Below are 102,766 nucleotides of genomic sequence, written 5' to 3'. Positions count from 1 at the left end.
TTGAACCAGTGCTGCAGCAAGTGAATGCGCAACATGCGTTCCAAGCCCACGGGAGGACGGCCATTGCCGGGCTTGGGGTAGTGCGGCTCGATCAACGCCACCAGCCGATTCCACGGCACGATCGTCTGCATCTCGGCCAAGAATGCGTCGCGCCGGGTGGGCTTGCGAAAACGCTCGAATCCCGCGGACGCATCGGCCGCCGCTGCCAAGGTCATCTGCTTCATGACCGTAATCATCGCCGCCCATCACCAGGGCGACAAGACGGACTACTGCCAGGCGCAGGACTTGATCAGAGTTTCCATAAGTGATGCTGCTCTCCCGCGCTTTGCTCGCACCTGCTCTGATCCTTGGCGCATGTGCCATCGCAAAAGAGCCGCCGCGAGAAGTGCTCAGCTCTTGCCTCGCTGCTCGCGTCACGTCGAGTGACATTGCCGCCGAGGAACTTGCGACCTCGCAGGTCACTGCAGACGACGACTTTTCTCCAGGCGTGAAGGCGACGTACTTGATTTCTGCTAGAGAAACTGAAGTCGGATATGGGCAGTCGGAGAACTCGCATGTGTTGATCTATGGTGAACACGTGCTCCGGCTCTCGTCGGCCTCGCTGGCAGCGGGAACCACGGTTTCTCCGATGCCATTCGATCCATTCCGTGCTGACTGGATCCAGCTTTGGCGAAGCGGTCGGACCTACCTGTGCGTCAGCTTCAACTTTGATGGAGTGGGGCGAAGCGGCAAGCATCAGGACGTGCGTGCGGCTTACCTGCTCACACCCGGGAGATCCACACGGGACCGGCCCATGCTGCACTTCACCGTGGGCCCCGTTGCGCAGCCAAGCACAAGTCAGGGGCCGCATCGTCCACACCAAGGCAAATGAAGACCGTGGCCTGGATCTCTGTCACAAGCGCGGGGCTGAGCCGCTGTGCAGCCTCTGGCCAGCCGCCCTCTGTGTCTGTGAAGCATCCTGTCGAGCGCTGGGAGTCCTGCAGCTCCGTTCGAGGAGAGTTTTCGTGTGACCGGAAAGCCGACATTGCGCTAGTCACAGCGATCCATGACGCGTGCGAAAGCACGGTTCACGAACCGTTTGTGCGGAAGGACGTGCTTCGGCCCCACACGCTGGGGTCCGATACCTTGGACAGGCACCAGGGATACAACAGATCGAACCGTATCGAAACACCTCCGATTCCTCCTCTGGATGCTGCTGGCCACGTGTCTTCTCCAGGGCTGCACCGTCTGGCACTGGCCGCGGCTTCGACAGGCGCGACCGGGTGCTGTACTTCACCGTGCTGCCGTTGGCCCAGTACTGGGCGCACTCCTGCTGCGCCGCTTGTTGCCTTTACTGGTGAGTGGGGCGCTGTCTGCCCGTGCTACCGGCGGGAGACTGCCGGAGGATCTCTTACGGTTCATGGAACACAGGGACATATGCAACCACTTGCGAGGCGAGTTTTCCGGGGACCCCGAATCCAACAAAGATCGAATCGAAATGACGAACCAAGCCTGCGCGGGCACCGACCAGGAACTCGTCACGGCTCGCGAGATATCGCCATCATCAACGTGTACTTGAAGCTCTTGGCAAGTATGAGCGCAGCAGCATCGAGTCGAGCACGGCGACGCAATATGACGCACGACAGTGATCTTGACGGGCGCCCCCCCATGCGGATCGACGGCAAGCCGGCGGCTCGCCATGGCGACAAATGCGCCTGTGGGGCCACCTTGATTGCCAGCCAATCTTTCAGCACCACCGCCTGACCGGCGCCACAGGAGTCTGCCCAATGCGCAAAATCCTCTGGCCTGGTCTGGCCCTTCTGTTGCTCGTGCCAGCCGTGCTGTGGTCCATCGCACAGTGGCCGTCGATGTCACCTTGGCTTGGCGACCGATGGTGGTCTGTCGTCGTGCTCGTTCTGCTGGGTGGCATGGCGCTGTGGGCCTTCCGCCCCAGCCGTCGGGATGCGCAACCCAATCACCCACCGCAAGCAACCGACGGTTCCCAGGGCACCGCCGTCGCTCACGCTCATGCTCGAGCACCGCAGACGCTGCTGGTGCGTGGCGCGTCCGTCGCCACCCGATGTGGCAACGTCCCGGAAGCGGTGCTGCAGGCCATCGGCCCCCAGCCATCGATGCCAGAACCCGATCCGCAATGGCCGGACGATCAGGGACTGCTGCGCCTGAGCGCCCGTTGTGCCACCCTGGATGTGTCCCGAGTGACCCGCGCCTTGGGCGAGGCGGCCGCCTCTGCAGCCGTCGAACGCCCGGCCCTGTGGCGAGCCTTGGCCCTGCAAGCCGACGCGCTCGATGGTCTGCAAGCGGCTTTGCAGCAGCTTCCCTCCCACACCAGGCTGAATGTCCAATGGACCGTGCCAGATCACTGGAGCGCAGACGAACGCAGCCTGGCCCAAAGCTGGTTGAAAGACGAGCTGATGGCGCGCCTGTGGCCTGATGCCGGCCCGGTGGAGATTCGCCTGCTGCCTGCAGTGGGCCTGGCTGGCATGCTCCACCGTCTCCACGCCGAGAGCCTCGGGAACGATGAATCGTCGGGCGGCGGAACTTCTGCAACCTTGGTCTTGGCCTGCGATTCGCTCATCGATCCGCAGCATGCCCCCACGGCAGCCGTTCCTGGCGAAGCCGCTGCCGCCTTGCTGGTCCAAGCGCCGCGCGCTGGCGACACCTCCGCGCACGATGAGGTCCTGGCCCAGCTGTCCTGGCCGGCCTCACCGACATCCGATGTCCCGCCAGAGCGTGCCGTGCACGACATCGCGGCACATGCCCTAAAGGCTGGGCCGCCCACCTCGGCGGTCGGCCGGGTGGTCAGCAATGTCGCGCTGGCCGGGCCTGACGCTCAACAAGTCCTCGACACCATCGTCGAACTGTTGCCCGAGCTGGACGTGGGAGAACGTCTGTGCCGCATCGGTGTGGCCTGCGGCGATCTCGGATGTGCGGGACCGCTGGTGGCTTTGGCCCTGGGCAGCCACGCCTCACGTCACGATCGAGCCGCCGTGCTGCTCCTGCTGGCAGGCCCGCAGCCCTGGGCGGCCGTATTGAGTCCGACGCAAGTCGCCTCCTCGGCCGCCGAGGCCTCGTCCAGCTGATTTCCGTTCGCCTCGCCATGCAAAGCGTCTTGAACTTCCTGTTGCATCCCCTCACCCAGCGCGTCACGGGCTGGCTGGCGTTGATCGGATTCGTGAGCGTCGGAGCCTGGGCCTTCGAACTGCCGATGCACTGGGCCTTGGCCTTGCTGGCCCTCTTCGCGCTGGCCATGCTCGTGCGCTGGGCCGTGCAGCGCTACAAGGCCCGCAAGGCGGCCAAAGCTCTGGAACAAGCCCTCGACGCCCAGCATGCCGAAGCCTCGCGGCTCGAAACGAACCGGCAACGTCGCGAAGAAGTGGCCCTGCTGCGCGAGCGCATGCGACAGGCCATCCGCACCCTCCAACGCTCCCGACTCGGACAGACCTCGGGACGGGCCGCGCTGTACGAACTGCCCTGGTACATGGTGATCGGCAACCCAGCCGCAGGCAAGAGCTCGGCCATCGTGAAGTCGGGGCTGCGTTTTCCTTTCACGGACGATGCCGGCAGCATCATCCAGGGCATCGGCGGAACCCGGAACTGCGATTGGTTCTTCACCTCTGAAGGCATCCTGATCGACACTGCCGGTCGCTACAGCGTCCAAGATGAGGATCGGGCCGAATGGCTGGGTTTCCTCGGTCTGCTGAAAAAGTACCGAGCCAAAGCCCCGATCAACGGCATCGTGATTGCCGTCAGTGTGGCCGAACTGGCAGCCCAGCGGCCTGAAGCCAACATCCGTCTGGCCAAGCAGCTGCGCCAGCGCATGCAAGAGCTCACCGACAAGCTGGAGGTCATCGCCCCGGTCTACGTCATGTTCACGAAGGCCGACCTGATCAGCGGGTTCGTCGAATTCTTCGAAGACCGAGACCGCAGCGAACGTGAGCGAGTCTGGGGTGCCACCCTCCCGTACGATGAACAAGGACGCGCCGATGCCCTGGGGCTGTTCGAACGGCATTTCGACGAGCTGTACGAAGGGCTCAAAGCCGCCTCGGTGGCGCGGATGTCGATGCAGCGCGGCGAGCGGCTGCCGCCTGGCGTATTGAGCTTCCCCTTGGAGTTCGCGGGTCTGAAGCCCGCACTGTCCACCTTCATTGCAACGCTGTTCGAGGACAACCCTTACCAGTATCGACCCCGCTTTCGAGGCTTCTACTTCACCAGCGCGGTGCAAGAAGGGGAATCGACCAGTCGGTCCAGTGAGCGCGTCGCACGTCGCTTCGGCCTGAGCTTGCAGCCCGGCACCACGGCCAACGTCTATTCCCACACGGGTTTCTTCTTGAAAGACCTGTTCACCCGGGTCATCTTTGCCGACCGGCATCTGGTGCGTCAACACGTCACCCGTGTCCGGCGCCGCTGGCGCCAAGCCACGGTGATCGTGGGCCTTGCAACACTGGGGCTGTGCCTAGGCCTGTGGACCTGGTCGTATGCCAACAATCGCCAATGGGTGGCCAATGTTCGCGCTGACTTGGAGCAGGTCACCCGGCTGCAGGCCTCTTCGCCGGATCTTTCGTCGCGCCTGGAGGCGCTCATGATCCTGCAGGATCGGCTGCGTCAGGTCGAGGCGATCCGTCACGAGCGTCCGTGGTCCCTGTCCTTTGGCTTGCATCAGGGCCAGCAGCTGGAGGATGTCCTGCGGCGCGAATACTTTCACGGCGTGCGCGAGGTCATGCTCAAACCCGTGGCCCAAAGCATCGAGGCCTATCTGGCAGCCGTCAAGGACAACGAGGGCAAATTACAAGATGGCGCCGAACCGGTGGCGACGACGCAGTCCCCGAGCGCCACAACCGGTTCGCCGTACAGCGCAGCATCGACCACCAACGTCACCGATGCCTACAACGCCCTCAAGACCTACTTGATGCTGGCCGATCGGCGCCGCGCAGAGCCCGCTCAACTGAGCGACCAAATCACCCGATTCTGGCGCGGCTGGCTCGAAGTCAATCGCGGCGCGATGCCACGCGAGCGCATGCTGATGTTGGCCGAATCCCTGATTGCCTACACCACGGCCCAAGTCCAGGATCCCACATTTCCCCAGGTGGCCAACAACCTGGCCTTGGTCGACGAAACTCGTCGCGTGCTGCGCACCGTGGTGCGTGGCATGCCCGCCCGCGAACGGGTCTATGCCGAAATCAAGGCGCGGGCCGCCACTCGCTTTGCGCCCATGACCGTGGCCCGCGCCGTTGGCGAATCGGGGCAAGATCTGCTGGCCGGCAGCCAGGCCGTCTCGGGCGCCTTTACACGACAAGCCTGGGTCGAGTACGTGCAGGGCGCCATCCGTGACGCCGCACACAAAACCCTCCAGGCCGACGACTGGGTCCTCAAAACCACGGTGCAGGACGACCTCACACTGGATGGCAGCCCCGAGCAGATCCAGAAGGCGCTGACCGATGCCTACAAGTCCGAATACATCGCCCAATGGCACCGCTTCCTCCACGGCGTGACCGTGCAGCCGTTTGGCAGCTTCGAGCAAGCCGTCGAACGGATGAACCGCCTGGGCGACCCCGCCAATTCGCCCCTCGGGCGATTGATGGCGGTCGTGCACGAAGAAACCTCCTGGGATCGCCCCGCGAGTGCCACGGCGCTGATGAGCGCCAACCGTGGTTTGGGCGCTTGGTTCCGAGAAGTGGTGCTGCGACAAACCCCGCCTCCAATGAATGCGCAAGTGCGCACCGACGATCCGCCCAGCGCTCAGCAAGCGATCGCGGGGCAAGTCAGCCAGGAATTTGCCGGCGTGAGCCGTTTGTTGAGCGCACGAGACAATGGCGGCACGCTCATGGGAGCCTACCTGGAGGGCCTGTCGCGTCTGCGCACACGATTCAATCGGATCCACACCCAGGGTGAATCCGGCCCAGGCAGCGTTCAGCTGATGCAGCAGACGCTGGAAGGACAGTCGGAGATCGCCGAGCTGCTCAAACTCGTGGACGAGCAGATGCTCAACGGCTTGAACGACAACGCGCGCGCAAGCCTGCGCCCACTGCTCGTGCGGCCACTGATGCAGGCATTCGAAGCACTGATCCCGGACGCAGAGGAAGAAATCAACCGCATTTGGCTCGCTCAGGTCTACGGCCCGTATGAATCCACTCTGGCCGACCGCTACCCCTTCAAGCCCGACGCCCGTGTCGAGGCATCCGCCGCCGACATGGCCAAGATCTTCGGCCCTGAGGGAGCGATCGCCCGGTTTGCGGACAAGACCCTGGGGCCGCTGGTGATCCGGCGGGGCGACAGCCTGGCTCCGCGCACCTGGGCCGATCTGTCCATCCGGCTGTTGCCGGAATTCACGGGTCGCTTCGCCGCCTGGGTGGCGCCCCTTGGCGGTCATGCCGCAAGCTCGGCCGACACCGAGCAAACGCTGTTTCAAATCCTTCCCCAACCGGCGCCGGGCTTGACCGAGTACAGCCTGGAGATTGACGGCCAAGTGATGCGCTATCGCAATGCCGCGGCCGCATGGTCTCACTTTGTGTGGCCCGGCCCTCAGCCCACGCTGGGCGTGCGCTTGCAAGGCGTGAGTTTCGATGGCCGAAGCATCGAGTTCTTGCATGAGCCTGGCCGGTTCGGATTGGAACGCATGATCCACAACGCCCAACGCCGCCGCATCGATGCCCAAACTCACGAGCTGCGATGGTCTGCGGGCGGACACACCGTGGCCGTGCACCTGCGCATCATCGCCATGCCCGGAGCGTCGGGCGGGGCGTCCGCAGGGAACGGCAGTTTGGGGGCGGCGCCCCTACCCCGTGCGGTCGCCGGTGCGGCGTCTGCTCGTTCTGTCTCGGCCCTTGCAGCGGGAGGCGCTCGATGAGCCTGCCCACCGCGACCGCCAAGCTCGTGTGCTTCGGCAAACTGCCATCCTGCGGCGATTTCGTGCGCAACGGGACCGCCAGTGCGTCGCTGGTGCAGACATTGGACCGTTGGATGTCGCGCACCCTGGAATTGCTGGCACAGGATCCCTGCTGGAAGCAGACCTACGATCAGGCACCGGCCACCCATTTCGCATTTTTGGGGCCCCGCAGCCCCGTCGGATTGGCCGGATACCTGGTGCCCAGCCAGGATGCCTCCGGCCGCCGTTATCCGTTCATCGTGGCGGCCTCATTCGGTGTCGCCGAGCCCGTCGGATTCTTGGGCTTGAGCCCACTGGCCTTGTCGCGCCTGTGGACCCAAATGGAACACACCGCCCAGCTTGCGCAAGCCTGCCAGGAATCCACGCAAACCCAGGAGGTGTTGACGCACGCCGAACGGCGACTGCAGTGCCCTGCCACGCAGGACGCAACACATTTCCGGGAATTTTTGGAAACCCAGACCCTGGGCAGTTTGGAATCCCTCCTCGAAGAAGCCGGTCAAGCGCTGCCGCTGCGCCAAACGCTGTTGGCACTGGGACTGCTGCTGCGTCCCCTGATTGGCCATCCCAACCCCAAACTCGAGCGGGGCCTGCAGTTGCCGCTTCCCAGTGATCCGCTGTATCGACCTTTCGTGGCCTCGTTCTGGCTTGATCTGGTGGCCGGCTTCCTGCGGCGTAGCGGTTTGGAGCTGGGCATCTTCACCGCTCGGCACCACGGACGCGCGGTGCTGGTCATCGGGTTCAACGGCGCCTGTCCGCGCAGCCTGCGCTCTGTGCTGGACCCACAAGCCGGACTCAAGGACAACATCGAATTTTCCAGTCCTTCCTGGGTTGAACCCTCGGTCGAGACGGACTACGGACTGAAGAAGCTGTCGAGCTATCTGCGCAACCCCACGCTCTCGCTGGCGCAGGCCAGCCAGACTTTTCGTGAGACTTTTCTGGGCCTCTGAGGAACACAACGATGATGTTCACACATCCCTGTCTCGCGCTGCAGACACGCCCGTGCGTGCCACGGCGGCACCTGTGGCCCATGCGTGCCTTGGCCGCCTCCTTGCTTCTGAGCGCCGGCTTGGCCGTGGCCGGCAATCGAAGCGAACCAGGGCCCGACCAAGTCCTCGTGACCGGCACGGTCCCGGACGAAGCCACCCGTGCGCTCGTCTTACAACGATTGCATGAGCTGTATGGCGCTCAACGGGTCGTCGATCAGATCGCCATCGGCAGCGTGGTTGCCCCGCCACAGTGGTCCCAACATGTGCGCAACATCCTCGGCCCTGAAATCCGCCAGGTCAGCCGCGGCCAGCTCTCGGTGCGCGGCACGCAAATCGACCTGCAGGGCGAGGTGCCCAATGAAGCCCAACGTCAACAGGTGCTCAGCGCCATGGCCACCCGGCTGAATCCCACCTATACCGTGCGCAGCGCCCTGCGCGTCGGCACGGGGGAGCAAAGTCTGATCGACCAAGCGCTGGCCAACCGCATCGTCGAGTTCGAACCCGGCAGCTCGGTGCTCACCCCGGCAGGCCGCTCCGTGCTGGACCAAATGCTGCCCATCTTGATGCGCCTGTCGGCCAAGCGCATCGAGATCATCGGTCATACCGACGCCCTGGGCGCACCAGATGCCAATTTGGCCCTTTCACTGGCACGGGCCGACGCCGTGCGCAACTACCTTCAGGCCCGAGGCATCGATGCCCAACGCCTGGCGATTTCCGGCGTGGGCTCCGCACGGCCTTTGGCCAGTAACGACACGCCTGAAGGGCGGGCCCGTAACCGCCGCATCGAGTTCCGGATCAGCCAGTAGCCCTGCAACGTTCAGGCCGACAGGCTCGCCGCAGCGGCCAAGCGCTCGGCGCAGGCTTGCGCCACAGCGGCATCCCGGGCCTCGACCATCACGCGCAGCAAAGGTTCGGTGCCTGACGCACGGATCAAGATGCGCCCGGTGTCACCCAGCTCCCGCGCCACATCGGCCTGCTCACGAGCCAAACGCTCATTGCGGCGCCAGTCCTGCCCAGGCAACAGCCGTACATTGATCAGAGATTGCGGACACAGGGTCACATCGGCCAGTAGCTCGGCCAAACTCAGTCCGCAACGCATCGTCGCCTGCAGCACCTGCAAGGCGCTGACCATGCCGTCTCCCGTGGTGTGACGGTCCAGTACCAGCAGATGCCCCGAGCCCTCGCCACCGAGCAACCATCGGCGCGCCAGCAACTCTTCGAGCACATAGCGATCACCGACCTTGGCTCGCACCAGCGCGACACCGCGCCGCGCCAAGGCCTGCTCCACCCCCAGGTTAGTCATCAGGGTGCCCACCACACCGGGCACGGCCTGCCCCTGACGCAAGCGGTCGTCCACCATCACGTACAGCAGCTCGTCGCCGTTGTACAGGCGCCCTTGGCCATCGACCATGAGCAACCGGTCCGCGTCCCCATCCAGGGCCACACCGTAGTGCGCACCATGCTGGCGCACCGCCTCGATCAAGGCTTGCGGTGCCGTGGCGCCAAATCCGGCGTTGATGTTGTAGCCGTCCGGACTGCAGCCAATGGCCACCACTTCGGCGCCCAACTCGTGCAGCACATTGGGGGCGACTTGATAAGCCGCGCCGTGAGCCGCATCGACCACGATCCGCAAGCCTTTGAGTGAAAGCGTCGCGCTGAAGGTGGCCTTGCAAAACTCGATGTAGCGACCCTGGGCATCGTCGAGCCGCCGCGCTTTGCCCAGCGATGCCGAGTCCACCCACTGGGGGGGTTCCTCGAGCAAGGCCTCGACCTCCGACTCCCATTCGTCAGGCAGCTTTTCACCCTGAGCCGAAAAGAACTTGATGCCGTTGTCGTCAAACGGATTGTGCGAAGCGCTGATGACCACGCCCAGATCCAACCGCAGGGCCCGGGTCAGGTAGGCCACACCCGGAGTCGGCAGCGGGCCGCTGAGCAGCACATCCACACCAGCGGACGAAAAACCCGCCTCCAGAGCCGATTCCAGCATGTAGCCCGAAATGCGTGTGTCTTTACCAATCAACACCGTGGGACGGCCCTTGCCCTGGTGTGCGCGCCGCAGCACGCGGCCGACGGCATGCCCCAGACGCAAGACGAAGTCCGCAGTGATGGGAAAACTGCCGACCGTGCCGCGGATACCGTCAGTCCCAAAGTATTTTCGTTGGCTCATGGCTGTGTGGTTCGTTTCGATCCAGAGGTGGGAGAGGCTGCGCTGCGGGTTGCAGAGACTTTCAACCTTGCCTGGGCTGCTGGCTCCATGAAGGCAGGCCCCCATGCGCCCAGACTTTCAGCGCATCCACGGTCGCGGCCACATCATGCACACGCACGATGCGCGCACCATGCGCCACGGCCGCCAGGGCCGCCGCCACACTGGCTGCAAGGCGATCGGCCAGGTCCCGCCCGGTGACCACCCCCAGCGACGATTTGCGCGACCACCCTGCCAATAGCGGATAGCCCAGCGCAAGCAACTCCTGTTGTCGGCGCAGTAACTCGAAATTGTGTTGCACCGATTTGCCGAATCCGTATCCCGGATCGAGGACGATGCGCTGCGCCGCAACCCCATGGTCGCGCAAAGCCTGTGCTCGTGCATCCAGAAAGCAGCGCACTTCGGTGGTCACATCCTCGTAGTGCGGGGCCATCTGCATGGACTTGGGCTCCCCTTGCATGTGCATCAGGCACACGCCGCAACGCGGGTGCTGCGCAACCACCTGAAGAGCCCCTGGGCTGCGCAGCGCGTAAATGTCGTTCACGATGTCCGCGCCAGCCTCCAGGGCCATGCGCATCACCTCGGGCTTGTAGGTATCGACCGAGATGGGAACGCCCAGTCGCACGGCCTCACGCAGCACCGGTTGCACGCGGTCGAGCTCTTCCTGCAGGGGCAGGGGCTGAGCCCCCGGACGGCTCGATTCCCCGCCCAAATCGAGGATGTCCGCCCCCTCGCGCAACAGCCGCTCGCAATGGGCCAGCGCCGATCGCGTGTCGGCATGCCGGCCGCCATCGGAAAAGGAATCGGGCGTGATGTTGACGATTCCCATCACCCGAGGACGACTCAGATCAATCTCGTAGCGCGAGGTTTGCCAAAACATGGGTTCGGAAATCGACAACGGGGCCGAAGCCCCGTTGGGTATGAACGCGCAGCGCTGGAAATGCCTAGCGTGTCAAGCCGCTGCGGGCGCTTGGTCGGTATTGACCGGCGGAGTAGGACCACCACTGCCTTTGCCCCCACCGCTGGGCGCCCAGTCTTTCGGCGGACGGGGCGGTTTGCCCGCCATGATGTCGTCGATCTGCTCGGCATCGATGGTTTCCCACTCCAGCAAGGCTTGGGCCATCGCATGCATTTTGTCTTTGTTTTGTTCGATCAAGCGGCGAGCCACGGCGTATTGCTCGTCGATGATCTTGCGGATTTCCTTGTCGACTTTCTGCATGGTCTCTTCCGAGACGTTCACCTGCTTGGTGATCGAACGTCCCAAGAACACCTCGCCTTCATTTTCGGCATACACCATCGGGCCCAGCTCATCGGTCATGCCGTAGCGGGTGACCATGTCCCGCGCGATCTGCGTGGCACGTTCGAAGTCGTTGCTGGCGCCGGTGGTCATTTGGTTCATGAACACCTCTTCAGCAATGCGTCCGCCAAACAGCACCGCGATGGTGTTGAGCATGCGCTCTTTGTCCATGCTGTAGCGGTCGCCTTCAGGCAGTTGCATGGTCACACCCAGCGCGCGCCCGCGTGGGATGATCGTGACCTTGTGAACCGGATCGGTCTTGGGCAGCAACTTGGCCACCAAGGCGTGTCCTGCCTCGTGGTAGGCGGTATTGCGACGCTCCTCCTCGGGCATGACCATGGACTTGCGTTCGGGCCCCATCAGGATCTTGTCCTTGGCCTTTTCGAAATCCTGCATTTCCACCACGCGCGCATTGCGACGCGCAGCAAACAGCGCCGCCTCGTTCACGAGGTTGGCCAAGTCGGCCCCCGAGAAGCCGGGCGTGCCGCGAGCCAGGATGTCTGGCTTGACATCCGTACCGATAGGCACTTTGCGCATGTGCACATTGAGAATCTGTTCGCGGCCGCGCACGTCCGGCAAGGTCACGTAAACCTGACGGTCGAAGCGACCCGGACGCAACAGGGCCGGATCGAGAATGTCGGGACGGTTGGTCGCAGCGATCACGATCACGCCCAGATTGGTCTCGAAACCATCCATTTCGACCAGCATCTGGTTGAGCGTTTGCTCGCGCTCGTCATTGCCGCCGCCCAGGCCGGCTCCGCGATGACGGCCCACGGCGTCGATCTCGTCGATGAAGATGATGCAAGGCGCGTTCTTCTTCGCCTGCTCGAACATGTCACGCACGCGGGCCGCACCCACGCCCACGAACATCTCGACGAAGTCCGAGCCGGAAATCGAAAAGAACGGCACCTTGGCCTCGCCCGCGATGGACTTGGCCAACAAGGTCTTGCCAGTGCCCGGGGGCCCCACCATCAGCACGCCACGCGGGATGCGCCCACCCAGCTTTTGGAATTTCTGGGGGTCTTTCAGGAAGTCGACCAATTCCTTGACTTCCTCCTTGGCCTCGTCACAGCCGGCCACGTCGGCAAAGGTCACGGTATTGTTCGACTCATCGAGCATGCGTGCGCGCGATTTGCCGAAACTGAACGCCCCACCTTTGCCGCCGCCTTGCATCTGGCGCATGAAATAGATCCACACACCAATCAACAACAGCATCGGCCCCCAGGAGATGAGGATGCTCATCAGCAGCGAGGGCTCCTCGCGCGGCTTGACGTCGAAGCGGACGTTGTGATTGATCAGATCGCCCACCAGGCCACGATCGAGATAGGTAGCCGTGGTGCGGATACGGCGATCATCGTTGGTGATGGCGATGATCTCGGTGGCGCCGCCCGAACCTTCTTGCAGCGTGACACTCTTGATGCGATTGTTGCGCACCTCTTCCAGGAAATCGGAATAGGCGATCTGCCCGGTGGTGGCCGCGGTACGATCAAACTGCTTGAAGACGGTGAACAGCACCAGCGCGATCACCAGCCATACAGCCACTTTCGAGAACCATTGATTGTTCACCGCGGCTCCTTCTCCGACACGAACTGCAAAAATTGCCCGTTGACAAACGACATCGGGGTCATTCTATTCGACACAAGCGCAGCACTCCGATCCAGGTGACCCCGTTTCCAACCCGAGTTTGACGGATCACACACCTCGCAGCGAGTCCTTCGGCGCTATGACCGAGATAGCTTTTTCAGCGTGCCTCAGCGTGCCGCCGTCTGGGACTTGAGACCCTGGCCGACCAAGAAGGTTTCGGCCGACTTGTCGCGGGAGGCTTTGGGCTTGATCGGCTTGACGATGCGAAAGTGGCGCTTGAAGAGCTCGACGAGTTGGCTGTACCCACTGCCGTGAAAGACCTTGCAGACAAGTGCACCATTTTGGTGCAGATGGGCGCAAGCAAATTCCACCGCCAGCTCGACCAGGTGGGCCACACGGGCCGCGTCGGACACGGCAATTCCCGACAGGTTGGGCGCCATGTCAGAGATCACGAGGTCCACGGGACGGCCAGCGACCGCCGCTTCCAGTTTGGCCAACACCGCTTCCTCACGAAAATCTCCCCGGATGAAGCGCACCCCCTCGATGGGCTCCATGTCGAGCAGGTCCAGGGCAATGATCTGCCCATTCAGCGCGCCGGCCGCGGCTCCGCCGCCGACGGCGTCGCGCGGGGCGAAGCGCCGCCGCACGTACTGACTCCAGGCCCCCGGCGCGGCTCCCAGATCGACCACCAGTTGGCCCGGTCGAATCAGACCCAAGGTCTCATCGATCTCTTTGAGTTTGTAGGCCGCGCGCGATCGATAGCCCTCTTTCTGGGCCAGTTTCACGTAAGGATCGGTCAGGTGGTCGTGCAACCACGCCCGGTTGACCTTCTTGCTCTTGGTTTTGATGTTCATGAGCCGACGATAATAGGCGGATGTCCGCGATCACACTCACTGCGGCCCAGCGCAAGGAAAAGCGCGCCGAGGCCCATCATCTCGACCCCGTCGTCCTGATCGGCGCCGAGGGTCTCACCGACGCCGTCCTGAAGGAAACCGACGCCGCCCTCAAGGCCCACGGCCTGATCAAGGTGCGCGTTTTTTCCGACGACCGGCAAGTCCGCGAGGACATGCTCGCACAGCTCAGCGACCGCCTGGGCGCCGCCCCCATCCAACACATCGGCAAGCTGCTGGTGCTGTGGCGCCCGATCCCGCCCAAAGAAAAACCCGTGGACGAGGATCGTAAACCCGGCCCCAGGGTGGTCAAGGTGATCAAGTACTCCAAGCGCGGGGGGCAACGCCCCGAGGTGAAGAAGGTCACGATTCTGGGCAACCAGCGCCTGACCCAAGGTGGCACGGTCAAGCGGGCCAAGAAACGCATCGTCAGTCGCAAAAAGCGCGCCCTCGAGTCCTGAGTCCCGGAGGCGCCGCGGCGTCCCGGTCAGGGGCGCGCGGCCACGGCGGTGGCGCGCCAGGCCAGGGCCAGCAACGCGAATCCCTTGAGGACGAACAAGGCCAACGAGGCCCCATGCAGGGCCGCAAACGACCAGGCGCCCTGCCCGGCCCGCGCGGCTTCCATCATGGGCTGTAACGCGAAATAGCCTGCAACGGTGCAAAACAGGGCCATCAATGCCAGCCCCAGTTCCAGGCTGAAGTGCGAGCCGGCCTGCTGTTTGGCACACCGGCGCGCCAGCAGGATCAGCACCACGGCCAAGGCCAAACTGGCATGGGCCTCGATGGCGAATATCCGCGCCACGTAGCGCCCGGCCTGGGCGCGCTCGAGCACCGCAAATGCCGAGGGCGCGGCCACGGAGCCGATGGTCAGCACGGCTCCAGCCCACAGGCCGGCGACCCAGGCCATCCAACGCCGCAGCATGACGGGTCCTCCGATCGATCAGATGTAGCGAACCTCGACGATCTCGTATCGCTTGATGCCGCCGGGCGCCTGCACCTCGGCCACGTCCCCTGCTTCCTTGCCAATGAGCGCCCGCGCGATGGGCGAACTGATGGAAATGAGGCCCTGCTTGAGGTCGGCTTCGTCGTCGCCGACGATCTGATAGGTCACGGTCTCGCCGGATTCCTCTTCCTCGAGGTCCACGGTCGAGCCGAAGACCACCCGACCGCCCGCGTCGAGCGCTGCCGGATCGATGATCTGGGCCACGGCGAGCTTGCTTTCGATCTCTTGGATGCGGCCCTCGATGAAGCCCTGCTTGTCCTTGGCCGCGTCATACTCGGCATTCTCAGACAGATCGCCTTGCGCGCGGGCCTCCGCGATCGCATGGATCACGGCCGGACGTTCCACGGATTTCAGGCGCGCGAGTTCGGCCTTGAGCTTCTCGGCGCCTCGTTTGGTCAGCGGAATGGTGGCCATACGGTCTACTCTCTCACATGGTCAAAGCGCCCGATCCCCAAGCGGTGGCCGCTCGAGAACGGTAGCGCAGGTCAGCAAAAAATCGGCCGCCGCCGATTCCCGCAGGGGACGGTCGGCGGCGGCCTGGGTTCAGAAGATGGAAATCAGTGTAGCGTCTTGTGCAATTCTTGCACGGAATAAACGACCAGATCGGCCTGGTGTTTCATCGCCTCCACTGCAGCCTCGCAACCGGCCATGGTCGTGTAGTAGGTCACACGGTTGGCCAAGGCTGCCGTGCGGATATAGCGTGAGTCTGCAATGGCCGTGCGCGTTTCATCGACCGTGGTGAACACGAGTTGGATCTCGCCGGCTTTGATCATGTCGGCAATGTGCGGACGCCCCTCCTTGACCTTGTTGACCACCCGCACAGGAATGCCGGCCGCAGCGATGGCCGCAGCCGTGCCCCGCGTGGCCACGAGTTGGAAGCCCAGCGCATGCAGCTGGCGAGCCACATCCACCGCCCTGGCCTTGTCGGCGTCCTTCACCGTCAGGCACACCGTGCCGCTGGTGGGCAGACGCGAGCCGGCGGCCAATTGGCTCTTGAGCATCGCCTCGCCAAAGGTCTTGCCCACGCCCATCACCTCACCAGTGGATCGCATCTCGGGCCCCAGCACCGGATCGACCCCGGGGAATTTGTTGAACGGGAAGACCGCTTCCTTCACGGAGAAATACGCCGGGATCACCTCGCGCGGCGGACGTCCGCCCAAGCCCTGTTGATCCTTCAGTTTGCGCCCGGCCATGCAGCGCGCGGCGATCTTGGCCAGGGGTTGACCAGTGGCCTTGGACACATACGGCACGGTGCGCGAAGCCCGCGGGTTGACCTCCAGCACATAGACCGTGGCCTCCTCCCCTTCGCCTTGGATGGCGAACTGCACATTCATCAGACCCACCACCTTCAGGGCTTGAGCCAGGAGGGTGGTCTGACGCCGCAGCTCGTCTTGCAGGCCGGGTGACAGCGTGTACGGCGGCAAGGAGCAAGCCGAATCACCGGAATGCACGCCGGCCTGCTCGATGTGTTCCATGATGCCGCCAATCATCACCGACTCGCCGTCGGCGACACAATCCACATCGACTTCGATGGCATCGTCGAGGAAGCGGTCGAGCAACACCGGCGACTTCTCACTCACCCGCACGGCCTCGCGCATGTAGCGCTCCAGATCCTTGTCGCCATGCACGATCTCCATCGCCCGACCACCCAACACATAGCTGGGACGCACCACCAGCGGGTAACCGATTTCCCGCGCCATCTGCAAGGCCTGCTCCTCGGTGCGGGCCGTGCGGTTGGGCGGCTGCTTCAGTCCCAAGGTGTGCAGCAACTGCTGAAAGCGTTCGCGGTCTTCGGCGATGTCGATGCTGTCGGGACTGGTGCCGATGATGGGCACGCCTTGGGCCTCCAGATCGAGCGCCAGCTTCAGCGGGGTCTGTCCGCCGTATTGCACGATCACCCCGACGGGCTTTTCTTTCTCGACGATCTCCAACACGTCTTCCAAGGTCACCGGCTCGAAGTACAGACGGTCGGAGGTGTCGTAGTCGGTGGACACGGTCTCGGGGTTGCAGTTGACCATGATGGTCTCGTACCCGTCTTCACGCATGGCCAGCGCCGCATGGACACAGCAGTAGTCGAACTCGATGCCCTGACCGATGCGGTTGGGCCCACCGCCCAGCACCATGATCTTCTTCCGGTTCGAGGGGTCGGCTTCGCACTCCTCGTCATAGGTGGAGTACATGTAAGCCGTCTGCGTGGCGAACTCGGCCGCGCAGGTGTCCACACGCTTGTAAACCGGGCGGATGCCCAAAGCGTGGCGGGCCTGCCGCACGGCATGCTGGTCGGTCCCCAGCAAGCGGGCCAGCCGTTTGTCAGAAAAGCCTTTGCGCTTGAGGAAACGCAACTCCTCGGCCGTCAGGCTGGGCAAGGCGCGCCCCGCCAAGCCAGATTCGATACGAACGAGCTCCTCGATCTGCGCAAGAAACCAGGGATCGATGGACGTTTCCTCGTGCACCTCGGCCAAGCTCATGCCGATACGAAAGGCATCGGCCACGTACAGAATGCGCTCAGGACCGGGCTCACCGATCTCTTGCACGATCTCCTCACGATCGGTGCTGCGTTCGGTCAGGCCATCAATGCCGGTTTCCAGTCCGCGCAAGGCCTTCTGGAAGCTTTCCTGGAAGGTGCGCCCCATGGCCATGACCTCGCCCACCGACTTCATCTGGGTGGTCAAATGGGGATCGGCCTCACGGAATTTCTCGAAGGCAAAGCGCGGGATCTTGGTGACGACGTAATCGATGCTGGGCTCGAAGCTCGCGGGCGTGGCGCCACCGGTGATCTCGTTACGCAGCTCGTCCAGCGTGTAGCCGACGGCCAACTTGGCCGCCACCTTGGCGATCGGAAAGCCCGTGGCCTTGGACGCCAGGGCCGATGAACGCGACACACGCGGGTTCATCTCGATCACGATCATGCGCCCGTTGTTCGGGTTGATCGCAAACTGCACGTTGGAGCCGCCGGTATCCACGCCGATCTCGCGCAAGATGGCGATCGAGGCGTTGCGCATCAGCTGGTATTCCTTGTCCGTCAGCGTTTGCGCAGGCGCCACGGTGATGGAGTCCCCCGTATGAATGCCCATCGGGTCGAGGTTCTCGATCGAGCACACGATGATGCAGTTGTCGGCGCGGTCGCGCACGACCTCCATCTCGTACTCCTTCCAGCCGATCAGCGATTCCTCGATGAGCAGCTCGTTGGTCGGCGACAAGTCCAACCCACGCTTGCAGATCTCCTCGAACTCTTCCGGGTTGTAGGCAATGCCACCGCCCGTGCCACCCAGCGTGAAGCTGGGCCGGATCACCATCGGGAAGCCTGAGCCCCCGATCTCCGCCTGGATGCGCTTTTGCACGGCCCAGGCCTCTTCCATCGAATGCGCGATGCCCGACTTGGCTGAATCCAGGCCGATCTTGGTCATCGCTTCCTTGAACTTCAGCCGGTCCTCGGCCTTCTCGATCGCATGCTCGTTGGCGCCGATCATCTCGACACCATACTTCGCCAGCACGCCATGGCGATGCAAGTCGAGCGCGCAGTTCAGCGCGGTCTGTCCTCCCATGGTGGGCAGGATGGCATCTGGCCGCTCCTTGGCGATGATGCGCTCGACGACCTGCCACGTGATGGGCTCGATGTAGGTCACATCGGCCATGTCCGGGTCGGTCATGATGGTCGCAGGATTGCTGTTGACCAAGATGACCTTGTAGCCCTCCTGACGCAACGCTTTGCACGCCTGGGCGCCGGAATAGTCGAACTCGCAGGCTTGGCCGATGATGATCGGGCCCGCGCCGATGATGAGGATGCTTTGGATGTCTGTGCGCTTAGGCATTCTTGTTCTCCATCAGCGACACAAACCGGTCGAAGAGATAGCCGATGTCATGGGGTCCGGGAGAAGCTTCCGGGTGGCCTTGGAAACAAAAAGCGGGCCTGTCGGTGCGGGCCAGGCCCTGCAGCGTGCCGTCGAAAAGGCTCACATGGGTGGGGCGCAGATTGGCCGGCAGGGTCTTTTCGTCCACCGCAAAGCCATGGTTCTGACTGGTGATGCTCACGCGCCCGCTGTCCAGGTCCTTCACGGGGTGGTTGGCCCCGTGATGACCGAATTTCATCTTGAACGTGCGCGCCCCCGAGGCCAGCGCCATGATCTGGTGGCCCAGGCAGATCCCAAAGGTTGGAATGCCCGTGTCGATCAACTCACGTGCCGCCGCAATCGCATAGTCGCAGGGCTGCGGGTCGCCAGGCCCGTTGGACAAGAAGATGCCATCGGGACGCAGCGCCAAAGCCTCTTGGGCTGACGTACGAGCCGGCACCACGGTGATCTTGCATCCACGCTGGGCCAACATGCGCAGGATGTTGCGCTTGACACCGAAGTCATAGGCCACGACATGGAAGCGCGGCGCCGCCAGGGTGCCGTAGCCACGCCCCAGACGCCATTCGGTTTGCGTCCACTCGTAGGGCGCACTGACGCTCACCTCCTGCGCCAGATCCTGTCCGGCCATACTGGGCGCAGCCTTGGCTTTGGACACCGCCTCCTCGACATGCGCTTGCGTGAGGGGCTGCCCGGCCGGCAGGGCCAGAATGCAACCGTTTTGGGCGCCCGTGGTCCGCAAGATCCGAGTCAGGCGTCGAGTATCGATGTCGGCGATGGCCACCGTGCCTTCGTCGACCAGGTATTGCGACAGCGAGCGAGTTTGACGGAAGTTCGATGCCAGGACCGGCAGGTCCTTGATGATGAGGCCGGCGGCATGGACTTTCGACGCCTCGACATCCTCATCGTTGACGCCCACGTTGCCAATGTGCGGATACGTCAACGTGACGATCTGCCGGCAGTAACTGGGGTCGGTGAGGATTTCTTGGTAGCCGGTGAGCGCGGTGTTGAACACCACTTCACCGACCGTATGACCGGGCGAGCCGATCGAGGTGCCACGAAAGACCGTGCCGTCTGCGAGTGCTAAGAGAGCTTGGGGCAGTTGCGGCAGCACGGGGTTCTCCGGTGTTGTGCGCGCCCAGCGCTACGCCTCCAGCAGGCGTCCGGTCAGGATTCGGCGGGAAGTTTCGCGAGGGCGGGGGATGGTTGCAGGTAAACCTATCGATTATACCCTGCCGACCTTCCCGCCGCAGACCCACGAAGAAGGATCACTGCAGGGTGGCCGGGGCCTTCACCCAGGGCAACCGCCCCTCGACGGCCGACGGGCTGGCCGCCCCATGACGCGCCTCCGACTCGCAGCGGGCTTGCCAGCGCTGGCACAAGCCCCACAACACGGTTCTGAAGTTCGGGTTCAACAAGGGGTGCTCGCACAACGCCGCAAGGTTCTCACTGATCTTGCGGGCCAACAAGGGCCGGTGAGCCGGGCAAGCCGCCGGATCAGAGTAGCCGGTCATCAAGGCCAAGCTGGCCGCCAGCAAGCCCTCGGCGCACGGCAGCTCGTGCTCCTCCTCGTGCATCGAGACGGGGCTCAGGACATCGGGCTTCATGAGGTCTCCGGTGGGTCGATGCAAGCATATTAATGCGAACGATTCTCGTTTGCAAATCATTGGACAAATGCGGATGAGAATGCGAACGCCTGTCGCACGCACACGCAGCCCGAATGGATCTCCAGGGATATGGCGTCACTCCTTCGGGCACCAGGGAGGATGGCCGCACAATGGAGTGTCGGTCGATCGTCCCCGACCCACGATCAACAACACTAGGAGAGCCCCATGAAAGGTGATGCCAAAGTCATCGAGTACCTCAATGCCCAGCTCAAAAACGAGCTGACGGCCATCAACCAGTATTTCCTGCATTACCGCATGCTCAAGCACTGGGGCCTGGACAAGCTCGCGAAGAAGGAATACGAGGAATCGATCGGGGAGATGAAGCATGCCGACCGCTTGATCGACCGTATCCTCATGCTCGATGGTCTGCCCAACCTGCAGGATCTGGGCAAGCTGCTGGTGGGGGAAGACGTGGTGGAGATCCTGAACTGCGATCTCCAGCTCGAAACGGCGGCGCAATCCACCATCAAAGAGGCGATTGCCCACTGTGAGTCCGTGCGTGATTACGTGTCGCGCGACCTGCTGCAGGACATCCTGGACGACACCGAGGAGCACATCGACTTCCTGGAGACCCAGATCGAACTGGTGGGCAAAGTCGGGGTGCAAAACTACCTGCAGTCCCAGATGGGCGAGGTCTCCTGAGCAAGTGCTCCAGAATCAGCGCGGCCGCCTGGGCCACAGGCGGCCGGTGCGCTGCATGTAAGCCCGGTAGTCGTCGCCGAACACGTCGAGCATCAGCGCTTCTTCTCGGGGAACTCGCAAGGCATACAGCAGCCCGAACGCCAGCACCCCAAACGCGCCGGCCAGCCAGTTGTGCACTAGCAAGGGTTGCGCCAGAGCAAAGATCCAGATCGAGGCGTACATGGGGTGACGTACCCGAGCGTACACCCCTTGGGTGACCAGGCGATGTTCTTCATGCACTTCCAGCGAGGGCGACCAATGTCGCCCCAGGTCGGCGTGCGCCCGATGAAAATAAATCAGCGACGCCACCATCATCGCCGTGCCGACCCAGGGCGCCCAGTGCGGCAAGCGATAGTTCAGCGCATCGAACCATGGCGTGGCCAGCGCCAGCATGGGCAAGCACAGCAGCCCCAGAAACACCAGGAACATCAGCCACTGCTCGCGTCGATCCACTCGCTGCAGGCGCACCCGGTTGACCCGATTGGCCTGTACGTGCGGCCAACGAATGGCCGCCTGAACCAGCGAAGCCACCGCCCACACCAGTTCGTACCAGCGCCAATCGTCGCCACGGCGCCAACAATAAGCCCCCACGACCAAGACGAACAGAACCACTGGAAACCAAAACCGCAACCGGTCGCCGTACACACCGGACGTCGCGTTCGACCGCTGAGCGGCCGAGGCTGCTTCGATGGGTTTCACGGCCGCGCCTCCATCATGGCCCCCCAACGGGGGCATACAGACAGAACGGGCCCACAGAGGCTGGTCCGAGTCGAACGCATGACGTCTACAGGAAGAGATCCAGTGCTGCGCGCAGCATGGGCACACGCTGCCCTGCGCAGTATCGAGGCAGCTTTGGGCCGTGCGCTTCCCCCAGAGGGGGGAAATCCCGTGCGGATTGGCAACCAAATGAAAGTCGCACGCCGTGCCGACCCGTACACATTCCGGACCCCAGCCGACTTGTAGTACGAATCATTCTTATTTATACTGATCCCAGTTCCAACCATGCCAAGGGCTCCGAGATGATCGTCTGTGTGTGCCGCCGGGTTTCCGACCGCGACATCGTGCATGCCGCGCATCGAGGCTGCGGGTCCCTCGAAGACCTGCAAATGGAGCTTGGCGTCGCAACTTGCTGCGGCCGCTGCGCCGATTGTGCTGCCTCGGTCTTGCGCGCCGCTCAAACGCACCCGGCCCAAGCGGCAGCCGCCTCGGTGATGGCCCCGGCCCTGGCGCTGGCCTGAGCCCACCCCAAGGACTGGTTATTGAGTCTGCTGATCGTCGCCGCAGCGGCTTGGTGGGCTCTTGCCTGCTGAATCCCTGCTGCTCGGCGACCCGTTCACCGTACAGGATGAGCGTCCACGCACAAAGGCCTGAGACATGAAACCGACCCTGAGTCTGCCTCGCCCGTCGACCGCACGCCTGCCCAAGCCGTCCCAGGAGCCCGAAGTCTTGGGACAGGAGATCACCCTGCCCAGCAGCCGCCTGCTCCAGGGACGCAAATCAATCCAAATCGAACACAACGGCGCGCTGTATCAATTGCGCGCCACCAAGTTCGGCAAGCTTATCCTGACCAAATAGAGGCCTCGGCCACGTCAGCCGAGGGCTTTTCTTCAGCCGATGAGGGCCGCAATGCCGGCACGGGCGATTTGTGCGTCTTCGGTGGATTTCACTCCACTGACCCCCACGGCCCCGACGCACTGCCCCTCCACCATGATAGGCACTCCTCCTTCGAGCAGACCATGCAACGTGGGCGCACTCAGGAACGCGGTGCGCCCCTGGTTGATGATGTCTTCGTAGACCTTGCTCTCACGCCGCCCCAGCGCGGCCGCATGAGCCTTGGCCGGCGCGATATGGGCCGAGATCGGCGCAGCGCCATCCAAGCGCTGCAACCACAACAGGTGTCCGCCGTCGTCCACGATGGCGATCGACACGGCCCAATGGTGGGCCAGTGCTTCGGCCTCGGCGGCCTGGGCAATTTTTTTCACGTCTTCGAGCGTCAGCTGATATTTCTGTTGCATGGGTGGTCCTTGGGAAGGAATCTGGCGACACCACGCCGCCCAGGCACAAGCCTACTCCAGAGTCGAGGCCGTCCGCAGCAGGGCGCTCACCGCGCCCGGATCGTCGGGCATCCCAAGCACGGGTTGCACCGCAGATGGGAACCGTCTCGAACGGCTCGATGACCCAGGGTTTGCATGCGGCCTACACGGGATGGACCGTCGGGGCCGAGCCGCGCCATCCCGTGCTGCGCAACGCCTGGGGGATTGCTTGCGCTGTCCAGGGTCCCGCAGGGGTCAGCCCCGCTCGAACACAGCCACGCTCTCGACGTGGGCCGTGTGAGGAAACATGTTGACCACGCCAGCGGCGGCGCAACGGTAGCCGGCCTGGTGCACCAACAGGCCGGCATCGCGCGCCAGCGTGGCAGGGTTGCATGACACGTAGACGATGCGCTGCGGAGGCTGGAAGTCTGGAGCCGACTGCGGACATTGGTGCCACTCGGCCAGGGCCTTGCTCAGTGCGAGTGCGCCTTCGCGGGGAGGATCGATCAGCCACTTCTGCGCCGACCCGTATCGCGCCAGGTCGGCCACCTCGAACTCGAACAGGTTGCGCGCCTCGAAGCGGGCCCGCCCATCCAGACCGTTGTGCCGCGCATTCTCACGCGAGCGTTGCACCAGGGTTTCGCTGCCTTCGATGCCCAAGACCTCGCGGGCTTGGCGCGCCAGCGGCAGCGTGAAATTGCCCAAGCCGCAGAACCAGTCGATGACTCGCTCATGCGGCTGAACATCCAGTAAACGCACGGCCCGGCCCACCAGCACGCGGTTGATGTGGTGATTGACCTGGGTGAAATCGGTCGGCCGAAACGGCATCTCGATCCCGAACTCCGGCAGTCGGTAGGCCAGCGGAACCTCGGCCGGGTCCAACAGATGGACGCTGTCGGGACCTTTGGGCTGCAGCCACCACTGGATGCGATGCTCACGCGCGAAATCCCGCAGCCGAGCCAGGTCGTGTTCGTCCAGCGGTTCGAGATGGCGCAACACCAAAGCAGTGACGCTGTGATCGACCGCGTCACCGACGGCGACCTCGATCTGCGGCAAGCGATCGCGCGAGTGCATGGCCGCGATCAGTTCGCGCAGGGGCTCCAGCAAGGCGCTGACATGCGGCGGCAGGATCTCGCAACGGCGCATGTCGGCCACGTAACTGGACTTGCGCTCGTGAAAGCCCACGAGCACCCCGCCTTTCTTGGGCACGTGACGCACCGACAAGCGGGCACGGTAGCGATATCCCCAGGAAGGGCCTTCGATCGGCCGCAGCACCAAGTCCGGCCGCACCTTGCCCAAATGCCACAAGTTGTCTTCCAGTACCCTTTGCTTGACGGCCACCTGGGCGGTCACGTGGAAATGCTGCATCTTGCAGCCACCGCAGATGCCGAAATGAGGGCAGCGCGGCTGCACACGCTGCGGGCTTTGACGGCGCCAGGCCGTCACGGTGGCTTGCTCCCACTGATGCTTGCGGCGCAGCACCTTGACCTGGACTTCCTCCCCCGGCAAAGCGCCTTCGACGAACACGACCTTGCCCTGCGCATCGTGCGCCACGCCCTGCGCTTCGAGATCGAGGGACTCGATGCGCAGCCATTCATTCACTTCACTCATGACGCGGATTATCCCGCGGCCGCCGCCGACGCCGGATCGTCAAAAGATCGAATCGCGGTCCACGCCCTGCCGCATCATGCGACGCTTGAGTTTGACCAGCGCCTCCTGCTGGATCTGTCGGATGCGCTCGCGCGTGAGGCCCAGACGCTCGGCCAGCACCTCCAAGGTCTCGGGGTCGCGGTCATGCAAGCCATAACGGCCCGTCAGCACCTCGCGTTCCCGCTCGCTGAGGTCTTGCAGCCAAGTGTCGAGCAGTTGCTCGACTTCATGGTGCAACGCCAGCCCCATCGGATCGGTGGCTTGCTCGTCGGCCACCATGTCGATCATCGATTCGGTCGCGTCACGCTCCAACGGAGCATCGAGGGAGGTCGGCGTCTCCGCAAGCTTGAGCAGCTCGGCCACCTCTTGCACGGGTCGCCCCAGCAGCGCCGCGACGTCTTCGACTCGGACAGGGCGATCCCCGTCGCCCAGGCGATCTTGGTGGGCTTCGATTTGCCGGCGTGCCTTGAGCACTTGATTGAGGTCGCGCACGACATGCACCGGCAAGCGCACCAGACGGGCCTGGTGCATGATGGCGCGCTCGATGCTCTGGCGGATCCACCAGGACGCGTAGGTGGAAAAGCGGAACCCACGCTCCGGTTCGAACTTGCCAATGGCGTGCATGAGTCCGAGGTTGCCTTCCTCGATCAGATCGGTCATCGGTAGGCCGCGACCGAGGTAATTCTTGGCAATGCTCACCACCAGGCGCAGGTTGTGCTCGATCATCGCCTGGCGAGCCTGGAAGTCCCCTTCGCGGGCACGGGTGGCGGTGGCAAATTCCTCTTCCGGGCTCAGCAGCGGAGTACGGCGGATCTCGCGCAGGTAGCTCTGCAAGGTGTTGCCCACCTCGGACTCGCCGACCTCGAACTCACGGTCGGCCAGGCCCTCGACCGAAGGCGAGCCCTCGACGGGCAGATCATGGATGGGCGGGATGTCGTCTGCGCGCGCGCCGTCTTCCCCTTCGCCTCCAGGATCGGCATGTCCGTTGGACTCGACACGCTTCCTGGTCATGGGGCCATCTCCGACAGGCGGGGGGATGTCTTCAGCGCGGTGGCAAATAGCGAGCCGGATCGACCGGCTTGCCTTCCTTGCGAATCTCGAAGTGGAGCTTCACCCGATCGGCATCGGTGGAGCCCATCTCGGCGATCTTCTGGCCACGCCGCACGGTTTGGTCTTCCTTGACGAGCAATGCCTGGTTGTGCGCATAGGCCGTGAGGTAACTATTGCTGTGTTTGACGATCACGAGGTTGCCGTAGCCACGCAGCCCCGAGCCCGCATACACCACTTTGCCATCGGCCGCTGCGAACACCGGATCGCCAGGCTTGCCGGCAATGCCCAAGCCCTTGTTGCGCGTCTCGTCGAAGCCTGCGATGACCGACCCGGCGGCCGGCCAGGTCCACAGGATGTCGTCGACTTCACGCGCCTGCCCCGAAGCCACCGGCGCCGCAGCAGGCTGCGGCGGACTGGACGCGGCCGGTGCGGGCGTCGCACTGGGCGGTGCCGAGGCCGCTGCCGTAGCGCGCGCCTCCAAGGGGCGAGATTCGACCCGCGCCACGCCGACCGGCTTGGTGGAGGCCACCGTCGCATCGGCCGTCGGCGGCACCACGCGCAAGACTTGCCCGACCTCGAGAACGTTGGGGTTCTCGAGTTGATTCCACTGCATGATGTCGCGCCAGCTCTGGCCGGTCTCCAGGCCCACGCGGATCAAAGTGTCGCCGGGCTTGACGGTGTAGTAGCCCGGTTGACCGGCATGGGGATGGGCCGCCGGCGCGGCCGGCGTCGCCTGGCCATTGGGAGATGGTGCTGCGCCGACAGAGCCGGTGAGATTGCGCTCTTCGACCGGCGCCCGATGCAGAGGCGAGGCGCAGGCGGACAACAGCACCGCTGCCGCGACGCACGTGTTCCATACCCTCCATGAACGGCCTGCGAGGCGGAAATTCATGACTTCCTTTTCGAGTGTTCAGGTCGTGCCTGATTTTAAGGGGACGAAGTGAACGGGCTCGTGCTCCGTACGCACATAACGCCCGTCACGATGCTCGATCAACACCAGGACCTGGCCGCCCGCAGGGGTGAGCATCGGAGCGACCAAACGGCCGCCAGGGGCCAGTTGGTCGAGCCAGGCCTGAGGCAGTTGCGCACCACCGGCGGCGGCAATGATGCCGTCATAAGGAGCATTCGGGGCGTGCCCGAGCATGCCATCACCATACACCAGGCGCAGATTGTGATGCCGCAAAGGGGCCAGGAGTTCACGGGCTTTGTCGTGCAGCGGCCGCAAGCGCTCGATCGAGACGACTTGACGCGCCAGCAGACTGAGCACCGCCGCCTGATAACCGCAGCCGGTGCCGATTTCGAGCACCCGACCGAGACTCTGCGGTGAACGCCCCCCCATCATCAGCTCGATCATGCGCGCCACGACGGAAGGTTTGGAGATGGTTTGTTGCAAACCGATCGGCAAGCTGGTGTCTTCGTAGGCCTGGTTGGCCAGGGCCGAATCGACGAACCGGTGCCGTGGCACCTGCAGCATGGCCGCCAGCACATGCTCGTCGCGCACTCCTTGAGCCCGCAAGCGCTCGACCATGCGACGGCGCACCAAGTCGGAGTCCAGCCCCAGCCCCACCGGCACGGCCTGGCGGCGCTGATCCAGCGCCGCGGCCCGCACGGGCCCTTGCGGGCGCAGCAAACCATCGGCCGCACGGGGAACCGGAGCATGGCCGCGGCTCAGCCGATCCAGACTGAGCGGGAAGTGGCGCGGCCGCCTCATCCGCCCTCCGCCAGCCACTGGCGCCACGCCGGCGCTGCCGCATGGTCGGTCAGGTCGAACTGCAGGGGTGTGATCGAAACCCGCCCTTGCGCGATGGCATGGAAATCGGTGCCCTCACCGGCCTCACGTGCGTCGCCGGCCGGCCCGATCCAGTAGATCGGCTCACCACGAGGATTGGTCTGCCGAATGACCCCTGCACTGGCATGACGGCGCCCAAGGCGGCAGATTTCGCGGCCGGTCAGCGCTTCATAGGGACGGTTGGGAATGTTCACGCTGAGCAGATAAGGGCCAGACGTCATCGGGCGCGTCAGCGCTTGCTGCACCAACTCCCGAGCCACACGGGCGGCCGTCCCCAAGTGATGCCAACCCTTGTCCACCAGGGAAAAGGCAATGGCCGGAATCCCAAACAGATAGCCCTCCATGGCCGCAGCGACGGTGCCGGAATACAAGGTGTCCTCGCCCATGTTCGCCCCGTTGTTGATGCCCGAGACGACCAGATCGGGCCGCTGTGACAAGATGCCCGTCAGGGCGACATGCACGCAGTCCGAGGGGGTGCCATTGACCACGTGATAGCCCTGGGAGGACGTGAACACGCTCAACGGGCGGTGGATCGTCAGCGCATTGGATGTCGCACTGGCGTTTTGCTCGGGAGCCACCACATGGATCTCACCCAGATCCCGGCAGGCCTCGACCAGGGCCTGCAGCCCCGGGGCGAGGTAGCCGTCGTCATTGGCAATCAAGATGCGCATGGCAGGCATTGTAGGGACACGTCACGTCGGTGACGCGTTGGGCAGGCTTGCATGCTTATCATGGATCATGACAGCGCCCTTGCGACAACAACTTGCGACAAGCGCCCTGCGCACCCTCGAGGAGACACGACATGCATGCCTGGATTTGCGACAACCCCATCGGCCCGCAAGCCCTCACCTGGAAAGAAGTGCCCACCCCTGAACCCAAGAAGGGAGAAGTCCGGGTGGCGATCCGAGCAGCCAGCTTGAACTTTCCGGATCTGTTGATCGTACAAAACAAGTACCAGGTCAAGCCCCCCGTGCCTTTCGTGCCGGGCTCGGAATTTTCCGGCGTGGTCGATGCGGTGGGCGAAGGCGTCACGCAACTTCGGCCTGGCGATGCCGTGGCTGCCTTCGGGGGCCTGGGCGGCTTCGGCACCCATGCCTGCGTACCGGCCTCGCTCGTCATGCCCTTGCCGCCTGGCTTCAGTTTCCCCGATGCGGCCGCTTTCTTGTGCACGTACGGCACCAGCCATCACGCGCTGATGGATCGCGCTGCACTGCGAGCGGGCGAAACGGTGCTGGTGCTGGGTGCGGCCGGCGGCGTGGGCACGGCGGCCATCCAGATCGCCAAGGCCGCCGGAGCCCGCGTGATCGCAGCGGCGTCGTCGGACGAGAAATGCGCGCTATGCCGTGAGATTGGCGCCGATGCCACGATCAATTACGGCACGGCCAACTTGCGCGAGGAAATCAAGACCCTCACCGGGGGGCAGGGCCCCGATGTGATCTACGACCCGGTGGGCGGTGACTTGGCAGAGCCCGCCTTCCGCTCCATCGGCTGGCGCGGGCGCTATCTGGTCATCGGCTTCGCGCAGGGCACCATCCCGTCCCTGCCTCTGAACCTGGCGCTGCTCAAAGGGGCCTCCATCGTGGGCGTGTTCTGGGGGGAGTTCGCACGCCGCGAGCCTGCCCGCAATGCCCAAGCGCTGGCCGAGCTTGCGACGTGGTATGCACAGGGGAAAATCCGTCCGGTGATCGAGCACCAGCTGCCCATGACCGAACTGCCCCGAGCCTTCGAGTTGATGGCAGCCAGGCAGGTGCGAGGCAAGCTGGTGCTGACCAACGCGGGCTGACCCTTCATCCGAGGGTGGGGCGGCGCGCGCGCCTGGGCTACCATGGCGTCCGTTCATTCGCCTGCATGTGCGTGCCATGGCCATCCCTGTGCTGATCGTCGAAGACAACCCGATGACGCGGAGCTTTCTGGCTCGGGTGGTGCGCGACAGTTTCAGCGATGCGCTGGACATCCGCGAGGCAGGCGACCTTCACGCCGCACACCATGCGTTGTCGCAAGAGGGAAACGACGTCGGTCTGGTGCTGATCAGCCTGGAACTGCCCGACGGCAGCGGTTTGGATCTGTTGGGCGAGATCGCCGGACATCCGGCCCTGAAGGTCGTGACCACCCTGTATGCGGATGACGAGCATCTCTTCCCGGCCCTGCAACTCGGCGCCGACGGCTACCTCCTCAAAGAAGACCGTTTCGAGGTCCTGGTCGAGGAGTTGCAACGCATCGTGCGTGGCCAGCCGCCGCTGTCACCGGCGATTGCGCGGCGGCTGCTCAGCCACTTCCGCGAAACCGGCTTCAGTCACTCCCAGTTCGGGGATTCCGGTCGCCCCCCGCTGGATGGGCCGCCAACCGCACCGGACGGTGAAAGCTTGACGCCCCGCGAGAACGAGGTGCTCACTTATCTCAGCAAAGGCTTCACGGTCAAAGAAATCGCCGGGTTGATGGGAATCCGCTGGTTATCGGTGAACGACCACATCAAGTCGATCTATCGCAAACTCAAACTGAGCACCCAGCCCAAAGCCGGCATGGCCTGAGCCGCAGGCGGGCCCCGGCGGGGCAGCGGCCCGTCAGGCCCTCGGGCCCTTCGACTCAGGCCCTTAGAATGCCGCCCCGATGAAACCCGCCAGCCCCCCTCCCCCCTTCGAAACCTCGGACGAGCCCAGCCCGGTCCTGCGGCCCGGGGTGCGCAGCTATGTCAAGCGCGGCGGCCGCACCACCGAGGCTCAGGCACGCGCGCTGGCCACCTGGGGCCCGCGCTTCATGCTGCCCTACCGTCCAGAGCCGCTGGATCTGGCCGCCACGTTCGGGCGAGCCGCCCCGACCGTGTTGGAAATCGGCTTCGGCATGGGGGAAGCCACGGCCCAGATCGCCCAAACCCTGCCGCACACGAACTTTCTCGGCTGTGAGGTGCACGAGCCCGGCGTGGGCGCGCTGCTCAAGCGCATCGGCGAGCTCGGGCTGGACAATGTCCGCATCGTGCAACACGATGCCATCGAAGTGCTCCAGCACATGATCGCCCCGGGCAGCCTGGCCGGCGTGCATGTGTTCTTCCCCGACCCTTGGCACAAAAAACGGCACCACAAACGCCGGCTCATTCAGCCCCCTCTGGTGGCGCTGTTGGCCTCGCGATTGACCAGCGGCGGCTACGTGCATTGCGCCACGGACTGGCAACCCTATGCCGAGCAGATGTTGGAGGTGCTCAGTGCCGAACCCACCCTGCGCAACACGGCACAGACCTACGCCGAGCGCCCCGCCTATCGACCGATGACCAAGTTCGAGCAACGCGGCTTGCGCCTGGGCCATGGCGTGTGGGATTTGGTGTTCACCCGGCTGTGAAGCCACCGCGCCCAGCGCCCACCCTCACGCCCGCCACTCGACCCAGCCCGCCCAGGCAGTCACCAGCACGAGCATGCCAAAGGCAATGCGGTACCAGGCGAACATGACGAAGCTGTGACGCGCGACGAAGTGCAGCAACCAGCGCACGCACAGCCAGGCCGACAGCCACGACACCGCCAAGCCCACGGCGAACCAGGGCCCATCGGAGGCCGACAGCAGATGCCGGTGCCGCACGAGGTCATAGACGGCCGCCCCCACGATCATCGGGATGGCGAGGAAGAAACTGAACTCCGTGGCCGCCTTGCGCGACAGGCCCAGCAACATGCCGCCGATGATGGTGGCCCCGGATCGGCTGGTCCCCGGAATGAGCGCCAGGCACTGCACCAGTCCGACCTTCAGAGCATCGCGCCAGCCCACTTGATCGGCCTCGTGGATGCGCACATGGCGCCCATCGTGCTGCCGGCGTTCGGCCCACAGGATGATGATGCCGCCCACGATGAAGCCCAGCGCCACGACGATCGGGTTGAACAACAGCCCTTTGATGAGATCGGCCAACATCACCCCCATCAGGGCAGCCGGCGCAAACCCCAAGAGCATGTTGATGAGGAAACGCCGAGCCTGTGCCTCGCCTCGCGGCAGGCCCAAGACCACCTCACGCAGCTTGGAGGCATAGACCGAACACACCGCCAGGATCGCACCGACTTGGATCACGACTTCGAAGACTTTGATCTTCTCCCCGGTCCACCCCAACAAGGAGCCAGTGAGGATCAGGTGTCCTGTGGACGAAATCGGCAAAAACTCCGTCAGTCCCTCGACAAGGCCCATCAGGGCCGCTTTCCACCATAGTTCGAACTCCAAGACCGATCCTTTGCTCCAAGACCCGCGATCGGGCAGGCCGGCATCATAGCGGCGCCCAGTGCGCAACCGAAGCCCTCTGGGAAGGCCGCTGCGGCTTGACCCACCGGCTCCGGGGGGCTACATTACTGACTCAAGAGTCAGTATTTCCGCCATGCCCAGATCCACGCCAGGGGAACACGCCCCGGCCGAACCGATCCGCAAACGCCGCAAGGAAGCACGCCCGCAGGAGCTGCTGGATGCAGCCCTGGAGGTTTTCGTCGAACGGGGGTTTGCGGCAAGCAAGATGGAAGACGTCGCCAGTCGCGCCGGCGTGTCCAAGGGCACCGTCTACCTTTATTACCCCAGCAAGGTGGAATTGCTCAAGGCCGTGATCCGCCACAACTTGTCGCTGTCGATCGCCCAAGGCGGCGACATCGCGGCCCAGTTCAGCGGCCCCACCGATGAGTTGCTGCGTGTGCTCGCGTTGGGGTGGTGGGAGCGGGTCGGAGAAACGCAGGCCTCGGGCATCTTCAAACTGATCATCACCGAGATGCGCAACTTCCCCGAGTTCTCGGAGTTCTACACCGCTGAGGTGATCGAGCCGGGGCGGCGCTTGCTCAAGGCCGTGTTGCAGCGGGGCATCGATCGCGGGGAATTCCGCCCCGTGCCGCTGGAGGACACCGCGCATGCCCTGATCTTCCCGATGCTCATGCTGTGTCTGCACAAGCACTCGATCGCTGCCTGCTCTGGAGACATCGCCACACAAGATCCTCGGGCCTTCATCCTCAATCACATCGACCTGATGCTGCACGGCCTGCGTCGCCCCACCGCTTCGTCTTGATGCGAGTCCACCGATGAACCACCACATCCGGCGCACTTTGCCTTGGTTGATTCTGGGTCTGCTGCTGCTGGGCCTGGTCTTGGGCGTGATCCGCGCGGTCAAAGCGCGCCAGGCTCTCGCTCCTGCGGCTGCGACGGTCGTGTCTTTGGTGGAACTGGCCCCAACCGACCTGGTGAAGGTGCAACGCCAGGACATGAGTCGGCGCATCGCGATCTCCGGCACCCTCAAGGCCGTGCACACCGCGCAGGTCAAGGCCAAGGTCGCCGGCGAGTTGCGATCGCTCGAGGTCCGGGAGGGCGAAGCGGTACGTGCAGGTCAAGTGTTGGGACGCATCGACCCCACCGAATATGCCGCTCGGCTGCGGCAAGCGTTGGAGCAAGCCGCCTCCGCGCAAGCGCAACTCGACATCGCCGAGCGCACCTTGGCCAACAACCGGGCGCTGGCCGACCAGGGTTTCATCTCGCGCAACGCGCTGGAGACCTCGATGCTCAATGCCGCGGCGGCCCGCGCCGCGGTGCAGCAGGCGCAGGCCGGTGTGGATCTGGCTCGCAAGGCGCTGGACGACACCGTGCTGCGCGCGCCGATCGCGGGCCAGGTGTCGATGCGCAGCGCCCAACCCGGCGAGCGCGTCGGTGTGGAGGCCCGCATCGTCGAAATCGTCGATCTTTCGCGCTTGGAGTTGGAAGCCGCCGTGCGCGCCGACGAAGTCGTCGAGCTGCGTGTGGGCGCTCGGGCGCGCTTGCGCGTGGATGGTCTGAGCGAATCCATCGAGGCCACCGTGACGCGCATCAACCCCAGCACGCAAGCCGGTACCCGGGCCGTGCCGGTCTATCTGGCCGTGCAAGCCCATCCAGCGCTGCGGCATGGCATGTTTGCCACCGGCCATATCGAGTGGGCCTCGAGGCAGGCGCTGGCCGTGCCGGAGTCGGCGGTCCGACACGACCAGGGTCGATCCTTCGTCCTGGTGTTGCACGAGGGCCGCATCGAGCGGCGCGACGTGCTCGTGGGCGAATCAGGGTCGACCGCCGACGGCCAGCGAATCGTGGAGATCCGCTCCGGCTTGAGCGAAGACGAACAGGTGTTGTCCGCTTCGGTGGGCGCCGTGCGCGAGGGCGTGCGCGCGCGCTTGACCGCGTTGGACCCTCTCCAGCAACGCTGAGGCACGGCCCCCTGTATGTGGTTCACCCGCGTCTCGATCGCCAACCCCGTCATGGCCACGATGGTCATGCTGGCCTTCGTCGTCTTGGGCCTGTTCTCTTATCAAAGGCTCAAGGTCGACCAATTCCCTGACATCGAGTTTCCCATCGTCGTGGTTCAGGTCGACTATCCAGGCGCCTCGCCTGAGATCGTCGAGACCGAGGTGACACGCAAGGTCGAGGAGGCCGTCAACTCGATCGCCGGCATCAAGAAGCTGTACTCGCGCTCCTATGACAGCCGCTCGGTGGTCATCATCGAGTTCAACCTCGATGTGGACGACCGTCGTGCCGCTGACGATGTGCGTGAGAAGCTCTCCATCCTGCGCCCGTCGCTGCGCGAGGAGGTCGAAGAGCCGCGTGTGCTGCGCTTCGACCCCTCGGCCCGCCCCGTCTACATCCTTGCCCTGACCTCTCCAGACGGCTCGCGCAGCGCGCTGGAGCTCAGCACTTACGCGGACCAGACGTTGAAGAAGCGCCTGGAAAACGTGCCCGGGGTGGGCTCGGTGTCGCTGGTTGGCGAAGTTCGCCGAGAGGTCAATATTTACCTGCGCCCGCAAGCCATGGAAGCGCTGGGGGTGACCGTGGATCAGGTGCTCAATGCAGTGCGCACCGACAACCGCGACTTGCCGGCCGGCGCCCTGCGTTCGCGCGAGTCCGAACGAGTGGTCCAGATCACCGCGCGCATCCAACGGCCCGAGGATTTCGCCCGCATCATCGTGGCGCGTCGCGGCCCAGGCGGCAGCGTGCCGGTCACTTTGGGCCAAGTCGCCGATATCGTTGATGGCCCTCAAGAACTCGAAACTTTGGCGCTGTACAACGGGCAACGAACCCTGGCGCTGACCGTGCTGAAGGCGCAAGGAGAAAACACCATCGAAGTGGTCGATGGACTGAACCGCGTGGTGGACGAGCTGCGCGGCGAGCTGCCCCAGGGCATGGCCCTGGAGGTGGTCACCGACAGCTCACGGCCAATCCGCGTGGCGGTCAAAAACGTGCGTCAGACGCTGATCGAAGGCGCGGTGCTCACGGTGGCCATCGTTTTTCTCTTCCTGAATTCTTGGCGCTCCACCGTCATCACCGGCCTGACGTTGCCGATCGCGCTGATCGGCACCTTCGGTGTGATGCACGCCTTCGGCTTTTCGATCAACATGGTCACCCTGATGGCGCTGAGTCTGTGCGTGGGTCTGCTGATCGACGATGCCATCGTGGTGCGCGAGAACATCGTGCGGCACATGCAGATGGGCAAGGGGCCGCGCGAGGCGGCGCTGGACGGCACCAACGAGATCGGCTTGGCCGTGCTGGCGACCACCTTGTCCATCGTGGCCGTCTTCCTGCCCATTGGCTTCATGGGCGGCATCATCGGCAAGTTCTTCCACGAGTTCGGCATCACGATGGTGGCCGCCGTGCTGATCTCGATGTTCGTGAGCTTCACCCTGGACCCGATGCTGTCCAGCGTGTGGCACGACCCGGCGGTCATGCGCCGCGACGATGGACCGAAAAGCCTGTATGACCGCACCCTGGGCCGGCTGACCGCAGCGATGGATCGCTTCTCGCATGGGCTTGGTGAGGCCTACCAGCGGATCTTGGCCTGGTCGCTGCGGCACAAGGCAGCCACGATGGGCATTGCCGCAGCCAGCTTGGTGCTGAGCTTTGCGCTGGTGCCTTTGCTGGGCACCGAGTTCGTGCCGAAGGCCGACTTCGGCGACACCAATGTGAGCTTCTACACGCCCGCCGGCTCGTCACTGGAGGCCACCGAGGCCAAGGTGCGGCAAGTCGATGCGATCTTGCGTGAGTTCCCTGAGGTACGTTACACGGTGGCCACCATCAACACCGGCTCGGCGCCGGACAAGAACCAGGCCAACCTCTTCGTGAGGTTGGTCGATCGCCACCAGCGTGAACGCAACGTCGACCAAATGTCGGTACCGCTGCGAGAACGTTTGGCATCGGTGCCGGGCATCACCGTGACCCATGTGGGCTTGCTCGATGCCGTCGGCGGACAAAAACCCATCTCGCTGTCGTTGCAAGGCAACGACTTGCAGGAGCTGCAGCGTCAAACACAAGCCTTGCTCGAACGTTTGCGCACCATCCCGGGCCTGGTGGACTTGGACACCAGCATGAAGCCCAACAAGCCCACGGTGAACGTGCAGGTGCGCCGCGAAGCAGCCTCCGACCTTGGCTTAAGCGTGGGGGCGATCACCTCGACCTTGCGAGCCCTGGTGGCCGGGCAAACCGTGGGCAACTGGCGCGCCGAAGACGACGAGATCTATGATGTGAAGGTCCGGCTGGCGCCACAGGCGCGGCAGCAAGCCGACGATCTGGCCGCCTTGGGCTTGACCGTGGGTCAGAACGCCGATGGCAGTGCCCGCATCGTGCGTTTGGCGCAAGTGGCCGACCTCGTGCCCTCGGTGGGTCCGAGCCAGATCAACCGTCGCGATCTTCGCCGCGAGGTCGAGATCACCGCGAACGTCTCGGGACGCTCACTGGGCGAAGTGTCGGCCGACATCCGGCGCGCCATCGAGTCCATGGCGTTGCCAGCGGGCTACCGGATCAACTTCGGCGGCTCCACGCGCGACATGCAGGAATCCTTCTCGTACGCACTGTCGGCGCTGGGCCTGGCCGTGATCTTCATCTACATGATCCTGGCCTCGCAGTTCAAGAGCTTCGTGCAGCCCATCGCGCTGATGTCCTCACTGCCGCTCACGCTCATTGGCGTGGTGCTCATCTTGCTGATGTTCGGCTCGACGCTGAACATGTTCTCCATCATCGGCGTCATCATGCTGATGGGCTTGGTCACCAAGAACGCGATTTTGTTGGTGGACTTCGCCAACCGGGCGCGCTCAGGCCATGGCGCCGAAGGACTGGAAGGTCGCCGACTCGACCGCGAGGATGCCCTGATGATGGCCGCGCGCGTGCGCCTGCGCCCGATCTTGATGACCACACTGGCCATGGTCTTCGGCATGGTGCCGCTGGCCTTCGCCTTGTCCGAAGGCGCCGAGCAGCGCGCCCCGATGGGCCAAGCGGTGATCGGCGGGGTGGTCACGTCCTCCTTGCTCACCCTGGTCGTCGTGCCCGTCATTTACTGCTATCTCGACGATCTGGCCGCTTGGATCCGCCGCAAGCTTGGCCGCCCCCCACTGCCCGAGGAGGCCAGCGCCAACGCAGTGCCGAAATAAAATCCGGACCTTCCCTAGCCTCGTCCCGGACAAGGACCCGTCCATGAACATCGAACAAGCCCGCTTCAACATGATCGAACAGCAGATCCGCCCCTGGGAGGTGCTGGATCCGTCGGTGCTGTCCTTGCTGTCGGTGGTGCGCCGCGAGGACTTCGTGCCAGCCGCTTATCGCTCCCTGGCGTTCGTCGACATGGAAGTGCCTCTGCTGGAAGGCGGAGCGCGGGGCATGTGCATGCTACAGCCCAAGGTCGAAGCCCGGCTGCTGCAGGAATTGGCTCTGGGTAAGCACGAGAAGGTCCTGGAGATCGGCGCTGGCTCGGGCTACATGGCCGCCTTGCTGGCCCACAAGGCCCAGCGCGTGCTGACGCTGGAAATCCATCCCGAGCTGGCCCGCATGGCCGCCGAGAATCTGCGCCGCGCGGCCATCCACAACGTCGAAGTCCGCCATGGTGACGGCTCCAAGCTCACGTTGGCCGAGGGGCCTTTCGACGCGATCTTGGCTTCGGGCTCGGTGGCCCAAGTGCCGCAACAGCTGCTGTCACAGCTCAAGATCGGCGGCCGGCTCGCCGCCATCGTCGGCCATGAGCCCGTGATGCGCGCGGTCATCGTCACGCGCACCGGCGAGCACGAGTTCCGCAGTGTCGAGGTCTTCGACACCGTGGCTCCCCGTCTGCAAGGCTTCGACGAGCCATCCCGGTTCCGCTTCTGACCCCTGCAACGAGAAGGACCTTCCATGCCTCTGCGTCCCCGCTTCGCGCTGGCCTGCGCGACACACCGACTGTCCCGTCTGCGCCCTTTCGTGCTTGGGTTGAGCCTGGTGTGGACCTTTCCAGCCGGGGCGCAAAGTTTGGTCGAGATCTACGAGGCCGCCCGCCAATATGACGCCACTTACCTGGCGGCCCGCGCCCAGGCCGAGTCGGCACGATTCCGTGCCGCGCAGGCCGGCGCGCTGCGGCTGCCCACCGTGGGGTTGGGTGCCTCGAGCACTCGCACCGAGGCCTATCCAGCCCTGGGCCCGGACGTCTCTGGCACGGCCCATCAGCTGGCGCTACAGGCCCGTCAGCCGCTGTTCAACCGCACCAACGCGGTGAGCATCGATCAGGCCGACAAGGCCCTGGACATCTCCCGCGCCGACCTCATCCAAGCCGAACAAGATCTGATCGTGCGCGTGGCCCAGGCCTATTTCGACGTGCTGGCCGCGCAAGACGCGCTCAATACCGCACGGGCCAACAAAACCGCCATCGCCGAACAACTGGCCTCGGCGCGGCGCAATTTCGAAGTGGGCACGGCCACGATCACCGACACCCGGGAAGCCCAGGCCCGCTTCGACCTGGCCAGCGCCCAAGAACTGGCGGCCGAAAACACCCTGCGCACGCGCCAGCTGGCGCTGGATCAGCTCGTCGGCCGCCAAGGTGTCACGCCCAAACCCTTGGCCACGCCAGTGGTCCTGCCCTCGGTGGAGCCCGCCGACCCCGAGGCCTGGGTCGCACGCGCGCTCGACGCTCCCGCGGTGCGACGTGCAGCCCTGGCCTACGAGATCGCCCGGCTGGAAACCGACAAGGCCCGTGCCGGCCATCTGCCCACGGTGGACCTGGTCGGCTCGCTGGCGCGCAATCGCAACAACGGCTCGCTGTATGAGGCCCAACGCACGGCTGGCAACAGCAGCACCGCCAGTGTCGGCGTGCAGTTCAACTTGCCGTTGTTCGCCGGTTTTGCCGTCCAGAACCGGGTCAAGGAAACGCTCTCGTTGGAAGAAAAAGCACGCAACGACCTGGAGGCGGTGCGGCGCGGGGTCACGCTGGGGACCCGCCAAGCCTACCTGGGCGTGCTGTCGCTGCAAGCCCAAGTGCAAGCCCTGGAAGCGGCAGAGGCGTCCTCCAAGCTGGCATTGGAAGCCACACAGACGGGCTACCGCGTCGGGGTGCGCGTCAATCTGGATGTGCTCAACGCCCAGACGCAGCTTTTCTCCACGCAGCGCGACCTGGCTCGCGCTCGCTACGACGTGCTCTTGGGCCACCTGCGCTTGCGCCAAGCCGCTGGCGTGCTCTCACCCGACGATCTGGCCTCGATCAACGACCTGTTGGCGCGCTGAGTCTCCCGTGGGGAGGAGCAGGCCGAGCACGCGCTCGGCCATGCGCTGCGCTGCCCCCCGGTGGGCAGCGGCAAAGCGGCGGGCCCGCGTGGCCATGTCCTCGCGCCGCCCAGAGTCGACGGCCAAAGCGACGGCTTCCTGAACCCCCTGTGACAACGTCTGGACCCGACAGGCCGCCCCGGCCTGCCAGGCCAGCTCCGCCGCCTCGGCAAAATTGAAGGTGTGAGGCCCCATCACGATCGGGCAGCCGCAGGCGGCGGCCTCGATCAGATTTTGTCCTCCCAGCGGTTCGAAGCTGCCGCCGAGCAAGGCCACATCGGCTGCGGCATAGTACGCGGGCATCTCTCCCAGGCTGTCGCCCAAGCACACGTCGGCTCGGCCGGCCGACGCCTCGGGCCGCTGCGCCCCCCACGAGGAGCGGCGCACCAAATCCAGGCCTGCGGCCTGCACCAGCGCGGCCACTTCGTCGAAACGCTGCGGATGCCGAGGCACCAGCAGCAACAGCGGTCGGGGCTGGGGCAAGGCCTGCCAAGCACGCAACAAGGCCGCCTCCTCGCCTTCGCGGGTGCTGGCGGCCAGCACCACCGGCCGCGGCCCGGCCACTTCCCACGCGGCCCGCCACCCCCGTCCCAAAGCCAAAAGCTCGGGCTGAGGCGTCATGTCGAACTTCAGATTGCCGCAAACCTCCACGTGCTCGACGCCCGCCTCACGCAGGCGCTGCGCATCGGCCTGCGTTTGCGCCAGGGCCCATCGAAGTTGGCGCACTGCCGGGCGCATCAAGACGCCCAAACGTTGTCCGCGCCGCAAGCTGCGTTCGCTCAATCGTGCATTGACGAGCACCATCGGCACCCCGCAGACCGCCGCCGCATGCTGGAGGTTGGGCCAAATCTCGGTCTCCATCAACAAGCCCAGAGCTGGCCGATGATGGGCCAAAAAGCGCGCCACCGCGCCAGGCGTATCGAAGGGCAGCCAGACCTGACGGTCGCCCGGCTGCAACAGGGCTTGTCCCGCCTGCCGGCCAGTGGCCGTGGCATGGGTCAGCAACAGACGCAGCTGCGGGCAACGCTCTCTGAGCGCCTTCACCAGCCCGGCCGCCGCGCGCGTCTCTCCCAGCGAGACCGCATGCAACCACACCGCCCCCGGCGGCGGCGCAGGGCCGTCATACCAGCCGAAGCGCTCGGCCAGCCGATGCCGATACAGCGGCTCCCGGCGGGCGCGCCAACACAAACGCGCCACATACAAGGGCTGCAGCAGCCACAGGGCCACCGAGTAAAGCCGCCGAGCCCAGCGCTCGGACGCACGACCTGCCAACTCGATCAATGTGCGGCCCCGCCGATGCGGGTATCGGGCTTGACCTGACGCACCGCGGCCAAAAATTGCTCACGAATGCGATCCAAGGCTTCCGGCGTGTAGCCCTCGAAGCGCAGCACCAGCACCGGCGTGGTGTTGGAGGCGCGCACCAGGCCGAAGCCATCCTCGTACTCGGCGCGCAACCCATCGATATCCACCACCTCTCGCGCGCCCTCGAAACGAGCGTTCTTGCGCAACTGCTCGATGAGCCGATGGTGCTCGCCTTCGGCACACGCGATATTGAGTTCAGGCGTGCTATGGCTGGTCGGCAGCGCATCGAGCACGGCGCTCGGATCGTCGTGACGGCTGAGGATTTCCAGCAACCGCGCGGCGGTATAGGTCGCGTCGTCGAAACCGTACCAACGCTCCTTGAAGAAGATGTGGCCACTCATCTCCCCTGCGAACGGGGCGCCGGTTTCGCGCAGCTTGGCTTTGACCAGGGAATGCCCCGTCTTCCACATCAACGGCACCCCCCCAGACTCGCGAATCACCTGGGCCAGGCGCTGGCTGCACTTGACGTCGTAGATGATCGTCGCGCCCGGGTTGCGCTGCAGGATGTCGCGCGCGAACAGCATCATCTGGCGGTCGGGGAAAATGTTGTGGCCTTGGCGCGTGACCACTCCCAGGCGATCGCCGTCACCGTCGAAGGCCATCCCCAGCTCTGCCCCATGCGCTTGCACCGCAGCGATCAAATCCGCCAGGTTCTCGGGCTTGGACGGGTCGGGGTGATGGTTGGGAAAGTGGCCGTCCACCTCCGAGTAGAGCTCGATCACCTCGCAGCCCAGGGCGCGCAAGATGCCCGGCGCCGAAGCGCCCGCAATCCCATTGCCCGAATCGACCACGATCTTCATCGGGCGGGCCAGGGTCACATCGCTGACGATACGCCGGGTGTACTCGGGCAACACGTCCAGCCGGTGCACGGTCCCCTGACCCTGCGCATAGTCTTCCAACTCCATGCGGCGGCGCAAGCCTTGGATGTCCTCTCCATGGATGGCGCGACCGCCCAGCACCATCTTGAAGCCGTTGTAGTCCTTCGGATTGTGGCTGCCGGTCACTTGGACACTGGAATGGCAGCCCTGCTGCGCTCGGGTGGCCGCCACGTAATAGCTCATCGGCGTGGTCACGGCCCCCAGATCGATGACATCGATCCCGGTGGCGCACAGCCCCCGGATCAACGCAGCCGACAGGGACGGGCCCGACAAACGTCCGTCACGCCCCACGGCCACCGCCTTGTCTCCCAGCGCCAGGGCTTCGGTGCCAAAGGCTCGTCCCAGGTGTTCGGCCACGGCCTCGTCCAGGGTACTCCCAACGATGCCACGGATATCGTAGGCCTTGAAGATCGATGCGGCTGGCTGCACGGACGCTCCTTCTGGACAATGGGGACGAATGCCTGCCGATTGTAGAGACCGTCCCCGTCACATTCGATGCGCCCTCTGCCGCCGCCTCAGGCCGCGGGGCCCCGAAAGCGGATAATGCCCTATGCCGAGAATCTGGCTCGCAGACGCCTCCTTCGGCCTTCTTGCGCCAGCGTGTGGCGACCCGCAGCGTGCGTCAATGGTGCGCACCGTGCCCCTCGATGGCTGCAAGCACGCACCGACGCAGCGGCCAAGCCAGGTCTTGCCGTCCTCACATCCCCCAGCCTTGCCTGACCGCACCACAACCATGACGAATGTCCCATACACCGCGCAACGCCGCTGGCCTTCGCCGCTGGGCACGATTTGGGCCGCACGCACTGCCCTCGGATTGGCCGGCCTGTGGTTTGCCGAAGGGCAAAAAGACACCCCGGAAACCCTCGACGCACCGACCTGCGAGGACGACCCCTTGCTACGAGCGGTGGAGGCCAGCCTCGACGCTTACTGGCAAGCAGGCTGCCTGAGCGAGCGGCCTCCGTTGGACCTGCATGGCACCCCCTTTCAGCGCGCGGTGTGGCAAGCCTTGCTGGAGGTGCCCCTTGGACAGACGCTGAGCTACCGCGACCTGGCCGAGCGCATTGGCCGCCCACAGGCCGTGCGGGCCGTGGGCGCGGCCGTGGGGCGCAATCCGGTGTCCATCCTCGTGCCCTGCCACCGCATCGTCGGCAGCGACGGCAGCCTCACGGGCTACGCCGGTGGCCTGGAACGCAAGATCGCCTTGCTGCGGCTCGAAGGGGTGCTGGCGGCATGAAGACTCGCGATCTGTCCGAACTCGTGGTCCTGGCCGCCATTTGGGGCGCCTCCTTCCTCTTCATGCGCCTGGCCGCCGGCCCGTTCGGCCCCGTGGCCTTGGTGGCCGTGCGGGTCGCGGGCGCTGCCCTGTTCCTCTTGCCATGGCTGGTCTGGCGCGGTCAGGCCCCGTGGTTGAGCCGCCGTGCGGTCCCGCTTTTCGTGGCAGGTCTGTTCACCAGCGCCCTGCCCTTTCTCGGCTTCAGCTATGCCGCGCTGAGCATCACGGCGGGCCTGTCCTCCATCTTCAACGCCACCACGCCGCTATTTGGCGCGTTGATCGCCTGGCTGTGGCTGAAGGACAGGCTCACTTGGCCTCGCGTGCTGGGGCTGGCCATCGGCTTCGTCGGCGTGGTGGGCTTGGCCTGGGACAAAGCGAGCTTTCGGCCGGATGCGTCGGGCGTAGCCTCGGGCTGGGCCGTGCTGGCCTGCCTGGGAGCCGCCCTGTGCTACGGCTTTGCGGCCAGCTACACCAAGCGCCACCTCTCCGATGTGCCGCCGCTGGCGGTGGCCGCCGGCACCCAGCTGGGTGCCGCCTTGGCACTGCTGGTGCCGGCTTGGTGGTGGTGGCCCGCATCCGCCCCCTCGGCCGGCGCTTGGGCCTCGGCCTTGGCGCTGGCCCTGCTGTGCACCGGCCTGGCCTACCTCCTGTACTTCCGCTTGATGAGTCGCGTCGGGCCCACCAACACCATCACCGTGACCTTCCTGATCCCCGGCTTCGCCGTGCTGTGGGGGTGGAGCTTCCTGGACGAAAGCGTCACCCCTGCCATGCTGGCCGGCAGCGCGGTCATCCTCGTGGGCACCGCCCTCGTCACGGGCGTGTTCCCGCGTGCCAAGCCCAAGATGCCACCTTCAGGGGCTGAGCGAGAATGGAGCTCTTGACCTGCCGACGTGCCCGCACCATGAGCCACATCCCCGACCCCGCCACCGCCGAGCTCACGCTCAACCTCAGCCGCGATGCCTTTCGCGACGGCTTGGCCATGCGACGACGTGTCATGGGCCCCGACTTCGTCGAGCGCGCCTTTGCCAACGCCAACGACTTTCACGCCGAACTGCAGCAACTCGTGACCGCACTGGCCTGGGGCACGGTGTGGAGCCGCCCCGGCCTCGATCCGAAAACGCGCAGCATGATCACCGTGGCCATGCTGGTGGCTCTGGGCAAGCGCCAGGAACTCGAAGGCCATGTGCGCGGGGCACTGAACAACGGCGTGACGGTCGAGGAACTGAAGGAAATACTGCTGCACTCGGCCCTCTACTGTGGCTTTCCGGCGGCCATTGAGGGCTTCCGGGCCGCCCAATCGGTGATCGACGCCGCTGGCGCCGCCCCGACCAAGCCCTCAGCCTGAGCCGCCCCGCCGCGCCCAGCGTCCACTTGGCGCAGGCGGGGCCCCTCAATCCAGCGTCACGCGGGCTTTCTTGACCAGCTGCGCATAGCGGGCCGTATCCGCTGCGATGCGCTGGGCCATCTCCTCGCTGGTGTCGCCGATCGGTTCGGCGCCGATGTCGCGCATGCGCTGGCCAAACTCCGGCGAGCGAATGATCGCCACCATCTCCCGGTGCAGCCGGCTCAACACCTCCTTGGGCGTGGCCGCCGGGGCGAGCACCCCAAACCAAGTGCCCATGTCGAATCCCTTGACTGCGGCCTCGTCCAGGGTCGGGACCTCGGGCAGCGCCGACGACCGCTTGGCGGAGGTCACCGCCAGCGCACGCAGCTTGCCCGCCTTGATATGCGGCAGCACCGGGGTGATCGTGTCGAACGACATGTGCACCTGCCCCCCGATCAAATCGGTGGTCAACGGGCCGCTGCCCTTGTAGGGCACATGCGTCAAACTCACCCCGAATTGTTCGGACAGCTGCGTGCCGATCAAGTGCTGTAACGTGCCAACGCCATTGGAGCCGTAGGTCATCGCCGGCTGAGTCCGGCGAATGAGCTCCACCATGGACTTGACATCCTGCGCAGGCGTGGCGGCATTGATCACCCACACATTGGGCACCAATGCCACGGTGGTGATGGGCGCAAAGTCTCGCTCGAAGCTGTAGCTCAGCTTCTTGTACACACTCGTGGCGATCGTGTGATGCACCGCCCCCATCAACAGCGTGTAGCCATCGGCTGGCGCCCTCGCCACGGCCGCCGCTCCCAGTGTTGCGCCAGCCCCTGGCTTGTTTTCCACCACCACAGGTTGGCCCAAGGGGCCCTGAAGCCGATCGGCCAAGGCTCGCGCCAAGACATCGGTCGTCCCCCCCGGCGAAAACGGAACGACCAACGTGATCGGTTTGGCAGGCCAGGATTGGGCCTGCACGCCCCCCATTTGCAACCCCAGACCCACGATGGCCAAGCATAGGCCCAGCCGGACGAACGACTTCATGACCATGTCTCCTCTTCGAACGGTTGAATCCGAGGCGGCGCAGCCACAGATCTCTGCCGCAGCCTTACACCGCCCTCCGTGCGCCCTCAATGCGCCCCGCCTCGGCAGGCCGAGAAGCAACGACGCCCCGGTGCGCAGCCGCCAGCGCTCATCGCCGACCGGGCTCGAGAATGAAGCGACACACCGCTTCGGTCACCTGCGCCGTGGTCGCATGGCCGCCCAAATCGCCGGTGTGCAAGGACGGATCGGAAGTGACGGCCTCGATGGCTCGCATCACCTGCTGCGCTGCCTCGTTCTCGCCCAAGTGTTCGAGCATCATCACCACCGACCAGAACGTGCCGATCGGGTTGGCCAGCCCTTTGCCCATGATGTCGAAAGCCGATCCATGGATGGGCTCGAACATTGACGGATAACGACGCTGCGGGTCGAGGTTGGCCGTTGGCGCGATCCCCAGGCTGCCCGCCAAAGCGGCAGCCAAGTCGCTCAGAATGTCCGCATGCAAATTGGTCGCCACGATGGTGTCCAAGGTATCGGGCTTGTTGACCATGCGCGCCGTCATCGCATCGACCAACTCCTTGTCCCAGCGCACATCGGGGAACTCTTCGGCCACCTCGTGGGCGATTTCGTCCCACATCACCATCGCATGGCGCTGCGCATTGCTCTTGGTGACCACCGTCAACTGTTTGCGCGGACGCGATTGCGCCAAGCCAAACGCAAAGCGCAGGATGCGCTGTACGCCCACACGGGTCATCATGCTCACATCGACGGCCGCTTCGATCGGATGTCCCTGGTGCACCCGCCCGCCCACGCCCGAATACTCGCCCTCGGAGTTCTCCCGCACGATCACCCAGTCGAGATCTTCCGGACTGCAACGCTTCAATGGCGCGTCGATGCCTGGCAGGATTCTGGTCGGCCGCACGTTGGCATACTGATCGAATCCTTGGCAGATCCTCAGTCGCAAGCCCCACAACGTGATGTGATCGGGCACCCCAGGATCCCCAGCCGAGCCAAACAGAATCGCATCCTTGGCGCGCAGACGGTCCAGCCCGTCGTGCGGCATCATGACTGCGTGCCGGCGGTAATAGTCCGCCCCCCAGTCGAAGTGCTCGAACTCGAAATGCAAATCCGAGCGGCTGCGGGCCAGGGCTTCCAGCACCTGACGTCCGGCCGGCACCACTTCTTTGCCGATGCCGTCGCCGGGAATCAGCGCGATCGCATAGGTTTTCATGACCGATGTCGCAAACGATGTGAAGAGACACCGTCACTGTAGGAGCCCGGCCCGGCCTTGCGAGCGCGCACGACTCAACGCATCATTTACTTCAAGTTCACAATCAAGCCACGCTCCTGCGCCATGCCCAAAGTGGTTCAAGCGTCCGATCTTGGGTTCTTCAGCACCCTGGCCCGTGCCGGCAGCCTCAGTGCCGCCGCGCGCGAGCTGGGCATCACCACCCCTGCGGTGAGCAAACATCTGGCCCTCATCGAAGCCAGATTGGGCGTCAAGCTGATCAACCGAACCACGCGCCGCATGAGCCTCACGCCCGAAGGCGAGCTCTACCTGGAACACGCGCGTCGCATCTTGTCGGAGATCGACAGCATGGAGCAGCTCCTGGGGATGAGCAAACAAACCCCCAAAGGGTTGCTGCGCGTCAATGCCACGCTGGGCTTTGGGCGCAGCCATGTGGCCCCCCTGATTTCCCGGTTCGTTCGCAAATACCCCGACGTCGAGGTCCAACTGCAACTATCGGTCGATCCGCCGCCACCGTCCGAAGACGCCTACGATGTGTGCATCCGCTTCGGCGCCCCCCCAGATGCCCGGCTGATCGCGCACTACTTGGCGCCCAATCGCAGATTGCTATGTGCCAGTCCGGCTTATCTGCAAAAGCACGGGGTGCCCAAAACCCCGCAAGACTTGGTCCGCCACAACTGCATCGGCATCCGGCAAGGTGAATTGGCCTACGGCGTGTGGAAACTCACCAGCGTGCGTGCAGGCCATCTGCGCACCGAGACGGTGAAGATCCGCGGCAACCTCACCACCAACGATGGCGAAATCGCGGTGAACTGGGCTCTGGACGGTCATGGCATTCTGATGCGTGCCCAGTGGGACATCGAACGCTATTTGCGCAGCGGCCGGCTGGTTCAAGTGCTGGCGCAGTACAGCACGCCGGAGGCCGACATTTACGCGGTGTATCCCCCTCGCCACCAAACCTCGGCGCGGGTGCGTGCCTTCGTCGACTACTTACGCACGGCCCTGGCGCACAAGGCCGACCTGCTGATGTGAGCCCTTCAGTGCGTTGACGACGGTGCGGCGGCCACCTCACCGACGGGATCGTGCCGGTTGCGCAGCCACTGCGGCGCCAAAGAGCCGACCACCATGCCCGCCAAACCCGCCAGCAGACCGGCCAACTGCCCGGGGAACACCGTCCCCAGACGGCTGACCTGCGGCAGGAACAGCACCCAAGTGCCGATGCCGGCTGCCAGGCTGACGATGGCACCCTGCGTGCTGGCCCGCCGCCAATACAGACCACACACCAAGGGCACGAAGGCCCCAACCAAGGTGATCTGATAGGCCGAGGACACCAGTTCGTAAATCGAGGTGCCCTCCATGGCGATCGCATAAGTCAGAACCAAGGCGGCAAAGATCACCAAGGTCCACCGCATGGCCAAGAGCTGCTCGCGGTCACTCATTTCGGGGCGCAAGTTTTTCAAGATGTTCTCGACGAAGCTGGTCGTCGGCGCCAACAGCGTCGCCGAAGACGTGCTTTTGATGGCTGACAGCAACGCGCCGAAGAACAAGATCTGCATCACCAGCGGCATGTGCGTCAGCACAAACGTCGGCAGCAGCTTTTGATAGTCCTCCTGGGCCAGATCCAGCGCCTGCTGTCCCATCACGGCCACTGCCGCGCAGACGATGAACATCGGCACGGCCGCAAACAGGATGTAACTCACCCCGCCAATGACCGCGCCACGCCGCGCGGTGCGCTCGTCCTTGGCCGACATCACGCGCTGAAACACGTCTTGCTGCGGAATCGAGCCCAGCATCATCGTCAGCGCCGCACCGACGAACATCGCCACGTCGGTAAAGTTCGGCTGCGGCCAGATGTGCAACAACTCGCGCGAACGGGCCACCTCCATCACCGCGGCAGCGCCACCGGCCAAATCGGCCGAAAACAGCGCAATGGCCGACAGACCCAGCACCAACACGATCATCTGGATGAAGTCGGTCCAGGCCACCGCCAAGAATCCGCCGATCACCACATAGATCAACACCGCCAGCGTCCCGACGATCATGCCTGCCGTCTCGCTCATCGCGCCTTGCGTCAACACCGAAAACACCAGGCCCAAGGCCGTGATCTGCGCAGCCACCCATCCGAGATAACTCAGAATGATGGCCGCAGAGCAGAACACCTCTACGCCCTTGCCATACCGGCGACGGTAAAAGTCGCCAATGGTCAGCAGGTTCAAGCGATACAGCTTGCCGGCAAAAAACGCGCCGACCAACACCAGACACAGCCCTGCCCCAAAAGGATCTTCAACGATGGCATGCAGCCCGCCCTGGATGAACTTGGCCGGGATGCCCATCACCGTCTCGGCGCCGAACCAAGTGGCAAATGTCGTGGTCACCACCATGATCAAGGGCAGGCTTCGGCCAGCCACGGCGAAGTCGCGGGTGTCATGGATGCGCGTGCCCGCCCACACCCCCAGGGCCAAGGTGGCCAGCAAGTACAACACCACGAAAGCGATCAGCAAGGCGTTCATGTCGGAAGATCAAGGGTTGAGCGGGAATCGAACGAGCCCGACGGCGGCTGGCACACAGCATTGCTGGCGTGGCCAAGAGGGCAGCCCATGATGTCACACGCCAAGGCCGAAGCCTAGGCAGACGACGCCCAAGGCACGCGCCATGCGCCATGGCTGGCGCACGCCGGCCCTGGATTCGGCCCCGATCGCTGCATCACCACGGCTCGATGCCCTCACCGACATGCCCATCGCTGCAAACCTGCCTACGGAAAGACCCTTTGGCCTCTCAAATGAAAACGGGGCAAGCACTGATCGTGCTTGCCCCGTGGCGTCAAACATTGGCGGAGTGGACGGGACTCGAACCCGCGACCCCCGGCGTGACAGGCCGGTATTCTAACCGACTGAACTACCACTCCGCGTCGGTAGCGGGTTTTTCGCATCGCTGCGACAAGCACCGCCAAACTTGGCGTCCCCTAGGGGATTCGAACCCCTGTTACAACCGTGAAAGGGTCGTGTCCTAGGCCTCTAGACGAAGGGGACTGAAATCTTCGTCCACTTGAACCGCACGCCGCCTGACTTGGTGGAGGTAAGCGGGATCGAACCGCTGACCTCTTGCATGCCATGCAAGCGCTCTCCCAGCTGAGCTATACCCCCATCGAGGCTTCAGAAATCATTGCTGATTTCTTTTTTGTCGCGCCGTTCAAGCGAGAACGAAAGTATAAACCGAAAATTCTCAGACTTGCAAGCGGTCGAGCACGGTGGATCGATCGAAAAGTTCGAGCACCGCATCGATCGACGGCGTCTGCGCACGGCCGCACACCAGCACACGCACGGGAATGGCCAACTGGGGCATCTTCAAGCCATGGGCAGCGATGGTGTCTTTGATCGCCTGCTGCAGGGCAGCCTTCTCCCAGGTCACCGTGGCGAGCTTTTCGCGCAGCGATTGCAACGCGGGTTTGACGGCCTCGGTCACATGGGCCGCCATGTCTTCCGCGCTGGGCTGCACCGGCGCAAAGTACATCGCCAACCACTGGGCCAGCTCCACCGTGGTGCTGCAGCGGTCTTTGAACAAGCCGCACATGCGGGCCAGCTTCGCATCATCGTTGGCCGACAGTCCCAGCCGGGCCAGCTGCTGCCGCACCAGCGGCACGAGCTTGGCATCCTCGGTCATCTTCAGGTGCTGGGCATTCACCCAGCGCAGCTTGGCTTCGTCGAACTGGCCCGCGCTCTTGCCCAAGTGATCCAGGTCGAACCACTGCAAGAACTGCTCGCGCGTGAAGATCTCGTCATCGCCATGGCTCCACCCCAGGCGCGCGAGGTAATTGATCATCGCATCGGGCAGGTAGCCTTCGTCACGATACTGCGTCACGGGCTTGGCCCCGTTGCGCTTGCTCATCTTCTCGCCCCGCTCATTGAGCACGGTAGGCAGGTGCGCGTACACCGGAGGCTCTTTGCCAAGCGCTCGGAAGATGTTGATCTGACGCGGCGTGTTGTTCACATGGTCATCGCCCCGGATCACATGGGTGATGCCCATGTCGATGTCATCCACCACCACGCAGAAGTTGTAGGTGGGCGTGCCGTCCGGTCGAGCGATCACCAGATCGTCCAGCTCGTCGTTGCTGATCGAGATGCGGCCCTTGACCTTGTCATCCCATACCACTGCCCCGCCGATCGGGTTTTTGAAACGAATCACCGGCTGCACCCCTTCGGGCACCGGCGGCAAGGTCTTGCCAGGCTCGGGGCGCCACGTGCCGTCGTAGCGCGGCTTTTGCTTGGCTGCCATCTGGCGCTCGCGCAGCGCATCCAGCTCGGCCGGGGTCATGTAGCAGCGGTAGGCCAGGCCTTGCTCCAACATCTGCGCGATCACGGCCTTGTAGCGGTCCATGCGCTGCATTTGGAAATAGGGGCCTTCATCGGGGTCCAGCCCCAGCCACTTCATGCTTTCGAGGATGACATCGACGGCGGCCTGAGACGAACGCTCCAGGTCGGTGTCCTCGATGCGCAGGATGAACACGCCCTGGTTGGCCCGCGCGAAGGCCCAGGGATACAGCGCCGAGCGGATGTTGCCCAGGTGGATGAAGCCCGTCGGAGACGGGGCAAAGCGGGTGCGAACTTGGGTCATGCGGTCAGAGTGTCGAGGCCGCGCTGCAGATCGGCCTTGAGGTCTTCGACGTCGTCCAGTCCCACGGCCACGCGGATCAAGCCTTGGGTGATGCCAGCAGCCAAGCGCTGCTCTTCGCTCAGGCGTCCGTGTGAGGTGCTGGACGGATGGGTGATGGTGGTCTTGGTATCGCCCAGATTGGCGGTGATCGAGCAGATACGGGTACTGTCGATCACGTGGAAGGCACGCTTGCGCGCCAGCTCGGCCCCCCCTTGGGCCTGGCCTTTGACGATGAAGGACAGCACCGCCCCGCCCAGGCCGTTTTGCTGGCGCATGGCCAGCTCGTGCTGCGGGTGCGAGGCCAGGCCCGGGTAGTAAACGCGCTCGACCTGCGGGTGCGCTTCGAGCCATTGGGCCAGCGCCAAAGCACGCTCGCTTTGCGCCTTCATACGGATGGACAGTGTCTCCATGCCCTTGAGCACCACCCAGGCATTGAAAGGCGACAGGCACATGCCAGCGCTACGCATCAAAGGCACGAGCTTGCCCTCGATCTCGGCCTGCGGCCCGCAGATGGCCCCCGCAATGACGCGGCCTTGGCCATCGAGGTACTTGGTGCCCGAGTGGATCACGAAGTCGGCGCCCCACCGCAGGGGCTGCTGCAGCGCCGGCGAGCAAAAGCAATTGTCCACGGCCAGCCAGGCGCCGGCGGCATGAGCGATATCTGCCAGCGCAGCAATGTCGCAGGCTTCGGTGAGCGGGTTGGTGGGCGTCTCGGCAAAGAGCAGCTTGGTCTGGGGTCTGAGCGCCGCACGCCATTGATCCACGTCGGTCTGTGACACGAACGTGGTCTCGACGCCGAACTTGGCCATGTCCCCGCCCAGCAGCTTGATGGTCGAGCCAAAGACGCTTTGCGAGCAAATGATGTGGTCCCCCGCCTTGAGCAGGCCCATCACGAGCAGCAAGATGGCAGCCATGCCACTGGAGGTGGCGATGCAGGCCTCGGCCCCTTCCAAAGCGGCCAGGCGCCGCTCCATCATCATCGTGGTGGGATTGGTGAAGCGGGTATAGACAAAAGCTTCTTCCTCATTGGCAAACCGTGCAGCCGCGGTGGCCGCATCCGGGTGCACGAAGCTGCTGGTGAGGAACAGCGCCTCGGAGTTTTCGCCCCAGGGCGTGGCGGGCAGCCCCTCGCGCACGGCCAAAGTGTCTAGGCGGGCATCGAGGGGCAGATCCACACGAGGGATGCCAGGCTTGTCGCTCATCGTCGCCCCTTCAAGCCTCGTCCGAACTTTGCAGCGCCAAGCGGGTGCGCCCAGGCTCTTCGTCCTCACCCTGCGAGGTCCGTTGGGTCTCGATGGCCGCGAAGTCCTCGGCGCTGACATCGCCAGTGATGTAGTGGCCGTCGAAACAGGAAGCCTCCAGGCCGTCGATCCGGGGGTTCAGCGAACCCACTGCCTTCTTCATGGCCGCCACGTCTTGGTAGATCAACGCATCGGCGCCAATGAACTCACGAATTTCTTCGATGCTGCGGCCGTGCGCGATCAGCTCGCTCTTGGTGGGCATGTCGATCCCATAGACATTCGGATAGCGCACCGGCGGCGCCGCCGAAGCCATGTAGACCCGGCGCGCACCGGCTTCACGGGCCATCTGCACGATTTCACGGGAGGTGTTGCCTCGCACGATGGAATCGTCCACCAGCAGCACGTTGCGGCCTTTGAACTCCTGCGGCATCGCATTGAGCTTTTGGCGCACCGATTTGCGACGCACCGCCTGCCCCGGCATGATGAAGGTGCGCCCCACGTAACGGTTCTTCACGAAACCTTCCCGATAGGGCTTTCCGATTTTCTGCGCGAGTTGCATGGCCGAGGGACGACTGGACTCCGGAATCGGAATGACCACGTCGATCTCGCTGGGTGGCATGGTCGAGATGACACGTTGGGCCAGCGTCTCGCCCATGTTGAGCCGCGCCTGATACACCGAAATGCCGTCGATCACGGAATCCGGACGCGCCAAGTACACGAACTCGAAAACACATGGATTCAAACTGGGACGCTCGGCGCATTGCTGTGCATGCACCTGCCCCTCGAGGTCGATGAAGATCGCCTCGCCCGGCGCCACGTCGCGGACGAATCGATGACCGGTGCCTTCGAGCGCCACCGACTCGCTGGCCACCATCCACTCGGTGCCTTCTGGCAGGTCGGCCTGCCCGTAACACAGCGGGCGAATGCCATATGGGTCGCGGAAGGCCAGCAAGCCATGGCCGGCAATCAGGCAGACCACCGCATAAGAGCCCTTGATGCGCTTGTGCACACCTCGCACGGCCTTGAAGATTTCCTCCGGCGTCAGCGGCAATTCACGCGCGGCCAGCTCCAGCTCATGGGCCAGCACGTTGAGCAAGACTTCAGAGTCGCTCTCGGTGTTCAGATGACGTCGATCGATGGCAAAAAGCTCTTTGCGCAACGCATGGGCATTGGTGAGGTTCCCGTTGTGCGCGAGCACCAAGCCAAACGGCGCGTTCACGTAGAAGGGTTGTGCCTCCTCCTCGCTGTAGGCATTGCCCGCCGTGGGGTAACGCACTTGACCCAAACCCACGGTGCCGGGCAGTGCCCGCATGTTGCGGGTGCGGAAGACGTCGCGCACCATGCCGCGGGCCTTGTGCATGAAAAACTTGGTGTCCATCGCGGTGACGATGCCCGCGGCGTCTTGGCCACGATGCTGCAGCAGCAGCAGCGCGTCATAAATGAGCTGGTTGACCGGCGCCTTCGAAATGACGCCCACGATGCCGCACATGGTTTACCTTCCAGACAGTTCAACGGGTCACGAGCCGCTCGGCCAGCTCGCGAGGCATGAGGGGCTTGAGCCCCTGGAGCATTTCTTGCAGCAGCGCCGCTCCATGAGAGGCTCGCCACGGTTCACTGCGCGCCAGCGGCGTCCAGGTCACGAGCAAAGTCACCACCAAAGCGATCAGCACACCCCGCACCAAACCGAAAGCCGCCCCCATGAGCCGGTCGAGCACACTGAGCGCGCTGGCGTGAACGAGCTTCTTGATCAGCCACGCCAGCAGCCCCCAGACGAACAGCGTGGCCACAAACACGATCGCAAAGGTGCTGACGTGGTTGATCATCGACCCGGGCGCACCGATGGGCACTGCTGCACTCCACTGCGGCGTGATCCACTGCGCAGCGAAAAAGGCCACCACCCATCCGGCCAGCGCAAGCACCTCGAAGACCAGCCCTCGCACCAGCCCCAGCACCACCGACACCAGCAGCAGCGCAAGAAAAGCAATGTCGACCCAGCCCATGGCAGCCATGGTTCTCATAGCGTGAGCACTGCCGCGGGCAGGCCAGCCGCTTTGAGTCGGCTGGCCGCCTGCTGGGCTTGCTCCCGAGACGCGAAAGGCCCCACCCGCACACGGATGCGCTGCCCTGCTGCCGTCTCGATGACCTGGGTGTAGGTTTTGAACCCGAGCTTCTCGACCTTGGCTCGCACCTCGCGCGCACTGGCGGTCTCGCCAAAGGCACCCACCTGCACCACAAAGCGAGCCGCGGTCTCCTCGGCTGCCGCGGCCGGACGGCCTTCGAGCAAGGCCCGGGCCCGGGCGGCCTCGGCCTGTTCGGCAGGCGATGCGGGCGCCGGGGCCGACGCCGGCGCCGGACTTGGAGCGGCCGCCGCCGGCCTGGGCGGCGCATCAGACACGTTGGACGCAGGGGGGGCCACTGCCACCGGGCTGGAAGCCGCCTCCTGCTCGCCAGCGGCATTGGCCGCGCGCTCTTCGATCGCGCTGGGCTGCGCAGCGCGTGCCGCGGAAGCCGCAGAATCTGGAACATCCCCTCGGGCACGAACCACCGGCGCATCCTTGGCCGGAATCTCGATCGGCAAGTCCGTGGGAATCGGGCGAGGCTCGGTCTCGAATAGCAAGGGGAAGCCGATCACGGCCGCCCCCACGAGCACCACGGCCCCAATGAGCCGATGTCGGGCCCGGGTGCGCGCCTGCTCCACCGAGTCTTCCGGGCGGGGCGAGGCCGCAGGCGCCTCGCCAGAGGCTGCGACACGCTTGAAAAAGGAAAGCAGACCCATGCGTCTCGGAATGTGGGAACGCCGGCCCTGCAGCCCACCCGCCGGCCAGCCAGGCCGCTTCAGCCCAAGTGCCGGGCCGACAAACGGGGCAGGCCGCCTTGCAGCACGCCCCCAACGGTGAAGAAGGACCCGAAGACTACGATTCTATCAGCCGGGTCGGCCGCAGACAGGGCCGCCTGCAAGGCCTCCGTCGCAGATGGATGCACCGAGGCGACCGCCGGCGCCGGCGAGCGCGTTGGCAGAGCTTGCCAGCGGCGCAACAGGTCGGCGCCCGGAAGGGCCCGGGCCGTGGGCAGGTCGGTGAAATACCAGGCGTCGACCATGGGATGCATGCGTCGCAGGATGCCGCTCACGTCCTTGTCGGCCATGGCACCGAACACCGCATGCGTGCGCGGGAAAAAGCCCATCTGGTCGAGGTTCTCGGCCAGTGTGGCCACTGCATGGGGGTTGTGTGCAACATCCAGCACGAGCGTGGGTTGCCCCGGAACGATCTGGAAACGCCCGGGCAGCTCCACCATGGCCAGACCGTTGCGCACAGCCTGGGCGTTGATGGGCAGAGACTCATGCAGCGCTTCGAAAGCGGCCAACACGCCCGAGGCATTGAGCAATTGATTGGCACCGCGCAAGGCCGGATAGGCCAGCGCGTTGTAGCGGCGATGCCGTCCCGCCCAATTCCATTGCTGACGATCGCCGCTGTAGCGGAAATCGCGCCCAAACAGGTGCAAGTCGGCCCCCAAGGCCTGAGCATGTTCGATCACGCTGCGCGGCGGCATGGGATCGCTCACCACCACGGCACGCCCGGCACGCATGATGCCCGCCTTTTCTCGCCCGATGCTCTCGCGGTCGGGCCCCAGGTATTCCATGTGATCCAGATCGATGCTGGTGATGACCGCACAGTCGGCATCGATGACATTGACGGCATCCAGCCGCCCTCCCAGGCCCACCTCCAGCACCACCAGATCCAGTTCGGACTGGGACAACAGCCGCAAGATCGCCAAGGTCGTGAACTCGAAATAGGTCAGACCCTGACCTGCACGTGCGATCTCCACGGCTTCGAAATGTGGCAGCAGGGCCTCGGCCTTCACCACCTCCCCGCGCAATCGGCAACGCTCTTCGAAATGCACGAGATGAGGCGAGGTATAGACCCCTGTGCGATACCCAGCCTGCAAAGCGATGGCCTCCAGCATGGCGCAGGTGGAGCCCTTGCCGTTGGTGCCGGCCACCGTGACCACCGGACACTCGAAGCGCAGGTTCAACCGGGCTGCCACGGTCTGCACGCGCTCGAGCGTCAGATCGATCGTCCTGGGATGCAGGCGCTCACAATGCAGCAGCCAGTCGGCGAGGGTCTGGGGACGAGTCATGGAGCGATGGTAAAGGCCTGGCGGTTGTCCGCACAGGCTGCAATGTCTCTGCGAATCAAGGCAAAGGGCCGGCGCGAAGCCGGCCCCGCACACCGATGGGGGAACACGAGGCTCAGGCCACCGCGTCGGCCGGCTGCCGCAGCAGCTTTGCCAGCAATCGGGCCACCGTGGGCCGCAGCTCGCGCCGATCGACGATCATGTCCAGCGCCCCCTTTTGCATCAAAAACTCAGAGCGCTGAAAGCCTTCCGGCAGTTTTTCTCGCACGGTGTTTTCGATCACCCGCGGGCCGGCAAAGCCGATCAGCGCCTTGGGCTCGGCAATCACCACATCGCCCATGAAGGCGAAGCTGGCCGACACACCGCCCATGGTGGGGTCGGTCAGCACACTGATGTAGGGCAGCTTCGCCTTGGCCAGGCGGGTGAGCGCCGCATTGGTCTTGGCCATTTGCATCAGGCTGAGCAGACCTTCCTGCATGCGCGCCCCTCCTGTGGCGGTGAAGCAGATGAAGGGGGTTTTCTGCTCCAGCGCGGTCTCGACGCCGCGCACGAAACGCTCGCCCACCACCGAGCCCATGGAGCCGCCCATGAAGTCGAACTCGAAGCAGGCTGCCACCAATGGCATGCTCAAGACGGCGCCGCCCATGACCACGAGCGCGTCGGTCTCGCCCGTGGCCTCCAGGGCATCCTTCAGGCGATCCGGGTATTTCTTGCTGTCCCGGAACTTCAAAGCATCGACCGGGATGACCTCCTGGCCGATCTCGTACCGCCCCTCGGCGTCGAGGAACTTGTCCAGCCGCGCGCGCGCGTTGATGCGATGGTGGTGAGCGCACTTGGGGCAGACATAGTGGTTGTGTTCGAGGTCGGTTTTGTACAGCACCGATTCGCACGATGGACACTTGATCCACAACCCTTCCGGCACCGAACGGCGCTCGGCCGGATCGGTCTGCTGGATCTTCGGCGGCAGCAGTTTTTCAAGCCAACTCATCGATGAACTCCTTCCAGGCTGTCCAGGGCCGCACGGATCTGCGCGATGAATTCGCGCCCGGCCTGCACCACGCGGTCACGGGGCTGATCTTCCAGCAATTGCACGAGACGCGAGCCGATGACCACCGCATCCGATACGGCGGCCACGGCCCGGGCAGACTCGGCATCGCGAATACCGAAACCCACGCCCACGGGCACCGCCACATGCTTGCGAATGCGAGGCAGCATCTGCGCCACCGACGCCGTGTCCAAGTGTGCGGCGCCAGTGACGCCTTTCAACGACACATAGTACACGTAGCCGCTGGCGATCCGTCCAACCTGCTGCATGCGCTCGTCGGTCGATGTCGGCGCCAGCAGGAAGATCGGGTCCAGGCCCTGGGATTGCAGCGTGGCGGCAAACGACTCGCACTCCTCTGGCGGGTAATCGACCACCAGCACGCCATCGACGCCCGCCTCACGGGCCGCCTGCGCGAAGGCGCCCTGGCCACGACGCTGGTCGTAGCGCTCGATCGGGTTGGCGTAGCCCATCAGAACCACCGGAGTGGTCGTGTTGCCCACGCGAAACGCCCTGACCTGATCGAACACCTGGGGCAAACCGATGCCCCGGGCCAACGCCCTTTCGGCCGCCTTTTGGATCACCGGGCCATCGGCCATGGGATCGGAAAAAGGCACCCCCAGCTCGATCACATCGGCCCCGGCATCGGCCAAGCCCAACATCAGCTCGGGTGTGACATCGGCAAACGGGTCGCCAGCCGTGATGTAGGGAATGAGGGCCTTGCGACCCTGCTGGCGCAAGCGGGCAAAGGTGGCAGCGATACGGCTCATTTCGGCCCCTTCATCACGGAAGCGTCACCGCCCTTGACGCCGAGGCCCCGGCACGATGGCCGACAAAAGAACTCGGCCCCGCTGAGATCGGCCACGGTCCCGATGTCCTTGTCCCCACGGCCCGACAGATTCACGAGCAAAATCTGGTCCGGGCGCATCGTCGGCGCCATTTGCATGGCATAAGCCACCGCATGGCTGGATTCCAGCGCCGGAATGATCCCTTCGGTGCGACACAGGCGGTGGAACGCCTCCAGCGCCTCTTGGTCGGTCACGCCCACATACTCGGCACGACCGATGTCCTTCAGATAGGCATGCTCGGGCCCCACGCCCGGATAGTCCAGACCGGCCGAGATCGAATGCGTCTCCAAAATCTGGCCGTTGTCGTCCTGCAGCAGATAGGTGCGGTTGCCATGCAACACCCCTGGCGAGCCCGCGTTCAGTGACGCGGCGTGCTTGCCAGTGTCCAGCCCCTGCCCGGCCGCCTCGACACCGATGAGGCGCACCGATTCATGCGTGATGTAAGGGTAGAAGATGCCCATCGCATTGCTGCCACCACCCACGCAGGCGATCACGGCATCCGGCTGCCGACCGGTCATCTCGGGCATCTGCACCAGGCATTCCTCGCCGATGACGCTCTGGAAGTCACGCACCATGGCCGGATACGGCGCGGGCCCAGCCACCGTGCCGATGATGTAAAAGGTGTTCTCCACGTGGGTGACCCAGTCGCGCAAGGCTTCGTTGAGCGCATCCTTCAGCGTGCGAGAGCCGCTTTCGACCGGCACCACTTTGGCACCCAACAAGTGCATGCGATAGACATTGGGCGACTGGCGCTTGACATCCTCGCTGCCCATGTACACCACACATTCCATGCCATAGCGGGCACAAATGGTGGCCGTGGCCACACCGTGCTGCCCGGCACCGGTCTCGGCAATCACGCGCGGCTTGCCCATGCGGCGCGCCAGCAAGGCTTGACCGATGGTGTTGTTCACCTTGTGGGCGCCGGTGTGATTGAGATCTTCGCGCTTGAGGTAGATCTGCGCCCCTCCCAACTCACGACTGAGCCGCGCGGCATGGTAGATCGGGCTGGGACGGCCGACGAAATGGGCCAGCTCGCGGCGAAACTCGGCTTGGAAGTCGGGATCGCGGCGATAGCGCTCATACGCCGCCTTGAGCTCCTCCAGCGCATGGGTCAGCGTTTCGGCGACGAAGGAACCACCGTAGGGGCCGAAATGCCCTCGGGCATCGGGTTGCTGATAGTTCAACATGACTTCAGGTGTTGGGGGGGTCAGGCAACGGCGGCTGCGATGCGCGCATCGGCTTCGCGAACCGCTTCGCAGAACCGGCGTATCGCGCTGGCATCCTTGATGCCTTTGGCGGATTCGACGCCGGAGCTTACGTCAACGGCCCAGGGCCGGACCTGAAGCACCCCATCGGTCACGTTTGCAGGATTCAACCCACCAGACAAAACGACCGGACAGGGCACGCCGGGGGGAATGAGTGACCAATCGAAGACCTTTCCACCGCCACCATATCCCTCGACATGCGCATCCAGCAGCACGGCTTGGGCAGTGGCAAAACGCTGGGCAAAGTGTAGCAAATCGAAGCCGGGAGCCATGCGCGCCGCACGCAGATAGGCACGGCCGGCGGCTTCGCATTGCTGGGGCGTTTCATCGCCATGGAACTGCAACACCAGGTGCGGGATGGCCTCGCAAACCCGGCGCACCTCCTCCGGCGTGGCGTTCACGAACAAACCCACTGGCGTGACAAACGGCGGCAGCTCGCGCACCAAGGCCATGGCTCGCTCCAAGCTGACGTAACGGGGGCTGCGTTCGTAGAACACCAAGCCAATGGCATCCGCCCCGGCAGCCACCGCCGCCTCCACATCGACCTCGCGGGTGAGGCCACAAATCTTGATGCGCGTGCGTTGTGCAGGCAAAGTCATCGAGAACCCTCCGAGGCCACCGCCGCGGGCAGCCAGTCATGGGCTGCGGTATGGAGCGGCAGCCCCAAATGCGCATCGTACCGAGGCCCAAGAAAGTACAGACCGTCTGGCGCAAAGGTAGGCGCCGCCAATGTCCGATCGCGGCCGGCCAACACCCGAGCCACCCATTCCGGATCGCGTCCGCCGCAGCCCACCGCAATCAAACAGCCCATGAGGTTGCGCACCATGTGATGCAAGAAGGCATCGGCCTCGAACTCGAACCGCCAATAGGCGCCACGGCGCACGATCGAGATGTCGATCAAGTGTTTGACCGGACTGCGCGCCTGACACTCGGAAGAACGAAACGCGCTGAAGTCATGCCGTCCCACGAGGTGATCGGCCGCCCGGCGCATTGCGGACTCGTCCAGCGGCCGAAACACCCAGCCCACCAAACCAAGCTCCAAGGCCGGCCGCACGGGCGACTCGCGCAACACGTAGACGTAGCGGCGTGAGCGGGCACTGTTGCGGGCGTGGAAGTCCGGCGGCACCGGCCGGCACCATTGCACCGCAATGTCCTCGGGCAAGAAAGTATTGGTGCCTCGCACCCAGGAAAACGGCTCACGCTGGCGCTCGGTGTCGAAATGCACCACCTGATTGAGGCCGTGCACCCCGGCGTCGGTACGCCCTGCACACACCACCCGCACCGGGTGATCGGCAAAACGCGACAAGGCCCGTTCGAGCTGATCTTGCACCGTACGACCATTGGGCTGGCTTTGCCAACCCAGATAAGCCGTTCCCCGGTAGCTGACGCCCAATGCAATCCTCACGACACCTCTTTTCTGATCGGTTCTGGCGCGACTCGAAAAAACAAAGGGCCAGGTGGCGACCAGCGCCCTCCTGGCCCACGACGGGCACGGCCCGTTCAGGTCAGCTCGGCAAGCATGCTCTGCGCCTTGGCCTTCAGAGCCCCGCTGGACTTGGACACGACCTCTTGGAGCAGCTCACGCGCGCCTTCACGGTCACCGATCTGGCGAAACTCTTCAGCCAACTCCAATTTGCGCTCCATCGGATCGCCAGGCACCTCGCCTTCACCGAGATCCAGCTCGGCCAAGGGATCCTCGGCCCGCGAGGGCTGTGCCTCGGCCGATGGGCGGGGCTCAAGTTCCAGCGACAAGCCTTCGAGTTCGAACTCCATGGGTTGCGAGCTTGGCGCACCGACACCGGCCTCAGCCCCTGCCGAAGCCACTTCGGGCGGCTCCGGCAGTTCGAATGCCATGCCCGCCTCGGGCGCCGCCGCGGGCGGCAACGAGGCTTGCAGCTCCTGGGGCGCCGTCGGGGCGGGCTCCGGGTCCACCGGCGCGGCCGTCAGCGGCTGCGTCGATTCCGAATTGAAGCCGCCGGCCGGCGCTGGCGGCTCGTCCAAAGGCAGATCCAAATCGAGGTCGACCTTGAGCGCAGCCTGGGGTTCGTCGGCATACGTCGACGGCGTAGGCATCACCGATTGGGGCATGGTGCTCGCCCCAAGCGGCTCGTAGCCCCCTTCGGGCAGTTTGGCGGCATCCGCGGGCGCGCCACCCGGTTGGTACAACGCATTGTCCGGGTCGATCTGGCGCCCCAACTCCTGGGCGCGAGCCCAATCCTCGCCCTGACCACCCGTCAGGCCGTACAACTGCGTGGCCAACAGCTCGAACCCCTTGGCATCACGACGCTTGGCGTAAACCTCCAGCAACTTGGTACGGATGGCCAGCCGCTCGGGATTGGCACGCATGGCCTCCTTGAGGATTTCCTCGGCCTGCAAGTCACGACCATACGCCAAGTACACATCGGCCTCGGCCACCGGATCGACATCACCGATGGCATCGAGCTGGCTGAGCGAATAACTCAACGACGAGGGAGCACCGGTCGCATCCTTGGTATCCACGCGCTGGCCACCACTGGCGCCGAAGAAGGAATCGGGCTGCAAGCGGCTCTCGAGGAAGGACGTCTCACCGCTGTCCTTCTTGTTCTGCGAGCGCAAACGGTAAACCCCCAAGCCCACGAGCAGGGCCACCAAGCCGCCCGCCAACGGCAGGGTGAGCGGATTGGCCAACAAGTCATCGATCAGACTGGGCTCCGCGGGCACGGGCGCCGGCGCAGGTGCGGCCGCCGGCGCAGGCGCAGAGGCTGCGGCCTGGGCCACTGCCGGTGCCGAAGCCTCCGCAGCGGCCACACCGACCGCATCGGAGGCCGCGCTGGCCGCAGCCTCCACGGCGGCAGCTGGCTGCGATGGCGCCGCCTCGGGCGCCGAGGCCAGCGGCGCTGGCGCGGCCGCCACTGGCACGCTCACACCGAGCGCGGGCGAAGCCGCCGGCGCAGGCGCGGGTGCGGCGGCCGGGGTGCCAGCCGGCGCGATGCGCTTGAGTTCTTCGACATTGCGCGACAGTTCGGCCACACGCTGAGCGGCTTCCTGCTGTTGCCGCTGCTGCGCGATACGATCCTCGGTGGAAGGCGCACCGGGGGCGGCCGCCACGGCCCCCTTGCTCAGCGTCAGCCGATCCGGTGGGGCATCGGCGGCCTGTCGGCGATCCTGCACCTCGGCCTCGACCCGTCCAGACGCTTGTCGCGTGGGTTCTTCGGTGGCCGTCTGCCGGGTCGCGGCAGCCAGACGCTGGCGATAAGCATTGAAGTCGGCGCTTTGGGCCTGGATCAGCTGGCGTGCCTCCCGGGGCGAGACGCTGGCCGCTTGCTCGCTGGCAGGAATCGACAACACGGCCCCGGCGCGCAAGCGGTTCATGTTGCCGCCAGAGAACGCCTGTGGGTTGGCCTGAAACAGCGCCACGAGCATCTGGTCGAGCGAGACGCCGGGACGCTGGACACGTGCGGCGATGCCGTACAAAGTGTCGCCACGGCGCACTCGGTACTCGTCTGCAGCATTGGCCGCGGCCGGCGCAGCCGATGGCGCGGGCGCAGCCGCTGCTGCGGCCGGCCGCGCAGGCCCAGCCGCCGGCGCCGGGGGCGCGGCGATCGACGCCGCTGGCGCCGGGGGAGCGCTGATGATCGGTGCCGTCGCCGGTGCCGCCGCACGGCGCGTGGACGATGGCGGATCGAGCAGCAAGGTGTACTCGCGCACCAAGCGACCCGAGGTCCACGACAGCTCCAGGATCACATCGACGAACGGCTCTTGCACCGCACGATCGCTGACGACCTTCAGGTATGGGCGACCATCCGGCCGACGCTCGAGGGTGACACGCGCGCCGCTCAGGACAGCGTTGTACTCCACGCCGGCGGCCCGGTAAGCATCGGGAGCCGCGATGCGAGCCTGCAAATTGGCCGCCTCCTCCGGCGTCAGGCTGGTGACGTCGATCTCCGCCCGCAGGGCCTCGCCAAGCGCCGACTGAACCGTCACCCGACCCAGCCCCAGCGCCGCGGCCTGGCCGGCTGCCAAAAACATGGCAGCAGCCGCCACCCCAGACAGAGCGAAACGCCCTAGGGAACGTGAAGATGATTTCAAGGCGTCTCCCAATGAAACAGGCCGCCAGCGCGCAAGCGGGCCTGCAGAGTCATCGATAGTGATGGATTTTCCGCAGGAAAGTCGGAAATCACAATAGCATCAAGCAGATACGATGACAAGCTCATGCAATGGCTGACGTTTGCCTTCACCACCACAGGCGTCAACATTGCACGGACTGTGGGGCGCACGCCACAGTCCGGGGCTGCTCTCACTGGTCGATGATGATGCGCAGCATGCGGCGCAAGGGTTCAGCCGCCCCCCACAGGAGCTGATCACCGATCGTGAAGGCGCCAAGGTATTCCGGCCCCATGGCCAGCTTGCGCAGGCGCCCCACCGGGATCGTCAGCGTACCGGTGACGGCCACCGGCGTGAGCTCGCGCAACGTGTCCTCCCGGGTGTTGGGAACCACCTTGACCCAAGCATTGTCGGCCGCGATCATGGCCTCGATGTCGGCCAGCGGCACATCCTTCTTCAGTTTGAAAGTCAGTGCCTGGCTGTGGCAACGCATCGCGCCGATGCGCACACAAAAGCCATCCACCGGAATGGCCGGCGTGCCGAAGCCCTCGCCGATGCCCAGGATCTTGTTGGTCTCGGCCCCGCCCTTCCATTCTTCGCGGCTCACCCCGTTGCCGAGGTCCTTGTCGATCCAGGGAATCAGCGATCCCCCCAGAGGCACACCGAAATGGGCCACTTCCTCGGCCGACAAACTGCGCTGCTTGGCGATGATGCGCCGGTCGATCTCCAGAATCGCGCTCTTGGGGTCGTCCAGCAGCTCGCGCACCTCGGCATTGAGCGTGCCGAACTGCGTGAGCAGCTCCCGCATGTGCTGCGCGCCGCCGCCGGAGGCCGCTTGGTAGGTCATGGTGCTCATCCACTCGACCAAGCCGGCCTTGTACAAAGCCCCCACGCCCATGAGCATGCAACTGACGGTGCAGTTGCCACCAATCCAGTTGCGCCCGCCCTTGGCCAGCGCATTCTTGATCACAGGCATGTTGACCGGGTCCAGGACGATGACCGCATCGTCCTTCATGCGCAGCGTAGAGGCCGCGTCGATCCAATGCCCCTTCCAACCCGCTGCACGCAGCTTGGGGAAGACCTCGGTGGTGTAGTCGCCCCCCTGCGCGGTCAAGATGATGTCGCAGCGCTTGAGCGCTTCGATGTCGAAAGCGTCCTTCAGCGTGGTCTCGTTCTTTGCCATCTCAGGGGCGGCGCCCCCTGCGTTGCTGGTGCTGAAGAACAGCGGCTCGATCAACTCGAAATCACCTTCGGCACGCATGCGATCCATCAGCACCGAGCCGACCATGCCACGCCAACCCACCAAACCTACCAGAGTCGTTGCCATCGTTGTCTATCGCCAGAAGTTGCTTTGAGGGATGGGAGTCCATGCCACGGACTCCCACAATGCCAGCGTCGATAGCCGGCCTCGTGGGCTCAGCCCTGCGCTTTCAGACGGGCGACCACGGCGTCGCCCATCTCCTTCGTGCCCACGCGAGTGGTGCCTTCACTGAAGATATCCGCCGTGCGCAGGCCCTGGGCCAGCACGTCCTGCACGGCACGTTCGATGCGATCGGCCGCTTCGGGCTGATCCAAGCTGAAGCGCAGCATCATCGCCGCACTGAGAATCGTGGCCAAGGGGTTGGCCACCCCCTTGCCCGCAATGTCCGGCGCCGAGCCATGGCTGGGCTCGTACAGCCCCTGCTTGCGTTCGTTCAGGGAGGCCGACGGCAGCATGCCAATCGAGCCCGTCAGCATCGCCGCCTCGTCGGACAGGATGTCGCCGAACATGTTGCCGGTGACGATGACATCGAACTTCTTCGGCGCCTTGACCAGCTGCATCGCGGCGTTGTCGACATACATGTGCTCGAGTTCCACGTCGGGGTACTGCGCATGCACCTCCGTGACCACGTCCTTCCAGAACTGGAAGGTCTCCAGCACATTGGCCTTGTCGACGCTGGTGACTTTCTTGCCGCGCTTGCGAGCCGCCTGAAAAGCCACGTGAGCGATGCGCTCGATCTCCGGGCGGCTGTAGCGCATCGTGTCGAAAGCTTCGGGCGCCCCTTGGAATGCCCCATCGGGCGACGCCCTGCGCCCCCGCGGCTGACCGAAATAGATGTCGCCGGTGAGTTCGCGGATGATGAGGATGTCCAGCCCCGCCACCAACTCGGGCTTGAGGCTGGAAGCATGCGTGAGCTGCTCGTAACAGATCGCCGGGCGGAAATTGGCGAACAGCCCCAGATGTTTGCGCAGCCCCAGGATGGCCTGCTCGGGCCGCAATGCGCGCTCGAGTTTGTCGTATTTCCAATCGCCCACGGCACCGAAAAGCACCGCGTCGGCTTGCTGCGCCAGCTTTAACGTCGATTCGGGCAGCGGGTGGCCGTGCGCCTCGTAGGCCGCACCGCCCACCAGCGCCTGCTCCATCTCGAAGCGCAGATCGAGCGCGCCGAGCACCTTGACGGCCTCGGCCACGATCTCGGTGCCGATGCCGTCACCCGGCAGGACTGCGATCTTCATGGTCTTCCTTGCGTGTGATTGAAATTCCTGGTCCGTCTCAGCCGACCAATCGCTGGTCCAGCCAAGGCATGCGTGCCAAACGCTCGGCTTCAAAAGCCTTGATCTTGTCGGCATGACGCAAGGTCAGGCCGATGTCGTCCAAGCCATTGAGCAGGCAATACTTGCGGAAGGGTTGCACCTCGAAGGCCAATTCCGTGCCGTCGGGTTTGACCACCACCTGTCTTGGCAGATCGACGGTGAGCTCATAGCCCACGAAGGCATACACCTCGTCGAACAGCCGGGCGACTTCGTGCTCGGGCAGCACGATGGGCAGCAACCCGTTCTTGAAGCAATTGTTGAAGAAGATGTCGGCAAAGCTCGGCGCGATCAAGGCACGGAAACCGTATTGCTCGATCGCCCATGGGGCATGCTCGCGACTGGAGCCACAGCCGAAATTCTTGCGCGCCAGCAACACCGAGGCCCCTTGGTAACGCGCTTGGTTCAGCACGAACTCAGGGTTGGGCTTGCGGGTGGCGGGATCCTGCCCCGGCTCGCCACGATCGAGATAACGCCACTCGTCGAACAAATTCGGACCAAAGCCGGTGCGCTTGATCGACTTCAGAAACTGCTTGGGAATGATGGCATCGGTATCGACGTTCTCGCGATCGATGGGCGCCACCAGGCCTTTGTGAACGGTAAAGGGCTTCATGGGGTTACTTCTTGCGGCTGGCCGCTTCTTCCATCTTTTCGCCGACTTTCTGGACATCCTTGCCCAGCCCTTCGATGGTGTTGCAACCGGCCACAGCCACCCCGAAGGCCGTCAACATCAGCACGATCCACAGACGTTTCATGGATGCGGTCCTCCTCACGCAATGCGACGCACGTCGACGAAATGCCCCTCGATGGCTGCTGCCGCGGCCATCGCCGGACTGACCAGATGGGTGCGCCCACCCGCACCCTGCCGCCCTTCGAAATTGCGGTTGGAGGTGGACGCACAGCGTTCACCCGGCTCCAAACGATCCGCATTCATCGCCAGACACATCGAACAGCCGGGCTCGCGCCATTCGAAACCAGCCGCTTTGAAGACTTGGTCCAAGCCTTCTCGCTCGGCCTGCTCTTTGACCAGGCCGGAGCCAGGAACCACCATGGCCAGCTTCACGTTCGCGGCGACCTTGCTCCCCAAGCGACGCACGACAGCGGCCGCCTCACGCAGGTCTTCGATGCGCGAGTTGGTGCACGAGCCAATGAACACTTTGTCGATGCGAATGTCTTGGATGGGCTTGTTCGGCTCCAGGGCCATGTATTGCAAGGCCCGCTCCATGGCACTACGCTTGACGGGGTCTTTCTCGCGCTCGGGGTCTGGCACCCGCTCGTCGATGGACACCACCATCTCGGGCGAAGTACCCCAGGTGACTTGCGGGCGGATCTGGCTGGCATCGAGCTCGACCACGGCATCCCAGTGCGCATCGGGGTCGGAGTACAGCGTGCGCCAATAGGCCACAGCCTGGTCCCAGGCCACGCCGCTGGGCGCGAAGGGGCGGCCTTTGATGTACTGGATCGTGGTGTCGTCCACGGCCACCAAGCCGGCGCGCGCGCCGGCTTCGATGGCCATGTTGCACACCGTCATGCGGCCTTCCATGCTGAGCGCACGAATGGCGCTGCCGGCAAATTCGATGGTGTAGCCGGTGCCGCCTGCCGTGCCGATACGGCCAATGATGGCCAGCACGATGTCCTTGGCGCTGCAGCCCTTGGGCAATACCCCCTCCACCTTGACGAGCATGTTCTTGGCCTTCTTGGCCAGCAGTGTCTGGGTGGCCAGCACATGCTCGACCTCACTGGTGCCAATGCCGTGGGCCAAGGCACCGAAAGCGCCATGGGTGGAAGTGTGGGAATCACCGCAGACCACCGTCATGCCCGGCAGCGTGGCACCCTGCTCGGGGCCGATCACGTGAACGATGCCCTGGCGCTTGTCGTTCATCTTGAACTGGGTGATGCCGAAACGGTCGCAGTTGCGGTCCAGTGTTTCGACCTGCAGGCGCGACACGGGGTCGGCAATGCCTTGACTGCGATCGGTCGTGGGCACGTTGTGATCACTGACGGCCAGATTGGCCGACAGACGCCAGACTTTGCGACCAGCCACCTCCAGCCCCTCGAAGGCTTGTGGGCTGGTCACCTCGTGCAGCAGATGTCGGTCGATGTAGAGGATGGCCGTGCCATCTTCCTCGGTGTGGACGACATGCTCGTCCCAAATCTTGTCGTACAGCGTGCGGCCCATAGCAAGCTCTCGGTGCAGCCTCGTGGGTGGGGGACCTGTGATTTTAAGCTTTGAATAAACAAAAACCCCGGCTCGGGGCCGGGGTCGGAAAAGGGGTTGGCCTCGAATGGCCCGGGGCGGCCCAGCCCCGCGCTCAGCCCCGCTGGGCTAGGGGTTTGACGTCGCGCTTGGGCGAGCCGACGAACAGCTGACGCGGACGGCCGATCTTGTACTCCGGGTCGCCGATCATCTCGTTGAGCTGGGCAATCCAGCCCACCGTGCGCGCCAAGGCGAAGATGGCCGTGAACAGGCTCACCGGAATGCCGATGGCGCGCTGAACGATCCCCGAGTAAAAATCGACATTCGGGTACAGCTTGCGAGCCACGAAGTACTCGTCTTCCAACGCGATCTTCTCGAGTTCCATCGCAAGCTTGAACAACGGGTCGTTGCCCAGGCCGAGCTCGCCCAGCACCTCGTGGCAGGTTTCGCGCATCAACTTGGCGCGCGGATCGTAGTTCTTGTAGACCCGATGCCCGAAGCCCATCAGGCGCACGCCGGAGTTCTTGTCCTTGACCTTGGCAATGAACTCGCCGATCTTGGCCACGCCCCCCATGCGCTGGATTTCCTCCAGCATGTTCAGGCAGGCCTCGTTGGCCCCACCATGCGCGGGGCCCCACAAACAGGCCACACCGGCGGCGATGGCCGCAAATGGATTGGTGCCGGAGGAGCCGCACAGACGCACCGTGGAGGTGGACGCGTTTTGCTCGTGGTCAGCGTGCAGGATGAAGATGCGGTCCAGCGCCCGCACCAACACGTCGTTGGGCTCGTACTCCTCGCACGGTGTGGCGAACATCATGCGCAGGAAGTTCGCGGTGTACGACAACGAGTTCTTCGGGTAGATGTAGGGCTGGCCGACCGAGTACTTGTAGGCCATGGCCACCAGGGTCGGCATCTTGGCGATCAGCCGGATCGCCGAGATCTCGCGGTGCTGCGGATTGTTGATGTCGGTGCTGTCGTGATAGAAGGCCGACATGCCACCGACCAGCCCGGTCAGCACGGCCATTGGGTGGGCATCCCGCCGGAAGCCGCGCAAGAAGAACTGCATTTGCTCGTTGACCATCGTGTGATGGGTCACACGCGCATCGAACTCCTTCTTCTGGGCAGCGTTGGGCAGCTCCCCATACAACAGCAGATAGCAGGTCTCCAGAAAATCGCAGTGCTCGGCCAGTTGCTCGATCGGATAGCCACGATAGAGCAGCTCACCCTTGTCACCGTCGATGTAGGTGATCGACGAATTGCACGAAGCGGTGGACAGGAAGCCCGGATCGTAGGTGAACTTGCCCGTCTGTGCATACAGCTTGCGAATGTCGATCACATCCGGGCCGATCGTTCCCTTGTAGATGGGAAGCTCAATTGACGGGCTGCCGTCCGAAAACGACAGGGTGGCTTTCACATCAGACGGTGTCATGGCTCTTCCTTGAGGCTATCCAAAAAACGTCATCCGCGCTGTCGCAGCAAGGCCAGCACCTCGCGCACTTCGGCGCGGTCGAGCTCACCCTGCGGCTCCTTGCGGGCCAGCAGCAGGTCCAGCAGGTCGTTGTCAGCCAAATCCATCAGAGCCTGCAGCCCTTCGGCCTGGCGAACCGTGATCGTCGACCCGTGGCGTTCGAAGAAGCGCTCGATGAACAAGTCGTTCTCGAGCAAGCCACGGCGGCAGCGCCAGCGCAGCTTGCTTCGCGAGTGTTCGTCGAGTGCAGTGTCCATCATGCGTCTTGCAGGAACCTTATCACGACAGGCACAAGCGCCTCAGACGGCGCGGCGCACCATCAGCTCCTTGATCTTCCCGATGGCCTTCGTGGGGTTCAGGCCCTTGGGGCACACATCCACGCAATTCATGATGGTGTGGCAGCGGAACAGGCGGTACGGATCTTCCAGATTGTCGAGCCGCTCGTTCGTGGCCTGGTCGCGGCTGTCGGCAATGAATCGGTAAGCCTGCAACAAACCCGCGGGACCGACGAACTTGTCCGGGTTCCACCAGAAGCTGGGACAGCTCGTGGAGCAGCTCGCGCACAGAATGCATTCATACAAGCCATTGAGCTCGTCTCGCTCTTCGGGCGATTGCAGACGCTCCTTTTCGGGCGGCGGCGTGTCGTTGACGAGGTAGGGCTTGATCGAGTGGTACTGCTTGAAGAACTGCGTCATGTCGACGATCAGATCACGCACCACCGGCAGACCCGGCAGCGGCTTGAGCACCACCACCTCGGGCAGCGTGCGCATGTTCGTCAGACAGGCCAGGCCGTTTTTACCGTTGATGTTCATCGCATCCGAACCGCAAACGCCTTCACGGCAAGAGCGGCGGAAGGACAGCGACGGATCGACGGCCTTGAGCTTGACGAGGGCATCCAGCAGCATGCGCTCGGAGCCGTCCAGCTCTACTTGCAGGGTCTGCATGTAGGGCTTGGCGTCCTTGTCCGGATCGTAGCGATAGATCTTGAAGGTTCGCAGGGTCATGAAAGTACTCCGGGCGCAGACTTCAGAAGGAACGGACCTTGGGCTCGATGGAATCGACGGTCAGCGGCTTGAGGTTGACCGGCTTGTACTCCAGGCGATTGCCCTCGCTGTACCACAGGGTGTGCTTCAACCAGTCACGGTCGTTGCGACCGTTCGGGAACTCGGGCGAGTCGCCGTAATCGTTCACCGTGTGGGCGCCACGGCTTTCCTTGCGAGCAGCCGCTGACACCATCGTGGCTTGAGCCGCCTCGATCAGGTTCTCGACCTCCAACGCCTCGATGCGGGCCGTATTGAAGACTTTGGATTTGTCCTTCAGAACGATCGCTTTGACGCGCTCGGCGATCTGGGCGATCTTGCGCACCCCTTCATCCATGCTGGCTTGCGTGCGGAACACGCCGGCATGCTGCTGCATGGTTTTGCGAATGTCGTTGGCCACGTCTTGCGCATACTCGCCCGAGGTGCTGGCCTCCAGACGCGCCAAACGCGCCAAGGAACGGTCTGCCGCGTCCTTGGGCAAAGGCTTGTGGGCTTTGGGCTCTTTCTTGAGGGTCTCGACGATGTGGTTGCCGGCCGCACGCCCGAAAACCAGCAGGTCGAGCAAGGAATTGGTGCCCAGACGGTTGGCACCATGCACGCTCACGCAGGAGCATTCGCCCACCGCATACAAGCCCGGCACGACGGTATTGGGATTGCCATTCTTGGGCACGACCACTTGCCCGTGGATGTTGGTCGGAATCCCGCCCATCTGGTAGTGGATGGTGGGCACGACCGGGATCGGTTCTTTGGTGATGTCGACGTTGGCAAAGTTGAGGCCGATTTCGTAGACCGAGGGCAAGCGCTTCATGATGGTCTCGGCGCCCAGGTGGGTCATGTCGAGAACCACATAGTCCTTGTTGGGGCCGCAGCCGCGCCCTTCCTTGATTTCCTGGTCCATGCAGCGCGAGACGAAGTCCCGCGGAGCGAGATCCTTCAGCGTGGGCGCGTAGCGCTCCATGAAGCGCTCGCCATTGCAGTTGCGCAGGATCGCCCCTTCTCCACGGCAGCCCTCGGTCAGCAACACGCCCGCGCCAGCCACACCGGTGGGATGGAACTGCCAGAACTCCATGTCTTCCAGCGGAATGCCAGCGCGTGCAGCCATGCCCAAACCATCACCGGTGTTGATGAAGGCATTCGTCGAGGCTGCATAGATGCGCCCAGCACCGCCGGTGGCCAGCAGCACCGTTTTGGCCTCGAGGATGTACACCTCACCGGTTTCCATCTCCAAGGCGGTGACCCCGACGACATCGCCGTCGGCATCGCGGATCAGGTCCAGCGCCATCCACTCGACGAAGAACTGCGTGCGAGCCTTGACGTTTTGCTGGTAGAGCGTGTGCAGCATGGCATGGCCGGTCCGGTCGGCGGCGGCGCAGGCACGCTGCACTGGCTTTTCGCCATAGTTGGCGGTATGCCCCCCGAAGGGCCGCTGGTAAATCGTGCCGTCTGGGTTGCGGTCGAAGGGCATGCCGAAATGCTCGAGCTCGTAGACGACCTTGGGCGCCTCGCGGCACATGAACTCGATGGCATCTTGATCGCCCAACCAGTCCGACCCTTTGACAGTGTCGTAAAAGTGGAAATGCCAGTTGTCTTCGGACATATTGCCCAGCGAGGCGCCGATGCCGCCCTGCGCGGCCACGGTGTGGGAACGCGTGGGGAAGACCTTGGACAAAACGGCCACGTTCAGGCCGGCCAGAGCCAGCTGCAGGGATGCGCGCATCCCGGAGCCACCAGCTCCGACGATGACGACGTCAAACTTGCGCTTGGGCAGAGAAGTTCCGATTTGCATTTACAGCCTCCACAACACCTGGATCGCCCAGCCGGCGCAGCCGACCAACCACACGATCGTGAACACCTGCAGCACGAGCCTGATGCCCACGGGCTTGATGTAGTCCATCCAGATGTCGCGCATGCCCACCCAGGCGTGGTAGAGCAAAGCGATGATCACGGTGAAGGTCAGCACCTTCATCCACTGGCTCGAAAAAATGCCGGCCCAACGGTCATAGCCCAGTTCACCGGGCATCAGGACCTGCACGAGCAGCACGAGAGTGAACAGCGCCATCAGCGCCGCCGTGACGCGCTGGGCCAGCCAGTCGCGAAAGCCGTAATGCGCCCCAACCACCAGGCGCTTGGATCCGTAGTTTTTGCTCATCGCGGGATTCCGTTTCTGTTGTTCTGTGAGGCCCCTCAGTACAACCCGAAGAGCTTGACGCCCAGCAGCACCGTCAGCAGCAGGCTGGAGGCCAAGGTGAAGATCGCGGAATGGCGACCCTGCTCTTTGGAGACCGTGTGATAGACGTCCATCCAAAGGTGGCGAAGGCCGGCGATGAAATGGTGCAAATAAGCCCAGATCAACGCCAGCACGGCCAACTTGAGCAGCCACCCCGGAACGAAGCCCAAGCCCACATGAAATGCGCTGGCAAAGCGATCGAAGGAGACCTGCGAGCTCACGCTGTTGTCGAACATCCAGATGACCAGCGGCATCAACAAGAACATCAACGCGCCGCTGATGCGATGCAAGATCGACACGATGCCGGCCGCCGGTAGCCGGTACTTGATGATCTCCGTGACATGGATGTTTCGGTAGACCGGTCTTTCTTTGGCGATCTCAGGCATACCCAACCTTATGTAACAGATGTGAAACCTTTCGATTTTATTGCAACGCAACAGCCATCGAGGGCCTTCGTTGCGAGCAGCGCACGGTCATTGCAACTCGTTGCGGTAATAGTGGGCGGCGGTGTTGTACAGCCCGCGACGGAACTCCACGGGACGATCACCATAAGTGAAGGACAGCCGCTCGACGCTGAGCAAGGGATAACCGCGCTCGACCTGCAACAACCCGGCACAGGATTCGTCGGCAGCCACCGCACGCAGTTTTTCTTCGGCACGAATCATGCGCACGCCGAATTCCGTTTCGAACAATGCGTACATCGGCCCTCGGTACTCCCCCAGCCGCTCGGCCGTCAGCCCCTTGAAGAGCTGCCCGTTGAGCCAGATGTCGTCGAGCACCACCGGCACCCCCTTGGCGCTGAGCAGACGACGGATTTGCACTGCCGTATCCCCAGACTTGAGATCCAGCGCGCGCGCCACCTCGGCCGGGGCGCGAAGACGGCGGCAATCGATCACGCGACGCTCGAACGGCGTGCCGCCTGGCTCATCGGGGGTCAGGCGCAAGAAGCGATACTGCACACGCTCCTCGGCATGGGTGGCCACGAAGGTGCCCTTGCCTTGGCGTCGCACCAGCAGGTTCTCGGCCGCCAGCTCGTCGATGGCCTTGCGCACCGTGCCTTGGCTGACGCGATACCGCGCCGCCAGCTCGACTTCACTGGGAATCGCTTCCCCCGGACGCCACTCCCCGCCCTGCAGGCTGCGCGTGATCAGCACCTTGATCTGCTGATAGAGCGGACTGAAGGCCGGCCCCGCCGCATCGGGCGAGGAGGGATCGATCGCGCTCGGAGGGGGCTGCTGTGCCATGGACGGGATTGCAACACATCGCCTGCACGAAGTCTAGAGACAGATGTCTTATATAAGACATAAGATGACAAACCTCGTGGTTTCCCGCCCCACTTTGGCCTAAACTTCAGGCCGGTCACAACCCTCCCTTCCCCCTTGGAGCCAACAATGAGCAAGAAACCCGTTCGCGTCGCCGTCACCGGCGCAGCCGGCCAGATCGGCTACGCGCTGCTGTTCCGCATCGCCTCCGGCGAGATGCTCGGCAAGGACCAGCCGGTCATCCTGCAGCTGCTGGAAATCCCTGACGAGAAAGCCCAGAAGGCGCTCAAGGGCGTGATGATGGAGCTGGAGGACTGCGCCTTCCCGCTGCTGGCTGGCATGGAAGCCCACAGCGATGCCAAGGCGGCTTTCAAAGACACCGACTACGCCTTGCTGGTGGGCGCGCGTCCCCGCGGCCCCGGCATGGAGCGCGCCGACTTGCTGGCGGCCAACGCCCAGATCTTCACGGCGCAAGGCAAGGCCTTGAACGAGTCGGCTTCGCGCAACGTCAAGGTCCTGGTGGTGGGCAACCCGGCCAACACCAATGCTTACATCGCCATGAAGTCGGCCCCCGACCTGCCGCGTCGCAATTTCACCGCGATGCTGCGCCTGGATCACAACCGCGCGCTCAGCCAGATCGCGGCCAAGACCGGGAAACCCGTGGCCTCGATCAAGAAACTGTGCGTGTGGGGCAATCACTCGCCCACGATGTACGCTGACTACCGCTTCGCGACGATCGACGGCGCCTCGGTGAAGGACATGATCAACGACCCGGTTTGGAACAAGGAGGTGTTTCTGCCCACCGTGGGCAAGCGCGGCGCGGCCATCATCGAAGCACGTGGCCTGTCGTCGGCGGCCTCCGCCGCCAACGCCGCCATCGACCACATGCGCGATTGGGCCCTGGGCACGAATGGCGAGTGGGTCACGATGGGCGTGCCCTCCAACGGCGAGTACGGCATCCCGAAGGATGTGGTGTTCGGCTTCCCGGTGACCTGCGAGGGTGGGGACTACAAGATCGTCGAGGGCTTGGAAATCGATGCCTTCTCGAAGGAGTGCATCGACAAGACCTTGGCCGAGCTGCTGGCCGAGGCCGACGGCGTCAAGCACCTGCTGTAAGCTCCAACGGGCGCCCGTCTTGGTCGCGCTCTGACATCGAGGGCCGGCGCCAGCAGGTGCCGGCCCTTTCGTTTGCTTGCCTTGTCCCTCTCGCGGAGCCCATGATGACCTCTGCCGCCCCTGCCCTGCACCCCCGTCAGGCCCTGCTGGACGCGGGTGACCTTGCCCCGGAGCTGCCAGTGTGCGACCACTACGCTGGCGTGGAAGCCCGCATGCGCAAGAGCCTGGCGCTGCAGGCCGAGCTGGGCGAGGCCCATGGCCGGGCCCTCTTCGACGTGACATTGGATGCCGAAGACGGCGCCCCGGTGGGCGGCGAGTTGGAACATGTCGCGCTCATGGCCGAGCTGGTCAACAGCCCGGCCAACCGCTGGGGCCGAGTGGGCGCCCGGGTCCACCCAGGCGACCACCCGGCCTTCGAGGCCGAGGTGGACCTGTTGCTGTCACGCTGCGGTGCACGCTTGGCATATTTGATGCTGCCCAAGCCACGCGACGCCCGTGACGTGGCGCAGGCCATCGAACGCATCGATGCGATCGCCCGCAGCCGCGGCCTGTCGTGTCGGATTCCAATTCATGTGCTGATCGAGACCCACGGCGCCTTGCACGAGGTCGATCGCATCGCGGCCCACCCTCGGGTGGAGTCGCTCTCGTTCGGCCTGATGGACTTCGTCTCGGCTCACCGTGGAGCCATCAGCGCCGCCGGCATGAGCGCCACGGGCCAGTTCTCCCATCCGCTGGTGCTGCGCGCCAAGCTGGAAATCGCAGCCGCCTGTCACCGCCATGCCAAGGTCCCCTCGCATTGCGTGGTCACCGAATTCCGCGACCGCCAAGCGCTTGGCCAAGCCGCACATCGCGCGGCCAAGCAGTTGGGCTACACGCGCATGTGGAGCATTCATCCGGACCAGATCCTGCCCATCGTGGAGGCATTCGCCCCCGACGCGAGCGAGATCGAAGAAGCTGGCGAGATTCTGCTGGCGGCACAGGCCGCCCAATGGGGACCGATCCGACATCGCACGCGCGGCGTGGACACCTTGCACGACCGGGCCAGCTACCGCTATTACTGGTACGTGCTGGAACGTGCCGAACGTACCGGCCGTCCGCTGCCCGACGGCATCCGAAAGGCCTTCTTCGGGGTTTCTACCGAGGACACAACCGGCCCCGCCTCAGACTGAGGCGGAAACGGCAAAAATTCGCACATTGCGGGGTGCCAGCCCCATAAATTCTCTGTGTTACCAAATGCACCTCTCCACAATCGAGGTTGCTGCATCTCGGAGAAGGAGAGATTCATGAATGTCCGACGCATCGCGATCTGTCTGGGCGGGGCGCTGGCCCTGGCCGTCTGTGGGGTGACGATGGCCCAGTCGTCGGCCTCCGTCAAGAAGAGCACCAAAGCGGCCCCCAGCGCCGCGGCCCTGTCGCTGGCCCCGGCCACGCCGGAACAACTCGAGGCCGCAGCCCGTGTCTACGTGGGCCGCAGCGACTGCGAGTTTGGCCAACATGTCACCGTGACGCCGCATCCCGACCACGCCGGGTATTTCACTGTGACCTTGGCCAGCAAGACCTGGGTCGTCAAGCCCGTGCTCTCGTCCACCGGCGCCCTGCGCATGGAAGACGTCCGTGGCCAAGCGCTGTATCTGCAGATCGCCGACAAGTCCATGCTGATGAACACCGCGCTGGGCTATCGCGTGGCCGACAACTGCGTGCACCCGAAGCATCGTGAGGCGATGGCCACCCACCAGCGAGAAAGCATCGGCATCACCGCCAACTGAACGTGCGGCGCGGCTCCGCGCAGTCGCCCGCGCAGCTCATCGGTAACAGCACTCACTCCGACACTCGGGCGCGGGATCGATCCCTGCCCGTTCGCCAGCCGTTTGCTGGCGCAAGTCTTATATAAGACATAAAATACGAGAGCCGGGCGGCCCCGTCGGACCGCCCGATCCCTCCGGAGTGCCCATGCTGAAAAACTACCGCGACCACGTCGCCGAGCGCGCTGCGCTTGGCATCCCGCCCTTGCCCTTGTCGGCCCAGCAGACCGCTGAACTGATCGAGCTGATCAAGGCACCGCCAGCCGGCGAGGAGGACTTCTTGCTGGAGCTGCTGACGCACCGCGTGCCGCCCGGCGTGGACGATGCCGCCAAGGTCAAGGCCAGCTTCTTGGCTGCCGTGGCGCACGGCGACCTCTCGGTGGGCCTGATCAGCCGTGCCAAAGCCACCGAACTGCTGGGCACGATGGTGGGCGGCTACAACGTCAAACCCCTGATCGACTTGCTCGACGACCCCGAGGTGGCCAGCGTGGCTGCCGACGGTCTGAAAAAGACGCTGCTGATGTTCGACGCCTTCCACGACGTGGCCGAGAAGGCGCGCGCCGGCAATGCCAAGGCCCGTGAAGTCATTCAGTCGTGGGCCGATGCCGAATGGTTCACCAGCCGCCCTGAAGTGCCGCGCAAGATCACGGTCACCGTGTTCAAGGTGCCCGGTGAAACCAACACCGACGACCTGTCGCCCGCGCCCGATGCCTGGAGCCGCCCGGACATCCCGCTGCACGCGTTGGCGATGCTGAAAAACCGCCGGCCCGATGCCGCGTTCGAGCCGGAGGAAGACGGCAAGCGTGGCCCCATCCGTTTCATCGAGGAGCTGAAGAAGAAAGGCCACTTGGTCGCCTATGTCGGCGACGTGGTGGGAACGGGTTCGAGCCGCAAATCGGCCACCAACAGCGTGATATGGCACACCGGCGAGGACATCCCCTATGTGCCCAACAAGCGCTTCGGCGGCGTGACCCTGGGTGGCAAGATCGCTCCGATCTTCTTCAACACGCAGGAAGATTCCGGTGCGCTGCCCATCGAAGTGGACGTCTCCAACCTGGAGATGGGCGATGTGATCGACATCTATCCCTACGAGGGCAAGATCGAGAAGGACGGCAAGGTCGTCGCCACCTTCCAGCTCAAGAGCGAGGTGCTGCTCGATGAAGTGCGCGCCGGCGGTCGCATCAACCTGATCATCGGCCGCTCGCTGACGGGCAAGGCGCGCGAATTCCTGGGGCTGCCGGCGTCCACGCTGTTCCGTCTGCCCAAGGCGCCCGCAGACACCGGCAAGGGCTACACGCTGGCGCAGAAGATCGTCGGGCGTGCCTGCGGACTGCCGGTGGTCAATGGCAAACAGCAAGGCATCCGCCCGGGCACCTACTGCGAACCCAAGATGACCACCGTGGGCAGCCAAGACACCACTGGCCCCATGACGCGTGATGAACTGAAAGACCTGGCCTGCCTGGGCTTTTCGGCCGACCTCGTGATGCAGTCGTTCTGCCATACCGCCGCCTACCCCAAGGCGGTGGATGTGAAGATGCACCGCGAGCTGCCGGCCTTCATCAGCACCCGTGGCGGCGTCTCGCTGCGGCCGGGCGATGGGGTGATCCACTCCTGGCTCAACCGTCTGTTGCTGCCCGACACCGTGGGCACGGGGGGGGACTCGCACACCCGCTTCCCCATCGGCATCTCTTTCCCAGCGGGCTCTGGCCTGGTGGCCTTCGCGGCGGCCACCGGCGTGATGCCGCTGGACATGCCTGAATCGGTGCTGGTGCGCTTCAAGGGCCAGATGCAGCCCGGTGTCACCTTGCGCGACCTGGTGCATGCGATCCCGCTGTACGCCATCAAGCAGGGGCTGCTGACGGTGGAGAAGAAAGGCAAGAAGAACATCTTCTCCGGCCGCATCCTCGAGATCGAGGGGCTGCCCGATCTCAAGGTGGAGCAGGCCTTCGAGCTGTCGGACGCCTCGGCCGAGCGTTCGGCCGCCGGCTGCACGATCAAGCTCAACAAAGAGCCCATCATCGAGTACCTGGAGTCGAACATCGTGTTGATGAAGAACATGATCGCCGACGGCTACCAGGACCGCCGCACCCTGGAGCGCCGCATCAAGGCCGTCGAGGCCTGGCTGGCCAAGCCCGAACTGCTGGAGGCCGACCCTGACGCCGAATATGCCGCCGTCATCGAAATCGATCTCAACGAGATCAAGGAGCCCATCGTCTGCTGCCCCAACGACCCGGACGATGCCAAGTTCCTCTCCGAGGTGGCCGGCACCAAGATCGATGAGGCCTTCATCGGCTCGTGCATGACCAACATCGGACACTTCCGCGCCGCGGCCAAGCTGCTGGGTGGCCAGCGCGACATTCCGGTCAAGCTGTGGGTGGCCCCGCCCACCAAGATGGATCAAAACGAGTTGATCAAGGAAGGGCACTATGCGGCCTTCGGCGCCGCCGGTGCACGCACCGAGATGCCCGGCTGTTCGCTGTGCATGGGCAACCAGGCCCAGGTGCGCGAAGGCGCCACGGTCATGTCCACCTCGACGCGCAACTTCCCCAACCGCCTGGGCAAGAACACCAATGTGTTCCTGGGCTCGGCCGAGCTCGCGGCGATCTGCGCCAAGCTGGGACGCATCCCGACGGTGGCCGAATACCACGCGGAGATGGGCATCATCAACCAAGATGCTGCCAGCGTGTATCGCTACATGAACTTCGACCAGATCGAGGAGTACGCCCAGACGGCCAAAGAGGTCGTGGTCTGAGGCGCAGCGCCCACCCGTCACCCGAAACGGCCCCAGTGGGGCCGTTTTTTTGTCCTCGATGGCAAGCCTTGCTCGGTGAGGCTTGACCACAAGCCCCCGTGCGCCCTAACGTCATGATGTGCGGCCACAATGGTGTCGCGTTGCCGCGCTGCTACAACGACCAACCTCTCGCCTCACGGAGTCATTCATGACCCAAGCCGCTGCTCATGCTTTTGCCAAGACCCTGAAGTCCTTCAAGACGGCTTCTGGCAAGTCCGGTCAGTACTTCTCATTGCCCGAGTTGGCCCGACAGTTCCCCAACGTCAACCGGCTGCCGGTGTCGCTACGCATCGTGCTGGAGTCGGTGCTGCGCAACTGCGACGGCAAGAAGGTCACGCCCGAGCATGTGGAGCAATTGGCCCAGTGGGCCCCCAACGGCGAGCGGGTCGACGAGATCCCCTTCGTCGTGGCCCGCGTGGTGCTGCAAGACTTCACCGGCGTGCCCCTGCTGGCCGATCTGGCCGCGATGCGCTCGGTGGCGGCAAAAATGGGACGCAACCCCAAGACCATCGAGCCATTGGTGCCGGTGGATCTGGTCGTCGACCATTCGGTCATGATCGACCACTACGGCAACAAGCAGGCCCTGGACCTGAACATGAAGCTGGAATTTCAGCGCAATCGGGAGCGCTACCAGTTCATGAAATGGGGCATGCAAGCCTTTGACACCTTCGGCGTGGTGCCGCCGGGCTTCGGGATCGTGCACCAGGTGAACCTGGAGTATCTGGCTCGCGGCGTGCACAAGACGGCCCAGGGGGTGTACTACCCCGACACGTTGGTGGGCACCGACAGCCACACGACGATGATCAATGGCATCGGCGTGGTGGGTTGGGGCGTGGGCGGCATCGAGGCCGAAGCCGGCATGCTGGGCCAGCCGGTGTACTTCCTCACGCCCGATGTGGTCGGCTTCGAGCTGACCGGCCGCTTGCGCGAAGGTGTGACGGCCACCGACCTGGTGCTCACGGTCACCGAAATCTTGCGCCGAGAAAAAGTGGTCGGCAAGTTCGTCGAGTTTTTCGGCGAAGGCACGCGCAGCCTGTCGGTGCCCGACCGTGCCACCATTGCGAACATGGCGCCGGAATACGGCGCCACCATGGGCTTCTTCCCGGTCGACGACAAAACGATCGAGTACTTCCGCGGCACCGGCCGCACCAAGGCGCAGATCGAAGCCTTCGAGGCCTACTTCCGGGCCCAGAAGCTGTTTGGCATCCCAGGCACCCCGGACTTCGACGGCGGGCCCATCGAGTACTCCAAAGTGGTTCGGCTCGATCTGGGCACGGTCGCTCCCAGCCTGGCCGGCCCCAAGCGCCCACAAGACCGCATCGAGATCGGGCAGTTGTCGGCCAAGTTCACGGAACTCTTCAGCAAGCCCATCGAGGCCAATGGCTTCAATCAGCCGGCCGACAAGCTCGGTCAGGTCTACACCACCGCCAGTGGCCTGCAGATCCGCAATGGCGACGTGCTCATCGCCGCCATCACTTCCTGCACCAACACCTCCAACCCAGGCGTGCTCTTGGCCGCCGGCTTACTGGCCAAGAAAGCGGTGCAAGCCGGGCTGAAAGTCGCACCGCACATCAAGACCTCGCTGGCCCCGGGCTCTCGCATCGTCACCGAGTACCTCGAAAAGGCCGGCCTGCTGCCCTACCTGGAAAAACTGGGCTTCCACGTGGCCGCCTATGGTTGCACCACGTGCATCGGCAACGCCGGCGACCTGGCCCCCGAGATCAACGACGTCATCACCCGCAACGACCTGGTGTGCGCGGCCGTGCTGTCGGGCAACCGAAACTTCGAAGCGCGCATCCACCCCAACCTCAAGGCCAACTTCCTGGCTTCGCCGCCGTTGGTGGTGGCCTATGCGATCGCCGGCAACGTCACCCGCGATCTGATGACCCAGCCGGTGGGCCAAGGCAAAGGCGGACGCGACATCTACCTCGGCGACATCTGGCCCAGCAGCGAGGAAATCTACGCGCTGATGAAGTTCGCGATGGACCGCAAAGCCTTCAAAGAGAACTACGAGAAAGTACGAACCAAGCCCGGCAAGCTGTGGAGCCAGATCGAAGGGGCCACGGGCCAGGTCTACGACTGGCCCAAGTCCACCTACATCGCCGAGCCCCCATTTTTCCGTGACTTCACGCTCACCCCGCCGAGCAAGGATCCAGGGGTCAAGGCCGCTCGCATCATGGCGCTGTTCGGCGACTCGATCACCACCGATCACATTTCACCGGCCGGCTCGATCAAGGAATGCTCACCCGCGGGTCAGTGGCTGAAGGAGCAAGGCGTGCTCAAGGCCGACTTCAACAGCTACGGTTCGCGCCGGGGACATCACGAGGTGATGATGCGCGGCACCTTCGCCAATGTGCGCATCAAGAACCTCATGATCCCCCCCCTGCCCGATGGCTCGCGCGAAGAAGGCGGTCTCACGCTGTTCCAGCCCGGTGGCCAGAAAATGTTCATCTACGACGCCGCGATGAAGTATTTGGCCCAGGGCACCCCCACGGTGATCTTCGCTGGCGAAGAATACGGCACCGGCTCGAGCCGGGACTGGGCCGCCAAGGGCACGCAGTTGCTGGGCATTCGCGCGGTGATCGCCCGCAGCTTCGAGCGCATCCACCGCTCCAACCTGGTGGGCATGGGGGTGCTGCCGCTGCAGTTCAAAGGCGCGGATTCTTGGCAAAGCCTGGGGATCAAGGGCGATGAGCTGATCGACATCGTCATCGACGGTGAGCTGCGCCCTCAGGCCGACGCCACCTTGGTGATCCAACGCGCCGACGGCAGCCGGCAGGAGGTCACGCTGCGGCTGCGCATCGACACCCCGATCGAAGTCGAGTACTACCAGCACGGTGGGATCCTGCCCTACGTGCTGCGGCAGCTGTTGGCAGCCTGAACTCCCAGCGTGGTTCTACGCAGTCCGCGCGGTCGGCGGACTGCGCCTGAGGCAACTCAGCACATCAGACGCGCATACGTCGCCTCGTCGAAACCCACCAGCACGTGCTCGGCGACCTCGATCACCGGGCGCTTGATGACACTGGGCTGGGCCTGCATGAGCGCGCGTGCACCGGCTTCGGTGGATGCGGCCGCTTGGGCCGACGCATCGAGCCGGCGCCATGTGGTGCCTTGGCGATTGAGCAAGCGCTCAGGGCCTACGACCCTCAGCCAGTGGGCCAAGCGGTCCTCGGGCACCCCGAGCTTTTTGAAATCATGGAACTGATAGGCCAGGCCACGCTGGTCGAGCCAGCGTCGGGCCTTCTTCACGGTGTCGCAATTGGAAATGCCGTAGACCTTGATCATCTTGCCACCACGGTGGAGCCCCCTGTGCCGCGACGCAGGAGCCAGTGAGCCTCTTCGTCCATCCCCTCACACAACGGATCGACACCATACCCGGTTTGTGTGACCCGCTGCGTGACCGCATCCAGACTCACCTGGAACCAGAGGCAAAACGGCGATTCGTACCGGTAGGACCAAACGAGTTCGTTGCGGCGCGGGATGCGTCGCTCCTCCGACGGGCGCCCCAGCCGGTACAGCAGCTCGTCGCGGCCCATGCCCACCGTCACGGCATTGAAGTGCGACTCGGTCAGCACCTGAGTCCACTGCCTCACACGCCCCTGGGCATCGAGGTCGGCCATGTACGTGTGCCGTCCATAGGGCCCCCGTGCAAACTCCAATCGACGCCGTCCATCGGGCCCGAGGTGTTCCCCCGTCGGCGGGCCCATGCGTGCACGCACCTCGGACTCGGTCAGACCGGCGTCCAGCGCGCCCGGGGCATAGCGGATCGCGCAGCCTTGCAGCACGCCGGCCAACGCGAGCGTGGCGGCGACCACGACATGGCGCCCTTCGGCAGTGAGACGGGCAGCACGCTTCACGATGCGTTTCCAGAAGGTGGGTGCACAGTGTAAAGGCGTTGACCTTGGACAAACGCCGATCTGGGCGGTTCCCCCCGGGGCGGCGCGTCGCCGGTGATAATGAAGGCCTCGGGTCCACGCTTGCTGCCATGTCTGCCCACGCCACCATGAACGAAACAGTCCGTGCATCTGCGTTAGCCGCCTCGAAGCGCACCCGCAAGGCGGCCGCAGCCCCCCGCACCAACGACCCGGAGCGCACGATGCAGGACATCCTGGAGGTGGCCACCCGGGAGTTTGCCGCCAAAGGGCTGACGGGGGCACGCATCGACGAAATTGCCGAGCTCACACGCACCAGCAAGCGGATGATTTACTACTACTTCGGCAGCAAAGAAGGCCTGTACGTTGCCGTGCTGGAGGAAGCCTACCGCCGCATTCGCCAGATCGAGGGCGAACTTCACTTGGAAGACCTGCCCCCCGAGGAAGCCTTGCGCACCTTGGTGGCCTTCACCTTCGACTACCAGAACGCCAACCCCGACTTCATCCGCTTGGTGATGAATGAGAACATCCATCGGGGCGAATTCCTCGCGCAGTCGCAAACCATTCAGCAGCTCAACGTGCCGGCCATCGACGCCGTGCGCGCCGTCTACGAGCGCGGTCGGGCCGCCGGCGTGTTTCGCGACGATCTCGACCCGGTGGACCTGCACATGTCGATCAGCGCCCTGTGCTTCTTCAACGTGTCCAACCGGTACACCTTCTCGCTGATCTTCAAACGCGACATGGCCTCGCCCGAGGCCCTGGCGGCCCGGCGCGCCAGCATCGTCGACCTCATCGTCCGCTACGTCCGCAAGTAAAGCCGCACGGCGCCATCGGCAGCCTCTGGGCGCCGCTCCCGCAGTCCGGGAAAGTCCCTAGTGAAAAACTAACCAGTTCGTACATTATTCGGTCATGGCGGATGCCCAAGGATCATCCGCTCGAACCCGGCCATCTGGCCGCCTGCTGCGTCCGCTCGGGCGATCTGGCCTCTCAGAGGAGAACTGCGGGTGAACCGACTCTTCGATCGCTATTGCCGCCTGCTCGATGGCCTGATGGCCGCCTTTTTGGCGGTGATGGTGGTGCTCGTGTTCGGCAACGTGGTGCTGCGTTATGTCTTCAATTCCGGCATCACCGTGTCCGAGGAGTTGTCACGCTGGCTGTTCGTGTGGGTCACCTTCCTCGGGGCCATCGTCGCGCTCAGGGACAAGGGCCATCTGGGCACCGATGTGGTCGTGGCCCTGCTGCCACGAGCCGGCAAGAAGGCCTGTTTGTTGCTGGGCCATGGGCTGATGCTGGTCATCTGTGGCTTGGTGTTCGACGGCAGTTGGAAGCAATTGCGCATCAACTGGGACGTGCAGGCCCCGGTCACCGGCTTGTCGATGGGTTGGTTCTACGCTCCGGGCGTGGTGTTTGCCGTCTCGGGAGCCGCGTTGCTGGTGCTCGATGTGCTCAAAGCCCTGCGCGGCCAACTCACCGATGCGGATCTGGTGCAGGTGACCGCGTCCGAAGATCTCGCGCACGGCCACGGCACAGCGCCCAACGATGCGTCTGCCGCCACCCCCAGTTCCCACGCACGCTGAAGGAGTCTGCGATGACCGTGGCCGTCTTCCTCGTCTCGCTGCTCGGCGTCATGGCGCTGGGCGTGCCCATTGCGTTTGCCCTGCTGGCCAGCGGGGTGGCAATGATGTGGCATCTCGATCTCTTCGATGCGCAGATCCTGGCGCAAAACCTCATCAACGGCGCCGACAGTTTTCCGCTGCTGGCCGTTCCCTTTTTCATGTTGGCCGGCGAGATCATGAATGTCGGCGGCCTGTCTCAGCGCATCGTCAACCTCGCCTTGGCACTGGTGGGCCATGTCAAGGGGGGGCTGGGCTATGTGGCGGTGATGGCCGCCTGCCTGATGGCTGCACTGTCAGGATCGGCGGTGGCCGACGCGGCCGCGCTCACGGCCTTGCTGCTGCCGATGATGGTCAAGGCCGGACATGACAAGGCCACCGCGGCCGGCTTGATCGCCTCGGCCGGCATCATCGGGCCGGTCATCCCACCCAGCATCGGCTTCGTGATCTTTGGCGTGGCGGCCAACGTGTCCATCGCCAAGTTGTTCATGGCCGGTATCGTGCCCGGTGTGCTGATGGGCGCGGCACTGTGGTGCACGTGGTGGTGGCTGGTGCGCAAGGACAAGATCGTGCCGCCGCCGCGCAAGTCGGCACGCGAGATCCGGGTGGCGCTGCGCGAATCCCTGTGGGCACTGATGCTGCCGGTCATCATCCTGGTGGGCTTGCGGCTGGGGGTGTTCACGCCGACCGAAGCGGCCGTGGTGGCGGCCGTGTATGCGCTGTTCGTCTCCACCGTGATCTATCGCGAGCTGTCACTGCGTCAGCTTTATCCGATTTTCGTCGCGTCGGCTCGCACCAGTGCGGTGATCATGTTCCTCGTGGCCGCAGCCATGGTCAGTGCCTGGTTGATCACGGTGGCGGATCTGCCGTCGATGGTCATCGATCTGTTGGACCCCCTCATCGACCGGCCCACACTGCTTTTGGTGGCCATCATGGTGCTCGTTCTGGTCGTCGGCACGGCCATGGACATGACGCCCACGATCTTGATTCTCACGCCGGTGCTCATGCCGGTGATCAAGGCCGCCGGGATCGACCCCGTGTATTTCGGGGTGCTGTTCATCATCGTCAACGCCATTGGCCTGCTCACCCCTCCAGTCGGCACGGCGCTCAACGTGGTCTCTGGCGTGGGCCGCATGAAGCTCGATGCGGTCGCTCGCGGCGTGTTGCCCTTCATGGCGGCACAGACCGCCGTGTTGTTCTTGTTGGTGCTATTTCCTTCGATCGTCACCGTGCCGGCCCGCTGGTTCGGCGGCTGATGCGGGCCGTCGGCCCGCTCCACCACCCCACTGATAGGAGACATCCATGACCCTCAAAGCCCTGACTCGCGTACTGTGCCTGAGCGTTGCGGCCCTGATGCCGATGACGGCCTCGTTGGCCCAAGACATCAAAGAGCGCACCATCAAGTTCGCTTTCCAAAACCAAAAGGGTCACCCGCAAGCCGAGGGCGCACAAAAGTTCGCCGACCTGGTGGCCCAGAAATCGGGAAAGAAGATCACCGTGCGCTTGTTCCCCGGTGGCACACTGGGCGGTGACCTGCAAACCGTCTCAGCCCTGCAAGGCGGCACCGTGGAGATGACCGTGCTCAACGCAGGCATCCTCACGGCCCAAGTCAAGGAATTTGCGGTCTTCGATTTCCCCTTCCTGTTTGCCTCGCCGCAGGAAGCCGATGCCGTCACCGATGGGCCTTTTGGCAAACACCTCTTGGCCAAGTTGGAAGAGAAGAATCTCGTCGGTTTGGGGTATTGGGACCTGGGCTTTCGCAACCTCACCAACAACCGTCGGCCGGTGACCAAGGTCGAGGACATCGCCGGCCTGAAGATTCGAGTGATCCAGTCGCCGATTTACATCGACCTGTTCAACACGCTTGGGGCAAACGCCACGCCCATGCCGTTCCCAGAGGTCTACACCGCGTTGGAGCAGAAAGCCATCGACGGACAGGAGAACCCGGAAACGACCATCTACGCATCGAAGTTCCACGAAGTCCAGAAGTACCTGACGCTCACCCGCCATGTGTACAACCCCCAAGCCTTGCTGGTGAGCAAGCGCCTGTGGGACAGCCTCAGCAACGACGAAAAGCGCATCTTCACCGAAGCGGCTGCCGAAGCCACACGCTTCCAGCGTGAACTGTCGCGTCAACAGGCCAGCGTGGCGCTGGACAACCTGCGCAAAGCCGGCATGCAGGTCACGGAGCTGTCCGCCGGCGAGCTGGCGCGCTTCCGCGAGAAGGTCAAGCCCGTCATCGACAAGCACACCCAGAGCGTGGGCGCGGACACCGTGGCCGCGCTCAATGCCGAACTGGCCAAAGTGCGCAAGTAATCAGGAAGCATCGCCGTGATCCAGGCTCCCACTCGCGTGGAAACGTCCACCCCGGCGCACCAGACGGTCTGCGTCGAGGATCGCAAGCTGCTCGTCGGCCTCATTGGCGCCGGGATCCAGCGCTCACTGACGCCGGCGATGCACGAAGAAGAAGCTCGCCACCACGGCCTTCGGCTGCACTACCAACTCATCGATCTGGACCGCACGGGCTCGGGCGTCGAGGCCCTGCCTGGCTTGCTCCAGGCCGTGCGCACGATGGGCTTTGCGGGACTGAACATCACCTACCCCTGCAAGCAGGCCGTGATCCCCCTGTTGGACGAGCTGTCCGACGAGGCCCGCGCGATGGGCGCGGTCAACACCATCGTGTGCCGCCACGGCCGACTGGTGGGACACAACACCGACGGCACCGGCTGGGCCTGGGGTTTTCGTCGTGCGCTGCCGGCAGCCGATCTGTCCGAAGTGGTGGTGCTGGGCGCCGGCGGCGCGGGAGCGGCCATCGCTCACACGGTCTTGCGACTGGGAGCCCAGCAACTCGTGCTGGTGGATCGCCAGACCGAGCGTGCCCAGGCGCTGGCAGAGGCGCTCAACGCGCGCCATGGCCAAGGCCGGGCCCGCGCCGAAGCCGACATCGCGCGCGCGATGCACAGTGCCACCGGTCTGGTGCACGCCACGCCCACGGGCATGGACAAGCTGCCGGGCTTGCCGCTGCCGGTCGAGCTGCTGCGGCCCACGCTGTGGGTGGCCGAGGTCGTGTATTTCCCGCTCGAAACGGAGCTGCTCAAGACGGCCCGGCACATCGGCTGCCCAACGGTGGACGGCGGGGGCATGGCCGTCGGTCAGGCCGTGGGCGCCTTCGAGCTGTTCACCGGCCTCGTCCCCGATGCACAGCGCATGGAATCGCACTTTCGACGTCTGGTCGCGCAGCGCCGCGGCGAGTGAAAGGAAATCGGTATGACGGCATCGACCTGCTCCAACGCGCGCAACCGTGAAGCCATCGACGAGCCGCCCAACCCCCTGGGGCTGGACGGCATCGAATTCGTGGAATTCGCCACACGCCGGCCTCAAGCCCTGGGGCAGGTGCTGGAGATCATGGGTTTTCGGCCCATCGCACGGCACCGATCGCGCGAGGTGCTGTTGTATCGACAAGGCTCGATGAACATCGTCATCAATGCCCATGCCGAAGGAGTTCCCGAGGCCGTGCAACCGGGGGATGCCCCCGAGATCGCCGCCATCGCCTTGCGCGTGCGCGATGCCGGTGCAGCCTGGCGGCGTGCGATCGAGCGCGGTGGCTGGCCGGTGCCAGCACAACCCCAGCCCATGGAGCTCCACATCCCTGCACTGCACGGCGTGGGCCGCAGTCGCATCTACCTCGTCGACCGATACAAAGACTTTTCGATTTACGACGTCGACTTCGTGCCCATTCCCACGGTCGATCCGCACCCCCCTGCAGTGGCCGGGTTGCACTGGTTCGGTGTGGTGCAGTACATCGGCCTGGGCCGGATGGATGATTGGACCGAGTTCTACGGTGAACTTTTCGGCTTCTCCGCCCTGCCCGACGAGACCCGCTTCGGCATCCTACCCCGCGGGCGCGTGCTGGCCAGCCCTTGTGGGCAGTTCTACTTGCAACTCATCGAGCCGGAACCGGACGCCATGGATGCAGACCCGGACGAAACCCTGCATCGCGTGGCCTTCGGCACCCCGGATGTACGCCAAGCGGTGCGCGAGCTCACGCGTCGTGGCATGAACTTCGTCGAATCCAGCAGCGTACATACCGAGGACCGCGGCGCCCTGACGCAGACATGGCTGGGCAGCGTGGCCTTCGAGCTGGTGCACCATCCTTTGCCGACCGCGTGAGGTGGACCATGCACTTCGACGACTTTGGGATGGACACCATCACCCTGGCCGGCGATCTGCGCGCCAAGCTTCGGGCCGTGCGCGAGGCCGGCTTTGGTCAGATCATGCTCTCGGCACGTGATTTGGTGGGGCATCCCGAGGGCTGGCGCGCGGCCGTGCAAGAGGTTCGTGCCAGTGGCTTGCGCGTCACCGGGTTTCAGGTCTTGCGCGATTTCGAGGGCTTGTCGGGCCACCTGCACGACTACAAGGTCGACATCGCCAAGGGCATGCTCGAGATGTGCCATGCGCTAGGCGCCAAGGTGCTGCTGGCGTGTTCGTCCACCTCACAACATGCCAGCAGTGACCTCGACGATCTGGCCCGCGACCTGCGCAAACTGGCCACGTTGGCCGTGCCCTTGGGCATCAAGGTGGCCTATGAAGGCTTGTCCTGGGGACGGACCGTCAATGAATACACCACGGCTTGGGAGGTGGTGTGCCGCGCCGACCGCTCCAACCTGGGATTGGCCATCGACTCCTATCACCTGCTGGCCGCCAAGACGCCTCTCGATGCCTTGGACGGCATCGATGCGAGCAAGATCTTTCTGGTGCAGCTGTCCGATTTCCTGTGGAACGAGGTGCGCAGCTTCGAAGAGCGCATGACCACGGCGCGTCACTTCCGAGTGTTTCCCGGCGAAGGTGTGCACACGGATGCGCTGGCTGACATCGTGGTGCGGCTGGATCGGCTGGGCTACCGAGGCGACTACAGCTTCGAGGTCTTCAACGACGACTACCAGCAACTGCCCTTGCCCACCGTCGCCCAGCGCGCGCGCCGCTCGGCCGTATGGCTCGCCGAGGACGTGCTGCGCCGCTCCACGCCCCTGCCCAACCGACTGCGCCTGCGCAGTACGTCCTGATCGGCGCCCCTCCGCAAGCGCCAGCGACCTCCCAGATCGCGCGAAAACAACGCCGCAACGCGCCACCGTCGCACGGCTGGAGTCGCATGGCCCGATCGACCCGCTTGGGAATCGCTATGGGAGCGCTTGGGGATGTTGGTGGGCCCTGTAGGATTCGAACCTACGACCTACGGATTAAGAGTCCGCTGCTCTACCAGCTGAGCTAAGAGCCCCAGCCCTTGGGCCAGCGTCTGACCGGCACGGGCCAGACGGTATCGAAGGTGGTGGGTCGTGCAGGATTCGAACCTGCGACCAACGGATTAAAAGTCCGCTGCTCTACCGACTGAGCTAACGACCCGGAAAGCCTGTGATTATAGACATGAATTGGTCAATGCATCAAGCCTTACCGGCCGCCAGCCGGTCGAGCACAGTTCCTGCCGCCACGAGCCCAAAGGTGGCCGTGACCGACACCACCGATCCATAGCCGTGACAATTGAGGCTGCCATCGGTGCTGCAGGCCCCATCGGGCCGCCCGACCGGTTCCTTCGAATACACGCAAGCCACTCCGATGCGCCCCTGGCGCGGCGCCAGTCCTTGCTTGCGCAGGCGTTGGCGCAGCGAGGCGAGCAAGGGGTCATGGGTGACCTCGGCGAGGTCGGCCAGCTCGACCCGGTGCGCGTGACGTTTGCCCCCGGCCGCCCCGACGCAGACGTGCACGAGCCGAGGCTGGCTCAGCGCCCATTGCGCCAAGGCTTGCTTGGCTCGCACTTGGTCGCAGCCATCGATCAAGGCATCGATGGTGTGCCCGTCCAGCAGCGCAGGCCAGTTGTCCGGTTCGACGAACTCCTCGATCGCGCGCACCCGGCAGCCCGGATGGATGCCGACGATGCGCTCGCGCAAGGCCAGCACTTTGGCCTGGCCGAGGGTGGCATCGAGCGCATGGATTTGTCGATTGATGTTCGACTCGGCCACATGGTCCAGATCGATCAGCACCAATTCGGCCACGCCACTGCGTGCCAGGGCCTCCACGGCCCAAGAACCGACGCCGCCAACCCCCACCACGGCCACGCGGGCCGCGCGGATACGGCCGTAGCCCGCCGCACCGTACAGGCGGCGCAAACCGCCGAAGCGGCGCTCCAGCTCGAGGTCGTCGGAAGGAGGGACCAGCCCCTCGGCCCAAGAAGCCGCCGGTTCCATGCTCAGGCCATGCGCGCCAAGCGCCACGTCTGATACTTGAACGCCAGCACGGCGCCCGTGAGGATGCCGGCCAAGGCCAGAAAACTCCCCAGCGACAGGGTGGAGATGCCAGACAGGCCCTGACCGATCGTGCACCCCATGGCCGTCACGCCTCCCACGCCCATCAATGCCCCTCCGATCAGATGGTGGGCCGTGTCCTGGACGTCACGGAAGCCCTCCCAACGGAAAGTGCCGCTGGCCAGCGCCTGGAGGGCCGAACCGGTCACCACGCCCGCACAGCTGACGATGCCCAGCGTGAGCGTCTTGCTGGTGTCGCTGAAATAAATCAACCAGTCCAGCGCATAAGCATACGGAGCGACGAAGCTGAGCGACTCCATGCGCCGCGAATTGGTGGCCAAGAAGGTGGCCTCGAGCGTCTCGGGGTGCTCGGCCACGAAGCCCAGCCGGCCAGACACCCACCACACCCCCACGATCACGGCGCCGATCCCCAGCCCGGCCAGCAGGGTGTTGCCACGGCGGCCCTCGGGCCGCGCCCAGGCCCACGCCAGGCAGGCGCCGCCGACCAGCAGCCCCCAAGTCCAGGCCGACAAGGACGGCTCCCATCCGGTCAAGCTGCTCCACAATCGGGGCAGATCTTGGCCCATCGGCAGCTCGACATAGACGGTATCGACCGTGTTCACACGCAGCACGCCGGTGATGCCGCGCAAGGTGGCAAAGGCCGCCAAACCGAGCACCAAGAACACCACCAAGGACTTCAGGTTGCCCGCACCGATACGCACCAGGGTCTTGCTGCCGCAGCCCGAGGCCAGCACCATGCCGAAGCCGAAAAGCAGCCCCCCCACAAGGGCCGACAACCACAAAAGCCGCGGTCCGGCATAGAAAGTGTCGGCGGCCGACACCCAGCCCAGGCCCACCATGACGTTGAAGCCGATGATGGCCACCCCCATGGCCATGACCCACATGCGCATGCGGCTCCAGTCACCCATCGTCACGATGTCCGACACTGCCCCCATGGTGCAAAAATGGGTGCGCTGTGCAATGGCGCCGAAGAGGGCTGCGAGCACGAAGGCCGCCCACAGCACCTGACTCGTGAGAGAGGACAGATCAATGTCTTGCATGGGCCTGATTGTAGGCAAGCCCCCAACCCGCTCCGGAGGCTCAGGCCCTGCAAAAAGGACTCATTGCTTCAGGGCGGCCAGGCGTTCGCGCGCTTCGCGCGCAGCTTCGGACTGGGGGTAGTTCTTGATCAGGTCTTCCAGCGTGCGGCGAGCGCCGGGACGATCCTTCAGTTCGATCTGGCACATCGCAATGGACAACCACGCTTCGGGTGCGCGCGGATGATCCGGCGCGGCGGTGACGAGCTGCCGGAACGTGGCCAGGGCCTCTTTGTAGTCGCGCCGGCCGTAATGGGCATTGCCCAGCCAGTACAGCACGGACTCGGTGTAGCCACTGCCCGGGTAGCGACGCTGGAAAGACATGAACGCCGCTGCTGCGTTTTGGAAGTCGCCTTTGCGGAAGATGTCCAGTGCTGCCTCGTAGTCACTCCGCTCATCGGGCCGCACGACGATCTCTTTGCCATCGACCACCGTGCGTTGCGGCTCGACCTGACGGATGCGCTCGTCGAGCCCCTGGGCAAGGTCGGTCTGACGCCGCTGCAACTCGGCGATCTCGCGCGCCAGTTCCTCGTTGCGGCCACGCAAGCGGGCGATCTCGCCTCGCATCAGCTCGAGCTGGGTGTTCAGTTCGAGCACACTGCGGCGCAGCTGATCGAACTGCTCGGCAGTACGGGCCTGCTCGGCCTTTTGCGCCTCGCCCGCCTGCTCGAATCGCTGGCGCAGATCGAGGATGGCCCGACGCGCTTCATCGTCGCCAAACAAAGCATGCGCCCCGGTGGGCAGGAACAGGGCCGCGGCCACGGCCAAGGCAGCCCCCGCAGGCGCCAGGCGCGGCCCTCGTGCGCGCTCCAGGCATCGGCTCAGAGACTTCGACATCGGGATCCTCAGCGCAGGATCAGTTCGGCCCGGCGGTTCTTCGCCCAGGCTTCCTCGTTGGAGCCGGCCACGGCCGGACGCTCCTTGCCATAGCTGACGGCCTCCAACTGCGACTCACGCACGCCCAGCAGTTCGAGGGCTCGGCGCACGGCCTCGGCACGCTTCTGACCAAGGGCCAGGTTGTACTCGCTGCCGCCGCGCTCGTCGGTGTGGCCTTCGATCGTCAGACGACGATTGGGATCCGCCGTGAGCAGTCGGGCATAGGCCGCCACGGTCGGACGGAACTCCTCCTTGAGCACGTAGCTGTCGAAATCGAAGTAGATCACACGGGCCAGTTGGCTAGCCGCCTCCAGCTGGCTGCCCGAGCTGCCCGGGGCGGTCACCGTCGAAACCTGCGACTGCGCCTGGGACTGGCCAGAGCCGCCGGGCACCGGGGTGGCCGTGCGCGATTCCACCGGCGTTTCATCGAGCTTGACGTTGGAGCCGCAAGCGGCCAGGACGACCGACAGCAGCACGGTGCCGCCGAACTTGGCCAGGGAACGCAGATTCATGGACTTTTCTCCTTGGAATGACATCGGATACACGAAAGCAGCCCGAGGGCGCCAACGGGCTCAACGCCAAAGCGGCCCGCCAGGCTGACACGAGACCGTGATGGGGTCGGGTTCATCGTCCGTAGGGCCCCCAAGCCGGCTCTCGAACATCGCCTCGATTGGACAACAACGTGGCCTTGATGCGACCATCCAGCGTGGTGGTCATCAGCACGTTGCGGCCATTCTGACGCGTGGCGTAGACGATGAGCCGGCTGTTGGGCGCAAAACTCGGGCTTTCGTCGTGCGCCGTGGTGGTCAACGCGGTCACGTTGCCTGTGGCCAGCTCCATCAGCTGCAAGCGAAACGCGTTGCCCTCGCGGGAGATGTAGGCCATCCAGCGGCCATCCGGGCTGATCGCAGGACTGATGTTGTAGCTTCCACTGAAGGTCACACGCTCGGCCGCGCCGCCCGAGGCCGACATGCGATAGATCTGTGGACTGCCCCCTCGATCACTGACGAAGTAGATCTGCCGCCCGTCGGGGGTGTAGACCGGCTCGGTGTCGATCCCCATGCTGGAGGTGAGCCGGCGAAGAGTGTTGCCACTGCGCTGGACGGTGTAGATCTGGGATGAACCATCGCGCGTGAGCACGACGGCGATGTGCTGACCGTCGGGCGACCAGGCCGGCGCACTGTTGGAGCCCTTGAAGCTGGCAATCGCACGCCGCTGCCCGGAAGCCACCTCTTGGGCGAAGACCACGGGCTTGCGCGTCTCGAAGGACACGTAGGCAAGCTCGCGGCCGTCGGGCGACCACGCGGGCGAGATGATGGGCTCGGCACTGGTCAGCGCCACCTGCGCCCCCTCACCGTCCGAATCGGCCACCCACAGCGTGTGTCGCTGCGCGGCCTGGGTCACATAGGCAATGCGCGTGGCAAAAACACCACGCTCCCCGGTGAGCTTCTCGTAGACGTAGTCGGCAATGCGGTGCGCGGCCAGGCGCAAGTCGGCATCGGCCACCGCATGGGCTTCGCCGCCGAGGTCCTGCCCCCGCACGGCATCCCAGAGCTTGAAGCGCACGTCGACCCGGCCGTCAGCCAGCCGAGTGATGCTGCCGGCCACCAAAGCATCGGCCCCGCGGCTGCGCCAGGCGGTCATCACGGGCATCGCGCGCTCGTTGAGCACGGCCCCGTCGGTGGGCACCATGCGAAACTGGCCAGACCGCTCCAGATCGGCCCGCACGATGGCCGAGACCTGCTGCGTGCGCCCAGCCTCGCCATCGAAGGCCAGGACAGCAATCGGGAACTGGGTGGCCCCCACGCCTGAAATGTCGACCCGGAACTGCGCCACGGCCGGCCAGGCCACCATGGCGGCCGGCACGGACATGAAGGAACGTCGGGACCACATCCTCATCGAACTCCTTGGACTGATGCTGTTGCGGCGCTCACCCGGCCGACGGCTGCGCGCCCTCCAGGCGTGTGAGCCGGTTCATGCCGACAGGTTCCGTCGGCCTCAACCCCGTATTGTCGCCTGTGCGGGTGCTGCTGCGAGCATGCAGATGCAACAGTTCCCAACGAGAGCCCCGGGCAGACCCGGGGGGCCGTGTGTCTGGGCGCTCACGATAATGGACATCCTGTCCCCGCATCGGTTGCCCATCATGGCCCCTGCTCCCATCAGCCGCTACCCCGTGCCCGAGCTGCTCGACGTTCCCGAAGATCTGCGCCGGCGCTTTCTGGAGGTCCAGGACAAGGCCGGCTTCGTGCCCAATGTCTTTCTGGCCCTGGCGCACCGGCCCGACGAATGCCGAGCCTTCCTCGCCTACCACGATGCGCTGATGCTGCGCGAGTCGGGGCTGTCCAAGGGCGAGAAAGAAATGATCGTGGTGGCCACGAGCGGCGCAAACCACTGCTTGTACTGTGTGGTCGCTCATGGTGCCATCCTGCGCGTCTACGAGAAGCAGCCCCTGCTGGCCGACCAGATTGCGGTGAATCACCGCAAGGCCGACCTGAGCCCACGCCAGCAAGCCATGCTCGACTTTGCGCTGAAGGTCTGCCTGCGCTCGCATGAAGTGGTGGACGCCGATTTCGAGGCGCTGCACGCGCACGGCTTCTCGGACGAGGACATCTGGGACATTGGCGCGATCACCGCGTTGTTCGGCCTGTCCAATCGCATGGCCAACTTGATCAACCTGCGTCCGAATGACGAGTTTTACTTGATGGGACGAGTGCCCCGCTCCAAAGGCTGATGCCGATCACAGCAAGACGATGTCGTATTGCTCAGGCGACAGCGTGGGCTCGGTGCGCAGCGAGATGGGCTTGCCGATGAACTCGCTCAGCCCGGCCAGGTACTGGCTCTCCTCGTCCAGCAACATCTCGACCACGGCCGCGCTGGCCACCACCCGGAATTCCTTGGGGTTGAACTGTCGGGCCTCGCGCAAGATTTCGCGCAAGATGTCGTAGCACACGCTGCGCGCCGTCTTGACCGAGCCCTTGCCCTGGCAGGTGGGGCAAGGTTCGCACAACATGTGGGCCAGCGACTCGCGGGTGCGTTTGCGCGTCATCTCCACCAGGCCGAGCTGGGTAAAGCCACTGACGGTCATCTTGACACGGTCGCGCGCGAGCTGACGCCGCAGCTCGGCCAGCACCGCTTCCTGATGGTCCTCGCGCACCATGTCGATGAAGTCGACGATGATGATGCCGCCCAGGTTGCGCAGACGCAGTTGGCGGGCGATGGCCTGAGCCGCCTCGAGATTGGTCTTGAAAATCGTGTCATCGAAATTGCGCGCGCCGACGTAACCGCCGGTGTTCACATCGATGGTCGTCAAAGCCTCGGTCTGGTCGATGATGAGATAGCCCCCAGACTTGAGATCCACGCGCCGGGCCAGGGCCCGCTCGATCTCCTGGTCGATGTTGTAGAGATCGAAGATCGGCCGCTCCCCCGTGTAGAGCTCCAACTTGCACACCGCTCGGGGCGTGAACTCGCGGCCGAAGGCTTGCAGCGCCTCGAACTGCATGCGCGAGTCGATGCGGATGGACTGGGTGTCTTCCCCCGCGAGATCGCGCAGCACCCGCTGTGCGAGGTTGAGGTCTTCGTACAGCAAGGTCCCGGGCGGGCTCTTGAAAGAACGCTCGCGCACCCCTGCCCAAGTCTTGCGCAAGTACGCGATATCCGCGGCCAGTTCCTCGTCGCTGGCGTCTTCGGCATTGGTCCTCAGGATGAATCCACCGCCGCCGCCATCTTGGGCTTGTCCGACCAAGCGAGCCATGCGCGCACGCAACTGCTCGCGCAATTCGGGGGAGCCAATCTTCTGCGAGATGCCGATGTGGTCGTCGTGGGGCAGGTACACCAGCAACCGTCCGGCGATGCTGATCTGGGCCGACAGGCGTGCGCCCTTGGTGCCGATCGGATCCTTGATCACTTGCACCGTGAGACTCTGGCCTTCGAAGACGAGCTTCTCGATGGGGGTGGCCGCAGCCGCCTCGCCAGTGCCGTTGCGGTGCACCAAGTCCCCCACGTGCAGGAAGGCCGCGCGCTCCAGCCCAATGTCGATGAAGGCCGATTGCATGCCCGGCAGCACGCGCACCACTTTGCCGGTGTAAATGTTGCCCACCAACCCCCGCTCGAGCGTGCGCTCGATGTGCAGCTCCTGCACCGCGCCATTCTCGACGATGGCCACACGGGTTTCCTGGGGCGACCAGTTGATCAGGATGTCTTGCATGCAACGCTCGAACCGATCACTTCAGACACGCACGCCAAAGCGCTGCAGCAGCAGGCCGGTTTCGTGCAGCGGCAAACCCATGATACTGGAGTAACTGCCGACGATACGGTCGATCCACACCGCCGCGCGGCTCTGGATGCCGTAGGCTCCAGCCTTGCCAAAAGGCTCGCCGCTGGCCACATAGCGGTCGATCTGATCCGGCGCCAGGATCGAGAAACGCACCCGCGAGACGTTGAGCAGCAGCTCACGCCGCGCCCCCTGCCCCACGGCCACGGCCGTCAACACCCGGTGTTCGCGTCCGGACAAAGCCATCAGCATCTCACGCGCCTGCACGGCGTCGGCCGGCTTGCCCAGAATGCGCCGCCCCAAGGCCACCGTGGTGTCCGCGCACAGCACTGGCGCCTCGGGCAAGGCGCGACGAGCCCGGCGCGCGAGTGCAGCGTCCAGCTTGGCGCGGGTGACGCGTTGCACATAGTCTTTGGCGGACTCCCCGGCGCACACGGCCTCGAGGGCCTCTGCGTCTTCGTCGGCCTCGGGCAAGAGGAGCTCGTAGGGCACGCCGATTTGGTCGAGCAACTGCCGGCGGCGAGGGCTTTGAGAAGCCAGGTAGATGAAGTTGAAGTCGGCGCTCATGCGAAGGTCGATGCTCATTCCCGGTGGTAGGGATGCCCCACGATCAGCGACCAGGCTCGGTACAGCTGCTCGGCCAACAGCACACGCACCATGGCATGCGGCAAGGTCAGGTCGGACAACCGAATGCGCTCATCGGCCCCATCGCGCAAGGCCGGGTCCAGACCGTCGGGCCCGCCGATCAGCAACGCCACGTCGCGCCCACCGTGCATCCAGTCCTTCAAGCGCACACTCAATTGCTGGGTGGTGAGCCGATCGCCGCGCTCATCGAGCACCACGGTGCGCGCTCCTTTCGGGCAGGCCGCCTCGATGCGTGTGCGCTCGGCCGCCAGCAAGGAGTCGAGCGACTTGGATCCGCGCGGTTCGGTCTTGACCGCCTTCAGTTCCAGCCGCAGCTCGGGCGGAAAGCGCCGGGCGTAGTCCTCATACGCCGTCTCGGCCCAGCCCGGCATCCGCTGGCCGACCGCGACGACGACGAGCTTCATGCTTTGCTGCGCGAGGCCGCCTTCTTCGCGGCAGGCCGTTTGGCGGGGGCAGACTTTGCGGCGGTTTTTTTCGCCGCCCCGGTGGTCTTGGCGGCCGCCGTTTTCTTGACCGCGGTCGTGCTCTTGACGACAGCGGCTTTCTTTACTGCGATCGTTTTCTTCGCTGCAGTCGTTTTCTTCGCCGCGGTCGTCGTCTTCGCCGCGGTCGTTTTCTTCGTGGCGGTCGCTTTTTGGGCGGTCGCCGTCGTTTTCTTCGCAGAAGTCGCCGACTTGGCCGGCGTCGATGCCTCGGGCCCACGGGCTTGGGGCAGGGTCTTGGTCTGGCTCAGTTTGAGCCTGACGGGTTTGTCCCCCCAGATCTCCTCGAGGTTGTAGTACTGGCGAATGGCCGGCTGCATGATGTGCGCCACGGCCGCCCCGCAGTCGACGATGATCCACTCGCCGTTGTCCTCCCCCTCGGTGCTGATCACCGAAAACCCTTGCTTCTTGACCTCTTCGCGCACGCTGGCGGCCAGGGCCTTGGTTTGACGGTTGGACGTGCCCGAGGCCACGATCACGCGCTCGAACAGCGGCGAAAGGTGCTCGGTGTTGAAGATCACGATGTCCTGAGCCTTGACGTCTTCCAGGCCATTGACGATGGCGCGTTGCAGTTTGCGGATGTCCATTGAGGGGGTATTGAGGCGTGTCATTCGGTGAGATAGAGCCGATGGCAATCAATATAGCTTGCCACTGCCGGCGGAACCAGAGCGACGATGTCCAGACCTGCGGCCCGGCGTTGCCGCACCAGGGTGGAGGACACGGGCAACGGTGGCAAAGGCAGGGTGTGGAGGCGATGGGGCACCGAGCGCAGGGCCTCGTGCGGGGCTGGTTCGCATCCCTCGCGTCCGGCCACGGCCAACGTCACGCATTGCAGCAGCTCGCGCCAGCCGTGCCAGGTGGACAATGCGGCGTACTGATCCTGCCCCAAGATCAGGAACCACTCTTGCACCCCGGGCCATCGCTCACGCAGCTCCTTGACGGTGTCCAAGGTATAACTCGGGCCGGCTCGACGGATCTCGCAGTCGTCCACCTCGAAGCGCGGCTCATCGGCCACCGCGGCTCGCACCATGGCCAGGCGATGCTCGGCCGGCGCCAGGCGGCGGGCCTTCTGCCAGGGCTGGCCAGCGGGAATCCACACCACGCGATCCAAGGCCAGGTGGGCCAGCGCCAGCCGGGCCAGCGCCACGTGAGCGTTGTGCACCGGATCGAAGCTGCCGCCAAAGATCCCCACGCGCCGGGCTTCCATGGTGGCCGCCTCAGACCCAATCGCGCGGCACGAGAAAATCACTGTACAAACGCGCCTCGGGCGTGCCCGGCTGCGGCGTCCAGCGATAGCGCCATTGCGCACTCGGTGGCATCGACATCAAGATGGACTCGGTGCGTCCGCCAGACTGCAGGCCAAAATGGGTGCCCCGGTCCCAGACCAGATTGAACTCGACATAACGTCCCCGACGATAGGCCTGGAAATCGCGTTCCCGCTGCCCATAGGGCAGGGCTCGGCGCCGCTCGACGATGGGCAAGTAGGCCCCCAAGAAGGCGTCTCCGACGGCGCGCGTCAGCGCAAAGCCGGTATCGAAGCCGCCCTCATTGAAATCATCGTAGAAGATTCCGCCGATGCCGCGGGGTTCGTTTCGATGCTTCAGAAAGAAGTACTCGTCGCACCAGCGCTTGAAGCGGGGGTACTTGTCTGCGCCGAACGGAGCCAGGGCCTCGCGGCAACTGCGGTGGAAATGCACCGCGTCCTCTTCGAAGCCGTAGTAAGGCGTCAGGTCCATGCCGCCCCCGAACCAGGTGACCGGCTGCGCCTCGGCCGGCAAGGCCGCGAGCATGCGCACGTTCATGTGCACGGTGGGCACATAGGGGTTGCGCGGATGCAGCACCAAGGACACGCCCAGGGCCTCGAACGGCGCGCCGGCCAGCTCGGGACGGTGTTGCGTGGCCGACGCCGGCAACCGGGGGCCTCGCACATGCGAAAAATTGCAACCGCCTCGCTCGAAGAGACCGCCTTCTTCCACCAAGCGCGTCAGGCCATCGCCTTGCAAAGTCTCACCAGGAGGCCGCGTCCATGCATCGCGCAAGAAGGCTTGGCCGTCGGCCGCTTCCAAGGCGCTGACGATGCGCTCTTGCAGCGACAGCAGGTAGTGACGTACCGCCGCGACATCCATTGCGCTTACCGCCGCAGGGCCCGAAAACCGATGTCGCTGCGGTACTGCATGCCGTCGAAACGGATGCCCCGCAGGGTCTCATAGGCGCGCTGCTGAGCCGCTTTGACCGAGTCGCCCAGCGCGGTCACGCACAGCACCCGGCCGCCGGCCGTCCGCAGCTGACCATCGCCATCGAGCATGGTGCCGGCATGAAAGACCATGGCGTCGGGCGCCTCGGCCGGCAAGCCCTCGATGGGATCGCCTTTGCGCGGCTGCAGCGGGTAGCCATGGGCGGCCAACACCACCCCCAGGGCCACCCGGCGGTCCCAAGTGAGCTCGACCTTGTCCAGCGTCCCCTCGGTGGCGGCCAGCAGCACCTCCAACAGATCGCTGCGCAGCCGCATCATGATGGGCTGGGTCTCGGGGTCGCCCATGCGGCAGTTGAACTCCAAGGTCTTGGGCCGCCCCTGCGCATCGATCATCAAGCCGGCATACAAAAAACCGGTGTAGGGAATGCCGTCTTTGGCCATGCCCGCGATGGTGGGGCCGATGATCTCCTGCATCACGCGCGCGTGCACATTGGGCGTGACCACCGGCGCAGGCGAGTACGCCCCCATGCCGCCGGTGTTGGGGCCGGCATCGGCATCGAGCAAGCGCTTGTGGTCCTGGCTGGTGGCCAGGGGCAGCACGTTCTTGCCGTCGCACAGCACGATGAAGCTGGCTTCCTCACCCTGCAGGTATTCCTCGATCACGACCCGGGCCCCGCCGGCGTTGTGCTGCACGCCGAGCTTGTTGTCCAGCAGCATCCAGTCCACCGCTTGATGGGCTTCGGACAAGCTCATGGCCACGACCACGCCCTTGCCGGCCGCCAAGCCATCGGCCTTGATCACGATGGGAGCCCCCAGGCGGTCCACATAGGCATGGGCTGCGGCCGCGTCGCTGAAGGTTTCGTAGGCCGCCGTGGGGATGCCATGGCGCTTCATGAAGTCTTTGGCGAAGGCCTTGGAGCTTTCGAGCTGGGCGGCCGCCTGCGTGGGGCCGAAGATGCGCAGGCCACGGGCGCGAAAGGCATCGACCACGCCAGCAGCCAACGGGGCCTCGGGGCCGACCACCGTCAGCGCGATCTTCTCGGACTGAGCAAAGTCGGCCAGTTCGGCAATGTCGGTGATCGGCACGTTGCGCAAGCGCTTGTCCAGCGCCGTGCCCCCATTGCCAGGGGCCACATACACGGTTTGCACGCGCGCGGACTGCGCCAGCTTCCAGGCCAGCGCATGCTCACGGCCGCCGGAGCCGATGACGAGAACTTTCATGGGGATGTCCGTAAAGCCCAGATCAGTCGTTGATCTCGGCGTTGTGATAAACCTCCTGGACGTCGTCGAGGTCCTCGAGCGCATCCAGCAGTTTGCGCATGCGCGCAGCGTCTTCGCCTTCCAAGGTGACGGTGTTTTCAGCACGCATCGTGACCTCGGCGACTTCGGCCTTCAGACCTGCGGCTTGCAAGGCCTGCTGAACGGTCTCGAAGTCGGCCGGCGCACACAGCACCTCGATGCTGCCGTCCTCGTCGGTCAGCACGTCTTCGG

97 protein-coding genes and 5 tRNA genes (1 of these 102 running past the window's edge) are annotated in these 102,766 nt (G+C 64.5%); 35 read left to right on the top strand and 67 right to left on the bottom strand.

Annotated features, from left to right (window positions below; translation table 11 throughout):
- On the bottom strand, window positions 1-224 hold a 224-nt coding region (locus tag F615_RS0101015), incomplete at its 3' end, for a transposase (RefSeq protein ID WP_019559309.1).
- Between the two features lie 80 nt (window positions 225-304).
- Here F615_RS0101015 and F615_RS19830 point away from each other — a divergent pair.
- The 6 genes from F615_RS19830 (at window position 305) to F615_RS0100990 (ending at window position 8,675) form a co-directional block, all read left to right on the top strand.
- Window positions 305-871 carry a hypothetical protein gene (locus tag F615_RS19830; RefSeq protein WP_156824490.1) on the top strand — a complete coding sequence of 189 codons (567 nt, stop codon included), beginning with the start codon at window positions 305-307 and terminating at the stop codon, window positions 869-871.
- Complete coding sequence (locus F615_RS20680) at window positions 868-1,743, top strand: PAAR domain-containing protein (protein ID WP_310731995.1); 876 nt, start codon at window positions 868-870, stop codon at window positions 1,741-1,743. Before F615_RS19830 ends, F615_RS20680 begins: the two co-directional genes overlap by 4 nt.
- Window positions 1,744-1,766: 23 nt before the next feature.
- Complete coding sequence (locus F615_RS0101005; protein ID WP_019559307.1) at window positions 1,767-3,080, top strand: hypothetical protein; 1,314 nt, start codon at window positions 1,767-1,769, stop codon at window positions 3,078-3,080.
- 17 nt (window positions 3,081-3,097) lie between these two features.
- A complete protein-coding gene (gene tssM, locus F615_RS0101000; protein ID WP_019559306.1) occupies window positions 3,098-6,844 on the top strand; it encodes a type VI secretion system membrane subunit TssM in 3,747 nt (1,248 codons plus the stop codon).
- On the top strand, window positions 6,841-7,830 hold the full coding sequence (tagF, locus tag F615_RS0100995; RefSeq protein WP_019559305.1) for a type VI secretion system-associated protein TagF: 990 nt from the start codon (window positions 6,841-6,843) through the stop codon (window positions 7,828-7,830). Before tssM ends, tagF begins: the two co-directional genes overlap by 4 nt.
- A gap of 80 nt (window positions 7,831-7,910) precedes the next feature.
- Window positions 7,911-8,675 carry an OmpA family protein gene (locus F615_RS0100990; protein ID WP_033370830.1) on the top strand — a complete coding sequence of 255 codons (765 nt, stop codon included), beginning with the start codon at window positions 7,911-7,913 and terminating at the stop codon, window positions 8,673-8,675.
- 11 nt (window positions 8,676-8,686) lie between these two features.
- Here F615_RS0100990 and glmM read toward each other — a convergent pair whose 3' ends face one another.
- The 4 genes from glmM to F615_RS0100970 form a co-directional block, all read right to left on the bottom strand.
- Window positions 8,687-10,036, bottom strand: a complete 1,350-nt coding sequence (glmM, locus tag F615_RS0100985; protein ID WP_019559303.1) for a phosphoglucosamine mutase — start codon at window positions 10,034-10,036, stop codon at window positions 8,687-8,689.
- Window positions 10,037-10,097: 61 nt separating this feature from the next.
- The gene (gene folP / locus F615_RS0100980) at window positions 10,098-10,952 is read right to left on the bottom strand and encodes a dihydropteroate synthase (RefSeq protein ID WP_019559302.1); all 855 of its coding nucleotides are present in this window, start codon (window positions 10,950-10,952) and stop codon (window positions 10,098-10,100) included.
- A gap of 72 nt (window positions 10,953-11,024) precedes the next feature.
- A complete protein-coding gene (gene ftsH, locus F615_RS0100975) occupies window positions 11,025-12,935 on the bottom strand; it encodes an ATP-dependent zinc metalloprotease FtsH (RefSeq protein WP_019559301.1) in 1,911 nt (636 codons plus the stop codon).
- A 185-nt stretch (window positions 12,936-13,120) separates the two neighbouring features.
- Window positions 13,121-13,807 (bottom strand): RlmE family RNA methyltransferase, encoded by a 687-nt coding sequence (locus tag F615_RS0100970; protein WP_019559300.1) that lies wholly within the window; start codon window positions 13,805-13,807, stop codon window positions 13,121-13,123.
- 20 nt (window positions 13,808-13,827) lie between these two features.
- Between F615_RS0100970 and F615_RS0100965 the strand changes: the two genes are divergently transcribed.
- A complete protein-coding gene (locus F615_RS0100965) occupies window positions 13,828-14,304 on the top strand; it encodes a YhbY family RNA-binding protein (RefSeq protein ID WP_019559299.1) in 477 nt (158 codons plus the stop codon).
- A 26-nt stretch (window positions 14,305-14,330) separates the two neighbouring features.
- On the opposite strand, the gene F615_RS0100960 is transcribed toward F615_RS0100965, so the two are convergent.
- From F615_RS0100960 to F615_RS0100940, 5 genes are all read right to left on the bottom strand, one after another.
- Entirely contained in the window at window positions 14,331-14,765 is a 435-nt protein-coding gene (locus F615_RS0100960) for a DUF4149 domain-containing protein (RefSeq protein WP_019559298.1), read from the bottom strand.
- Between the two features lie 18 nt (window positions 14,766-14,783).
- Window positions 14,784-15,260: a transcription elongation factor GreA gene (gene greA / locus F615_RS0100955; protein WP_019559297.1), complete on the bottom strand. Its 477-nt coding sequence runs from the start codon at window positions 15,258-15,260 to the stop codon at window positions 14,784-14,786.
- A 143-nt stretch (window positions 15,261-15,403) separates the two neighbouring features.
- The gene (carB, locus tag F615_RS0100950; protein ID WP_019559296.1) at window positions 15,404-18,658 is read right to left on the bottom strand and encodes a carbamoyl-phosphate synthase large subunit; all 3,255 of its coding nucleotides are present in this window, start codon (window positions 18,656-18,658) and stop codon (window positions 15,404-15,406) included.
- Window positions 18,651-19,808, bottom strand: a complete 1,158-nt coding sequence (gene carA, locus F615_RS0100945) for a glutamine-hydrolyzing carbamoyl-phosphate synthase small subunit (protein WP_019559295.1) — start codon at window positions 19,806-19,808, stop codon at window positions 18,651-18,653. The genes carB and carA overlap by 8 nt, the downstream gene beginning before the upstream one ends.
- Before the next feature lie 154 nt (window positions 19,809-19,962).
- The gene (locus F615_RS0100940) at window positions 19,963-20,301 is read right to left on the bottom strand and encodes a hypothetical protein (protein ID WP_019559294.1); all 339 of its coding nucleotides are present in this window, start codon (window positions 20,299-20,301) and stop codon (window positions 19,963-19,965) included.
- 225 nt (window positions 20,302-20,526) lie between these two features.
- On the opposite strand from F615_RS0100940, the gene bfr reads away from it, so the two are divergent.
- Window positions 20,527-21,003 carry a bacterioferritin gene (bfr, locus tag F615_RS0100935; protein WP_019559293.1) on the top strand — a complete coding sequence of 159 codons (477 nt, stop codon included), beginning with the start codon at window positions 20,527-20,529 and terminating at the stop codon, window positions 21,001-21,003.
- 15 nt (window positions 21,004-21,018) lie between these two features.
- Here the strand turns inward: bfr and F615_RS0100930 are convergent, their stop codons facing one another.
- On the bottom strand, window positions 21,019-21,741 hold the full coding sequence (locus tag F615_RS0100930; protein WP_019559292.1) for a protein-S-isoprenylcysteine O-methyltransferase: 723 nt from the start codon (window positions 21,739-21,741) through the stop codon (window positions 21,019-21,021).
- Window positions 21,742-21,857: 116 nt separating this feature from the next.
- On the opposite strand from F615_RS0100930, the gene F615_RS20675 reads away from it, so the two are divergent.
- On the top strand, window positions 21,858-22,280 hold the full coding sequence (locus F615_RS20675; protein ID WP_310731994.1) for a (2Fe-2S)-binding protein: 423 nt from the start codon (window positions 21,858-21,860) through the stop codon (window positions 22,278-22,280).
- Between the two features lie 136 nt (window positions 22,281-22,416).
- Window positions 22,417-22,617: a hemin uptake protein HemP gene (gene hemP, locus F615_RS0100920; RefSeq protein WP_019559290.1), complete on the top strand. Its 201-nt coding sequence runs from the start codon at window positions 22,417-22,419 to the stop codon at window positions 22,615-22,617.
- 32 nt (window positions 22,618-22,649) lie between these two features.
- Here hemP and F615_RS0100915 read toward each other — a convergent pair whose 3' ends face one another.
- The 6 genes from F615_RS0100915 to surE form a co-directional block, all read right to left on the bottom strand.
- Window positions 22,650-23,057, bottom strand: coding sequence for a heme-binding protein (locus F615_RS0100915; RefSeq protein ID WP_019559289.1), 408 nt, complete (start codon window positions 23,055-23,057; stop codon window positions 22,650-22,652).
- A 273-nt stretch (window positions 23,058-23,330) separates the two neighbouring features.
- Window positions 23,331-24,686: a 23S rRNA (uracil(1939)-C(5))-methyltransferase RlmD gene (rlmD, locus tag F615_RS0100910; RefSeq protein WP_026329904.1), complete on the bottom strand. Its 1,356-nt coding sequence runs from the start codon at window positions 24,684-24,686 to the stop codon at window positions 23,331-23,333.
- Window positions 24,687-24,725: 39 nt separating this feature from the next.
- A complete protein-coding gene (gene rpoS / locus F615_RS0100905) occupies window positions 24,726-25,736 on the bottom strand; it encodes an RNA polymerase sigma factor RpoS (RefSeq protein ID WP_019559287.1) in 1,011 nt (336 codons plus the stop codon).
- Between the two features lie 31 nt (window positions 25,737-25,767).
- Window positions 25,768-26,667, bottom strand: a complete 900-nt coding sequence (locus tag F615_RS0100900; protein ID WP_026329903.1) for a peptidoglycan DD-metalloendopeptidase family protein — start codon at window positions 26,665-26,667, stop codon at window positions 25,768-25,770.
- A gap of 18 nt (window positions 26,668-26,685) precedes the next feature.
- Entirely contained in the window at window positions 26,686-27,486 is an 801-nt protein-coding gene (locus F615_RS0100895) for a protein-L-isoaspartate(D-aspartate) O-methyltransferase (protein ID WP_019559285.1), read from the bottom strand.
- On the bottom strand, window positions 27,483-28,235 hold the full coding sequence (surE, locus tag F615_RS0100890; protein ID WP_019559284.1) for a 5'/3'-nucleotidase SurE: 753 nt from the start codon (window positions 28,233-28,235) through the stop codon (window positions 27,483-27,485). Before surE ends, F615_RS0100895 begins: the two co-directional genes overlap by 4 nt.
- A gap of 131 nt (window positions 28,236-28,366) precedes the next feature.
- Between surE and F615_RS0100885 the strand changes: the two genes are divergently transcribed.
- The 3 genes from F615_RS0100885 to trmB all read left to right on the top strand — a co-directional run bounded on the left by F615_RS0100885 (window position 28,367) and on the right by trmB (window position 30,894).
- The gene (locus tag F615_RS0100885; RefSeq protein ID WP_019559283.1) at window positions 28,367-29,347 is read left to right on the top strand and encodes an NADPH:quinone oxidoreductase family protein; all 981 of its coding nucleotides are present in this window, start codon (window positions 28,367-28,369) and stop codon (window positions 29,345-29,347) included.
- Between the two features lie 76 nt (window positions 29,348-29,423).
- Window positions 29,424-30,092: a response regulator gene (locus F615_RS0100880; protein ID WP_019559282.1), complete on the top strand. Its 669-nt coding sequence runs from the start codon at window positions 29,424-29,426 to the stop codon at window positions 30,090-30,092.
- Window positions 30,093-30,171: 79 nt separating this feature from the next.
- A complete protein-coding gene (trmB, locus tag F615_RS0100875) occupies window positions 30,172-30,894 on the top strand; it encodes a tRNA (guanosine(46)-N7)-methyltransferase TrmB (RefSeq protein WP_019559281.1) in 723 nt (240 codons plus the stop codon).
- Window positions 30,895-30,918: 24 nt separating this feature from the next.
- On the opposite strand, the gene F615_RS0100870 is transcribed toward trmB, so the two are convergent.
- Window positions 30,919-31,752, bottom strand: coding sequence for an undecaprenyl-diphosphate phosphatase (locus tag F615_RS0100870; RefSeq protein ID WP_026329902.1), 834 nt, complete (start codon window positions 31,750-31,752; stop codon window positions 30,919-30,921).
- Window positions 31,753-31,903: 151 nt separating this feature from the next.
- Here F615_RS0100870 and F615_RS0100865 point away from each other — a divergent pair, with 151 nt between their 5' ends.
- The 5 genes from F615_RS0100865 to F615_RS0100845 are packed head-to-tail and all read left to right on the top strand — an operon-like array spanning window position 31,904 to window position 39,030.
- The gene (locus F615_RS0100865; protein WP_019559279.1) at window positions 31,904-32,572 is read left to right on the top strand and encodes a TetR/AcrR family transcriptional regulator; all 669 of its coding nucleotides are present in this window, start codon (window positions 31,904-31,906) and stop codon (window positions 32,570-32,572) included.
- Window positions 32,573-32,585: 13 nt separating this feature from the next.
- Window positions 32,586-33,731 (top strand): efflux RND transporter periplasmic adaptor subunit, encoded by a 1,146-nt coding sequence (locus tag F615_RS0100860; protein ID WP_019559278.1) that lies wholly within the window; start codon window positions 32,586-32,588, stop codon window positions 33,729-33,731.
- Between the two features lie 15 nt (window positions 33,732-33,746).
- Window positions 33,747-36,938: an efflux RND transporter permease subunit gene (locus F615_RS0100855; RefSeq protein ID WP_019559277.1), complete on the top strand. Its 3,192-nt coding sequence runs from the start codon at window positions 33,747-33,749 to the stop codon at window positions 36,936-36,938.
- A gap of 43 nt (window positions 36,939-36,981) precedes the next feature.
- Window positions 36,982-37,647 carry a protein-L-isoaspartate O-methyltransferase family protein gene (locus F615_RS0100850; protein WP_019559276.1) on the top strand — a complete coding sequence of 222 codons (666 nt, stop codon included), beginning with the start codon at window positions 36,982-36,984 and terminating at the stop codon, window positions 37,645-37,647.
- A gap of 24 nt (window positions 37,648-37,671) precedes the next feature.
- The gene (locus F615_RS0100845; protein ID WP_019559275.1) at window positions 37,672-39,030 is read left to right on the top strand and encodes a TolC family outer membrane protein; all 1,359 of its coding nucleotides are present in this window, start codon (window positions 37,672-37,674) and stop codon (window positions 39,028-39,030) included.
- On the opposite strand, the gene waaA is transcribed toward F615_RS0100845, so the two are convergent.
- Together waaA and F615_RS0100835 are read right to left on the bottom strand one after the other, a co-directional pair.
- Window positions 38,986-40,350: a lipid IV(A) 3-deoxy-D-manno-octulosonic acid transferase gene (gene waaA, locus F615_RS0100840; RefSeq protein ID WP_019559274.1), complete on the bottom strand. Its 1,365-nt coding sequence runs from the start codon at window positions 40,348-40,350 to the stop codon at window positions 38,986-38,988. The genes F615_RS0100845 and waaA overlap by 45 nt on opposite strands.
- Complete coding sequence (locus F615_RS0100835) at window positions 40,347-41,738, bottom strand: phosphomannomutase/phosphoglucomutase (protein WP_019559273.1); 1,392 nt, start codon at window positions 41,736-41,738, stop codon at window positions 40,347-40,349. Before F615_RS0100835 ends, waaA begins: the two co-directional genes overlap by 4 nt.
- A 304-nt stretch (window positions 41,739-42,042) precedes the next feature.
- On the opposite strand from F615_RS0100835, the gene F615_RS0100830 reads away from it, so the two are divergent.
- The 3 genes from F615_RS0100830 to F615_RS0100820 are packed head-to-tail and all read left to right on the top strand — an operon-like array spanning window position 42,043 to window position 43,927.
- On the top strand, window positions 42,043-42,543 hold the full coding sequence (locus tag F615_RS0100830) for a methylated-DNA--[protein]-cysteine S-methyltransferase (RefSeq protein ID WP_019559272.1): 501 nt from the start codon (window positions 42,043-42,045) through the stop codon (window positions 42,541-42,543).
- Window positions 42,540-43,463, top strand: coding sequence for a DMT family transporter (locus F615_RS0100825; RefSeq protein ID WP_019559271.1), 924 nt, complete (start codon window positions 42,540-42,542; stop codon window positions 43,461-43,463). Before F615_RS0100830 ends, F615_RS0100825 begins: the two co-directional genes overlap by 4 nt.
- Window positions 43,464-43,483: 20 nt before the next feature.
- On the top strand, window positions 43,484-43,927 hold the full coding sequence (locus F615_RS0100820; protein ID WP_156824488.1) for a carboxymuconolactone decarboxylase family protein: 444 nt from the start codon (window positions 43,484-43,486) through the stop codon (window positions 43,925-43,927).
- Between the two features lie 45 nt (window positions 43,928-43,972).
- On the opposite strand, the gene F615_RS0100815 is transcribed toward F615_RS0100820, so the two are convergent.
- Together F615_RS0100815 and F615_RS0100810 are read right to left on the bottom strand one after the other, a co-directional pair.
- Window positions 43,973-44,947, bottom strand: a complete 975-nt coding sequence (locus F615_RS0100815; protein ID WP_019559269.1) for a Bug family tripartite tricarboxylate transporter substrate binding protein — start codon at window positions 44,945-44,947, stop codon at window positions 43,973-43,975.
- A 148-nt stretch (window positions 44,948-45,095) separates the two neighbouring features.
- Window positions 45,096-46,175: a tartrate dehydrogenase gene (locus F615_RS0100810; RefSeq protein WP_019559268.1), complete on the bottom strand. Its 1,080-nt coding sequence runs from the start codon at window positions 46,173-46,175 to the stop codon at window positions 45,096-45,098.
- A gap of 123 nt (window positions 46,176-46,298) precedes the next feature.
- Here F615_RS0100810 and F615_RS0100805 point away from each other — a divergent pair, with 123 nt between their 5' ends.
- Window positions 46,299-47,225, top strand: coding sequence for a LysR family transcriptional regulator (locus F615_RS0100805; protein WP_026329898.1), 927 nt, complete (start codon window positions 46,299-46,301; stop codon window positions 47,223-47,225).
- Between the two features lie 5 nt (window positions 47,226-47,230).
- Here F615_RS0100805 and F615_RS0100800 read toward each other — a convergent pair whose 3' ends face one another.
- From F615_RS0100800 to F615_RS0100665, 28 genes are all read right to left on the bottom strand, one after another.
- Window positions 47,231-48,703 (bottom strand): high affinity choline transporter 1, encoded by a 1,473-nt coding sequence (locus F615_RS0100800; protein WP_019559266.1) that lies wholly within the window; start codon window positions 48,701-48,703, stop codon window positions 47,231-47,233.
- A gap of 318 nt (window positions 48,704-49,021) precedes the next feature.
- Window positions 49,022-49,098: transfer RNA gene (locus F615_RS0100795), tRNA-Asp, on the bottom strand.
- 48 nt (window positions 49,099-49,146) lie between these two features.
- Window positions 49,147-49,222: transfer RNA gene (locus F615_RS0100790), tRNA-Glu, on the bottom strand.
- Window positions 49,223-49,260: 38 nt separating this feature from the next.
- A tRNA-Ala gene (locus tag F615_RS0100785) sits at window positions 49,261-49,336 on the bottom strand.
- 79 nt (window positions 49,337-49,415) lie between these two features.
- Entirely contained in the window at window positions 49,416-50,804 is a 1,389-nt protein-coding gene (gltX, locus tag F615_RS0100780; protein WP_019559265.1) for a glutamate--tRNA ligase, read from the bottom strand.
- Complete coding sequence (locus tag F615_RS0100775) at window positions 50,801-52,045, bottom strand: O-succinylhomoserine sulfhydrylase (RefSeq protein ID WP_019559264.1); 1,245 nt, start codon at window positions 52,043-52,045, stop codon at window positions 50,801-50,803. Before F615_RS0100775 ends, gltX begins: the two co-directional genes overlap by 4 nt.
- A 10-nt stretch (window positions 52,046-52,055) precedes the next feature.
- The gene (gene purF, locus F615_RS0100770) at window positions 52,056-53,573 is read right to left on the bottom strand and encodes an amidophosphoribosyltransferase (RefSeq protein WP_019559263.1); all 1,518 of its coding nucleotides are present in this window, start codon (window positions 53,571-53,573) and stop codon (window positions 52,056-52,058) included.
- Window positions 53,574-53,592: 19 nt separating this feature from the next.
- Window positions 53,593-54,093 carry a CvpA family protein gene (locus tag F615_RS0100765; RefSeq protein WP_019559262.1) on the bottom strand — a complete coding sequence of 167 codons (501 nt, stop codon included), beginning with the start codon at window positions 54,091-54,093 and terminating at the stop codon, window positions 53,593-53,595.
- A 5-nt stretch (window positions 54,094-54,098) separates the two neighbouring features.
- The gene (locus F615_RS0100760; RefSeq protein WP_019559261.1) at window positions 54,099-54,860 is read right to left on the bottom strand and encodes an SPOR domain-containing protein; all 762 of its coding nucleotides are present in this window, start codon (window positions 54,858-54,860) and stop codon (window positions 54,099-54,101) included.
- Window positions 54,861-54,919: 59 nt separating this feature from the next.
- Window positions 54,920-56,221 carry a bifunctional tetrahydrofolate synthase/dihydrofolate synthase gene (gene folC, locus F615_RS0100755; protein WP_019559260.1) on the bottom strand — a complete coding sequence of 434 codons (1,302 nt, stop codon included), beginning with the start codon at window positions 56,219-56,221 and terminating at the stop codon, window positions 54,920-54,922.
- Window positions 56,222-56,333: 112 nt separating this feature from the next.
- Window positions 56,334-57,206, bottom strand: coding sequence for an acetyl-CoA carboxylase, carboxyltransferase subunit beta (gene accD / locus F615_RS0100750; RefSeq protein WP_019559259.1), 873 nt, complete (start codon window positions 57,204-57,206; stop codon window positions 56,334-56,336).
- The gene (trpA, locus tag F615_RS0100745) at window positions 57,203-58,030 is read right to left on the bottom strand and encodes a tryptophan synthase subunit alpha (RefSeq protein WP_019559258.1); all 828 of its coding nucleotides are present in this window, start codon (window positions 58,028-58,030) and stop codon (window positions 57,203-57,205) included. Before trpA ends, accD begins: the two co-directional genes overlap by 4 nt.
- Window positions 58,027-59,295 carry a tryptophan synthase subunit beta gene (gene trpB, locus F615_RS0100740; RefSeq protein ID WP_019559257.1) on the bottom strand — a complete coding sequence of 423 codons (1,269 nt, stop codon included), beginning with the start codon at window positions 59,293-59,295 and terminating at the stop codon, window positions 58,027-58,029. Before trpB ends, trpA begins: the two co-directional genes overlap by 4 nt.
- Before the next feature lie 20 nt (window positions 59,296-59,315).
- A complete protein-coding gene (locus F615_RS0100735) occupies window positions 59,316-59,972 on the bottom strand; it encodes a phosphoribosylanthranilate isomerase (protein WP_019559256.1) in 657 nt (218 codons plus the stop codon).
- On the bottom strand, window positions 59,969-60,778 hold the full coding sequence (gene truA, locus F615_RS0100730) for a tRNA pseudouridine(38-40) synthase TruA (protein WP_026329897.1): 810 nt from the start codon (window positions 60,776-60,778) through the stop codon (window positions 59,969-59,971). Before truA ends, F615_RS0100735 begins: the two co-directional genes overlap by 4 nt.
- A 95-nt stretch (window positions 60,779-60,873) precedes the next feature.
- The gene (locus F615_RS0100725; RefSeq protein WP_019559254.1) at window positions 60,874-63,381 is read right to left on the bottom strand and encodes a motility hub landmark protein FimV; all 2,508 of its coding nucleotides are present in this window, start codon (window positions 63,379-63,381) and stop codon (window positions 60,874-60,876) included.
- A gap of 268 nt (window positions 63,382-63,649) precedes the next feature.
- Window positions 63,650-64,783 (bottom strand): aspartate-semialdehyde dehydrogenase, encoded by a 1,134-nt coding sequence (gene asd / locus F615_RS0100720; RefSeq protein ID WP_033370781.1) that lies wholly within the window; start codon window positions 64,781-64,783, stop codon window positions 63,650-63,652.
- A gap of 89 nt (window positions 64,784-64,872) precedes the next feature.
- A complete protein-coding gene (gene leuB, locus F615_RS0100715; protein ID WP_019559252.1) occupies window positions 64,873-65,952 on the bottom strand; it encodes a 3-isopropylmalate dehydrogenase in 1,080 nt (359 codons plus the stop codon).
- 37 nt (window positions 65,953-65,989) lie between these two features.
- Complete coding sequence (leuD, locus tag F615_RS0100710) at window positions 65,990-66,640, bottom strand: 3-isopropylmalate dehydratase small subunit (protein ID WP_019559251.1); 651 nt, start codon at window positions 66,638-66,640, stop codon at window positions 65,990-65,992.
- A gap of 4 nt (window positions 66,641-66,644) precedes the next feature.
- The gene (locus F615_RS0100705) at window positions 66,645-66,782 is read right to left on the bottom strand and encodes an entericidin A/B family lipoprotein (protein WP_019559250.1); all 138 of its coding nucleotides are present in this window, start codon (window positions 66,780-66,782) and stop codon (window positions 66,645-66,647) included.
- 14 nt (window positions 66,783-66,796) lie between these two features.
- Window positions 66,797-68,206 (bottom strand): 3-isopropylmalate dehydratase large subunit, encoded by a 1,410-nt coding sequence (leuC, locus tag F615_RS0100700; RefSeq protein WP_019559249.1) that lies wholly within the window; start codon window positions 68,204-68,206, stop codon window positions 66,797-66,799.
- Window positions 68,207-68,339: 133 nt separating this feature from the next.
- Window positions 68,340-69,653, bottom strand: coding sequence for a citrate synthase (locus F615_RS0100695; protein ID WP_026329894.1), 1,314 nt, complete (start codon window positions 69,651-69,653; stop codon window positions 68,340-68,342).
- Window positions 69,654-69,682: 29 nt separating this feature from the next.
- A complete protein-coding gene (locus tag F615_RS0100690) occupies window positions 69,683-69,949 on the bottom strand; it encodes an FAD assembly factor SdhE (RefSeq protein WP_083932358.1) in 267 nt (88 codons plus the stop codon).
- A gap of 42 nt (window positions 69,950-69,991) precedes the next feature.
- The gene (locus F615_RS0100685; protein WP_019559246.1) at window positions 69,992-70,696 is read right to left on the bottom strand and encodes a succinate dehydrogenase iron-sulfur subunit; all 705 of its coding nucleotides are present in this window, start codon (window positions 70,694-70,696) and stop codon (window positions 69,992-69,994) included.
- A gap of 22 nt (window positions 70,697-70,718) precedes the next feature.
- On the bottom strand, window positions 70,719-72,518 hold the full coding sequence (gene sdhA, locus F615_RS0100680) for a succinate dehydrogenase flavoprotein subunit (RefSeq protein WP_019559245.1): 1,800 nt from the start codon (window positions 72,516-72,518) through the stop codon (window positions 70,719-70,721).
- A complete protein-coding gene (gene sdhD / locus F615_RS0100675) occupies window positions 72,519-72,881 on the bottom strand; it encodes a succinate dehydrogenase, hydrophobic membrane anchor protein (RefSeq protein ID WP_019559244.1) in 363 nt (120 codons plus the stop codon).
- A 35-nt stretch (window positions 72,882-72,916) separates the two neighbouring features.
- Window positions 72,917-73,345, bottom strand: a complete 429-nt coding sequence (sdhC, locus tag F615_RS0100670) for a succinate dehydrogenase, cytochrome b556 subunit (protein WP_019559243.1) — start codon at window positions 73,343-73,345, stop codon at window positions 72,917-72,919.
- A gap of 87 nt (window positions 73,346-73,432) precedes the next feature.
- Window positions 73,433-74,203, bottom strand: a complete 771-nt coding sequence (locus F615_RS0100665) for a GntR family transcriptional regulator (protein WP_019559242.1) — start codon at window positions 74,201-74,203, stop codon at window positions 73,433-73,435.
- Window positions 74,204-74,350: 147 nt separating this feature from the next.
- Between F615_RS0100665 and F615_RS0100660 the strand changes: the two genes are divergently transcribed.
- The 5 genes from F615_RS0100660 (at window position 74,351) to acnA (ending at window position 82,811) form a co-directional block, all read left to right on the top strand.
- Entirely contained in the window at window positions 74,351-75,337 is a 987-nt protein-coding gene (locus tag F615_RS0100660; protein WP_019559241.1) for a malate dehydrogenase, read from the top strand.
- A gap of 104 nt (window positions 75,338-75,441) precedes the next feature.
- Entirely contained in the window at window positions 75,442-76,506 is a 1,065-nt protein-coding gene (locus F615_RS0100655) for an HpcH/HpaI aldolase/citrate lyase family protein (protein ID WP_019559240.1), read from the top strand.
- 114 nt (window positions 76,507-76,620) lie between these two features.
- Complete coding sequence (locus F615_RS19280; protein ID WP_019559239.1) at window positions 76,621-77,103, top strand: hypothetical protein; 483 nt, start codon at window positions 76,621-76,623, stop codon at window positions 77,101-77,103.
- Between the two features lie 184 nt (window positions 77,104-77,287).
- Complete coding sequence (acnB, locus tag F615_RS0100645; protein WP_019559238.1) at window positions 77,288-79,891, top strand: bifunctional aconitate hydratase 2/2-methylisocitrate dehydratase; 2,604 nt, start codon at window positions 77,288-77,290, stop codon at window positions 79,889-79,891.
- Between the two features lie 187 nt (window positions 79,892-80,078).
- Window positions 80,079-82,811, top strand: coding sequence for an aconitate hydratase AcnA (acnA, locus tag F615_RS0100640; protein ID WP_019559237.1), 2,733 nt, complete (start codon window positions 80,079-80,081; stop codon window positions 82,809-82,811).
- 56 nt (window positions 82,812-82,867) lie between these two features.
- Here the strand turns inward: acnA and F615_RS0100635 are convergent, their stop codons facing one another.
- Window positions 82,868-83,215, bottom strand: a complete 348-nt coding sequence (locus tag F615_RS0100635; protein ID WP_019559236.1) for an ArsC family reductase — start codon at window positions 83,213-83,215, stop codon at window positions 82,868-82,870.
- Window positions 83,212-83,787, bottom strand: a complete 576-nt coding sequence (locus F615_RS0100630) for a hypothetical protein (RefSeq protein ID WP_019559235.1) — start codon at window positions 83,785-83,787, stop codon at window positions 83,212-83,214. The genes F615_RS0100635 and F615_RS0100630 overlap by 4 nt, the downstream gene beginning before the upstream one ends.
- Before the next feature lie 146 nt (window positions 83,788-83,933).
- Here F615_RS0100630 and F615_RS0100625 point away from each other — a divergent pair, with 146 nt between their 5' ends.
- The 7 genes from F615_RS0100625 (at window position 83,934) to F615_RS0100595 (ending at window position 90,478) form a co-directional block, all read left to right on the top strand.
- Window positions 83,934-84,617, top strand: coding sequence for a TetR/AcrR family transcriptional regulator (locus F615_RS0100625; protein ID WP_026329892.1), 684 nt, complete (start codon window positions 83,934-83,936; stop codon window positions 84,615-84,617).
- A gap of 189 nt (window positions 84,618-84,806) precedes the next feature.
- Entirely contained in the window at window positions 84,807-85,379 is a 573-nt protein-coding gene (locus tag F615_RS0100620; RefSeq protein ID WP_019559233.1) for a TRAP transporter small permease, read from the top strand.
- 11 nt (window positions 85,380-85,390) lie between these two features.
- Entirely contained in the window at window positions 85,391-86,671 is a 1,281-nt protein-coding gene (locus F615_RS0100615; RefSeq protein WP_019559232.1) for a TRAP transporter large permease subunit, read from the top strand.
- Between the two features lie 46 nt (window positions 86,672-86,717).
- Complete coding sequence (locus F615_RS0100610; protein WP_019559231.1) at window positions 86,718-87,731, top strand: TRAP transporter substrate-binding protein; 1,014 nt, start codon at window positions 86,718-86,720, stop codon at window positions 87,729-87,731.
- Window positions 87,732-87,746: 15 nt separating this feature from the next.
- Complete coding sequence (locus F615_RS0100605) at window positions 87,747-88,670, top strand: shikimate dehydrogenase (protein WP_019559230.1); 924 nt, start codon at window positions 87,747-87,749, stop codon at window positions 88,668-88,670.
- Window positions 88,671-88,682: 12 nt separating this feature from the next.
- Entirely contained in the window at window positions 88,683-89,585 is a 903-nt protein-coding gene (locus F615_RS0100600) for a VOC family protein (protein WP_019559229.1), read from the top strand.
- Between the two features lie 8 nt (window positions 89,586-89,593).
- A complete protein-coding gene (locus F615_RS0100595; protein WP_019559228.1) occupies window positions 89,594-90,478 on the top strand; it encodes a sugar phosphate isomerase/epimerase family protein in 885 nt (294 codons plus the stop codon).
- Window positions 90,479-90,614: 136 nt separating this feature from the next.
- On the opposite strand, the gene F615_RS0100590 is transcribed toward F615_RS0100595, so the two are convergent.
- The 7 genes from F615_RS0100590 to tolB form a co-directional block, all read right to left on the bottom strand.
- A tRNA-Lys gene (locus F615_RS0100590) sits at window positions 90,615-90,690 on the bottom strand.
- 49 nt (window positions 90,691-90,739) lie between these two features.
- A tRNA-Lys gene (locus tag F615_RS0100585) sits at window positions 90,740-90,815 on the bottom strand.
- Between the two features lie 38 nt (window positions 90,816-90,853).
- Window positions 90,854-91,654, bottom strand: coding sequence for a tRNA threonylcarbamoyladenosine dehydratase (locus F615_RS0100580; RefSeq protein ID WP_051090157.1), 801 nt, complete (start codon window positions 91,652-91,654; stop codon window positions 90,854-90,856).
- Between the two features lie 2 nt (window positions 91,655-91,656).
- Window positions 91,657-92,772: a YeeE/YedE family protein gene (locus tag F615_RS0100575; protein ID WP_019559226.1), complete on the bottom strand. Its 1,116-nt coding sequence runs from the start codon at window positions 92,770-92,772 to the stop codon at window positions 91,657-91,659.
- A gap of 60 nt (window positions 92,773-92,832) precedes the next feature.
- Window positions 92,833-93,645, bottom strand: a complete 813-nt coding sequence (gene ybgF, locus F615_RS0100570) for a tol-pal system protein YbgF (protein ID WP_019559225.1) — start codon at window positions 93,643-93,645, stop codon at window positions 92,833-92,835.
- 8 nt (window positions 93,646-93,653) lie between these two features.
- Window positions 93,654-94,196 (bottom strand): peptidoglycan-associated lipoprotein Pal, encoded by a 543-nt coding sequence (gene pal, locus F615_RS0100565; RefSeq protein WP_019559224.1) that lies wholly within the window; start codon window positions 94,194-94,196, stop codon window positions 93,654-93,656.
- 112 nt (window positions 94,197-94,308) lie between these two features.
- Entirely contained in the window at window positions 94,309-95,583 is a 1,275-nt protein-coding gene (gene tolB / locus F615_RS0100560; RefSeq protein ID WP_033370778.1) for a Tol-Pal system beta propeller repeat protein TolB, read from the bottom strand.
- A gap of 244 nt (window positions 95,584-95,827) precedes the next feature.
- Between tolB and F615_RS0100555 the strand changes: the two genes are divergently transcribed.
- On the top strand, window positions 95,828-96,415 hold the full coding sequence (locus tag F615_RS0100555; RefSeq protein ID WP_026329888.1) for a peroxidase-related enzyme: 588 nt from the start codon (window positions 95,828-95,830) through the stop codon (window positions 96,413-96,415).
- Between the two features lie 6 nt (window positions 96,416-96,421).
- Here F615_RS0100555 and rng read toward each other — a convergent pair whose 3' ends face one another.
- The 8 genes in view from rng to F615_RS0100515 are tightly spaced (at most 22 nt apart) and all read right to left on the bottom strand, a layout consistent with a single transcriptional unit that may run on beyond the window.
- A complete protein-coding gene (rng, locus tag F615_RS0100550) occupies window positions 96,422-97,888 on the bottom strand; it encodes a ribonuclease G (protein WP_019559221.1) in 1,467 nt (488 codons plus the stop codon).
- Window positions 97,889-97,909: 21 nt separating this feature from the next.
- Window positions 97,910-98,539, bottom strand: a complete 630-nt coding sequence (locus F615_RS0100545) for a Maf family protein (protein ID WP_245558301.1) — start codon at window positions 98,537-98,539, stop codon at window positions 97,910-97,912.
- Window positions 98,536-99,003 (bottom strand): 23S rRNA (pseudouridine(1915)-N(3))-methyltransferase RlmH, encoded by a 468-nt coding sequence (gene rlmH / locus F615_RS0100540; protein WP_019559219.1) that lies wholly within the window; start codon window positions 99,001-99,003, stop codon window positions 98,536-98,538. Before rlmH ends, F615_RS0100545 begins: the two co-directional genes overlap by 4 nt.
- A complete protein-coding gene (gene rsfS, locus F615_RS0100535) occupies window positions 99,000-99,668 on the bottom strand; it encodes a ribosome silencing factor (RefSeq protein ID WP_019559218.1) in 669 nt (222 codons plus the stop codon). The genes rlmH and rsfS overlap by 4 nt, the downstream gene beginning before the upstream one ends.
- A gap of 20 nt (window positions 99,669-99,688) precedes the next feature.
- Entirely contained in the window at window positions 99,689-100,288 is a 600-nt protein-coding gene (gene nadD, locus F615_RS0100530; protein WP_019559217.1) for a nicotinate-nucleotide adenylyltransferase, read from the bottom strand.
- A gap of 10 nt (window positions 100,289-100,298) precedes the next feature.
- Entirely contained in the window at window positions 100,299-101,207 is a 909-nt protein-coding gene (hemF, locus tag F615_RS0100525; RefSeq protein ID WP_019559216.1) for an oxygen-dependent coproporphyrinogen oxidase, read from the bottom strand.
- A 5-nt stretch (window positions 101,208-101,212) separates the two neighbouring features.
- Entirely contained in the window at window positions 101,213-102,496 is a 1,284-nt protein-coding gene (gene purD / locus F615_RS0100520; protein ID WP_019559215.1) for a phosphoribosylamine--glycine ligase, read from the bottom strand.
- A 22-nt stretch (window positions 102,497-102,518) separates the two neighbouring features.
- A protein-coding gene (locus tag F615_RS0100515; protein WP_019559214.1) for a YebC/PmpR family DNA-binding transcriptional regulator crosses the window boundary here: on the bottom strand, window positions 102,519-102,766 show its final stretch. It continues 478 nt past the right edge of the window; the window shows 248 of its 726 coding nt (coding positions 479-726); its start codon lies off the right edge, out of view; the stop codon is at window positions 102,519-102,521.

The sequence above is a fragment of the Caldimonas manganoxidans ATCC BAA-369 genome (genome assembly GCF_000381125.1).
Lineage (GTDB): Bacteria > Pseudomonadota > Gammaproteobacteria > Burkholderiales > Burkholderiaceae_C > Caldimonas > Caldimonas manganoxidans.
The sequence above is the reverse complement of the archived record's forward strand: the minus strand, read 5'-3'. Positions and strand labels throughout refer to the sequence as shown.

Excerpts from the sequence above, each read along its gene's own strand:
- F615_RS0100850 (WP_019559276.1), top strand. The coding sequence starts at position 36,982 with ATGAACATCGAACAAGCCCGCTTCAACATGATCGAACAGCAGATCCGC.
- F615_RS0100845 (WP_019559275.1), top strand. The coding sequence starts at position 37,672 with ATGCCTCTGCGTCCCCGCTTCGCGCTGGCCTGCGCGACACACCGACTG.
- F615_RS0100830 (WP_019559272.1), top strand. The coding sequence starts at position 42,043 with ATGACGAATGTCCCATACACCGCGCAACGCCGCTGGCCTTCGCCGCTG.
- asd (WP_033370781.1), bottom strand. The coding sequence starts at position 64,783 with ATGGCAACGACTCTGGTAGGTTTGGTGGGTTGGCGTGGCATGGTCGGC.
- F615_RS0100775 (WP_019559264.1), bottom strand. The coding sequence starts at position 52,045 with ATGAGCGACAAGCCTGGCATCCCTCGTGTGGATCTGCCCCTCGATGCC.
- acnB (WP_019559238.1), top strand. The coding sequence starts at position 77,288 with ATGCTGAAAAACTACCGCGACCACGTCGCCGAGCGCGCTGCGCTTGGC.
- purF (WP_019559263.1), bottom strand. The coding sequence starts at position 53,573 with ATGTGCGGCATCGTGGGCGTCATTTCGAAGGCGCCGGTCAACCAGCTC.
- F615_RS0100825 (WP_019559271.1), top strand. The coding sequence starts at position 42,540 with ATGAAGACTCGCGATCTGTCCGAACTCGTGGTCCTGGCCGCCATTTGG.
- folC (WP_019559260.1), bottom strand. The coding sequence starts at position 56,221 with ATGACTCGTCCCCAGACCCTCGCCGACTGGCTGCTGCATTGTGAGCGC.
- ybgF (WP_019559225.1), bottom strand. The coding sequence starts at position 93,645 with ATGTCGAAGTCTCTGAGCCGATGCCTGGAGCGCGCACGAGGGCCGCGC.
- F615_RS0100595 (WP_019559228.1), top strand. The coding sequence starts at position 89,594 with ATGCACTTCGACGACTTTGGGATGGACACCATCACCCTGGCCGGCGAT.
- F615_RS0100885 (WP_019559283.1), top strand. The coding sequence starts at position 28,367 with ATGCATGCCTGGATTTGCGACAACCCCATCGGCCCGCAAGCCCTCACC.
- F615_RS0100800 (WP_019559266.1), bottom strand. The coding sequence starts at position 48,703 with ATGAACGCCTTGCTGATCGCTTTCGTGGTGTTGTACTTGCTGGCCACC.
- leuB (WP_019559252.1), bottom strand. The coding sequence starts at position 65,952 with ATGAAGATCGCAGTCCTGCCGGGTGACGGCATCGGCACCGAGATCGTG.
- F615_RS0100810 (WP_019559268.1), bottom strand. The coding sequence starts at position 46,175 with ATGAAAACCTATGCGATCGCGCTGATTCCCGGCGACGGCATCGGCAAA.
- carB (WP_019559296.1), bottom strand. The coding sequence starts at position 18,658 with ATGCCTAAGCGCACAGACATCCAAAGCATCCTCATCATCGGCGCGGGC.
- F615_RS0101005 (WP_019559307.1), top strand. The coding sequence starts at position 1,767 with ATGCGCAAAATCCTCTGGCCTGGTCTGGCCCTTCTGTTGCTCGTGCCA.
- F615_RS0100600 (WP_019559229.1), top strand. The coding sequence starts at position 88,683 with ATGACGGCATCGACCTGCTCCAACGCGCGCAACCGTGAAGCCATCGAC.
- F615_RS0100695 (WP_026329894.1), bottom strand. The coding sequence starts at position 69,653 with ATGACACCGTCTGATGTGAAAGCCACCCTGTCGTTTTCGGACGGCAGC.
- F615_RS0100940 (WP_019559294.1), bottom strand. The coding sequence starts at position 20,301 with ATGAAGCCCGATGTCCTGAGCCCCGTCTCGATGCACGAGGAGGAGCAC.
- F615_RS0100960 (WP_019559298.1), bottom strand. The coding sequence starts at position 14,765 with ATGCTGCGGCGTTGGATGGCCTGGGTCGCCGGCCTGTGGGCTGGAGCC.
- F615_RS0100970 (WP_019559300.1), bottom strand. The coding sequence starts at position 13,807 with ATGAACATCAAAACCAAGAGCAAGAAGGTCAACCGGGCGTGGTTGCAC.
- gltX (WP_019559265.1), bottom strand. The coding sequence starts at position 50,804 with ATGACCCAAGTTCGCACCCGCTTTGCCCCGTCTCCGACGGGCTTCATC.
- acnA (WP_019559237.1), top strand. The coding sequence starts at position 80,079 with ATGACCCAAGCCGCTGCTCATGCTTTTGCCAAGACCCTGAAGTCCTTC.
- F615_RS0100655 (WP_019559240.1), top strand. The coding sequence starts at position 75,442 with ATGACCTCTGCCGCCCCTGCCCTGCACCCCCGTCAGGCCCTGCTGGAC.
- F615_RS0100580 (WP_051090157.1), bottom strand. The coding sequence starts at position 91,654 with ATGGAACCGGCGGCTTCTTGGGCCGAGGGGCTGGTCCCTCCTTCCGAC.
- rng (WP_019559221.1), bottom strand. The coding sequence starts at position 97,888 with ATGCAAGACATCCTGATCAACTGGTCGCCCCAGGAAACCCGTGTGGCC.
- F615_RS0100860 (WP_019559278.1), top strand. The coding sequence starts at position 32,586 with ATGAACCACCACATCCGGCGCACTTTGCCTTGGTTGATTCTGGGTCTG.
- F615_RS0100900 (WP_026329903.1), bottom strand. The coding sequence starts at position 26,667 with ATGAATTTCCGCCTCGCAGGCCGTTCATGGAGGGTATGGAACACGTGC.
- F615_RS0100705 (WP_019559250.1), bottom strand. The coding sequence starts at position 66,782 with ATGAAACGTCTGTGGATCGTGCTGATGTTGACGGCCTTCGGGGTGGCT.
- greA (WP_019559297.1), bottom strand. The coding sequence starts at position 15,260 with ATGGCCACCATTCCGCTGACCAAACGAGGCGCCGAGAAGCTCAAGGCC.
- F615_RS0100880 (WP_019559282.1), top strand. The coding sequence starts at position 29,424 with ATGGCCATCCCTGTGCTGATCGTCGAAGACAACCCGATGACGCGGAGC.
- hemF (WP_019559216.1), bottom strand. The coding sequence starts at position 101,207 with ATGGATGTCGCGGCGGTACGTCACTACCTGCTGTCGCTGCAAGAGCGC.
- F615_RS0100555 (WP_026329888.1), top strand. The coding sequence starts at position 95,828 with ATGGCCCCTGCTCCCATCAGCCGCTACCCCGTGCCCGAGCTGCTCGAC.
- folP (WP_019559302.1), bottom strand. The coding sequence starts at position 10,952 with ATGTTTTGGCAAACCTCGCGCTACGAGATTGATCTGAGTCGTCCTCGG.
- F615_RS0100545 (WP_245558301.1), bottom strand. The coding sequence starts at position 98,539 with ATGAGCATCGACCTTCGCATGAGCGCCGACTTCAACTTCATCTACCTG.
- F615_RS0100685 (WP_019559246.1), bottom strand. The coding sequence starts at position 70,696 with ATGACCCTGCGAACCTTCAAGATCTATCGCTACGATCCGGACAAGGAC.
- F615_RS0100815 (WP_019559269.1), bottom strand. The coding sequence starts at position 44,947 with ATGAAGTCGTTCGTCCGGCTGGGCCTATGCTTGGCCATCGTGGGTCTG.
- F615_RS19280 (WP_019559239.1), top strand. The coding sequence starts at position 76,621 with ATGAATGTCCGACGCATCGCGATCTGTCTGGGCGGGGCGCTGGCCCTG.
- tagF (WP_019559305.1), top strand. The coding sequence starts at position 6,841 with ATGAGCCTGCCCACCGCGACCGCCAAGCTCGTGTGCTTCGGCAAACTG.
- sdhA (WP_019559245.1), bottom strand. The coding sequence starts at position 72,518 with ATGCAAATCGGAACTTCTCTGCCCAAGCGCAAGTTTGACGTCGTCATC.
- F615_RS20680 (WP_310731995.1), top strand. The coding sequence starts at position 868 with ATGAAGACCGTGGCCTGGATCTCTGTCACAAGCGCGGGGCTGAGCCGC.
- F615_RS0100760 (WP_019559261.1), bottom strand. The coding sequence starts at position 54,860 with ATGGGTCTGCTTTCCTTTTTCAAGCGTGTCGCAGCCTCTGGCGAGGCG.
- F615_RS0100735 (WP_019559256.1), bottom strand. The coding sequence starts at position 59,972 with ATGACTTTGCCTGCACAACGCACGCGCATCAAGATTTGTGGCCTCACC.
- F615_RS0100690 (WP_083932358.1), bottom strand. The coding sequence starts at position 69,949 with ATGGACACTGCACTCGACGAACACTCGCGAAGCAAGCTGCGCTGGCGC.
- leuC (WP_019559249.1), bottom strand. The coding sequence starts at position 68,206 with ATGGGCCGCACGCTGTACGACAAGATTTGGGACGAGCATGTCGTCCAC.
- accD (WP_019559259.1), bottom strand. The coding sequence starts at position 57,206 with ATGAGTTGGCTTGAAAAACTGCTGCCGCCGAAGATCCAGCAGACCGAT.
- rlmD (WP_026329904.1), bottom strand. The coding sequence starts at position 24,686 with ATGAGTGAAGTGAATGAATGGCTGCGCATCGAGTCCCTCGATCTCGAA.
- F615_RS0100965 (WP_019559299.1), top strand. The coding sequence starts at position 13,828 with ATGTCCGCGATCACACTCACTGCGGCCCAGCGCAAGGAAAAGCGCGCC.
- rsfS (WP_019559218.1), bottom strand. The coding sequence starts at position 99,668 with ATGGACATCCGCAAACTGCAACGCGCCATCGTCAATGGCCTGGAAGAC.
- glmM (WP_019559303.1), bottom strand. The coding sequence starts at position 10,036 with ATGAGCCAACGAAAATACTTTGGGACTGACGGTATCCGCGGCACGGTC.
- F615_RS0100635 (WP_019559236.1), bottom strand. The coding sequence starts at position 83,215 with ATGATCAAGGTCTACGGCATTTCCAATTGCGACACCGTGAAGAAGGCC.
- F615_RS0100610 (WP_019559231.1), top strand. The coding sequence starts at position 86,718 with ATGACCCTCAAAGCCCTGACTCGCGTACTGTGCCTGAGCGTTGCGGCC.
- nadD (WP_019559217.1), bottom strand. The coding sequence starts at position 100,288 with ATGGAAGCCCGGCGCGTGGGGATCTTTGGCGGCAGCTTCGATCCGGTG.
- trpA (WP_019559258.1), bottom strand. The coding sequence starts at position 58,030 with ATGAGCCGTATCGCTGCCACCTTTGCCCGCTTGCGCCAGCAGGGTCGC.
- F615_RS0100575 (WP_019559226.1), bottom strand. The coding sequence starts at position 92,772 with ATGCAAGACATTGATCTGTCCTCTCTCACGAGTCAGGTGCTGTGGGCG.
- surE (WP_019559284.1), bottom strand. The coding sequence starts at position 28,235 with ATGCGCATCTTGATTGCCAATGACGACGGCTACCTCGCCCCGGGGCTG.
- bfr (WP_019559293.1), top strand. The coding sequence starts at position 20,527 with ATGAAAGGTGATGCCAAAGTCATCGAGTACCTCAATGCCCAGCTCAAA.
- F615_RS0100805 (WP_026329898.1), top strand. The coding sequence starts at position 46,299 with ATGCCCAAAGTGGTTCAAGCGTCCGATCTTGGGTTCTTCAGCACCCTG.
- pal (WP_019559224.1), bottom strand. The coding sequence starts at position 94,196 with ATGAATCTGCGTTCCCTGGCCAAGTTCGGCGGCACCGTGCTGCTGTCG.
- F615_RS0100725 (WP_019559254.1), bottom strand. The coding sequence starts at position 63,381 with ATGTTTTTGGCAGCCGGCCAGGCCGCGGCGCTGGGGCTGGGTCGGGTG.
- sdhC (WP_019559243.1), bottom strand. The coding sequence starts at position 73,345 with ATGCCTGAGATCGCCAAAGAAAGACCGGTCTACCGAAACATCCATGTC.
- F615_RS0100615 (WP_019559232.1), top strand. The coding sequence starts at position 85,391 with ATGACCGTGGCCGTCTTCCTCGTCTCGCTGCTCGGCGTCATGGCGCTG.
- F615_RS0100625 (WP_026329892.1), top strand. The coding sequence starts at position 83,934 with ATGAACGAAACAGTCCGTGCATCTGCGTTAGCCGCCTCGAAGCGCACC.
- rpoS (WP_019559287.1), bottom strand. The coding sequence starts at position 25,736 with ATGACCAGGAAGCGTGTCGAGTCCAACGGACATGCCGATCCTGGAGGC.
- trmB (WP_019559281.1), top strand. The coding sequence starts at position 30,172 with ATGAAACCCGCCAGCCCCCCTCCCCCCTTCGAAACCTCGGACGAGCCC.
- F615_RS0100765 (WP_019559262.1), bottom strand. The coding sequence starts at position 54,093 with ATGGCTGCCATGGGCTGGGTCGACATTGCTTTTCTTGCGCTGCTGCTG.
- F615_RS0100865 (WP_019559279.1), top strand. The coding sequence starts at position 31,904 with ATGCCCAGATCCACGCCAGGGGAACACGCCCCGGCCGAACCGATCCGC.
- F615_RS0100820 (WP_156824488.1), top strand. The coding sequence starts at position 43,484 with ATGAGCCACATCCCCGACCCCGCCACCGCCGAGCTCACGCTCAACCTC.
- tolB (WP_033370778.1), bottom strand. The coding sequence starts at position 95,583 with ATGAGGATGTGGTCCCGACGTTCCTTCATGTCCGTGCCGGCCGCCATG.
- F615_RS20675 (WP_310731994.1), top strand. The coding sequence starts at position 21,858 with ATGGGCACACGCTGCCCTGCGCAGTATCGAGGCAGCTTTGGGCCGTGC.
- tssM (WP_019559306.1), top strand. The coding sequence starts at position 3,098 with ATGCAAAGCGTCTTGAACTTCCTGTTGCATCCCCTCACCCAGCGCGTC.
- sdhD (WP_019559244.1), bottom strand. The coding sequence starts at position 72,881 with ATGAGCAAAAACTACGGATCCAAGCGCCTGGTGGTTGGGGCGCATTAC.
- F615_RS0100665 (WP_019559242.1), bottom strand. The coding sequence starts at position 74,203 with ATGGCACAGCAGCCCCCTCCGAGCGCGATCGATCCCTCCTCGCCCGAT.
- F615_RS0100855 (WP_019559277.1), top strand. The coding sequence starts at position 33,747 with ATGTGGTTCACCCGCGTCTCGATCGCCAACCCCGTCATGGCCACGATG.
- F615_RS0100915 (WP_019559289.1), bottom strand. The coding sequence starts at position 23,057 with ATGCAACAGAAATATCAGCTGACGCTCGAAGACGTGAAAAAAATTGCC.
- F615_RS0100895 (WP_019559285.1), bottom strand. The coding sequence starts at position 27,486 with ATGAGGCGGCCGCGCCACTTCCCGCTCAGTCTGGATCGGCTGAGCCGC.
- hemP (WP_019559290.1), top strand. The coding sequence starts at position 22,417 with ATGAAACCGACCCTGAGTCTGCCTCGCCCGTCGACCGCACGCCTGCCC.
- rlmH (WP_019559219.1), bottom strand. The coding sequence starts at position 99,003 with ATGAAGCTCGTCGTCGTCGCGGTCGGCCAGCGGATGCCGGGCTGGGCC.
- leuD (WP_019559251.1), bottom strand. The coding sequence starts at position 66,640 with ATGAAGCCCTTTACCGTTCACAAAGGCCTGGTGGCGCCCATCGATCGC.
- purD (WP_019559215.1), bottom strand. The coding sequence starts at position 102,496 with ATGAAAGTTCTCGTCATCGGCTCCGGCGGCCGTGAGCATGCGCTGGCC.
- F615_RS0100990 (WP_033370830.1), top strand. The coding sequence starts at position 7,911 with ATGCGTGCCTTGGCCGCCTCCTTGCTTCTGAGCGCCGGCTTGGCCGTG.
- trpB (WP_019559257.1), bottom strand. The coding sequence starts at position 59,295 with ATGTTGAACTATCAGCAACCCGATGCCCGAGGGCATTTCGGCCCCTAC.
- F615_RS0100660 (WP_019559241.1), top strand. The coding sequence starts at position 74,351 with ATGAGCAAGAAACCCGTTCGCGTCGCCGTCACCGGCGCAGCCGGCCAG.